This is a genomic window from Vibrio sp. M60_M70, assembly GCF_037162085.1.
Classification (GTDB): Bacteria; Pseudomonadota; Gammaproteobacteria; order Enterobacterales; family Vibrionaceae; genus Vibrio; species Vibrio diabolicus.
In genome coordinates, this window is record NZ_JARLUL010000001.1 from 3,055,840 (window position 1) to 3,171,182 (window position 115,343).

99 protein-coding genes, 12 tRNA genes and 6 pseudogenes (1 of these 117 running past the window's edge) are annotated in these 115,343 nt (G+C 46.4%); 52 read left to right on the forward strand and 65 right to left on the reverse strand.

The features are described 5' to 3' along the window. The 6 genes from rpsL to fkpA form a co-directional block, all read right to left on the reverse strand. Window positions 1-20, reverse strand: the 5' portion of a protein-coding gene (gene rpsL / locus P4S59_RS14225; protein WP_004399892.1) for a 30S ribosomal protein S12. It extends 355 nt beyond the left edge of the window; only the first 20 of its 375 coding nucleotides appear in the window; the start codon lies at window positions 18-20; the stop codon falls past the left edge of the window. A 177-nt stretch (window positions 21-197) separates the two neighbouring features. Further along, window positions 198-473 (reverse strand): sulfurtransferase complex subunit TusB, encoded by a 276-nt coding sequence (gene tusB, locus P4S59_RS14230; protein WP_047010412.1) that lies wholly within the window; start codon window positions 471-473, stop codon window positions 198-200. 7 nt (window positions 474-480) lie between these two features. Beyond that, window positions 481-837 carry a sulfurtransferase complex subunit TusC gene (gene tusC, locus P4S59_RS14235; protein WP_005397648.1) on the reverse strand — a complete coding sequence of 119 codons (357 nt, stop codon included), beginning with the start codon at window positions 835-837 and terminating at the stop codon, window positions 481-483. Then, complete coding sequence (tusD, locus tag P4S59_RS14240) at window positions 834-1,229, reverse strand: sulfurtransferase complex subunit TusD (RefSeq protein WP_046874531.1); 396 nt, start codon at window positions 1,227-1,229, stop codon at window positions 834-836. Before tusD ends, tusC begins: the two co-directional genes overlap by 4 nt. After that, window positions 1,226-1,948 carry a helix-turn-helix transcriptional regulator gene (locus P4S59_RS14245; RefSeq protein ID WP_031780643.1) on the reverse strand — a complete coding sequence of 241 codons (723 nt, stop codon included), beginning with the start codon at window positions 1,946-1,948 and terminating at the stop codon, window positions 1,226-1,228. Before P4S59_RS14245 ends, tusD begins: the two co-directional genes overlap by 4 nt. A gap of 143 nt (window positions 1,949-2,091) precedes the next feature. Next, the gene (fkpA, locus tag P4S59_RS14250) at window positions 2,092-2,874 is read right to left on the reverse strand and encodes an FKBP-type peptidyl-prolyl cis-trans isomerase (RefSeq protein ID WP_337168563.1); all 783 of its coding nucleotides are present in this window, start codon (window positions 2,872-2,874) and stop codon (window positions 2,092-2,094) included. Window positions 2,875-3,002: 128 nt separating this feature from the next. Here fkpA and P4S59_RS14255 point away from each other — a divergent pair. Next, a pseudogene (locus tag P4S59_RS14255) lies at window positions 3,003-3,988 on the forward strand (WD40 repeat domain-containing protein). Continuing rightward, window positions 3,985-4,212: a SlyX family protein gene (locus P4S59_RS14260; protein ID WP_005381455.1), complete on the forward strand. Its 228-nt coding sequence runs from the start codon at window positions 3,985-3,987 to the stop codon at window positions 4,210-4,212. Before P4S59_RS14255 ends, P4S59_RS14260 begins: the two are co-directional and overlap by 4 nt. Before the next feature lie 92 nt (window positions 4,213-4,304). Here P4S59_RS14260 and P4S59_RS14265 read toward each other — a convergent pair whose 3' ends face one another. The 5 genes and pseudogenes from P4S59_RS14265 to kefG form a co-directional block, all read right to left on the reverse strand. Next, entirely contained in the window at window positions 4,305-5,246 is a 942-nt protein-coding gene (locus P4S59_RS14265) for an isoaspartyl peptidase/L-asparaginase family protein (protein WP_301567530.1), read from the reverse strand. A 130-nt stretch (window positions 5,247-5,376) separates the two neighbouring features. Beyond that, entirely contained in the window at window positions 5,377-5,913 is a 537-nt protein-coding gene (slyD, locus tag P4S59_RS14270; protein WP_005397664.1) for a peptidylprolyl isomerase, read from the reverse strand. A gap of 92 nt (window positions 5,914-6,005) precedes the next feature. Further along, entirely contained in the window at window positions 6,006-6,206 is a 201-nt protein-coding gene (locus tag P4S59_RS14275) for a YheV family putative zinc ribbon protein (protein ID WP_005381449.1), read from the reverse strand. A gap of 33 nt (window positions 6,207-6,239) precedes the next feature. Then, window positions 6,240-8,035: pseudogene (gene kefB, locus P4S59_RS14280) on the reverse strand (glutathione-regulated potassium-efflux system protein KefB). Further along, a pseudogene (kefG, locus tag P4S59_RS14285) lies at window positions 8,019-8,611 on the reverse strand (glutathione-regulated potassium-efflux system ancillary protein KefG). The pseudogenes kefB and kefG overlap by 17 nt, the downstream one beginning before the upstream one ends. Window positions 8,612-8,820: 209 nt before the next feature. Between kefG and P4S59_RS14290 the strand changes: the two are divergent. The 6 genes from P4S59_RS14290 to crp all read left to right on the forward strand — a co-directional run bounded on the left by P4S59_RS14290 (window position 8,821) and on the right by crp (window position 14,433). Next, complete coding sequence (locus tag P4S59_RS14290; RefSeq protein WP_164667104.1) at window positions 8,821-10,740, forward strand: ABC transporter ATP-binding protein; 1,920 nt, start codon at window positions 8,821-8,823, stop codon at window positions 10,738-10,740. Then, on the forward strand, window positions 10,737-11,225 hold the full coding sequence (locus tag P4S59_RS14295) for a TIGR02444 family protein (protein ID WP_005397673.1): 489 nt from the start codon (window positions 10,737-10,739) through the stop codon (window positions 11,223-11,225). Before P4S59_RS14290 ends, P4S59_RS14295 begins: the two co-directional genes overlap by 4 nt. Before the next feature lie 87 nt (window positions 11,226-11,312). After that, the gene (locus P4S59_RS14300; RefSeq protein ID WP_046874535.1) at window positions 11,313-12,320 is read left to right on the forward strand and encodes a hydrolase; all 1,008 of its coding nucleotides are present in this window, start codon (window positions 11,313-11,315) and stop codon (window positions 12,318-12,320) included. Window positions 12,321-12,353: 33 nt separating this feature from the next. Continuing rightward, complete coding sequence (locus tag P4S59_RS14305; protein ID WP_005397677.1) at window positions 12,354-12,566, forward strand: YheU family protein; 213 nt, start codon at window positions 12,354-12,356, stop codon at window positions 12,564-12,566. 124 nt (window positions 12,567-12,690) lie between these two features. Further along, window positions 12,691-13,560, forward strand: a complete 870-nt coding sequence (locus P4S59_RS14310; RefSeq protein ID WP_005397679.1) for a phosphoribulokinase — start codon at window positions 12,691-12,693, stop codon at window positions 13,558-13,560. A gap of 240 nt (window positions 13,561-13,800) precedes the next feature. Then, entirely contained in the window at window positions 13,801-14,433 is a 633-nt protein-coding gene (gene crp / locus P4S59_RS14315; protein ID WP_005381432.1) for a cAMP-activated global transcriptional regulator CRP, read from the forward strand. 145 nt (window positions 14,434-14,578) lie between these two features. Here crp and P4S59_RS14320 read toward each other — a convergent pair whose 3' ends face one another. The 6 genes from P4S59_RS14320 to P4S59_RS14345 all read right to left on the reverse strand — a co-directional run bounded on the left by P4S59_RS14320 (window position 14,579) and on the right by P4S59_RS14345 (window position 23,526). Further along, entirely contained in the window at window positions 14,579-15,370 is a 792-nt protein-coding gene (locus P4S59_RS14320; RefSeq protein WP_005397681.1) for a DUF1338 domain-containing protein, read from the reverse strand. Between the two features lie 249 nt (window positions 15,371-15,619). After that, window positions 15,620-17,077 carry a succinylglutamate-semialdehyde dehydrogenase gene (gene astD / locus P4S59_RS14325; protein ID WP_005397684.1) on the reverse strand — a complete coding sequence of 486 codons (1,458 nt, stop codon included), beginning with the start codon at window positions 17,075-17,077 and terminating at the stop codon, window positions 15,620-15,622. 28 nt (window positions 17,078-17,105) lie between these two features. Continuing rightward, a complete protein-coding gene (gene astA, locus P4S59_RS14330; protein WP_337168564.1) occupies window positions 17,106-18,125 on the reverse strand; it encodes an arginine N-succinyltransferase in 1,020 nt (339 codons plus the stop codon). Between the two features lie 109 nt (window positions 18,126-18,234). Then, on the reverse strand, window positions 18,235-19,446 hold the full coding sequence (locus tag P4S59_RS14335; protein WP_005397689.1) for an aspartate aminotransferase family protein: 1,212 nt from the start codon (window positions 19,444-19,446) through the stop codon (window positions 18,235-18,237). Window positions 19,447-19,807: 361 nt separating this feature from the next. Continuing rightward, on the reverse strand, window positions 19,808-20,395 hold the full coding sequence (locus P4S59_RS14340; protein WP_258658239.1) for an aminodeoxychorismate/anthranilate synthase component II: 588 nt from the start codon (window positions 20,393-20,395) through the stop codon (window positions 19,808-19,810). A gap of 176 nt (window positions 20,396-20,571) precedes the next feature. Continuing rightward, on the reverse strand, window positions 20,572-23,526 hold the full coding sequence (locus P4S59_RS14345; RefSeq protein WP_337168565.1) for an ExeM/NucH family extracellular endonuclease: 2,955 nt from the start codon (window positions 23,524-23,526) through the stop codon (window positions 20,572-20,574). A gap of 546 nt (window positions 23,527-24,072) precedes the next feature. On the opposite strand from P4S59_RS14345, the gene P4S59_RS14350 reads away from it, so the two are divergent. Beyond that, on the forward strand, window positions 24,073-24,447 hold the full coding sequence (locus P4S59_RS14350; RefSeq protein WP_012841336.1) for a hypothetical protein: 375 nt from the start codon (window positions 24,073-24,075) through the stop codon (window positions 24,445-24,447). A 55-nt stretch (window positions 24,448-24,502) separates the two neighbouring features. On the opposite strand, the gene trpS is transcribed toward P4S59_RS14350, so the two are convergent. The 5 genes and pseudogenes from trpS to nsrR all read right to left on the reverse strand — a co-directional run bounded on the left by trpS (window position 24,503) and on the right by nsrR (window position 30,282). After that, window positions 24,503-25,519 (reverse strand): tryptophan--tRNA ligase, encoded by a 1,017-nt coding sequence (trpS, locus tag P4S59_RS14355; protein ID WP_053807770.1) that lies wholly within the window; start codon window positions 25,517-25,519, stop codon window positions 24,503-24,505. Window positions 25,520-25,634: 115 nt separating this feature from the next. Then, window positions 25,635-26,321, reverse strand: a complete 687-nt coding sequence (locus P4S59_RS14360; protein ID WP_337168566.1) for a phosphoglycolate phosphatase — start codon at window positions 26,319-26,321, stop codon at window positions 25,635-25,637. A gap of 99 nt (window positions 26,322-26,420) precedes the next feature. Continuing rightward, window positions 26,421-27,167, reverse strand: a complete 747-nt coding sequence (gene rlmB, locus P4S59_RS14365; RefSeq protein ID WP_337168567.1) for a 23S rRNA (guanosine(2251)-2'-O)-methyltransferase RlmB — start codon at window positions 27,165-27,167, stop codon at window positions 26,421-26,423. Window positions 27,168-27,237: 70 nt separating this feature from the next. Beyond that, a pseudogene (gene rnr, locus P4S59_RS14370) lies at window positions 27,238-29,741 on the reverse strand (ribonuclease R). A 115-nt stretch (window positions 29,742-29,856) separates the two neighbouring features. Next, window positions 29,857-30,282 (reverse strand): nitric oxide-sensing transcriptional repressor NsrR, encoded by a 426-nt coding sequence (gene nsrR / locus P4S59_RS14375; protein ID WP_005387939.1) that lies wholly within the window; start codon window positions 30,280-30,282, stop codon window positions 29,857-29,859. 157 nt (window positions 30,283-30,439) lie between these two features. On the opposite strand from nsrR, the gene hmpA reads away from it, so the two are divergent. Then, window positions 30,440-31,624, forward strand: a complete 1,185-nt coding sequence (gene hmpA, locus P4S59_RS14380) for an NO-inducible flavohemoprotein (protein WP_337168568.1) — start codon at window positions 30,440-30,442, stop codon at window positions 31,622-31,624. Between the two features lie 83 nt (window positions 31,625-31,707). Here the strand turns inward: hmpA and motX are convergent, their stop codons facing one another. Next, a complete protein-coding gene (gene motX, locus P4S59_RS14385) occupies window positions 31,708-32,343 on the reverse strand; it encodes a flagellar protein MotX (RefSeq protein ID WP_005387944.1) in 636 nt (211 codons plus the stop codon). A gap of 219 nt (window positions 32,344-32,562) precedes the next feature. Beyond that, window positions 32,563-33,879, reverse strand: coding sequence for an adenylosuccinate synthase (locus tag P4S59_RS14390; protein ID WP_005395372.1), 1,317 nt, complete (start codon window positions 33,877-33,879; stop codon window positions 32,563-32,565). 172 nt (window positions 33,880-34,051) lie between these two features. Here P4S59_RS14390 and P4S59_RS14395 point away from each other — a divergent pair, with 172 nt between their 5' ends. Then, complete coding sequence (locus tag P4S59_RS14395; protein ID WP_005381383.1) at window positions 34,052-34,237, forward strand: DUF2065 domain-containing protein; 186 nt, start codon at window positions 34,052-34,054, stop codon at window positions 34,235-34,237. A 62-nt stretch (window positions 34,238-34,299) separates the two neighbouring features. On the opposite strand, the gene hflC is transcribed toward P4S59_RS14395, so the two are convergent. The 8 genes from hflC to tsaE all read right to left on the reverse strand — a co-directional run bounded on the left by hflC (window position 34,300) and on the right by tsaE (window position 43,452). After that, on the reverse strand, window positions 34,300-35,280 hold the full coding sequence (gene hflC / locus P4S59_RS14400; protein WP_005395373.1) for a protease modulator HflC: 981 nt from the start codon (window positions 35,278-35,280) through the stop codon (window positions 34,300-34,302). A gap of 2 nt (window positions 35,281-35,282) precedes the next feature. Next, a complete protein-coding gene (hflK, locus tag P4S59_RS14405; RefSeq protein WP_005395374.1) occupies window positions 35,283-36,488 on the reverse strand; it encodes an FtsH protease activity modulator HflK in 1,206 nt (401 codons plus the stop codon). 45 nt (window positions 36,489-36,533) lie between these two features. Next, a complete protein-coding gene (hflX, locus tag P4S59_RS14410) occupies window positions 36,534-37,823 on the reverse strand; it encodes a ribosome rescue GTPase HflX (protein WP_005381380.1) in 1,290 nt (429 codons plus the stop codon). A gap of 38 nt (window positions 37,824-37,861) precedes the next feature. Further along, a complete protein-coding gene (gene hfq / locus P4S59_RS14415) occupies window positions 37,862-38,125 on the reverse strand; it encodes an RNA chaperone Hfq (protein WP_005381379.1) in 264 nt (87 codons plus the stop codon). Window positions 38,126-38,318: 193 nt separating this feature from the next. Beyond that, window positions 38,319-39,251: a tRNA (adenosine(37)-N6)-dimethylallyltransferase MiaA gene (gene miaA, locus P4S59_RS14420; protein WP_337168569.1), complete on the reverse strand. Its 933-nt coding sequence runs from the start codon at window positions 39,249-39,251 to the stop codon at window positions 38,319-38,321. Then, entirely contained in the window at window positions 39,248-41,260 is a 2,013-nt protein-coding gene (gene mutL / locus P4S59_RS14425) for a DNA mismatch repair endonuclease MutL (RefSeq protein ID WP_337168570.1), read from the reverse strand. The genes miaA and mutL overlap by 4 nt, the downstream gene beginning before the upstream one ends. 18 nt (window positions 41,261-41,278) lie before the next feature. Then, entirely contained in the window at window positions 41,279-42,994 is a 1,716-nt protein-coding gene (locus tag P4S59_RS14430) for a LysM peptidoglycan-binding domain-containing protein (RefSeq protein ID WP_005395379.1), read from the reverse strand. After that, window positions 42,988-43,452: a tRNA (adenosine(37)-N6)-threonylcarbamoyltransferase complex ATPase subunit type 1 TsaE gene (gene tsaE / locus P4S59_RS14435; RefSeq protein WP_005395381.1), complete on the reverse strand. Its 465-nt coding sequence runs from the start codon at window positions 43,450-43,452 to the stop codon at window positions 42,988-42,990. Before tsaE ends, P4S59_RS14430 begins: the two co-directional genes overlap by 7 nt. A gap of 276 nt (window positions 43,453-43,728) precedes the next feature. Here tsaE and queG point away from each other — a divergent pair, with 276 nt between their 5' ends. Further along, entirely contained in the window at window positions 43,729-44,856 is a 1,128-nt protein-coding gene (gene queG, locus P4S59_RS14440) for a tRNA epoxyqueuosine(34) reductase QueG (RefSeq protein ID WP_005395385.1), read from the forward strand. 618 nt (window positions 44,857-45,474) lie between these two features. Here the strand turns inward: queG and P4S59_RS14445 are convergent. The 13 genes from P4S59_RS14445 to orn form a co-directional block, all read right to left on the reverse strand. Continuing rightward, window positions 45,475-45,551 (reverse strand) — tRNA-Met (locus P4S59_RS14445). Between the two features lie 59 nt (window positions 45,552-45,610). Continuing rightward, window positions 45,611-45,686 (reverse strand) — tRNA-Gly (locus P4S59_RS14450). 35 nt (window positions 45,687-45,721) lie between these two features. After that, window positions 45,722-45,797, reverse strand: a tRNA-Gly gene (locus tag P4S59_RS14455). A 36-nt stretch (window positions 45,798-45,833) separates the two neighbouring features. Then, window positions 45,834-45,909: transfer RNA gene (locus P4S59_RS14460), tRNA-Gly, on the reverse strand. A 30-nt stretch (window positions 45,910-45,939) separates the two neighbouring features. Beyond that, window positions 45,940-46,016: transfer RNA gene (locus P4S59_RS14465), tRNA-Met, on the reverse strand. Window positions 46,017-46,058: 42 nt separating this feature from the next. Further along, window positions 46,059-46,134 (reverse strand) — tRNA-Gly (locus P4S59_RS14470). A gap of 30 nt (window positions 46,135-46,164) precedes the next feature. Next, a tRNA-Met gene (locus P4S59_RS14475) sits at window positions 46,165-46,241 on the reverse strand. A gap of 42 nt (window positions 46,242-46,283) precedes the next feature. Continuing rightward, a tRNA-Gly gene (locus P4S59_RS14480) sits at window positions 46,284-46,359 on the reverse strand. Window positions 46,360-46,389: 30 nt separating this feature from the next. Beyond that, a tRNA-Met gene (locus P4S59_RS14485) sits at window positions 46,390-46,466 on the reverse strand. Between the two features lie 42 nt (window positions 46,467-46,508). Further along, window positions 46,509-46,584, reverse strand: a tRNA-Gly gene (locus tag P4S59_RS14490). Window positions 46,585-46,614: 30 nt separating this feature from the next. After that, window positions 46,615-46,691: transfer RNA gene (locus P4S59_RS14495), tRNA-Met, on the reverse strand. A 42-nt stretch (window positions 46,692-46,733) separates the two neighbouring features. Beyond that, a tRNA-Gly gene (locus tag P4S59_RS14500) sits at window positions 46,734-46,809 on the reverse strand. Between the two features lie 156 nt (window positions 46,810-46,965). Beyond that, window positions 46,966-47,511, reverse strand: a complete 546-nt coding sequence (gene orn, locus P4S59_RS14505) for an oligoribonuclease (RefSeq protein ID WP_005395387.1) — start codon at window positions 47,509-47,511, stop codon at window positions 46,966-46,968. Window positions 47,512-47,638: 127 nt separating this feature from the next. Here orn and rsgA point away from each other — a divergent pair, with 127 nt between their 5' ends. The 4 genes from rsgA to P4S59_RS14525 all read left to right on the forward strand — a co-directional run bounded on the left by rsgA (window position 47,639) and on the right by P4S59_RS14525 (window position 52,280). After that, window positions 47,639-48,703 carry a small ribosomal subunit biogenesis GTPase RsgA gene (gene rsgA / locus P4S59_RS14510; protein ID WP_005395388.1) on the forward strand — a complete coding sequence of 355 codons (1,065 nt, stop codon included), beginning with the start codon at window positions 47,639-47,641 and terminating at the stop codon, window positions 48,701-48,703. Between the two features lie 116 nt (window positions 48,704-48,819). After that, window positions 48,820-49,677, forward strand: coding sequence for an archaetidylserine decarboxylase (asd, locus tag P4S59_RS14515; RefSeq protein ID WP_005381465.1), 858 nt, complete (start codon window positions 48,820-48,822; stop codon window positions 49,675-49,677). Window positions 49,678-49,844: 167 nt separating this feature from the next. Further along, window positions 49,845-51,260: an SLC13 family permease gene (locus P4S59_RS14520; protein ID WP_012841332.1), complete on the forward strand. Its 1,416-nt coding sequence runs from the start codon at window positions 49,845-49,847 to the stop codon at window positions 51,258-51,260. Between the two features lie 132 nt (window positions 51,261-51,392). After that, entirely contained in the window at window positions 51,393-52,280 is an 888-nt protein-coding gene (locus P4S59_RS14525; protein ID WP_005395397.1) for a DMT family transporter, read from the forward strand. Window positions 52,281-52,363: 83 nt separating this feature from the next. Here the strand turns inward: P4S59_RS14525 and gpmM are convergent, their stop codons facing one another. Further along, complete coding sequence (gene gpmM / locus P4S59_RS14530; RefSeq protein ID WP_005395398.1) at window positions 52,364-53,896, reverse strand: 2,3-bisphosphoglycerate-independent phosphoglycerate mutase; 1,533 nt, start codon at window positions 53,894-53,896, stop codon at window positions 52,364-52,366. A 547-nt stretch (window positions 53,897-54,443) separates the two neighbouring features. Between gpmM and P4S59_RS14535 the strand changes: the two genes are divergently transcribed. From P4S59_RS14535 to P4S59_RS14555, 5 genes are all read left to right on the forward strand, one after another. Beyond that, window positions 54,444-54,878 carry a rhodanese-like domain-containing protein gene (locus P4S59_RS14535; RefSeq protein WP_005395399.1) on the forward strand — a complete coding sequence of 145 codons (435 nt, stop codon included), beginning with the start codon at window positions 54,444-54,446 and terminating at the stop codon, window positions 54,876-54,878. Between the two features lie 247 nt (window positions 54,879-55,125). Continuing rightward, window positions 55,126-55,590, forward strand: a complete 465-nt coding sequence (gene secB, locus P4S59_RS14540; protein ID WP_005395400.1) for a protein-export chaperone SecB — start codon at window positions 55,126-55,128, stop codon at window positions 55,588-55,590. Window positions 55,591-55,785: 195 nt separating this feature from the next. Next, window positions 55,786-56,823 carry an NAD(P)H-dependent glycerol-3-phosphate dehydrogenase gene (gene gpsA, locus P4S59_RS14545; RefSeq protein WP_006743122.1) on the forward strand — a complete coding sequence of 346 codons (1,038 nt, stop codon included), beginning with the start codon at window positions 55,786-55,788 and terminating at the stop codon, window positions 56,821-56,823. A gap of 78 nt (window positions 56,824-56,901) precedes the next feature. Continuing rightward, the gene (gene cysE, locus P4S59_RS14550) at window positions 56,902-57,723 is read left to right on the forward strand and encodes a serine O-acetyltransferase (RefSeq protein ID WP_005395410.1); all 822 of its coding nucleotides are present in this window, start codon (window positions 56,902-56,904) and stop codon (window positions 57,721-57,723) included. 25 nt (window positions 57,724-57,748) lie between these two features. After that, window positions 57,749-58,894, forward strand: coding sequence for a murein hydrolase activator EnvC family protein (locus tag P4S59_RS14555; protein ID WP_048626686.1), 1,146 nt, complete (start codon window positions 57,749-57,751; stop codon window positions 58,892-58,894). Window positions 58,895-58,969: 75 nt separating this feature from the next. Here the strand turns inward: P4S59_RS14555 and P4S59_RS14560 are convergent, their stop codons facing one another. The 4 genes from P4S59_RS14560 to epmA form a co-directional block, all read right to left on the reverse strand. Continuing rightward, entirely contained in the window at window positions 58,970-59,926 is a 957-nt protein-coding gene (locus P4S59_RS14560; RefSeq protein ID WP_337168571.1) for a DHH family phosphoesterase, read from the reverse strand. 144 nt (window positions 59,927-60,070) lie between these two features. Further along, window positions 60,071-60,706, reverse strand: coding sequence for a TetR/AcrR family transcriptional regulator (locus tag P4S59_RS14565; protein WP_005395413.1), 636 nt, complete (start codon window positions 60,704-60,706; stop codon window positions 60,071-60,073). A gap of 21 nt (window positions 60,707-60,727) precedes the next feature. Then, a complete protein-coding gene (locus tag P4S59_RS14570; RefSeq protein ID WP_005395414.1) occupies window positions 60,728-61,102 on the reverse strand; it encodes a VanZ family protein in 375 nt (124 codons plus the stop codon). A gap of 9 nt (window positions 61,103-61,111) precedes the next feature. Next, a complete protein-coding gene (gene epmA, locus P4S59_RS14575) occupies window positions 61,112-62,083 on the reverse strand; it encodes an elongation factor P--(R)-beta-lysine ligase (protein WP_046874653.1) in 972 nt (323 codons plus the stop codon). Between the two features lie 435 nt (window positions 62,084-62,518). On the opposite strand from epmA, the gene frdA reads away from it, so the two are divergent. The 4 genes from frdA to frdD are packed head-to-tail and all read left to right on the forward strand — an operon-like array spanning window position 62,519 to window position 65,850. Beyond that, window positions 62,519-64,318 carry a fumarate reductase (quinol) flavoprotein subunit gene (gene frdA, locus P4S59_RS14580; RefSeq protein WP_047010259.1) on the forward strand — a complete coding sequence of 600 codons (1,800 nt, stop codon included), beginning with the start codon at window positions 62,519-62,521 and terminating at the stop codon, window positions 64,316-64,318. Continuing rightward, the gene (locus P4S59_RS14585; protein ID WP_005381489.1) at window positions 64,318-65,076 is read left to right on the forward strand and encodes a succinate dehydrogenase/fumarate reductase iron-sulfur subunit; all 759 of its coding nucleotides are present in this window, start codon (window positions 64,318-64,320) and stop codon (window positions 65,074-65,076) included. Before frdA ends, P4S59_RS14585 begins: the two co-directional genes overlap by 1 nt. A 2-nt stretch (window positions 65,077-65,078) precedes the next feature. After that, window positions 65,079-65,462, forward strand: a complete 384-nt coding sequence (gene frdC, locus P4S59_RS14590; RefSeq protein WP_337168572.1) for a fumarate reductase subunit FrdC — start codon at window positions 65,079-65,081, stop codon at window positions 65,460-65,462. A gap of 10 nt (window positions 65,463-65,472) precedes the next feature. Further along, window positions 65,473-65,850 (forward strand): fumarate reductase subunit FrdD, encoded by a 378-nt coding sequence (gene frdD, locus P4S59_RS14595; RefSeq protein ID WP_005395421.1) that lies wholly within the window; start codon window positions 65,473-65,475, stop codon window positions 65,848-65,850. A gap of 101 nt (window positions 65,851-65,951) precedes the next feature. On the opposite strand, the gene P4S59_RS14600 is transcribed toward frdD, so the two are convergent. Together P4S59_RS14600 and efp are read right to left on the reverse strand one after the other, a co-directional pair. After that, window positions 65,952-67,355: an SPFH domain-containing protein gene (locus P4S59_RS14600; protein ID WP_005395423.1), complete on the reverse strand. Its 1,404-nt coding sequence runs from the start codon at window positions 67,353-67,355 to the stop codon at window positions 65,952-65,954. A 265-nt stretch (window positions 67,356-67,620) separates the two neighbouring features. Beyond that, on the reverse strand, window positions 67,621-68,187 hold the full coding sequence (efp, locus tag P4S59_RS14605; RefSeq protein ID WP_005395425.1) for an elongation factor P: 567 nt from the start codon (window positions 68,185-68,187) through the stop codon (window positions 67,621-67,623). Between the two features lie 32 nt (window positions 68,188-68,219). Here efp and epmB point away from each other — a divergent pair, with 32 nt between their 5' ends. Both epmB and P4S59_RS14615 read left to right on the forward strand, forming a co-directional pair. Then, window positions 68,220-69,242 carry an EF-P beta-lysylation protein EpmB gene (epmB, locus tag P4S59_RS14610; RefSeq protein ID WP_005381502.1) on the forward strand — a complete coding sequence of 341 codons (1,023 nt, stop codon included), beginning with the start codon at window positions 68,220-68,222 and terminating at the stop codon, window positions 69,240-69,242. Between the two features lie 95 nt (window positions 69,243-69,337). Beyond that, complete coding sequence (locus P4S59_RS14615) at window positions 69,338-69,835, forward strand: MgtC/SapB family protein (RefSeq protein WP_005395427.1); 498 nt, start codon at window positions 69,338-69,340, stop codon at window positions 69,833-69,835. Between the two features lie 100 nt (window positions 69,836-69,935). Here the strand turns inward: P4S59_RS14615 and P4S59_RS14620 are convergent, their stop codons facing one another. The 3 genes from P4S59_RS14620 to P4S59_RS14630 all read right to left on the reverse strand — a co-directional run bounded on the left by P4S59_RS14620 (window position 69,936) and on the right by P4S59_RS14630 (window position 72,830). After that, on the reverse strand, window positions 69,936-70,499 hold the full coding sequence (locus P4S59_RS14620; RefSeq protein WP_005395435.1) for a VC2662 family protein: 564 nt from the start codon (window positions 70,497-70,499) through the stop codon (window positions 69,936-69,938). Between the two features lie 316 nt (window positions 70,500-70,815). Then, window positions 70,816-72,462, reverse strand: coding sequence for a chaperonin GroEL (gene groL, locus P4S59_RS14625; RefSeq protein ID WP_005381509.1), 1,647 nt, complete (start codon window positions 72,460-72,462; stop codon window positions 70,816-70,818). Between the two features lie 77 nt (window positions 72,463-72,539). Beyond that, window positions 72,540-72,830: a co-chaperone GroES gene (locus P4S59_RS14630; protein WP_005381516.1), complete on the reverse strand. Its 291-nt coding sequence runs from the start codon at window positions 72,828-72,830 to the stop codon at window positions 72,540-72,542. A gap of 240 nt (window positions 72,831-73,070) precedes the next feature. Here P4S59_RS14630 and P4S59_RS14635 point away from each other — a divergent pair, with 240 nt between their 5' ends. Continuing rightward, window positions 73,071-74,453, forward strand: coding sequence for an MATE family efflux transporter (locus P4S59_RS14635; protein WP_074190085.1), 1,383 nt, complete (start codon window positions 73,071-73,073; stop codon window positions 74,451-74,453). 103 nt (window positions 74,454-74,556) lie between these two features. On the opposite strand, the gene pfkA is transcribed toward P4S59_RS14635, so the two are convergent. The 3 genes from pfkA to P4S59_RS14650 form a co-directional block, all read right to left on the reverse strand. After that, window positions 74,557-75,519 (reverse strand): 6-phosphofructokinase, encoded by a 963-nt coding sequence (gene pfkA, locus P4S59_RS14640; RefSeq protein ID WP_005397529.1) that lies wholly within the window; start codon window positions 75,517-75,519, stop codon window positions 74,557-74,559. 284 nt (window positions 75,520-75,803) lie between these two features. Further along, window positions 75,804-76,712 carry a CDF family cation-efflux transporter FieF gene (gene fieF, locus P4S59_RS14645; RefSeq protein ID WP_005397530.1) on the reverse strand — a complete coding sequence of 303 codons (909 nt, stop codon included), beginning with the start codon at window positions 76,710-76,712 and terminating at the stop codon, window positions 75,804-75,806. Window positions 76,713-76,823: 111 nt separating this feature from the next. Continuing rightward, window positions 76,824-77,336, reverse strand: coding sequence for a CpxP family protein (locus tag P4S59_RS14650; protein ID WP_337168573.1), 513 nt, complete (start codon window positions 77,334-77,336; stop codon window positions 76,824-76,826). Window positions 77,337-77,526: 190 nt separating this feature from the next. Here P4S59_RS14650 and P4S59_RS14655 point away from each other — a divergent pair, with 190 nt between their 5' ends. The 4 genes and pseudogenes from P4S59_RS14655 (at window position 77,527) to trmL (ending at window position 81,010) form a co-directional block, all read left to right on the forward strand. Continuing rightward, window positions 77,527-78,216 carry a response regulator gene (locus P4S59_RS14655; RefSeq protein WP_005397534.1) on the forward strand — a complete coding sequence of 230 codons (690 nt, stop codon included), beginning with the start codon at window positions 77,527-77,529 and terminating at the stop codon, window positions 78,214-78,216. Further along, a pseudogene (gene cpxA / locus P4S59_RS14660) lies at window positions 78,216-79,609 on the forward strand (envelope stress sensor histidine kinase CpxA). The gene P4S59_RS14655 and the pseudogene cpxA overlap by 1 nt, the downstream one beginning before the upstream one ends. 176 nt (window positions 79,610-79,785) lie before the next feature. Next, the gene (locus P4S59_RS14665; RefSeq protein WP_258680377.1) at window positions 79,786-80,394 is read left to right on the forward strand and encodes a superoxide dismutase; all 609 of its coding nucleotides are present in this window, start codon (window positions 79,786-79,788) and stop codon (window positions 80,392-80,394) included. 136 nt (window positions 80,395-80,530) lie between these two features. Then, on the forward strand, window positions 80,531-81,010 hold the full coding sequence (gene trmL, locus P4S59_RS14670) for a tRNA (uridine(34)/cytosine(34)/5-carboxymethylaminomethyluridine(34)-2'-O)-methyltransferase TrmL (protein ID WP_005382381.1): 480 nt from the start codon (window positions 80,531-80,533) through the stop codon (window positions 81,008-81,010). A 70-nt stretch (window positions 81,011-81,080) separates the two neighbouring features. Here the strand turns inward: trmL and P4S59_RS14675 are convergent, their stop codons facing one another. Continuing rightward, window positions 81,081-81,599: an FxsA family protein gene (locus tag P4S59_RS14675; RefSeq protein ID WP_337168574.1), complete on the reverse strand. Its 519-nt coding sequence runs from the start codon at window positions 81,597-81,599 to the stop codon at window positions 81,081-81,083. A 430-nt stretch (window positions 81,600-82,029) separates the two neighbouring features. Here P4S59_RS14675 and aspA point away from each other — a divergent pair, with 430 nt between their 5' ends. The 4 genes from aspA to P4S59_RS14695 all read left to right on the forward strand — a co-directional run bounded on the left by aspA (window position 82,030) and on the right by P4S59_RS14695 (window position 87,764). Beyond that, window positions 82,030-83,481 (forward strand): aspartate ammonia-lyase, encoded by a 1,452-nt coding sequence (aspA, locus tag P4S59_RS14680; protein WP_005397540.1) that lies wholly within the window; start codon window positions 82,030-82,032, stop codon window positions 83,479-83,481. A 175-nt stretch (window positions 83,482-83,656) separates the two neighbouring features. After that, entirely contained in the window at window positions 83,657-84,964 is a 1,308-nt protein-coding gene (locus tag P4S59_RS14685) for an anaerobic C4-dicarboxylate transporter (protein ID WP_005382378.1), read from the forward strand. A 161-nt stretch (window positions 84,965-85,125) separates the two neighbouring features. Next, complete coding sequence (locus P4S59_RS14690; protein WP_337168575.1) at window positions 85,126-86,940, forward strand: protein-disulfide reductase DsbD; 1,815 nt, start codon at window positions 85,126-85,128, stop codon at window positions 86,938-86,940. A gap of 194 nt (window positions 86,941-87,134) precedes the next feature. Beyond that, a complete protein-coding gene (locus P4S59_RS14695; protein WP_005397542.1) occupies window positions 87,135-87,764 on the forward strand; it encodes a response regulator in 630 nt (209 codons plus the stop codon). Window positions 87,765-87,766: 2 nt separating this feature from the next. Here the strand turns inward: P4S59_RS14695 and P4S59_RS14700 are convergent, their stop codons facing one another. Continuing rightward, window positions 87,767-89,512, reverse strand: coding sequence for a potassium/proton antiporter (locus P4S59_RS14700; RefSeq protein ID WP_005397543.1), 1,746 nt, complete (start codon window positions 89,510-89,512; stop codon window positions 87,767-87,769). Window positions 89,513-90,032: 520 nt separating this feature from the next. Between P4S59_RS14700 and P4S59_RS14705 the strand changes: the two genes are divergently transcribed. The 5 genes from P4S59_RS14705 to P4S59_RS14725 all read left to right on the forward strand — a co-directional run bounded on the left by P4S59_RS14705 (window position 90,033) and on the right by P4S59_RS14725 (window position 94,757). Beyond that, window positions 90,033-90,296: a DUF4212 domain-containing protein gene (locus tag P4S59_RS14705; RefSeq protein WP_005397548.1), complete on the forward strand. Its 264-nt coding sequence runs from the start codon at window positions 90,033-90,035 to the stop codon at window positions 90,294-90,296. 12 nt (window positions 90,297-90,308) lie between these two features. Continuing rightward, window positions 90,309-92,036: a sodium:solute symporter family protein gene (locus P4S59_RS14710; RefSeq protein ID WP_005397550.1), complete on the forward strand. Its 1,728-nt coding sequence runs from the start codon at window positions 90,309-90,311 to the stop codon at window positions 92,034-92,036. 256 nt (window positions 92,037-92,292) lie between these two features. After that, a complete protein-coding gene (locus tag P4S59_RS14715) occupies window positions 92,293-92,775 on the forward strand; it encodes a hypothetical protein (RefSeq protein ID WP_012841321.1) in 483 nt (160 codons plus the stop codon). Window positions 92,776-92,976: 201 nt separating this feature from the next. Next, the gene (locus tag P4S59_RS14720) at window positions 92,977-93,354 is read left to right on the forward strand and encodes a hypothetical protein (RefSeq protein ID WP_012841320.1); all 378 of its coding nucleotides are present in this window, start codon (window positions 92,977-92,979) and stop codon (window positions 93,352-93,354) included. 17 nt (window positions 93,355-93,371) lie between these two features. Then, entirely contained in the window at window positions 93,372-94,757 is a 1,386-nt protein-coding gene (locus P4S59_RS14725) for a class II fumarate hydratase (protein ID WP_258661883.1), read from the forward strand. Between the two features lie 94 nt (window positions 94,758-94,851). On the opposite strand, the pseudogene P4S59_RS14730 reads toward P4S59_RS14725, so the two are convergent. Together P4S59_RS14730 and P4S59_RS14735 are read right to left on the reverse strand one after the other, a co-directional pair. Next, a pseudogene (locus P4S59_RS14730) lies at window positions 94,852-98,282 on the reverse strand (hybrid sensor histidine kinase/response regulator). Window positions 98,283-98,425: 143 nt separating this feature from the next. After that, on the reverse strand, window positions 98,426-99,613 hold the full coding sequence (locus P4S59_RS14735) for a 3-phenylpropionate MFS transporter (RefSeq protein WP_005397849.1): 1,188 nt from the start codon (window positions 99,611-99,613) through the stop codon (window positions 98,426-98,428). Between the two features lie 230 nt (window positions 99,614-99,843). Between P4S59_RS14735 and P4S59_RS14740 the strand changes: the two genes are divergently transcribed. The 9 genes from P4S59_RS14740 (at window position 99,844) to fis (ending at window position 109,643) form a co-directional block, all read left to right on the forward strand. Further along, window positions 99,844-101,670: a DUF294 nucleotidyltransferase-like domain-containing protein gene (locus P4S59_RS14740; protein ID WP_337168576.1), complete on the forward strand. Its 1,827-nt coding sequence runs from the start codon at window positions 99,844-99,846 to the stop codon at window positions 101,668-101,670. A gap of 35 nt (window positions 101,671-101,705) precedes the next feature. Beyond that, window positions 101,706-102,335: a 3'-5' exonuclease gene (locus P4S59_RS14745; protein WP_005382363.1), complete on the forward strand. Its 630-nt coding sequence runs from the start codon at window positions 101,706-101,708 to the stop codon at window positions 102,333-102,335. A 237-nt stretch (window positions 102,336-102,572) separates the two neighbouring features. Continuing rightward, complete coding sequence (gene acs, locus P4S59_RS14750) at window positions 102,573-104,525, forward strand: acetate--CoA ligase (RefSeq protein ID WP_006742998.1); 1,953 nt, start codon at window positions 102,573-102,575, stop codon at window positions 104,523-104,525. A 303-nt stretch (window positions 104,526-104,828) separates the two neighbouring features. Continuing rightward, window positions 104,829-105,278 carry a type II 3-dehydroquinate dehydratase gene (gene aroQ, locus P4S59_RS14755; RefSeq protein WP_005397842.1) on the forward strand — a complete coding sequence of 150 codons (450 nt, stop codon included), beginning with the start codon at window positions 104,829-104,831 and terminating at the stop codon, window positions 105,276-105,278. 61 nt (window positions 105,279-105,339) lie between these two features. Beyond that, a complete protein-coding gene (accB, locus tag P4S59_RS14760; protein WP_005397840.1) occupies window positions 105,340-105,804 on the forward strand; it encodes an acetyl-CoA carboxylase biotin carboxyl carrier protein in 465 nt (154 codons plus the stop codon). A 14-nt stretch (window positions 105,805-105,818) separates the two neighbouring features. Further along, entirely contained in the window at window positions 105,819-107,162 is a 1,344-nt protein-coding gene (gene accC, locus P4S59_RS14765) for an acetyl-CoA carboxylase biotin carboxylase subunit (protein WP_005397839.1), read from the forward strand. A gap of 165 nt (window positions 107,163-107,327) precedes the next feature. Continuing rightward, a complete protein-coding gene (gene prmA, locus P4S59_RS14770; RefSeq protein WP_104971036.1) occupies window positions 107,328-108,215 on the forward strand; it encodes a 50S ribosomal protein L11 methyltransferase in 888 nt (295 codons plus the stop codon). A gap of 139 nt (window positions 108,216-108,354) precedes the next feature. After that, entirely contained in the window at window positions 108,355-109,323 is a 969-nt protein-coding gene (gene dusB / locus P4S59_RS14775; protein ID WP_005382505.1) for a tRNA dihydrouridine synthase DusB, read from the forward strand. Window positions 109,324-109,346: 23 nt separating this feature from the next. Beyond that, window positions 109,347-109,643 (forward strand): DNA-binding transcriptional regulator Fis, encoded by a 297-nt coding sequence (gene fis / locus P4S59_RS14780; protein WP_000462885.1) that lies wholly within the window; start codon window positions 109,347-109,349, stop codon window positions 109,641-109,643. Between the two features lie 74 nt (window positions 109,644-109,717). On the opposite strand, the gene P4S59_RS14785 is transcribed toward fis, so the two are convergent. Together P4S59_RS14785 and P4S59_RS14790 are read right to left on the reverse strand one after the other, a co-directional pair. Continuing rightward, complete coding sequence (locus P4S59_RS14785) at window positions 109,718-110,875, reverse strand: MFS transporter (RefSeq protein ID WP_337168577.1); 1,158 nt, start codon at window positions 110,873-110,875, stop codon at window positions 109,718-109,720. Continuing rightward, a complete protein-coding gene (locus tag P4S59_RS14790; protein WP_337168578.1) occupies window positions 110,872-112,098 on the reverse strand; it encodes an ABC-F family ATP-binding cassette domain-containing protein in 1,227 nt (408 codons plus the stop codon). Before P4S59_RS14790 ends, P4S59_RS14785 begins: the two co-directional genes overlap by 4 nt. A 213-nt stretch (window positions 112,099-112,311) precedes the next feature. Between P4S59_RS14790 and istA the strand changes: the two genes are divergently transcribed. Continuing rightward, a complete protein-coding gene (gene istA / locus P4S59_RS14795; RefSeq protein ID WP_337167981.1) occupies window positions 112,312-113,844 on the forward strand; it encodes an IS21 family transposase in 1,533 nt (510 codons plus the stop codon). A gap of 10 nt (window positions 113,845-113,854) precedes the next feature. Then, window positions 113,855-114,595, forward strand: coding sequence for an IS21-like element ISVch3 family helper ATPase IstB (gene istB / locus P4S59_RS14800; protein ID WP_238131037.1), 741 nt, complete (start codon window positions 113,855-113,857; stop codon window positions 114,593-114,595). A 26-nt stretch (window positions 114,596-114,621) separates the two neighbouring features. Here istB and P4S59_RS14805 read toward each other — a convergent pair whose 3' ends face one another. Next, window positions 114,622-115,041 (reverse strand): ATP-binding cassette domain-containing protein, encoded by a 420-nt coding sequence (locus P4S59_RS14805; RefSeq protein ID WP_337168579.1) that lies wholly within the window; start codon window positions 115,039-115,041, stop codon window positions 114,622-114,624. Between the last annotated feature and the right edge of the window lie 302 nt (window positions 115,042-115,343).

Genomic DNA, 115,343 nt, shown 5'->3' on the forward strand with positions numbered 1-115,343 from the left:
AACTGGTTAATAGTTGCCATTAACTAGCTCCTGATTTACTTGAAAGTAAGCTTTGTGAAAAATCTATCCCCAACTACCATTGCAGTTAGGGACGCAAAATTCTATGCAGCAGTGAGAGGTGTGTCAAGAAATATACGGATCTTTTTTGTTCAATTAGGACAATTCATCCGTAAAGCTTTAGCGACAGTAAATCACGTTCAATCCCAAGTAAGCGATTTATCCTGTTTAACTGTGAGCTCAACGAAGCCTGAGTAATTCACGATCGTCAGTGATGGACTGATACGATTCGCAATACCGCGAGCGTGAATATCGCTCTCTAGCACAAATACACTGCGGTTTTTTAGGTGGGAAAACGCTTTATGCTGCGAGTTAGCAGCGTACACGGCATCTTCTATAAGTAAGATGTCATCCTGTACATTACATAAGGGCATGGCGTCTTCTAGAGCGGAGACCGTTTTTATAATATGTAGCATAACTTCCTCAGAATGACAGTAGCTTGCCAGCGTGTTGCAACTTATCTTTGAGCTGCTCTGAGCTTAACGCTTGAGCTTCAATGACTAAATCCGCTTGAGCCAAACCTCGCTGAGCTAATGACTCTGAGCACACAAAGACTTGTTCGATATCGTATAAATCGAAAAGCTTCAGCATCGGCGCATAATCTTTGCTCAAGATCTTACTCGGTTCTTGTCCTAGTAGAAGCTGGTAAACCCCATCTCCCATGAAAATGACGCTGATATCTTCACAGTAAGCCGACGCGGCTAACAGTGCATCCACACCTTCACGACCAGCCGCACTGCCATGCGGTGCGCTACGAAATAGATAAGTTAGCTGACTCAAAACTGTACCACTCTGTCTTGGGTTAACATCGCTTCGGCTAAGCTACCTAAGCCGGCTTGCTCAAAACCTTCCGCTAGATTGCTCTGGACCAAACCATGTTGATTCGCTTCTTCTTCACTTACGATCCCACGACGCAAAGCCGCAGCAACACAAGTTTCTAGACGAACACCATGCTCTTTTGCCAAAGATTGCCATGCCTTATTGAGATCAAATTCGTCGTTGGCAGGCACACTCAAAGCAGTACCATTGGTCACGCCCTCTTGATAAAAGAAAACGCTCACTAACTGATGGCCTTGCTCAATCACCGCCTTGGCGAACTGATAAGCACTGCGCGCTGACTGGCTACCGTAAACAGGACCATTCACCACCAACGTGTAAGTCAGTTTACTCACTTTTCATCGTCCTCGGTTTTACGTTGACGAATGTATAAGTAGACGGTGTGTTTTGAAATGTTAAGACGATCTGCAACGCGGTTGATGGCATCTTTAATATCGAAGATGCCTTTGTCGTACAATTCCATCACGATTTGGCGATTCTTGGTGTTGTTCGATACGGATTTATCCGCATTGATCTCTTCGATGGTGCGTTCAACAGTTTGGTCCACCAGCTCTTCTACGTCACTAGCAAAGTTAACCGAGGAAGCCGCTTCTTTTGCTTCTTGCGTTGGCATGAAAGATTGAAGGACTTGCGAGAAGGGCGCGTCCAAGTTGACGTTGATACACAACAAACCAATCACGCGATTTTCACCATTACGAATGGCAACAGTGATCGACTTCATCAACACGCCACCTTTTGCACGGGTAAAGTACGAACGTGAGAAGTTGCGCTCCGAGCCTTCGATGTCTTTTAGCATTTTAAGCGCTAAATCAGTGATCGGTGAGCCGACTTGGCGACCCGTGTTTTCACCATTAGCGATTTTAATTGCAGAGGTATTTAAGTCTTCTAGCGAGTGAAGAACGATTTCACAAAAGGGACCTATCAGGCTGGCGATACCATCAACGACCGCCTCATAAGATCTTAAAATGATTTTGTCGTGCTCGGTAAACGGCATCACGTTAACGGATTCCATTTCGAGCAACATCTCCGCGTTTATTGTTTCTGTAGTTGTCATAAGCCTTCGAGCGAAAAATCAACAAATTGGTGTAAGTTTATCAGAAAATTTGAAAATCAACCTAGCAAACTCACCAACTAGTGACCTAGAACAAAAAAGGCCCGTTAAACGGACCTTTTTCAATAACTTATCGCGGCTTATTGTTATTGCTCTGCGTTGTCGTTCTCGACTTTTAGCAGCTCAACTTCAAATACTAGCGTTGAGTTAGCAGGAATGCTTGGTGTGTCTTGATCACCGTATGCTAGCTCTGGCGGGATAACGAATTTGAATTTAGAACCCACAGGCATTAGCTGAACACCTTCTGTCCAACCTGGGATTACACGGTTAAGTGGGAATGTTGCAGGTTCACCACGATCGTAAGAGCTATCAAATTGCGTACCATCGATTAGCGTACCTTTGTAGTGTACTTGAACCGTATCAGTGTCTTTTGGCTTCTCACCTTCAGCAGGAGTAATAACTTGGTATAGAAGACCTGTATCTGTCTTCACTACGCCTTCTTGCTTCTCGAACTCAGCACGGAAATCATCGCCAGCTTTTTTTGCTTCAGCTGCTTTCTCAGCCGCTTGTGCTTGCATCTTTTCAGCAACACGCTTATCTAGAGATTCTAGTGCTGCACGTGTTTCTTCTTCATTCAATTCAGCATTGCCTTTGAAGACGTCTTCGATACCTTTTAGTACCAAGTCTTTGTTAAGATTAATGCCGATTTCGCTTGGCTTGTCGATGCTTGTGCTTAGGTAGTTAGCAAATGAAACACCGATTGCGTATGCCGCTTTATCGTCGTCGGTTTTAAAGTGAACCGCTTTACCGGTTTCTTCTTGAACTTGTTCTGCTTGAGGTGCGGCTTCTGTTTTAGTTTCTTCTTTCTGACAACCTACCGCTAGCATAACTGTTGCAGCAAGTAGCGACACTTTTAAAACTGATTTCATTAAATTCTCCCAATAATGGCTTTGCCATTGGTTGTTGTGCACAAATCTTCTATGAGACTAGTGAAGACAATCGTTATACCAATATACTAGCTATATGTCTTAAGACACAAACCGGATTATTAGATGTGATGCAAAGAATTTCTCATTTATTCCTATATTTAATTGTCATCACCACGTTAAATGGTTGCTTTTTCGCCGAGCGTGAAGTGCACCGTTGGCCGATAGAGCCTCAGGGTGCGACGAGCTTCGCACTTAGCAGAGATGGACGATTTGCTCTGCTCTATTCTCAGCAACACCATTTGATGCTGTGGGACCTAGAGCAAAATGAACAACTAGCCAACCTGGGCGAGCTCGATGCCGATGCCAACGTGGTATCCCATATTCGTATCTCTGACAATGGTCGCTATGCAGTCACAGCAAGCCAAATGAACTTCGCAGTTTGGGACTTAGGTTGGACGCAATCCGAAGGCCTTTGGTCTATTTCTGATGCGCTCATTCGCGACGTTGATATCACCAGTAACGGTGAGCAAGTTCTGCTCGGGTTATCCAACGGTAAAGCAATTTACGTCAACTTAGTCACCGGACGTCGCTTGGAGTTCCTTGCGCATCGTGAAAAAGTCAATTCCGTCGCCATTTCTCCTAATGGCCGCTTCGCACTGACTGGTGGTAATGACTACAAAGCGTATTTGTGGGACACCGAAACCGGACAAGTGCTGCGGACCTTCGAACATGAACAACGGGTTGTTCGTGTTGCCCTGCAACGAGATGGCAAGTTAGCAATGACATCCGATGGCGGAAACCAAGCGGTAATTTGGGATTTAAAAACTGGACAAGAAGTCACACAGTTGAGCAGTTGGTCGCGCCAATTGATCTTTTCTACTGCGCGATTTTCTGACGACGGAACTCAGTTAGTGACAGGAACGCCTTCTGGCCGCGTTTCAATATGGGATACTCAAACCGGAAAACGGATTGGCGGATTTGAAGTGGAGCCCAAAAAGACACTCGCCCTCCCCGTGCGGTCGTGTATGATGCAGCCTTTGATTCAAAACAACGCGTAATTACTGCTACTTCAGCAGGTATTGCCCAAGCTTGGCAGTTAGAGAACGGATCATGACAGAAAAAATCATTCAGCAATTGGAAGCACGCATTAATGACTTAGAATGTCAGCTTGCGTTCCAAGAACAGACTATTGAAGATCTGAACGGTGCCTTATCGCAGCAGCAACTGCAAATTACCAAGATGCTCGATCAGATGAAATATGTGGTAGGTAAAGTAAAAAATATGGACTCGTCGAATTTAGCCGATCCGTCAGAAGAAACCCCACCACCGCATTATTAAAATGCAGGCTCAAACAGCATAAAGCCCAGAACATGTTCTGGGCTTTATCGTATTAATCGTATTAATTACTTAAGAAGGTTCTCAAGAGGAAGCTATTCGTCGGCGTAGATTTTAACGTTCAGCTCGCCTTGCGTATTAATGCCAGCTCGGTACATGCCAGAGCTGTTCATCGCAAAGTGCAGCTCACCTTGCGCGTCAATTGCGATTAAACCGCCTTCGCCGCCCATCTCTTTCAGTTCCCCCTGAATAATATGCTCACAAGCAGTATGAATATCTTCTTGTAAGTAACGCATCCGCGCGGCGACGTCTTCTGCGACACGTTTACGGATAAAAAACTCACCGACACCCGTAGTCGAAACCGCGACGACGCCATTTTCGGCCACCGTGCCGCAGCCTATCAAAGCCGAATCCCCAACTCGGTTGTATTTCTTATTCGTTACGCCACCCGTGCTGGTTGCAGCGGCTAAGTTACCTTGTTGGTCCAACGCTACTGCTCCGACGGTGCCATGTTTACGATCATCTGGGTAACGAGATTCCGACAAAGCAAACAGCCCTTTCTCACGCATAGACAGCAACTGCTCATAACGGCGATCAGTAAAGAAGTAATCTTGCTCGGTATACTCATGGCCTTGTTCAAAAGCAAACTTCTCTGCGCCCTCACCCACCAACAACACGTGATTGCTGTTTCGCATCACGTCACGAGCGAGCTCAATTGGATTCTTGATATGACGAACACCAGCGACCGCGCCTGCGGCTTGGTTTCGACCATCCATGACAGAGGCGTCCATTTCTACCATTTCGTTGTTGGTCAGCACCGAGCCTTTACCAGCATTAAAGTTAGGCGAGTCTTCCAACACTTTTACTGCAGAAACAACTGCATCCAAAGCGTCGCCGCCTTCCTCAAGAATTTGATGGCCGGCTTTTACCGACGCTTTCAAATCAGCCAAGATGGATTGCTGAAGTTCATTGCTCATCTGTTCACGTAAAATGGTGCCTGCGCCACCATGAATCGCAATCGAGAAAGGTTTTGTCATCGCTTTTTCCATGAGTTGTTCTTTTCTTCTATGCACTACACCTTAGATAAACAAAAAGCGCAAGTTGAAACCTCAACTTGCGCTTTTCAAAGCTTTACTAGATAAGATTATCTAGTGAAGGAGCTTGTGATTAGTGAGAACCACAGCTGCCGCCGCCACAGCAGCCTTCATCATCGTGATCATGGTCATGACCACAACCACCAGCTTGATGGATATGACCGTGTTCGATCTCTTCTGCTGTTGCTTCACGTGTAGACATAACTTCTACTTCGAAAGTTAGTGTTTGACCAGCTAGCATATGGTTACCGTCAACAACCACTTCGTTGCCATCAACTTCTGTTACTTCTACAGGGATTGGACCTTGGTCAGTGTCAGCCAGGAAGCGCATGCCCACTTCGATTTGGTCAACGCCTTGGAATACGTCCGCAGGAACGCGTTGTACTAGCGCATCGTTGTGCTCGCCGTAAGCTTCTTCAGGAGCTACCGTTACTGAGAACTTGTCGCCAGCCACTTTACCTTCAAGCTCTTTTTCAAGACCAGTGATTAGGTTGTTGTGACCGTGAAGGTAATCTAGAGGCGCTTCTGCTGTTGATTGATCAACAACGACACCGTCTTCCATCATTACTTTGTATGCAAGGCTTGCAACAACGTTCTTTTCAATTTTCATACTAACTCCAGGGAGATTAATTGACTTAACCTGAATGGGGTTAAGTACTGAGATATCTGGGTGTATTATGGGGATCAATTATCGAAGTTCAATTATTCCGGCTTAAAAATTCCGATCATTTCCTGATCTGAGTGTTTATTTTTCTCTACAGATTGCGGTTTACGCTGCTCAGTAAACTCACACTCGACACACTCAACTAACTCGATATTATTTTCAATCCACCAGCGCAGGGTATCTTGCTGGCTGCAATTTGGGCAGCTAGCGCCGGCAATAAAACGTTTCTTGATTTTCACGCTATTTCCTTAGCTTGAGTCTTAGCTCAAGTACTACTTCCAATGATTAGGTGACTGATGGTCGCTCTCCATCTCACGACCAAAAATTTCTTCTAGCTCTTTGCGTGCCTCTTTCGCTCTCTGAGCCAATTTCTTATCTTCATTGTGCTGAGGCAATAAGTCCTTAAGCATAGCATTATCTAACTTACGAAAATGTGCTTCTGCCCGCTTTGCTTGATAAGGGTGCATACCAAGTTCTACGAGCGCTTGGCGACCGAGATCCAATGCCCCTAAAAATGTTTCACGAGAGTAATTCTCGACACCGTGGCTCATTAACTGATACGCCTCGACACGGCTTCTTGCTCGGGCTAGCAACTTAAGTTTCGGGAAGTGCACGCGGCAGATATCAACGATGGCCATCACCTCATCAGGTGAATCGGTACAAATGACCAATGCTTCTGCTTTATCTGCGCCAGCAGCCCGCAAAAGATCAATTTGGGTAGCATCGCCATAAAACACTTTGTAACCATACTTGCGCAGTAGGTGGATTTGGCTGGCATCACTTTCTAATACCGTCACTTTGATTTTATTGGCATACATTAAACGTCCGACGATCTGACCGAAACGTCCAAAGCCTGCAATGATCACACGTGGCCGGCGATCCACTACTTTCGTGGTCATGCCCTCTTCTTCTTGATTCAGGGTATGAGCAAACCATTTTTTTGTCCCATCAGCAAAAGTGGTGTCGTCACCATGGATAAACTGACCACCACCAATAAAAACGCTACTTGCTCTTTGGATAAAATGCCCTCTTGGCTCGCTGCGGTAAATATGACAAAGGCAAACTCACCACCTTGGCTTAAAATCGCGGCCATACGGCTTCTCGCTTTGGCTCCGACACGGGCAGCTCTCGCCAATGCATACAAAACCAAGCCCTTAACCACCACCAAAGCCACCACCGCGCCCAGAATCTCTAAAGGGTGTAATGCCAATAACCCCAAATTTACCGCCATGCCAACCGCGATGAAGAACAACCCCAGTAACAAACCTTTAAATGGTTCGATAGCGATTTCCAATTCATGCCGATATTCACTCTCAGCCAGCAAAACGCCGGCTAAGAAAGTCCCTAGAGCCATAGAAAGCCCGAGCTTTTGCATCACGACAGAAATCCCAAGCACGACCAACAATGCGGCGACGGTAAAGAGCTCACGAACGCCGCTCATCACAACAAAGCGAAATAGTGGACGCAATAAGAAATGGCCACCAATCAACAGTGCCACCACACTGCCTAATACCGTGAAGACATCCAACCAACTACCGCCACTCTGCCCGCCAGCAAGCAAGGGCAACATTGCCAACATTGGGATCACGGCAATATCTTGAAAGAGCAATACCGCAAAACCAGATTGACCCGTTTCGGTGCCATTGAGCCCTTGCTCTTCAATCACTTTTAGAGCAATTGCCGTCGAGGACAGTGCCAATCCCATCCCAATCACCAAACTCACTTGCATGCTTACGCCGAACATACTGACGACACTGCCCAGCACGGCGGTCGTAACCACCACCTGCGCGCCGCCTAAGCCTAGAATCGGTCCTCGCATTTGCCACAGTTTTTTAGGATTTAGTTCAAGGCCGATCAAGAACAGTAACAACACGACCCCAAGTTCAGCAAAGTGCAAAATAGCATCAACATCACTGATTAAGCCAAGACCCCAAGGGCCAATCAACACACCGGCAAGTAAATAACCTAAAACCGAGCCAAGTCCGAGACGCTGAGCAATCGGCACCGCGATAACCGCAGCCGAGAGAAAGACCACGCTACTTTGAAGAAACTCACTGGTTATCGCCATACTGACCTCCTTGGTCTGTTGCTTCCCAGTTTTCAAGTGGGTTGTTCAACCACCGACGATACAGTTCGGCGTGCTCATACCGCTCAATATCCGAGACATTACGCGACCAATACAACACCAAAGGTTCAATCCAGTGCATTTGACACAAGGCGGCCGTCAGTTCAAACGGTTGTAAGATTTGCTCTAATGGATATTTGTTGTACCCCTTCGCGCTAAAGGCCTCTTCTTTCCCCCCGTTGTAATCACACTGCGCCAGTATTTTCCCTCTAGTGCCGAACCTCCGCCAAAAGCAAAACCTTTGCCCAGCACTCGGTCCAACCACTCTTTTAACAGGGCTGGGCATGAATACATATAAAGCGGGTGATGAAACACGATCACATCATGCATGAGCAACAACTCATGTTCGTAATTCACATCAATAAAGAAGTCAGGGTAAACACCGTAAAGATCGTGCACAGTGACGTGATCAAGCGACTGAGCTTTTTTAATCATCACTTGATTAGCAATCGAGTTATGTGGCTCTGGATGAGCATAAATGACCAGAACTCTTGGGAGAATAGACGGTGCAACAGCCAAATGGTCGTCCTTGTGGTTATTTTTATCCGTTATCAAATTGTTATACTTTTTTGTACAGCATAATGCAATTAAAGCGAATCAATCGACTTTTCCGGCCAATACCCCTACTATTCACCGCTAGATATATACCCAAGTGGCTTTAAAAACGATTGAAACCACTTCGCTATGTAACCAAGCAACGCGCACTGCGCAAAGTGAATGAAAACTTTATGATTACCTTCTCTGATATTCAGTTACTGCGTGGCGGTAAACCTCTTTTAGATCAAGCTTCAGCGACTATCCATCCTGGCGATAAAGTCGGCCTTGTGGGCAAAAACGGCTGCGGTAAATCAACGCTATTTGCATTGCTGAAAGATGAACTGTCGATTGATGCAGGCTCATTTAGCCAACCTCAACATTGGGAGTTGGCCTGGGTCGCACAGGAAACGCCTGCGCTAGAGCGCACTGCACTGGAATACGTCATTGATGGTGATCGCGAGTACCGAGCGCTCGAAAAGCAGTTGGCTGAAGCGGAAGCACAAGACAACGGCACCTTGGTTGCCGAGATCCACGGTAAAATTGAAACCATCGGCGGTTATAGCATTCGCGCTCGCGCGGCAGAATTGCTCGACGGTTTAGGTTTCAGCCAAGAGCAAATGAGTTGGAGTTTGACTCAATTCTCAGGTGGTTGGCGTATGCGCCTTAACTTAGCCCAGGCGCTATTGTGCCGTTCTGACTTATTGCTACTCGATGAGCCAACCAACCACTTGGACTTAGACGCAGTGATGTGGCTTGAACGTTGGCTACAAAACTACCCAGGTACACTGATCCTGATCTCGCACGACCGTGATTTCCTTGACCCAATTGTTGGCCGTATTATTCACATCGAAAACCAACAATTGAACGAATACACGGGTAACTATTCGTCGTTCGAAAACCAACGAGCGCAAAAAATGATGCTGCAGCAAGCGATGTTCGAGAAGCAACAGAAACAGATGTCGCACATGCAAAGCTACATCGACCGTTTCCGTTATAAAGCCTCGAAAGCACGCCAGGCTCAAAGCCGTATTAAAGCTTTGGAGCGCATGGAAAAAGTGTTACCCGCTCAATTCGATAACCCATTTAGCTTCCAATTCCGTGAGCCCGCGGCGCTGCCAAACCCAATCATGATGATGGATGAAGTATCGGCAGGCTACGGTGACAACCTGATCTTAGAGAAGATCCGCTTGAACTTGGTTCCTGGCAGTCGCATTGGTCTACTCGGCCGTAATGGCGCGGGTAAATCGACCTTGATCAAATTGCTCTCTGGTGAGCTTAACGCGCAAGGTGGCGATCTGACTTACTCACAAGGTGTAAAAATAGGTTACTTTGCCCAGCATCAATTAGAAACGCTGCACCCAGAAGAAACGCCTCTGCAACACATGATGCAGATCGCGCCGGATCAAACCGAACAACAGCTACGTGATTACCTAGGCAGCTTTGGCTTCCAAGGCGACAAAGCACTGGAGAAAGTCGCACCGTTTTCGGGTGGTGAAAAAGCCCGTTTAGTGCTGGCCTTAATTGTGTGGCAAAAGCCAAACCTGTTGCTACTTGATGAACCAACCAACCACTTGGATTTGGACATGCGTCAGGCATTGACGATGGCACTGCAAACGTTCGAAGGTGCAATGGTGATTGTTTCGCACGACCGTTACCTATTGCGTGCTACAACCGATGACTTGTACTTGGTGCACGATCGTCAAGTTGCGCCGTTCGATGGTGACTTAAACGACTACTACAAGTGGTTAACCGAGCAACAAAGAGCGGAACGCAAAGAAGCACAAGCTGCACAGCCAGCCAAAGATAGCGCCAACAGCGCGGCAGCGAAAAAAGAGCAGAAACGTCGCGATGCAGAATTTCGTAAGCAGACGGCGCCAATTCGCAAAACGCTGACACAATTAGAAAATAAAATGGATAAGTTAGGTGCAGCACTGGCCGAAGCTGAAGAACAATTGGCAGATAACTCACTGTATGAAGCCGAAAATAAAGCTAAACTTAACCAAGTGCTGGCTCTTCAAGCTTCTAGTAAGGCAGAGCTCGAAGAAATTGAAATGGAATGGATGTCTGCTCAGGAAGAACTGGAGCAGATGGAGCTAGAGTTTAATCAATGAGTAATCAACACGCTGAATACACACTCACCCTAGAACACCTTTGGCAGTTCAGTCTGCAGTTTTATGGTGTGCGAGAAGTGAAAGAAGCGTGTTTATCATTGCAGAACAATTATCACGGCAACGTGAACCTACTCCTGCTGCTCAGATGGCTCGATGAGCAGCAACTCATTTTCCAAGAAAAAGACTGGCCTCTGGTACAAAGCTGTCTGGGCCGAAGCGAAACCTTACTGCACTCTTTTCGCGACTTACGTCGCCATCTTAAGTCTCAAGTCAATGACGCTTTATATCGTGAAACCTTGCAGTTTGAGCTGCAACTAGAAAAGCAACAACAAGCGGATTTGGTGAACTGCATTAACTCGCTCACGCTGGTCAAAAATGATGGCGCCCCACTCACGCTGAGATACTGTCGTCAACTTGGTGGTGAGCATTTGCAACAGGCCTTTGCTATTCCGGTGCCAAACATTCACCCACCAAAACGCCCATAAATCTGTAGAATACCTATAATCTTTATAAAGGATTATATTAATAAGTTCTTCAACTGACACCGAAGAACCGCATAAGAGCAGTTAGGTATGACACAATTTTTCGCAGCCGCCGGGATCAAAAACCCGCATCTTCAAACGCTTTTACCGCGTTTTATTCGCAAAAAAGCGTTGTTTACGCCGATTTGGCAAACCCTCGATACATCCGATGGCGACTTTCTCGATCTCGCATGGAGCGAGGACCCAACCCAAGAACCTGCGCAAAAAAAGCCGATTTTTGTTTTATTTCATGGACTAGAAGGCTGCTTCTATAGCCCTTACGCCAATGGCCTAATGAATGCATTTGCTCAATCCGGATGGCTGTCGGTGATGATGCATTTCCGCGGTTGTAGCGGTAAGCCAAACAAGAAAGCTCGCGCCTATCATTCTGGTGAAGTGACTGACGCCCGCCACTTCTTAGAGCACCTTGAGCAACGCTTTCCTGATAACCCCAAAGTTGCGGTTGGCATTTCTCTTGGCGGTAACATGTTGGCGAATTATTTAGCCCAATACAAAGACCACCCCATTTTGAATGCGGCGACCATTATCTCAGCACCTTTAGACTTAGCAGCGTGTGCGAACCGTATTGAACAAGGCTTTTCGAAAGTGTATCGCCGTTACCTACTCTCTTCGCTCAAACGCAACGCATTGCAAAAACATCACTTGTTGCATGGCGAGCTCGCTTTGTCCTACAACTCAATAAAACGTGTCACACGATTGTATGAATTCGATGATTTGATCACGGCACCACTGCACGGTTTTAAAGACGCACAAGATTATTACGATCAATGTTCTGGCTTAAGTAAATTACAACAGATCACGCTACCGACACTGATCATTCACGCCAAAGACGATCCATTCATGACCGACGATGTGATCCCGAAATTTGTTCTGCCAGATAATATTGATTACCGTCTCTTTGAGCACGGTGGGCATGTTGGTTTCCTTACAGGTTCAGCGCTCAAGCCGAAATTTTGGTTGGAAGAAGCGCTGCCAGCGTATTACGAAAGTATTGCCGCAGATTACCTTTCTGCTGTATCCAAGCAGCGAAAGCAGTAAACTAGCCGCTCATCATAAAAGTTCGAGGTATTTATGATCATTCCATGGCAAGACATTGCGCCAGAAACATTGGAAAACTTAATTCGTGAATTCGTCTTACGTGAAGGCACGGATTACGGAACCGTCGAGGTTTCTTTGCAAGACAAAGTGGATCAAGTAAAAACTCAATTAGAAAAAGGCGAAGCGGTTATCGTGTTCTCTGAACTGCACGAAACCGTCGATATTCAGGTAAAAACAAAATTTTAGACCCTTCACATTTTACCGTACCCCACTCAATGACAAGGCATTGTTACGTGCTATAGTGGGTTATCGACCGTGCAGTAGCAGCCTACTGCACATTACAGGTAAGTAATTTTCGACAAGGTTTGTCATGTCAGCTAAACACCCAATTATTGCGGTTACTGGTTCATCCGGTGCCGGCACGACCACTACATCTGAAGCCTTCCGTAAGATGTTCAATATGATGAACGTTAAACCCGCATGGGTTGAAGGCGACAGCTTCCATCGCTTTACTCGCCCTGAAATGGATATAGAAATCCGTAAAGCGCGCGAGCAAGGTCGACACATTAGCTACTTTGGCCCTCAAGCTAATGACTTTCCAGGATTGGAAGAGTTTTTCCGTAAATATGGTCACGATGGCGCAGGCAGCGTACGTCGCTACCTACACACCTTTGACGAGGCCGTACCTTATAATCAAATGCCTGGTACCTTCACACCGTGGCAAGACTTACCGGAGAACAGTGACGTTCTCTTCTATGAAGGCTTGCACGGCGGTGTTGTGGATGGCGATGTTAATGTCGCGCAGCATGTGGATTTCTTGATTGGTATGGTACCAATCGTAAACTTAGAGTGGATCCAAAAGTTTGTGCGTGATACTCGTGACCGCGGTCATTCACGAGAAGCAGTAATGGACTCTATCGTGCGCTCGATGGACGATTATCTTAACTACATCACGCCACAATTTTCTCGCACTCATATTAACTTTCAGCGCGTCCCAACGGTCGATACCTCCAACCCACTTAACGCGAAAGGTATCCCAAGCCTGGATGAGAGCTTTGTCGTGATTCGCTTGCGTGGGATAAAGAAAGTCGACTTCCCATATCTCCTGGCTATGATTGATGGCTCATTCATGTCACGCCACAACACGATTGTCGTGCCAGGCGGTAAGATGAGCTTTGCAATGGAGCTCATAGTTCGGCCTATCCTACAACAGCTCATCGAAACAGGGAAAATTGGCTAAAAACCTGCCTGCGAAGATGTTTACTTTTCATACCGTGATCATGTGCACAGTTTTGCTTACAAAATCTCAATCATGGCACGATTAAAATCAAGAAATCGTTTTCGAAAAAGGATACTATTTCTTACCGAAACACAAGAGAGCTTGCAGCATATAAAAAGTGCTCTTATTCTAGTAGGCCTAATTCAGGCTTAGCTAAAATATGGATAGCGCAAGCGTACCCTGCAGAGGAAGTGAGATATTATGGTTCTAGGTAAACCTCAAACCGACCCAACATTAGAGTGGTTTCTTTCACACTGTCATATTCATAAGTACCCTTCAAAGAGCACGCTAATTCACGCGGGCGAAAAGGCAGAAACTTTGTACTACATCGTTAAAGGTTCTGTTGCGGTTCTTATTAAAGACGAAGAAGGTAAGGAGATGATCCTTTCTTACCTAAACCAAGGAGACTTTATTGGTGAACTTGGTCTATTCGAGGAAGACCAAGAGCGCACAGCTTGGGTTCGTGCTAAATCTCCTTGTGAAGTTGCTGAAATTTCTTTCAAGAAATTCCGTCAGCTTATCCAAGTAAACCCAGACATCCTAATGCGCCTTTCTGCGCAGATGGCTCGTCGTCTTCAAGTAACTAGCCAAAAAGTGGGTGACCTGGCGTTCCTAGACGTAACTGGTCGTATCGCTCAGACGCTTCTGAACCTTGCAAAACAACCAGACGCAATGACTCACCCAGACGGCATGCAAATCAAGATCACTCGTCAAGAAATCGGTCAAATCGTTGGCTGTTCTCGTGAGACAGTAGGTCGTATCTTGAAAATGTTAGAAGAGCAGAACTTAATCTCTGCGCACGGTAAAACTATCGTGGTTTACGGTACTCGTTAATCTCAAACCAGAGTGACGCGAACAAAATTATAAAAGCCACCAATGGCGACATTGGTGGCTTTTTATTTGTCTTGTAACCACATTAAGCTCAGAGCAACAAAAGACTAATGAGCAAGTTGGTTAGCCGAAAGGTTAACCCTAAAAGTTAGCCATTCGTACTTTCAAAGATTTTGTCCGCTGAAGCCGCCACAAAACCTGGGTACAGCTCACCGTTTTCCATCGGGTAGCGCTTAGCAAACTCATAAAAGCCACCAGGGATAATTTCAGTGCCTTCGCTAAAGCGAACCGCCACTTTATCCGCCATGGTCGATGATTGTTCTAGCAGCACCTCAGGAGTGCCCTTCACTTCCCCGCCGTTTTCATTAATGGTAAATCCGGCCGTACGTAAGTGATCGTTTACTTGCTTCACTTCTTCGTATTCATTGAGCTGGTTAACGCTCACCGTGAAGTGGTTTGCGCCGTAACCATGCGCAGCCAACCAAGATGCATACTCACTTTCTTTAGCCAACGTTTGGTAGTCAGCAAAGCTTAAATCCCACAAGCGTCCACCATGTAAGAATGCGCTATCGTTCAGCTTGCCTGCATCGACTTGTGCCACCAGCTTTTTCACAATCTCTTGCAGCTCAGGTGAACACTCCTCAACTTTTAGCTCACTAATAAAGACTTTCGGTTGCTTCGGATCAGGGTGCTCATAGTGTTTAGCAACCAGCTTTTTACTTTCGAAAACGTAGTCACCACATGCCTGATAGCCAATGGCTACAAATGGTTTAGCTAAGGTTTCGATACCAAGAGGCGCAATATTGAAGGTACGTAAAGCTATATGATCATTAATCAGAGGCTCATCTTCTTGAAGCAGCTGATGTACTTTCGCAGCAGAAGGGCAAAGACGTTGAATGTAATCTTGCCATAGCGATTCAAATAACACATCGGGCGTCATAACGACTCCTTGTTACGAGATGTAGAGTTAAAAGGTAAGCGGAAGTTGACTGCTCGTTCACAACGAAAAGTTGTCCAGAATAATGAACGAGCAGCCATCAACCTGTGACGGTAAATGCCAGTCAGTCAACACGCTTTTCCGAGTCTTTGCTCACTTTCCGTGTTCTGCCAACGATCACTACAACCCATACCTAAATGATTCGCCGGCAAGGTGAGCCGCAATACATGGTTGCGACTCTGTTATTAAAACTTATAGCGCCACACCTGGGCTTAATGTTGCAGGCAAGATAGTCTCTTGACCTTCCATTGATGCCATCGGGTACGCACAGTAGTCTGCTGCGTAATAAGCGCTTGGACGTAGGTTACCTGACGCACCAGGACCACCAAATGGCGCATCACCACTTGCACCAGTGAGCTGGCGGTTACGGTTCACGATCCCTGCACGAATATGGTCAACGAAGTATTCCCATTCTTGGTCGTCAGTTGAAACTAAACCAGCAGAGAGACCAAAGCGCGTGTCGTTCGCCAGTTCTACGGCTTTTTCTAGCCCTTCGTAACGCACCACTTGCAGAAGTGGACCGAAGTACTCTTCATCTGGTAGCTCAGCAATGTTCGTTACATCAATAATGCCCGGAGAAACAAACGCCGCCTCTCCTGCTTTAGCTTCAATCAAGCTTTCACCACCAAGTGATTGAAGGTTCGCTTGTGCATCGAGAATGAACTTGGCTGCGGCAACGGAGATTTGCGGCCCCATAAATGGCGCAGGCTCTGCAAATGGTTGGTCTACGCGAATATTCTTCGTCGCTTCAACCAGTTTCGTGATGAGCGCATCACCTTTCTCACCCAATGGCACGTACAAACGACGAGCACACGTACAACGTTGACCAGCACTGATAAACGCTGACTGGATGATGGTGTACACCGTGGCATCCAAATCACCGTATTTATCAGAGATCACCATCGGGTTATTACCACCCATTTCTAGTGCTAACATCTTGCCTGGTTGACCCGCAAATTGACGGTGCAATACATGCCCCGTGTTCGCGCTGCCCGTGAACAGTACGCCATCAATGCCTTTCGCATCAGCAAGCGCAATACCGGTTTCTTTCGCACCTTGGACAAGGTTGATCACGCCTTTCGGCAGACCTGCTTCTTCCCAAAGTTTCATAGCTAGCTCGCCAGTCCAAGGCGTTTGCTCGGATGGCTTGAACACAACGGTGTTACCCGCTAGTAACGCAGGCACAATGTGACCATTTGGTAGGTGACCAGGGAAGTTATATGGCCCAAATACCGCCATCACGCCCAGTGGGCGATGACGCAACACAATTTGGTTGCCCGCCGCTTCACGGCTCGCTTCACCGGTGCGGTCATGGTAAGCACGAATAGAGATTGCAATTTTACCTGCCATTGCTGCTGCTTCAGTGCGCGTTTCCCAAATTGGCTTACCAGTTTCTTTGGCAATGACTTCGGCGATTTTTTCGCTGTTCTCTTTTACTTTCTCAGCAAAAGCCAACACGATCGCCTCACGCTCTGCAAATGGGCGTTTTTTCCAGTCAATAAACGCTTCACGCGCTGCAGATACCGCTTGATTCACCTGCTCTGCCGTTGCACCGTTGCCTTGCCAGATCACTTCTTGGTTGTAAGGCGACAGAGACGTAAATGCTTCACCCTGACCTTGTACCCATTCACCTGCAATCCAATGTGTCATTGTTTCTATCCTTAAATTCTGTCGTCTGTTACTGCGGAAGAAGGCGAACAAAGTCCCCTTCCTCAACCAAAAGTGCATCCGCAACGCCTGGTGCGATCATGACGCTTTGTGTTTCAGCGTCATACGCCGCTTTGGTGACTGCTGCGCGGAAGTTTTCGAACGATGAGTTGCACATCAAGAAGTCTTGCGTACTGCTATGTTGTGCAATTTTCACTTGCGCACGGAACGAGTGACGTACCGATTCAATATTGCGTAAGTCACATTCAACGGTTGGACCCGCATCGAAAATATCCACGTAGCCACGGTTAGTGAAGCCTTCACGCTCAAGCAGCTTTAATGCTGGGCGAGTATTGTCATGCACTTGACCAATCACGGCTTGCGCTTCTGGACTCAACAGGTTGATGTAAATAGGCAGCTTCGGCATTAAGTCAGCAATAAAGCCTTTCTTGCCGATACCTGTGAGGTAATCCGCAAGCGTGAAATCGATGGAGAAGAAATGCTCTTGTAACCATTGCCAGAACGGCGAGTTGCCTTCGTCGTCTGAAACACCACGCATCTCCGCAAAGATCGTTTCAGAGAAACGCTCTGGGTGCTCAGCCATCATGAGGAAACGACACTTCGACATTAGACGACCATTCAGACCTTGGCGGAATTTCTCACGCAAGAACAAGGTACAAATTTCGCTGTTACCCGTGTAGTTATTACCAAAAGTAAGCAGTTTGACGACATTATTGACGCCAAGCTTTGGTGACGAGTGCACCACTTTACTAATGTGATACGAGTAAAATGGGACATCCCAGCCGATAGATGCTTCGATTCCGGTGGTACCCGCAACCTCACCCGTTTCAGAGTCAAAGCCGACCATCAGGTAGCCTTCATCACCTGGTTCTGCCACATCTGGCTTACCAAAGCTGTACTCTGAGTGTTTGATTCGATTGGTTAACAGTTCTTCGTTAACCGGTAGAGATGTAAATCCGTGACCAGACTCCACCGCACAAGTGTGCAGCGCGTCATAATCCGACATCGCGATAGGGCGAACTACTAGCATCAATACTCCCTCCAGATGCAAGAAGATCCTAACTATATTGTAGGAACAATTCCCCCATCAGAGATCCTTGACGGGGGTGTCTGCGTTGACGTTGAAACTGATATCGCGCTTAAACTAAAGTCGCGATCGCTTTATCCAGTTTCGCCAAGCCTTCTTCAATTTCTTGTTGTGTGATAACGAGTGATGGTGTGAAACGTACGACATTGGCACCCGCAACCAATACCATTAGACCTTGTTTGCCTGCAGCGACGAGAACATCACGTGCGCGGCCTTGCCATTCTTCATTCAGTGCAGCGCCAAGCAATAGGCCTTGACCACGAACTTCTGAGAAGATGTTGTACTTCGCGTTGATCTTCTCTAGACCTTCGCGGAACATCGCTTCGCGTTCTAGCACACCAGCCAACACTTCAGGCTTAGTAACTTCGTTCACAACTGCTTCTGCTACAGCACACGCGAGTGGGTTACCGCCGTATGTTGAACCGTGCGTACCGACTTTCATGTGCTCTGCTAATTTTGCAGTAGTAAGCATTGCACCGATTGGGAAACCGCCACCAAGTGATTTCGCGGTGCTTAGAATATCAGGTGTAATACCTAAACCTTGGTAAGCGTAGAAGTTACCTGTACGACCATTACCGGTTTGCACTTCATCGAAGATCAGTAGCGCGTTGTGTTTGTCACACAGCTCACGTACTGCTTGAGCAAACTCAGGCGTTGGTGGCACGATACCGCCTTCACCTTGTAGCGGCTCCATCATCACCGCACATGTGCGATCAGACATGTGTGCCTGTAGTGCTTCGATATCATTGTAAGGTAAGTGGGTAACGTCACCAGGCTTAGGACCAAAACCGTCAGAGTAAGCCGCTTGACCACCAACCGTTACGGTAAAGAACGTACGACCGTGGAAACCTTGTTTGAATGCGATGATTTCTGATTTCTCAGCACCATGTACGTCAGCAGCGTAACGACGTGCCAGCTTAAGTGCCGCTTCGTTCGCTTCTGCGCCAGAGTTAGCAAAGAATACGCGCTCAGCAAAGCTCACTTCTGTTAGCTTTTTCGCCAGACGAAGTGCTGGTTCGTTCGTCATCACGTTACTTAAGTGCCAAAGCTTGTTAGCTTGCTCTGTTAATGCGTTTACCATTACTGGATGACAATGGCCAAGACAGCTCACTGCAATACCACCAGCAAAGTCGATATATTCATTACCTTCCTGATCCCAAACACGTGAACCTTCACCTTTAACAGGGATCATTTCCATCGGGTTATAGCAAGGTACCATTACCTCATCGAATAAACCGCGCTCTACTTTAATTTCCGTTGTCATTGCACATTCCTTCTTGATACCGCATGCGTAGCAGATAAGCGAATTTAACCGGCGCTCTTTGCCAGCAAATAATGTTTTGCATTTAAGCTATTGCGGCATTGTATTTACATTTAATTAACCATTTCAATAGTGATTTATTCTTTTCGTTCTCGAAAGCAACTTCCATTAATCACTGCTTATGACTATTTATGCATCAAGAAAGTAAAATAGAGAAGCGATTTTTTATAAATGTTATGTAATACAGGGGATAGAAGGTTTAAAAAGACATGAATAGACAAAGAGGCCAGAATGAACCGCATAGTTTTGCAATCCACTCACCTCGGCAAAAAGATGAATGATTTGTTAAGAAAAGTGATCGCGATCAGATCGCTTTACGTGCTAAAAAGTTCGCGAGCAACTCGTGACCTTGCTCTGTTTTGATCGATTCTGGGTGAAACTGCACTGCGTCAATTGGCAGAGTTTTATGTTGGTAACCCATGATTTCGTCCATACTTCCATCCGGCAGCTCAGTCCATGCGGTCAGTTCAAACACATCGGGTAACGTACCGTTTTTCACCACGAGAGAGTGATAACGGGTTACGGTGAGTGGGTTATTCAGGTTTTTAAACACACTGCGACCATTGTGACGAATAGGTGACGTTTTCCCATGCATCACTTGTCGGGCGCGCACGACTTCCCCACCAAACACTTGCGCTATCGCTTGATGACCAAGGCAAACACCCAATATTGGAAGCTTACCAGCGAAGTATTCTATAGCTTGTAGAGAGATACCTGCCTCGTTTGGCGTACACGGTCCAGGTGAGATCACCAAGTGAGTTGGGTTCAACGCTTCAATCCCTTGAATGTCGATTTCATCGTTACGCACGACTTTTACGTCTGCACCAAGCTCGCAAAAGTATTGGTAGAGGTTGTAAGTGAAAGAATCGTAGTTATCGATGATCAACAACATAGAGTGTCAGCTGCTCCAATCCGTTTAGGCAAGACTTAAGAGATGATTGTCTGGTTTGCGACAATTAAGGGCGGTATTTTGCAACACCAAACTAGAAAGGCAAGTCTTTGTGCAATAAAAAGGCCAGCATCGGCTGGCCTTTGGTCTTTACAGCTGTATTTTAGGAGACAGCTGGCTTAGTTACGGCGACGTAGTAAGCCAAGCCCAAGCATCGCGAGTAGCGCGCCAAAACCAAACGAACCACCATCTGAATCCTTCGAACCTTCTGCACCCGTTTCGGTTTGCGTCATTGAGACATCACGAACAGAGCTAAACTTAACGACGTTGCCTGTCGAGTCTGTCACTTTCTCTTCTAACTGGTAATTACCTTGTTCTGGCGCTTGTTCAAACTCAATATTCACGCTGCGTGCGTCAATGTCAGTTTGAGTCAAGGTTTGGCTAGCCGAGTAAACTTTTGCATCACTGCTTGTCGCGGCCGCTTGTGTGGATGCTGTTAAGTTTACTGTCACAATATCGCCCGCAACCGCAGTTGGTGGTAGACGTACATCAATAGCTAAGTTTTCACCCGCTTTCGGTAAATCGATATCATCATCTGGCAAATCAATAGCAATAATCACTGGATCATGATCAGACGCTGAGAACGCATCTTTGTACTTCGGCATGTCACCCGTGTATTTGCTGCTGTATTCAAACAAGTTACTTTCTAGGGAGTTGATGTGCCAATCTTCAATCGCCACCACTTTTTGCGCTAAACTGCTGCTTGCCAATGCATGGTCCAAGTTCCCCAACTCACCTGAATAGGTGTACGAGAACGTATCAGCGCCATGCAGCAAGGTGTTTAAATTGTGCAGACCGTAGCCTTTTTCAATCTTGGTTTTCTCTACTTGAAGCTCACCGCCACCAATAGTTGTGTAAGCGGCAGTGTAGATATCACGGCCGTATTTCTCTTGTGAGTAATCAGTGAGGGTCAGTAACGGATCTTCTTTGCCGTAAGCGTTCAAATCGCCCATGACGAGCACATCGCCATCAATATCTTTCAGCGCTTCACCAACGACTTTCGCAGCAGAAACACGGAAGTTGTTGCAGTTACCTTGCAGATCCGCGGGTTCTGAGTCTTCTACACCAGCAATCCACTCTTCAATACATTCAGAACCTTTCGATTTAAAGTGGTTCACGACCACTGAAAGATCGTCGCCAGTCTCTTTCACTGTAAAGGTCTGTAATAAGCTATGGCGTTGATATTTGTCGTAAGCAGGGTTACTTTCTGTGCCCTCTTTACGAGTAATTGTGTTTTCTGCAATGTGCTGCTCTGGCGTGATGATCACTTTTGCAGCGTCTTTTGGCGTTACTGCGTTAGCACGATATAAGATCGCCACCATGATCGCATCACTGCCAAAGTATTCCTCTTGGTATTTGTCTTGCTCTTCGATTTCGACATACGTGTAATGATCTTCCACGTCATCAATCTCAGCGTTTAAAGCATCAACCAAGTTTTGGATAGCGCTACCATCACCAAAGCCGTTGTTTTCTACTTCCATCAAGCCAATGATGTCCGCATCCATCTTATTCATCGCTGAAACGATTTTCGCTTGCTGGATCAAGAACTCATCAAGGTTTGTCGCGCCACGATTTTGCCCGGTTGGGTTGTCGTGCCCGCTGTCAGCAACTGAAGTGAAGTAGTTAAGAACGTTGAAGCTCGCTACTCGTAAATCAGAATCGGCTATGGCTGGCGCCGCTTTACGCGCAACGTCAAAGTCATCACCTGACGTGACAAAGTTGCTGCTATCAACTTCATTGGTCGCAATTAGGCGGTACTCGTTGTAGCTGTAAGCCACAACACCTTGCAGGCCTTCGACACGAGAGCCTAGGCGAATATGCTGCTCTGAAGAGCCATTTTGGTCAAGATCTTGTGCAAACGTTGGGAAATATGGGATTTGACCATTTGGCGCTTTGCTATCCGATTCCAAGTAAATACGGTTGGCGGCATTCTCTTTGGCAAGGGCAACCGCAGCGTCACTCTCTGCTGCATGCAATTGAGTCGGCTTAAACAACGGTGCTTCATGAGACAACATCATGTTGTTGCGTCGAGAGTCATAATCGTAAGAAAAGTTACGAGTAACGAAAAGTTCGCTAGCCGAGCTGAGCTCAACTTGCATACCTTCATGACGCTCTAGTGCATCACGTAGTGTTTCCCCTTCCTTAATCGTTAACGGAGTAACCAAAGAGGCGTTTGATGTGCCTGTTTTTACATAACTGCTTGCATCAGAAGAAAGCTGAGTGTTGCTGTAGTACTCTTGTACTTTCCCTTTCACACAAACAACATCACCAGCTTTCAGCTCTGTATCGGCAACATCGGTGTGAATAAACAAACCTTCAGATGTCTTGTCGTTGCCATCATTCTCAAGTGCTTGCAGGTAGAAGCCTTTAGTTAAGCCTGTTGTTACAGCACTGACCACACCAGTTACGAAGTGATCTTCGGTCGTGATGTAAGGGTAGCCATCAATAAATGGAGAAGAAGCACCTTCACCTTGAATCTCTTGGATGGTGGTAAAGGCTGGTTCTTGTCCATCTACTTCACAAGCAAATGGCGCAGGTGGCTCAGTTGTATTTAATTCTCCTAAACCATCAATATTATCTTTAGGTAAGGCTGTCCACTGAGTGGATTGGTAGGTATTTGAAGGTGTAAGCGCATCACTGTTACGAACTAACGTGGTGTCTTTAGCGAAATCCACGTCCCCCATCACACCTAATATATCGTGCACTTCCCCATCTTTAAGAAGTGCCAACGGATCGTCGCCGTTAAAGTTCGCTACATTTTTATCAGTGTAATCCGCAACCGCCTTTATTGCTTCGCTCGCATCGCCATGAGCAAGCACATACACTTGCTTCGCTTGTAACGTTACGTCACTAAGATCAAGAGTGCTGCCCCACGAGCCGCCACCATTCGAAGATTTTGCTAATTCATAGCCTGTGAGTGTCACCGGAGTATCACCTGTATTGGCGATCTCGACCGCTTTATTATAAGCGCCGCCTTCCACATACTGGGAAATAATAATCTCTGCGTTCGCGTTTGCGCTAAGTGCACTGGCGATGGTTAGTGCGAGTATTGAGGGTTTGATTAACGTGTCCATTGTCATACCTGATATTTATGTAAATGCAAACTTAGCTCTGATCAGAGCCTACCATTTGCGTCTACTATCAGGTTTATTTATGAAATAAATAAGAATGAGCAATTAAAGCCGTGAAATGAATCACATGTGAATGTAAGAAAATATGCCAGAACATCCCATTCAAACATTTTTTGTAATAAATACAGAACGCTATTGATAAACAAATCAAAATTTAGATTAATTACTCAGTTTATTTTTTCACTTCATGTTAAGGAGTAGAAAATACATCGCTCGTGAAGTGGCTTATTAACCAAGCTCACTTTGTTATAAATGAAAATATAATTAATCACTAATTTAGAAAGCTTTGATTTTCATTTTTATAGCCATGTCTAAACTTAAGTCACCTATTATTCGCTCGGCTTTTTCTTACGCATGACCCTCATACTTCAAAATTTTCATCATTTGCTCAATAACTTCTCCTTATTCACTAGCCAAATTCATACACAAAAGATATAACACCTGCGCGAGACATTAAGATCTCATTAGCTGTAAACCCAGGAACGATAAATGAAAAAAATTCAACGTAGTGCGCTAGCTCTCTTCTTACTTGGCTTGATAACGGGATGTCAATTGACCGCCAGTGAGCCACTTCAACCTACCGCGAATCAAAACATCATCGAATCAGCCAAAAATGAGCTGGATGGAATTGAAGAGTTAGAGGTCAGTGACGAGGGTGTTATTACTTTTACCCAGCGTCTAAGAACACCAGGAACCTACTGGATCCCAGCGAGAATTAAAGAACTTAGCTACGATATATCATGCGTGCAGCTCAGTTACTTCATTGATAGAGGCATGGTGGTGAAGTCCGCCTTTTTAGGTGCTCGAGGACGTGTTGAATATTACGATATGGAACGTTGCATGAAAGACACGCCATTCCAGTAAAAAGCATAAAAAAAGCTCCACTAACGTGGAGCTTTTTGTAATCTATTCTTAGCAACTATGGGCGAGCGACAAAGCCTACCGCTTTGTATGCTTTCTTCAGCGTTTCAGCGGCGCGAGCCGATGCTTTTTCTGCACCTTGCTGCATTACCTCATCCATGTAAGCACGATCAGCGCGAATACGATGGTATTCTGCTTGAATTGGCTCAAGCATTGCTACAACCGCCTCGCCAACATCTTTCTTAAATGGACCATACATTTCTACGCCTTTGTACTTGGCTTCGATCTCTTCAAAGCTCATTCCTGTCGCCGCAGAGTAAAGTCCCATTAGGTTCGCGATACCCGCTTTGTTCTCGATATCATGGCGAATGCTTGGTGGGGTTTCGGTGTCTGTTTGCGCCTTGTTGATCTTCTTGATGATCGACTTTGGCTCTTCAAGCAGAGTAATCACGTTCTTACGGTTATCATCTGACTTCGACATTTTCTTCGTCGCGTCTTGAAGACTCATCACACGTGCATTGACTGTTGGAATGTACGGCTCAGGAACGGTAAAAATCGGACTTTCTGGTGAGTAGATGTTGTTGAAACGCGTTGCGATATCACGTGCTAACTCAAGGTGCTGTTTCTGATCGCTACCAACTGGTACTTGGTGTGCGCCGTAAAGCAAAATATCTGCTGCCATCAACACAGGGTAATCAAACAGACCCACGTTTACGTCATTCGCGTAACGTGCCGATTTGTCTTTAAACTGAGTCATACGGCTCAGCTCACCCATTTGCGTGTAACAGTTAAGAAGCCAACCAAGTTGAGCATGCTCTGGTACGTGTGACTGAACAAATAGCGTGCTCTTCTTCGGATCAACACCAACTGCCAGACAAATTGCCAGTGCGTCTAATGTCGCTTCATGTAGGGCTTTAGGATCCTGACGAACCGTAATCGCATGAAGGTCTACTACACAGTATTGGCAATCATAATCGTCTTGCATCTGCTGCCATTGACGTAGAGCACCCAAGTAGTTACCGATACTTAGTTCACCTGACGGTTGAACACCACTCAATACAATGGGTTTGCTCATTAGAATGATTCCTTTGACTTCTTAATCTAATTAAAATGAAAAACCGTGCGGCTTTTAGCGCACGGTTTACTCAGTGTACTCATTAACAAGTATTTTGGAAGATCTTTTGTTGCCGTTATGCAGAAACAGCGACGACTTCCAGTAATTCCGCGAGGCGGTTCGCCACTACGTCAGGGTTCGAAGCTGAAATGGGCTCGCCATGGTTATAACCGTAAGTTAAACCAAATGAAGCACAACCCGCATTTTTCGCCGCCAAGATATCGTTTTTCGAATCCCCAACCATCAACATCTCTGCTGGTTTTACCTGGTGCTTTTCCATTAGCCAGTTCAGCGCCACCGGGTTTGGTTTTTTCTCTGGAAACGCGTCACCACCTAATACGTCTACGAAGTACTTGGCGATGTCATGCTGCTCTAGAATTTCTGGTACGAATTTCGAGGGCTTGTTCGTCACAATCGCCATCGTAAAACCAGCTTGGTGTAGCTCTTCAAGCGTCTCTTTTACTGTTGGATAAAGGTGACTTAGCTTATGGCCGCTTTGCTTGTAGTATTCATCAAACAGCTCACGCGCTTTAGCACGCAGCTCATCACTCAAATCACTGCTGATGGTTATGCTTTGGCTTAATGCACGTCCAATCAATATATCAGCACCATTACCAACGTAATCACGCACCTGCTCTTCTGATACAGAAGGATAGCCTAACGCCTGAACTGTTTGATCGGCCGCTACGGCAAGATCTGGCACGCTATCAAGCAGTGTTCCATCCAGATCAAAAGCAATCAATTTAATATCTTGTTGGGTCATAAATTCCCTAGCTAAAATAACACAGGATGGTTCCCCATCCTGTGTGCTTAATCTTGATGTCACTCAGTGTCACACTCAGCGACGCTTAGTGTGCTCGCCTTATTTTTGGGCAGCCAAACGCTGACGAACCGCTTCAAACAAACAGATACCAGAAGCCACTGATACGTTCAAGCTTGATACACTGCCTGCCATAGGGATCTTAATTAAATCATCGCAGGTTTCGCGAGTAAGACGACGCATACCATCACCTTCAGCACCCATCACGATAGCAAGAGGACCAGTAAGCTTAGCTTGATAAATGTCGTGCGTAGCTTCACCAGCCGTACCCACAAACCAAATCCCTTTTTCCTGTAGCGTACGCATTGTACGTGCAAGGTTGGTTACACGAATCAAAGGTACAACCTCTGCAGCGCCACATGCTACTTTACTTACCGTTGCATTCATTGGTGCAGAACGATCTTTCGGTACGATGATCGCCGCAGCGCCTGCCGCATCTGCGTTACGCAAACACGCACCAAGGTTGTGCGGGTCCGTCACACCATCCAGCACTAACAGTAGCGGTGATTCATGCTGCGCTAAGGTGTCATCAATGTCGTTCTCGTTCAGTTGTTTTGCTGGTTTTACGCGAGCAATGATGCCTTGGTGATTTGCACCACGCGCTTTATCATCCAGAGTTTTACGCGTCATTTGTTGAATAGAGACACCACAAACCTGAAGATCATTTAGGATTGGCATCAGGCGATCATCTTGACGACCTTTTAAAACGTATGCCTCGATAAAACGCTCTGGTTCGCGCTCCAATACCGCTTTCACTGCGTGAATGCCGTAGATAAATTCGTTACTCATTGTTTAACCTGTTGTTCGGGTCGTATTGCCTGCGCCAGCCGAGTTTGAACTGAGCTGGCGCTTCAGCCTACTACGCTTCTTTTTTAGGGCGCTTGGTTTTCTTCGGCTTACTGTGTGGCTTTTTTTACGTGCTTTTTTCACTTTAGGCTTCTTTTTGCCTTCGGCGTCATCACGTTTGGGGCCATTGCGCTTACTCACTGCGCCCGTTTCTTCTGGACGCTTAGTTGGCTCTATCGCAGGAACTGCGCGAGGCGCGCCACCTTCTTTCGATGAAGAGCGAGTCGCAGCGCGTTTTTTATCTTTCGCTTTGCGTTTTGCTTCCGCTGCGCGTTTCTTCGCAGTCTTACCTTCACCGCGTAGCTTACGACTTGTTTCGACCAATTCAAAGTCAATTTGCTTATCATCGAGGTTAACAGCCAGTACTTTTACTTTTACTGCATCACCTAAGCGATAGATGTTACCGAAACTTTCACCAATAAGTCGTTGACCAATAGGGTCAAATTGATAGTAGTCGTTCGCAAGGGTAGAAATATGCACCAAACCATCGATGTGCAAATCCGTTAAACGTACAAAGAAGCCAAAGCTAGTGACATTAGCAATCACGCCGTCTAGTTCGTCACCGACGTGATCTTGCATGTATTCACACTTCAACCAATCCGCAACATCACGTGTTGCATCGTCCGCACGGCGCTCTGTCATCGAACATTGTTCACCGTAAAAGTCCATATCATCGAACGAGTAATGGTAGCCACCCGTTGGTGTCCAGCGATCTTGATTACGACCTTCTTCTTTAGCAATCAGATACTTGATTGCACGGTGAAGTAACAGGTCAGGGTAACGACGAATTGGCGACGTAAAGTGCGCATAGCGTTTCAGTGCCAATCCAAAGTGCCCCGCGTTATCTGCGTTGTATACCGCTTGCTTCATTGAGCGCAGCAGCATAGTTTGAATCAACTCTTGATCTTGACGCCCAGAGATTTGACGTGCGAGATCAGCATAGTCCGTTGGTGAAGGCTCTAGACCACCTTTTAGCTCAAGACCAAGTTCACTTAAGAAGTCACGGAAACCTTGCAGGCGTAATTCACCTGGAGATTCGTGGATACGATAGAGCGCAGGCTCTTTCGCTTTTTCTACCAGAGATGCCGAAGCAATGTTGGCTAAAATCATACATTCTTCGATGATCTTGTGCGCGTCATTACGAATCACTGGCTCAATGCTTTCGATTTTACGTTCCGCATTGAAGATAAACTTGGTTTCAACGGTTTCAAATTCGATTGCACCGCGTTGATCTCGTGCATCTTTCAGCACTTTGTACATCTTGTGCAGCTCTTCTAGATGAGAAACAAGCGGCTGGTAGCGCTCACGTAGTTCTTCATCCCCTTCTAGAATCGCGCTCACTTTGCTATATGTGAGACGAGCGTGCGAGTTCATCACGGCTTCGTAGTGCTTGTAGCCCGATAGTTTACCCGTCTCTGAGATGGTCATTTCGCACACCATACACAAGCGATCAACTTGTGGGTTAAGTGAACACAAACCATTTGATAGCACTTCCGGTAGCATTGGCACTACTTGCGATGGGAAGTACACCGAGTTACCACGGTTGATGGCTTCTTTATCCAGCGCAGAGTCAGGGCGAACGTAGTAACTGACGTCAGCAATCGCTACCCATAAACGCCAACCACCTTCTTTGTTCTTCTCACAGTAAACAGCATCATCAAAGTCTCGTGCGTCTTCGCCGTCAATGGTCACAAGTGGTAACTCTCGTAGATCCACACGACCAACTTTGGCTTCTTCTGGTACTTCTTCGCCTAAGTCTTCGATTTGTTTATCGACGGCCTCTGGCCACTCGTGAGGGATTTGGTGTGTACGAATCGCAATTTGCGTTTCCATACCTGGTGCCATGTTTTCACCAAGTACTTCAACCACTTTACCCATCATGCCACGTGAGCGTGAGCCACGATCAGTAATTTCAATCACGACCACGTTACCCATGCGTGCACCCGCTTTGTGCTCATTTGGGATCAGAATATCTTGGCTGATACGCGAGTCATCAGGGACAACATAGGAATAACCATATTCGAGGAAGAAACGACCGACGATTTGATCATTACGCTCCTCTAACACTCGAACCAAGCGCCCTTCACGGCGACCGCGCTTGCTGTTGTCTGTAGGTTGCACTAAAACAAAGTCACCGTGGATGATGTTCTTCATTTGATGGTGCGGTAACAGAATATCATCATCCTTGCCGACGCTGCCTTCTGGACGCACCCAACCGTGGCCATCACGATGACCAATCACGTAACCTTTCACCATTTCAAGTTTTTCAGGCAATGCGTAGCACTGACGGCGGGTAAACACCAGTTGACCATCTCGCTCCATCGCACGTAGCCGACGACGCAACCCTTCGTATTGCTCTTCGCCCTCAAGCTTTAGTGCCTCAAACAAGTCATTGCGATTCATTGGAACGCCCGCTTGCTCTAGAAACTCGATGATAAACTCTCGGCTTGGAATTGGATTTTCGTAATTTTTGGATTCACGATCTGCAAAAGGATCGTTTGGAATATTGTCTGACATAGGCACGCCTATCTAGCAAGGAAGGTATATGGCTAGTATATCTGAGTCTCTCGATAAGCTACAGAATTGCTTTGAAAAAAGAATGATCGAGATCGACTCTAGACGTGCAAATGAGTTAAGGACGAGCCAGTAAGATCAACAACTCAGAATTGTCGCTCAGCAAGGATTCGATCGTGCAATCATCCAGCTCCGCCAAAAAGGCACTTTTTGCTTTTGCCAATTTATCTTTGAGGCGACAGGCAGGGGTAATATGGCAAAAATCTACGCCGCAATTGACCAAATCTAACGGCTCTAAATCTCGCACGACACCACCTACTGTGATTTCAGAAGCAGGTTTCATCAGCCGAATACCACCGTTTTTTCCACGCACGGTGTGGACATAGCCTAGTTGCCCTAAACGGTTGATAACTTTGACCATATGGTTACGTGACACACCAAATAAATCCGTCACTTCAGTGATATTAGTTAACTCATCTTCCGGCAACGAAGCCAAGAAAATTAAGGTTCTCAACGCATAATCAGTAAAGCTCGTTAACTGCATATTCTCTCCCAAAGTGCGACTCAATAACTCGCTGGTGACACTAAAACGCCAAACTTGAGCTATCGATAAAAGTGTAAATCTTTTCTTGATCGAAAGATACATTTGAGATACAACTTTAAACATGCATTATAAATACAACTTAAAGTAGGAAGCCCATATGCTCAGCAATCAAACCATCGAGATCGTCAAAGCGACCGCACCACTTATCGCCGAAACGGGACCAAAACTGACCGCGCACTTTTACGAACGTATGTTTACTCATAACCCAGAGTTGAAAGATATTTTTAATATGAGTAACCAGCGTAACGGCGATCAGCGTGAAGCGCTATTCAACGCCATCTGCGCCTATGCTGCCAATATTGAAAATTTGCCAGCTCTACTTGGCGCAGTAGAAAAAATTGCGCATAAACACACGAGCTTTTTGATCACAGAAGATCAGTACCAAATCGTTGGTAAACATCTACTTGCGACGATTGATGAGTTATTTAATCCAGGTCAAGAAGTGTTGGATGCTTGGGCTGAGGCTTACGGCGTACTTGCGAATGTATTTATTCAGCGCGAAGAACAAATTTACCAACAAAATGAAGCTTTGGAAGGCGGCTGGCGCGGTCTACGCGAATTTGAATTAGTCGATAAACAAATCGAGAGCGAACACATTTGCAGCTTTGTGTTTAAACCAACCGATGGCCAAAAAGTGGCACCGTATAAACCGGGACAATATCTTGGCATCTATATCAACAGTGACCAGTTAGAAAACCAAGAAATTCGCCAATATAGCCTATCTTCTGCGGTCCAAGAGAACACCTACCGTATCTCAGTAAAACGTGAAGAAGGCGGAAAAGTATCGAACTTCCTGCACGATAGCCTGAACATTGGCGAAAAAGTGCAGCTTGCCGCCCCTGCCGGTGATTTCTTTATGGATGCCGAACCACAAACACCCGTTGTTCTAATTTCTGCAGGTGTAGGACTTACGCCAACGCTGTCCATGCTAGAAAGTCTCTCAGCACATCAAGCACCTGTAACTTGGGTTCATGCAACAGAAAATGGTCAACAGCATGCTTTCAAGCAACACGTGAACCAACTAGTCGCGGCGAAAGAAAACATGAACGCGCTCATTTGGTATAACCACCCAACGGCAGAAGACAAGCTAGGTGAAGACTTCCACTTCAAGGGTTTTGTCAATCTGTATGAAATTGAAGCCGCATTAAAGCAAGATAACGTGCAGGTGTACTTCTGTGGCCCTGTCGGGTTCATGCAGCACGTAGCGAAACAACTATTAGAACTTGGCGTACCACAAGAGCAATTCCATTACGAATGCTTCGGTCCACACAAAGTCGTTTAATCGCTCAAGATTACTCTTCGGGAAACAACAAAGCCCACATTATGTGGGCTTTGTTGTATGAAGTTGTTTGCCTTGATAGGACGTTACCAAAAGGTGTCTCGCCTTTTAGCTCGAGCAATAACGTTTTGTGGCATGCGCTGTTCAAGGCCGTTTCTCAATACAGTGATGCGCTTATGCTGCCGCTTATCTGCTGTGACAGAGTTATATAACCAACGATACGCATCTTCGTAATCAAGTGGGCTGCCGTAATCACGCAGGAGCAATTCGGCTAAATGAATACGCGCATTTAGGTTTCCCATTGAGGCGGCTTCTCGCAAGTAAGGAATTGCTCGCTCTTTATCTTGCTGCACTAAAGTGCCACGCGAATAGTATCGGCCAATCTGCTCTAGCGCGGCAGGTAATCCCTGATGTGCTGCATTTTCGATGTAGTAAAGGCCCAGTTCGACATCTTGCTCGACACACACACCCCACGCCAACATGTCGCCGTACAGAAATTCATAAGCGGGCAAGTTAATTCGAGTCGCACGAGCAACGATATCCTCCACCAGCTGGCAGTTATCAGCGCGCACACGTTGTAAGTGCTTATTTTGCTCAATAAGCTTTATCAGCTCTGCTTCGGTGTAGATAGGAACTGGCGCCCCCACATCAGCAACATTGGCTTTCGCTGTGGTAGCTACCAAGGTCAATAATAGTGAAGCAGCCACTGTTCGTAACTTCATAAACGTACTCTTTAAGGTATCTAAGAAACCAAAGATCGATGAAGGATCTCCTCTGCTTGATAACCTTATCGGCAAAAGCCAGTTAAGCTTTAGACAATTTTTGCCTCTGACTTAGACTCAGCGGCAAAAATTTGCCATATGAGAATCACTGCCGTTTTTTGTTCAGATACAAAAAAGCCGACCAGAAGGTCGGCTTTTGCAATCTTTAACGACTATCAATTAAGCTTCGAATGGATGAACCTTGATGATAGTTTCGTTACGGTCAGGACCTGTTGAAATGATATCTACAGGCACACCTGTTAGCTCTTCAATACGCTTGATGTAGTTAAGAGCCGCTTGTGGTAGATCTTCTAGCGCTTTAGCACCGAATGTGTTCTCAGACCAACCAGGCATAGTTTCGTAGATTGGCGTCGCTTTTTCGAATGCTTCAGCAGCCATCGGAGAAACTTCTAGCACAGAGCCATCTTCCATCTTGTAACCAGTACAGATTTTTAGCTCTTCTAGACCATCTAGTACGTCTAGTTTAGTTAGACAAAAACCAGATACAGAGTTGATTTGGATTGCACGACGCATAGCAACAGCATCGAACCAACCAGTACGACGTAGACGACCAGTTGTCGCACCGAACTCGTGGCCAACTTCACCTAAATGCTTACCAATTGGATCTTGCTTATCTAGACCGTCGTATAGTTCAGTCGGGAATGGACCTGCACCAACGCGAGTACAGTACGCTTTCGCGATACCCAAGATGTAACCGATGTGACGAGGACCAAAACCTGAACCTGCAGCAACACCACCAGCAGTCGTGTTAGAAGACGTTACGTATGGGTAAGTACCGTGGTCGATATCAAGTAGCGTACCTTGTGCACCTTCGAACATGATCTTATCGCCGCGCTTACGTGCTGCGTCTAGTTCGTCAGTTACGTCGATAACCATTGAAGTAAGTAGCTCTGCGTAGCCTTTTGCTTCTTCAAGCACAGCTTCGTAGCTTACTGGTTCAGCTTTGTAGAAGTTAACGAGTTGGAAGTTATGGAACTCCATGACTTCTTTTAGCTTCTCAGCGAACGATTCCATATCGAATAGGTCGCCAACGCGTAGACCGCGACGAGCAACTTTATCTTCGTATGCTGGACCGATACCACGACCTGTTGTACCGATAGCTTTTTTACCGCGAGCGATTTCGCGAGCTTGGTCCATTGCAACGTGGTAAGGAAGAATTAGCGGACATGCTTCAGAAATGAAAAGACGCTCGCGTACTGGAATACCGCGCTCTTCAAGAGGTTTCATTTCTTTAAGTAGAGCTTCAGGTGATAGTACAACACCGTTACCGATAACACATTTTACGTTATCGCGAAGGATACCTGATGGAATTAAGTGAAGAACGGTTTTTTCACCGTCAATTACGAGAGTATGACCTGCGTTGTGACCGCCTTGGTAGCGTACCACGTATTTTGCATCTTCAGTTAAAAGGTCTACGATTTTACCTTTACCTTCGTCACCCCATTGGGTGCCTAGAACGACTACGTTATTTCCCATCTTTCCAAGTCTGATTGCTAGTTAAAAATGGATTCTAGCACCGAATCACGCTTCTTGCAGTCATTTTTTGTTCACAGAGTTGCTACCAGAATGTCATCTTGCTGCTTTGCTCATTTTGAAATCAGCATATCACTGATAGTATTTAGTTTTCTTTATTCGACTGGAAAGCGGTATGTCTGAATCCATATGGTTGGCGATTGGGCTCGTCTTGATCGTGGAAGGCATTGGACCACTCATTGCTCCAAACGGTTGGCGGAATATGGTGGCTCAATTAAGTGAACAGCCCAACAATCAGCTACGACGCATCGGTGGCTGCCTAGTAGTTGCTGGAGCCGTAATCGCCATAATGATGAGCTAGCACTTAGCATCAGATACAAAAAAGGCTCCCTAAGGAGCCTTTTGTTTCATTTGACGCTGAGATTATTTCTCCATACCGCCCTTCGACTGGTTCATGTATTGGAAGAACTCACTCTTCGGATCAAGTACCAGGATATCGCTCTTAGAACTGAAGGACTTCTCATACGCACGTAGCGAACGTAGGAAGCTAAAGAATTCAGGGTCTTTGTTGTATGCTTCAGCATAAATCTTCGCAGCTTCAGCATCCGCTTCACCTCGTGTTACACGAGCAGTCTTATCAGCTTCAGCTAGAATGGTTGCCACTTCTAGCTCAGCTTGAGCACGAATAACTTCCGCTTTCTCACGACCTTGAGAACGGTGCTTACGAGCCACAGACTCACGCTCTGCACGCATACGACGGTAGATAGACTCACTGATTTCATCAGGCAGGTTGATTTTCTTCATGCGGAAATCAACAACACGAACACCCAAGTCTTTCATCGCGCTTTCACGCGTGTCTTTCAATACTTCAGACATAATTAGGTCACGTTCACCATCAATCTCAAGCGCTTCACGTGCCGCTTCAGTTGCGACAACATCTGCACTTGCATCTTCTGGTAGTACATCATCGTTACGTGGACCAGATACAATCTGTTTGATTTCACGAGCACCGATTTCAGAACGAAGCACATCCGTTACTTTACGCTCAAGTAGTGCCTCCGCCGTTAGCGAATTACCACCGCCTGTCGCTAGGTAGTAACGACCAAAGTCTTCAATACGCCACTTCACGTAGGTATCAATAATAACGTCTTTTTTCTCAGACGTTACGAAACGGTCTGCACGGCCATCCATCGTTTGGATACGTGCATCAAGTTGTTTCACACGGTCAAACAGAGGCATCTTGAAATGCAAACCAGGCTCGTAAATTCGAGTGATGTCGTTGTTGTCTTTAAGAACACGACCAAATCGAACCACGATACCGCGCTCACCTTCAGGAATCACAAACAAAGACATCAACATTAATGCCAGTGCGATTACCAATACAGGGATCATTAACTTACGCATTCTTAGTATCTCCCTTGACGTGAACCTGTTGAACGAGACTGCGTGTTCGAAGTGTCTTCTTGTGTACGCTCAGACTCCAGTTGAATTTGATCGTAGGTTGAAGATGACTTCGATTTACGTTTTGTGTCTGCCTGACCTTCTTGGCCCGCCAACTTATCTATTGGAAGGTACAGAAGATTGCCGCTTGATTCAGAATCAATCAACACTTTCGAAGTGCTTGAGTACACTTCTTCCATTGCGTCAATGTACAGACGGTCACGCGTTACACCTGGTGCCGCTTGGTATTCTGGTAGTAGTTTTTCGAACTGTGCTACCTGGCCAAGAGCCTCGTTAGTGACACGTTCATTGTAACCTTGCGCTTCTTTCTTCAAACGTTCAGCACGACCCGTTGCCTTCGGCAAGATTTCGTTCTTGTATGCTTCAGCTTCACGGATGAAACGCTCTTCATCCTCACGAGCTGCGATTGCATCATCAAACGCATCTTTCACTTGCTCTGGTGGACGCGCAGACTGGAAGTTTACGTCAACAAGTACCAGACCCATATCATAGCTATCAATGATTTGGTTCAGTGTTTCTTGCGTAGTTTGACGAATTTGCTGACGACCACTGGTTAGAATGCTATCCATCAATGAGTCACCAATTACTGCACGTAGTGCAGAATCCGTTGCTTGACGCAAGCTATCGTCTGCATTGGTTACACGGTACAAGTATTTGTACGGGTCAGTCACTCGGTACTGAACATCCATCGCGACTGTTACGACGTTTTCATCTTTAGTCAGCATTAGACCAGATGCACGTAGTGAACGAATCGCTTGTACGTTTACCGCTTCGTATTCATCAATAAAACGAGGGCGCCAGTTAAGGCCTGGGTCTACGATACGATCGTATTTACCTAAACGCAGCACAACACCACGCTCTGCTTCACCGATGGTGTAAAAACCAGCGAAGAACCAAACTGCAACAGCAATAAGAGCAATCACGCCAAAGCCAATTGCACTACCACCACCGCCGCCGATTGGAGAACCACCGCCGCCTTTTTTACCAAACTTGCCACCCAGTTTTTGACTCAGTTTATTGAACACTTCATCTAAATCTGGCGGACCTTGATCTCGGCCACCAGGACGCTGGCCACCACGATTATTATTACCCCAAGGGTCATTATCGCGGCCATTGTTGCCGTTGTTATTTCCAGGCTCATTCCACGCCATTAGAAAGCTCCATCATTTGATATGACGTTATACTGTAGCAGTCCTTTAAGTGACTATAAAGCCAGTCAAAACTGCCCCTTCTCTTTTTTCAAGTCTAGACCAATCTACTTGCTGCATTCGAATATCGATCAACAAGTTACCATCCTGGTCATATTCCTCACGTTGAATACACTTCATTTGGAAGAAGGTACTACGGAATCGTCCTTGATACTGTGGAGGAATTCGCAACTGATGCTCGACCATTTGTGACGCCAGACGTTCCGTCAGAGCCTCAAACAGGACATCAATGCCCAACCCATCCATTGCTGAAACCCAAACTGCGCGAGGTACGCCTTCCTCGTCTCGTTCTATACGTGGTTTCTGCGAATCTAGATTGTCGATTTTGTTCATGACAACCAGAGTCGGCACTTCATGTGCATCGATCTCTTCTAGTACTTCATGAACAGCTTGAATATTCTCACGAAAACGCTCATCACTAGCATCAACAACATGTAACAAAATGTCAGCTTCTTGCGTTTCCTGCAAGGTTGCCTTGAAGGCCGCAACCAAGTCGTGAGGCAAATGTCGAATAAAACCAACCGTGTCAGCCAAAATGGCAGGCCCAACATCTGCTAACTCTATCTTACGTAAAGTCGGGTCCAAAGTAGCAAATAGTTGATCAGCGGCATACACGCCAGCTTCTGTAATACGGTTGAAGAGTGTCGACTTACCCGCGTTGGTGTAACCCACGAGTGAAACCGTTGGGATTTCAGCTCGATTTCGGGCGCGGCGCCCTTGTTCACGCTGCTTCGCTACTTTGTCTAAGCGTCGCAGGATGGCTTTGATTCTGTCACGCAATAAGCGACGGTCGGTTTCCAGCTGGGTTTCACCCGGGCCACGTAAACCGATACCCCCTTTCTGCCTTTCAAGGTGCGTCCAACCACGAATCAAACGAGTAGAGATATGACGAAGTTGAGCCAGCTCTACCTGTAGCTTACCTTCGTGTGTTCGAGCTCGTTGAGCAAAGATATCGAGAATAAGACCAGTGCGGTCGAGAACTCGACATTGGCACAGTGCTTCGAGGTTACGTTCTTGGGCAGGAGAGAGGGCGTGATTAAAAATCACAATTTCGGCACCTGTCGACTGTACCGCAGTAGCAATCTCTTGGGCCTTACCCTCTCCGACATAGTATTTCGGGTGTGGGGATTGACGACTACCAGTTACCACTTGTAGCGCCTCTACCCCAGCAGAAGAAACCAGCATTTCGAACTCAGCCAGATCTTCCCATTCACCTTCTTGCGTGAAGTTGATATGAACAAGTACGGCTCGCTCACCGGATTCATAACGGTCAAACAAGCAATCAACTCCTTATTTTAAAAATACTCGATGAAGAATTAATCTTCTGATTTCTCTTGTGGACGCTCACCTTGTGGACGTTCACCGCTGTGATGGCTCACTGGACGAGCCGGCACAACTGTTGAGATCGCGTGCTTGTACACCATTTGGTTAACAGTATTCTTCAGCAGGATCACAAATTGATCGAACGATTCGATCTGACCTTGTAGTTTAATACCATTCACAAGGTAGATAGATACCGGGATACGCTCACGACGTAGCGCGTTTAGAAATGGGTCTTGTAGAGATTGCCCCTTAGCCATTTTATTTTCCTTATTTAATTTGTAGTTGTAATTATTTAGCTAGTGGTGCAATGCAAAAGATACTGCTTTTGCATCTGAGCTAAACGAATCAAAAATGCACTCTAAGTAATTAGCAGCATAGTATAAAAACCGCCAACAACAGATCCTTTGAGAGTGCGTTCACGCAAAAACGATCACATTATACACAGCTATGTCAATCAGATGCTATTGCTTCCGACATCGTTTCTAATGCCTGTTCAATGTTCTCGCTATCCAACCAAGTTAAGTCATCCCAGCTGCGTAACCAGGTGATTTGACGCTTGGCCAATTGACGAGTCGCGCATACGCCACGAAATACTGCTTCGTCACGTGTACACTCCCCATCTAAATACTCCCACATCTGTCGGTAACCGACGCATCGTATGGAAGGAAGATCGGGGTGAAGATCTTTTCGCGAATGTAGCGCTTTCATTTCTTCTTCAAAGCCCGCTTCCATCATCTTTTCGAAACGAAGTTCAATTCGACGGTGAAGTTCTGCCCTATCCTTGGGAGCTATTGCAAACTGCTTGACTCGGTATGGCAGGCTTTCACCTTTCGTTTGAGTCAATTCAGTCAAAGTTTTACCTGAAATACGAAAAACTTCCAATGCCCGAGATAAACGTTGGGGATCATTGGGATGGATTCTCGCTGCTGACACAGAATCAACCTCTTTGAGTTCATCGTGCAACACTGACCAACCTTTAGTCAATGCTTCTTGTTCAATTTGCTGACGAATTTCAGGATTTGCAGCAGGAAGTGGGGATAAACCTTCAAGTAGCGCCTTATAATACAGCATTGTCCCACCCACTAAGAGTGGAATTTTTCCTTCTGCAACAATATCATCCATCGCTTTCAATGCATCACGACGAAAGTCGGCTACAGAGTAAGATTCGCTCGGATCCAAAATATCAATCAAGCGATGAGGCGCTAAACTTAACTCTTTTCCATCCGGTTTCGCCGTACCGATATCCATCCCTTTATAGATCAAAGCAGAATCAACACTGATGATCTCAACCGGGAACTTTTGACGAAGACGAATCGCCAACTCAGTTTTGCCTGATGCTGTTGGCCCCATTAAAAATAGCGCCAAAGGTAGTTTATCTGTCATGGTTTTAATTTGGCTATCGTGGCAGAGAAATCAACAGCGGATACAAATTTTGTATCTTCTAATGGCAATTGACCATCTCTTAGCTGTTCAAGTTCCGCAATAATTTGAATTGCTTCAGAAAAAGTATAATGACTCTTCACTGTCGTGACCTGCAATGCGAGCCAATCTATCAACTCAGACAGCATCTGAGCCGTTGCTATACCTTCCTTCACACAAGATTGCGCGTAAGATAACAGATCTGGTACTAGATTTTGTAAGTTTTGTTGACGTAGCGGCGCGGGAACGCCCATCACCATTAAGGCTTGCTCATTTCTCGCTTTCAATTGAATGCCAAGTAACGCCAAATCTTGTTGATAATCTTGAGCCAGCTTCACTAACTCGGCCTCTAACTTAATAGATAGAGGAACGAGTAGAGGCTGTGCTTTAAGCGCGCCATCGCTTGGAGTGAGCTGTCCTTTTACACGATAAAATTCCGCTCTAGGTAACGAGACTAACGCCGCCCCACTGTCACTGCTCATCAGAACAAATTGCTCATCGACCATCACTAGCGCTTTGCCTAGTGCATTAATCGATGGAAGTGATGCATGCGCAGTTGCCTTTTGGGGGTCTATCGGCGTTACGGGTTGAGACTCAAACTCTGGCGTTTTCAACAACTCGTGATAAGCGCGCACTTCTTGCTTGCTTGGCGCTGGCTCAACATGGCGCTCTTTGTTGTGATTCGGCTTTGATGCTGGTTTGGATTCCACCCAATCAGTACGCTTGAACGAGTCCGCAACGCGAGCTTCTCGCACGGAAGTATCCCTAGGACTGCGATCGCGAGGTTTAACTTCATAATCACTGCGTCCAGGATAAGCCGGTGTGCTCTCTATCGCTTGATAAACACGCTCTGGAACTGGTGAAGGTGTCGGCCTTTGCACTTTTTCAAGCTCAGGCGAATGCTCAACCTCTTCGGACTCAGTCGGTTCCACACGATGAAATGCGGATTCATTAACCTGTGGTTTATCAATCACGGCGCTTTGCGCAAGTGCATCCGCCAAAGCTTGATAGATGAAATCATGCACTAAGCGAGCTTGGTGAAAGCGCACTTCATGCTTAGCGGGGTGGACATTCACATCTACCTGGTGCGGGTCTAACTCAATAAAGAGCACATAGGCAGCGAACTGATCTGGCTTTAAGCTCATTTCATAGCTTTGACGAATCGCGTGATTGATTAATTTGTCACGCATCATTCGGCCATTCACATAGCAATACTGTAAATCGCTTTGCTGCCTTGCTCCTTCTGGTGTGGTAATCCAACCATGTAGCTTTAACCCTTGATGCTCAAGCTCGATTCTGAGCATATGCCGCACAAACGCATTACCGCAGACAGCTGCAATACGTTTTTCGGTTTGAAGCTGATTTTTCGCCGCACGATATTGACGAATGATCTTGCCGTTATGGCGCACATTGATGGTGACATCAAAGCGGCTTAACGCAATGCGTTTCAATAACTCATCAATATGAGCAAATTCGGTTTTCTCCGTACGCAGAAATTTGCGACGCGCTGGAGTATTAAAAAATAAGTCCAACACCTCAACAGTCGTACCAATCGGGTGCGCTGCTGGCTTAAGCTTCACCTGCATATCACGCCCTTCGGAGTAGGCACTCCAGGCTTCTTCTTGTGCCGCAGGACGCGATGTGAGCGTCAAACGCGAGACTGAGCTAATACTGGCTAACGCTTCACCACGAAAACCTAGACTCATGATGGCTTCGAGATCATCCAAAGTATGTATCTTAGATGTAGCATGACGACTGAGCGCTAAGCCGAGTTCATCTTTCGCGATACCTTTGCCGTTATCACGAACACGAATCAGCTTTGCGCCTCCTTTCTCGATATCGATATCGATTCGAGTTGCGCCAGAATCAAGACTATTTTCAACCAGTTCTTTAATTACAGAGGCGGGTCTTTCGACCACTTCCCCTGCTGCAATTTGGTTTGCAAGTCTAGCTGGCAAAATTTTAATCGTCATAATGAGTTAAAAGCTCACCTATTTGTTTGGAATGATAAGGACTTGCCCAACCGCCAGCTGATCGGAGCGTAAGTTGTTCGCTTTACGAATGCTCGAAACGCTGACTCCGTATTTGGACGCTATTTTACCAAGGTATTCACCTCGAGAAACTTTGTGCTTACGGATCGGCTTATCTTTGACAGCAACGGTTATCTTCAACTTTTGTCCTACCCACAAGGTATCTGACTTCAAGTTGTTCTCACGGCGGATATCTGAAACCTTCACTTTATAGTGACTCGCAATCTTACCTAAGAACTCACCTGACTTAACCTTATGAATGATGGTTTCTGTCTCAACAGTAATCGGTTTACTTGGTACTTTAATCGTGCCAGCAGAAGGGATTTTGAGCTTCTGACCAATTGCTAATCCAGTCGACTTCAAGTTGTTTGCCGACATCAGCGCTTTAGAGCTAAGCCCATATTTATTCGCAATCACCGATAACGACTCGCCACGTTTTACGGTATGCACTATTGGCTTCGCTGAAGGCGAGAATACCGTACCCTCTGGTGGATTATCTTTTAAGTACTTAACGACCGCCTTAGTGATCGCCTGAGCTAACTTATCTTGGTGCGCTCGTTGAAACAGCAACCGCTCTTCTGTTGGGTTAGAAATAAAGCCCGTTTCCACTAATACAGACGGAATCTGCGGAGAGCGTAAAACAGCAAGGCTAGTATTAATCGGTTTGGTGTTATGCAGGTGCGCAACACGTCCCATCTCACCAAGGATTTCTGTTGCCAGCTTATACCCTTCTTTTTGTGAATGACTAAACTGCAAGTCCAACAAAGTTTGGTTCACGTTACGATCTTTGGTCTTAGTGAAGAACGCATTACCCGAACCACCTAATATTTCAGATTGTTTCTCATGGTTCTCAACCCAGCGAGCAATTTCAGTATTTGCACGACGGGTATTCAGCACGAAAACCGAACCTCCGCGAGGCTTCGGTGAGGTAAACGCATCAGCGTGAATGGAAATCAGTAAGTGCGCATCATTTTCACGGGCAATGGCTACACGACGGTTTAGATTCACAAAGTAATCTCCGGTACGTGTCATACGCGTTTTAATCCCAGGCGTAGCATCGAGCTGAGCAGCAATTTTTCTTGAGATACTCAATACCGCGTCTTTCTCGTACTTACGGCGTGAAGGGCCAATAGAGCCAGGATCTTCACCACCGTGACCAGGGTCGATAACGATCAAGACTTCTTGAGCTCGTTGAACTGAACTCATGTCTTTGCTGGTCGCCGCTGGCTTGCTCGGTTTAGAAGCTGAAGTCGATGCTTTCTTACCGTGCGGCAGGTCAATCACCAAACGGTGACCATATTGCCCGCCAGGCGTTGGGCTTAATTTAAACAATTCCGCTTGAACGCTCTTTTTCAGTTCAAACACCAAACGGTAGGTGCCCTTCTCTGGCGGAGAGCTTTTTCGAACTAGCTTTAAAACCGGGCTATCCGTAACAGTAACAGGCAGTTTGGCCTGCATGGTCGTGCTTTTTAAATCCACGACAAGACGATCCGGTCCGGATAAAGAGAAATAGGAATAGTCAGCTTCCGAGCCTAAATCGATGACAACACGCGTTTCATCAGGAGAAGGCCAAACTCGAAAACTCTTTACGACGTTAGCAAATGCTAAATTGGGGATGAGAAGGAGAAAAGTGGCGACAAACGTCGCCACTACTCTAAAATTTGAAAAACTCAACATAGCTCCAATCGACTGAGTAACTGCACACCATAATCATTATTAGCTGTTAGTTCGGCTACACGCTGCTCACCTTGGTAGCGAATGTTCACATCAAGATCCGGTTGTGGCAACAAACCATGCCCTTTTTCAGGCCATTCAACCAAGCAAATTGCATCATCTGTGAAGTAATCTCGAATCCCCATGAACTCAAGCTCTTCAGGATCCGCAAGACGATAAAGATCGAAATGGTACACTTGCCACTGATCCAACTGATACGGTTCGACTAGAGTATAAGTTGGGCTTTTCACGTTACCTTGATGGCCAAGAGCACGGACAAAACCACGACTAAAGGTTGTTTTACCTGCACCCAAATCACCATGCAGATAAATTGTGGTTTGTTGCGAACAAAGGTGAGCCAGAGCGGTACCTAGTGCAACCGTTTCGTGCTCATCTTTTAAATTGAATTGTTTCGTGCTCATTGATGCTTCTCTAACTAATGATCGTTGACTATATAAAAATCAAAAGAACAGGAATAGTAAACCGTGTTGGTTTTGAGAGACAAGCTTTCAAATGTCATATGTGCGAAAAAAGTATCCAAGGAACGGTATCTTAATCACCTTAGTATCGACCTAGATTTAGAATATATGCAAATGACTTCAATAAGCAGTATTCACAGCATCAAAAACGTCCCTAACTGGGTAGCACCAAAGCCAGAGATCCGTTAAGATCCGCCCCCTTTTATTCCGGTGGTTAGCATGAACTACGAACAACTCGCACAACAAATCAAAATTTGGGGAAAAGAGCTCGGCTTCCAAAAAGTTGGGATCTGCGACGTTGATCTGAGTGAGCATGAAGCCGCACTGCAAAAATGGCTCGATGCAGGCTATCATGGCTCAATGGACTGGATGGCTCGTCACGGTATGATGCGAGCTAGACCCAATGAGCTACTCCCGGGAACCGTTCGTGTGATCAGCGTTCGGATGGACTACCTACCACCAGAAGCACAATTCGCTTCAAACCTAGCGAATAAAAATCATGCCTATATTAGTCGCTATGCATTAGGGCGTGATTATCACAAGCTCGTCAGAAAACAACTGAATAAACTTGGCAAACTTATTGAACAAGAAGTTGGTCAGTATGGTTACCGACCTTTCGTCGACTCCGCACCAATATTGGAGCGACCACTTGCCCAAAAAGCAGGCTTAGGCTGGACAGGGAAACATTCCCTGATTTTAGATCAAGACTGTGGCTCGTGGTTCTTTTTAGGCGAGTTGCTTATCGACTTGCCACTTCCCGTTGACGAGCCAAGCGTTGATCAGTGCGGTAAATGCAAAGCATGCATTACCTCATGCCCAACACAAGCCATCGTTGAAGACAAAGTTGTTGATGCTAGACGCTGCATCTCTTACCTCACCATCGAGTTCGATGGCGTGATCCCTGAAGAGTTTCGCAAGCCAATGGGTAACCGCATTTATGGCTGTGATGACTGCCAATTGGTTTGCCCATGGAATCGCTACGCCGACATAACGGAGCAGAGTGATTTCCATCGTCGCGATAGTTTCAAAAACCCGGATCTCGTAGACATGTTTAACTGGGATGAAGCGACTTTTCTAAAAAATATGGAAGGCTCCGCTATTCGTCGCATTGGTCATATACAGTGGCTGCGTAATATTGCTGTCGCACTTGGTAATGCAGAATACAGTCAACGAGTCATTGATGCGTTAGAAAGTCGACAAGGTGAAAATAAATTACTTGATGAACACATCAAATGGGCTTTGGCCGAGCAACTGAATCAACTCCCCATTGAGAATAAAGCATCTACAGAGACGAAAAAGCAGCGCTTAATAAGAATAGTCGAGAAGGGGCTACCAAGAGACGCATAGTGCGTAGTCTATATGCAAGAGATTGAAAGCACTTTTACAGTTCAATTCATGACCTTGTTCTCAATTTTGTAATGTGGAAAAAAATTTGAGATTCAAGAAAAACAAGCTAGCAGAAAAAAGTTAAACACAGCTTGGAGAAATGACTAGGATCAAAAAAATACCAGTTAATGATCGTATTTTAACGTATCCGATCCGACAAAAAACTTATTTTTCTCTTATTTAACAAAGACTTAATCAATATTTCGTTATTATTTCGACTTTCCTTCAGCGAAAAGATCTTTCTTCTCCATCGCAAAAAGTCAAGCTAAAAACACTTTATCAACTAACTTATCCACAGAACGACGTATGTGGATAACTCTGTTAATTAAAGTAGATAAAACATGCAGAACCTCATCATGCTTGTACGCCAGCCGATTCATATCGTGTTTTAAACACAAACGAAATCGTCCGACATCATATGATGCGGATAAAATTTAGTTTTTGGGGATTCATGCTTCGCAGCATTATGAAAAGAGCGATGTGATTGGTTGCGAGAAGCAGGAATTGAATCAAGCGGCGCATCCGTCGACGACTTAGGATTGTGCTAATAAATAAGCATTCAATCTATCGTCTTGTATTTGGTTGCGGGGGCCGGATTTGAACCGACGACCTTCGGGTTATGAGCCCGACGAGCTACCAAGCTGCTCCACCCCGCGTCCGAGTGCTTCATCTTTGTTGATGATGAAGGCTTTGCTTTCATTTATAAAAAAGAAACTGGAGCGACACACGAGGTTCGAACTCGTGACCTCAACCTTGGCAAGGTTGCGCTCTACCAACTGAGCTAGTGTCGCTTTTGTCACCGTTAAGCACGATGAAGGCTATATATTGGAGCGACACACGAGGTTCGAACTCGTGACCTCAACCTTGGCAAGGTTGCGCTCTACCAACTGAGCTAGTGTCGCATTTCGTCACCGTTAAGCACGATGAGGGCTATATATTGGAGCGACACACGAGGTTCGAACTCGTGACCTCAACCTTGGCAAGGTTGCGCTCTACCAACTGAGCTAGTGTCGCATATTAACAGCAGTCGCTATTAATGGAATTTGGTTGCGGGGGCCGGATTTGAACCGACGACCTTCGGGTTATGAGCCCGACGAGCTACCAAGCTGCTCCACCCCGCGTCCGTATTGTGTCACTGTTAAATACCGTGAGAACTATGAAACTGGAGCGACACACGAGGTTCGAACTCGTGACCTCAACCTTGGCAAGGTTGCGCTCTACCAACTGAGCTAGTGTCGCATATCAACAGCAGTCGCTATTGATAGAATTTGGTTGCGGGGGCCGGATTTGAACCGACGACCTTCGGGTTATGAGCCCGACGAGCTACCAAGCTGCTCCACCCCGCGTCCGTATTGTGTCACCGTTAAGTACCGTGAGAACTATGAAACTGGAGCGACACACGAGGTTCGAACTCGTGACCTCAACCTTGGCAAGGTTGCGCTCTACCAACTGAGCTAGTGTCGCATATCAACAGCAGTCGCTATTGATAGAATTTGGTTGCGGGGGCCGGATTTGAACCGACGACCTTCGGGTTATGAGCCCGACGAGCTACCAAGCTGCTCCACCCCGCGTCCGTATTGTGTCACCGTTAAGTACCGTGAGAACTATAAAACTGGAGCGACACACGAGGTTCGAACTCGTGACCTCAACCTTGGCAAGGTTGCGCTCTACCAACTGAGCTAGTGTCGCATATCAACAGCAGTCGCTATTAATAGAATTTGGTTGCGGGGGCCGGATTTGAACCGACGACCTTCGGGTTATGAGCCCGACGAGCTACCAAGCTGCTCCACCCCGCGTCCGTATTGTGTCACCGTTAAGTACCGTGAGAACTATAAAACTGGAGCGACACACGAGGTTCGAACTCGTGACCTCAACCTTGGCAAGGTTGCGCTCTACCAACTGAGCTAGTGTCGCATCAACAACGTTTCCGCTGTTTAGGGCTGCGAATTATAAGAGCATTTTTTTGTGATGCAAGTCCTTCCTTCAAAAAAACTTTATTTTTTTACTGAACGATGAAAAAGCAATCAAAAGCGATATAAATTACAACAATTTGGATCGCAACCTTAACAGTTAAATCTTGAAAATAGTACCACGATAGTACTTAAGTTCTGCAATCGACTCGCGAATGTCGTCCAAGGCCAAATGTGTTCCCTGTTTTGTGAACCCATTTAATACTTCAGGTTGCCAACGACGCGCCAATTCTTTAAGAGTGCTGACGTCAACATATCGGTAATGAAAGAACTCTTCTAATTCCGGCATGTGTTTGTACAAGAAGCGACGATCCTGCCCAATGCTGTTACCACATATTGGCGACGCCCCTTTCGGCACCCATTTTTCTAAGAATTCAATGGTTTGTGCGACCGCATCTTGTTCTGAGATTTTACTGTTGCGAACGCGTTCTACCAAGCCGCTTGCCGTATGCGTATTGGTGCACCAATCGTCCATTTTCGCTAGCTCTTCTTCCGGCTGATGAATCGCTAATACTGGACCTTCAGCTAAAATATTTAGCTCGCTATCCGTGACAATAGAAGCAATTTCAATGATTTTGTGCGTTTCAGGATCAAGCCCTGTCATCTCTAAATCAACCCAAATTAGGTTTTGATCGCTAAAGGACATGGTTACGCCGCCTATTTGTTTATCGATAAAAGAGGTACTATACCTCAAAATACGGGAAACACGATACTCACTCAGAGCCAAGATCACGGCTCAACCATTTGAGTAAATTCACATAAAGTACAGAATTGTGGCAAAGAAGAAAAAGTTAACCAAAGGTCAAGTGCGACGCGTACGCAGCAACCAACAAAAGCGTTTAAAAAAGCAAGAAGAGTCCATCCAGTGGGATGAAAACATGCTAGGCGCAAGCAAACAAGGTCTAGTGATCACTCGTTTTGGCCAGCACGCGGATATTGAAGACCTTGAAACAGGCGAGATTCAACGCTGTAACCTTCGCCGTGGTATCGAATCTTTAGTATCTGGCGATCGAGTTTTATGGCGCGAAGGCTTGGAGTCTATGGCTGGCATTTCTGGCGTTGTTGAAGCGGTAGAACCTCGTTCTTCAGTGCTCACTCGTCCAGATTACTACGATGGCCTAAAGCCCGTAGCTGCCAATATTGATCAAATGGTCATTGTCTCCTCGGTACTGCCCGAGCTATCACTGAATATTATTGACCGTTACCTCGTAGCATCAGAAACACTGAATATCGCACCATTGCTGGTCTTAAACAAAGTCGATCTTCTAGAAGCCGATGATCGTGCAATGTATGAAGAATGGCTCAAAGAATATGAACGCATTGGCTATAAAGTGCTTCTGGTCAGCAAGAAGTCGGGAGAAGGCATTGCTGAACTAGAAACCCTGCTGCGTGACCGCATTAATATCTTTGTTGGTCAATCAGGCGTAGGAAAATCCAGCTTAGTCAACGCGTTAATGCCGGAACTAGAGAGCGAAGTGGAAGAAGGCGAAGTTTCCGAGAACTCAGGTTTAGGCCAACACACCACGACAGCAGCGCGCTTGTATCATATTCCGACGGGTGGCGACTTGATCGACTCTCCTGGAGTGCGTGAATTTGGGCTTTGGCATTTGGAAGCAGAAGAAGTAACGAAAGCATTCGTTGAATTCCGACCATACTTAGGCGGTTGTAAGTTCCGAGATTGTAAGCACAATGACGACCCTGGCTGCCTTCTACGTGAAGCTGTTGAGAAAGGGGAAATCAACGAAACTCGCTTTGAAAACTACCATCGCATTTTGGAAAGCATGGTTGAAAACAAAGCAAACCGTCAGTATTCACGCAATAAGAAAGCCGATCTGTAATTAAGTTAAGACTGTAACTGTGTAAAAAGTCTTCACCTAATACTGACAAGCAAATTAAATTTCAGTAACATCACGCGCCCTAAAGCGCGAATCTAACAGAAGTATCGGAAATAAAGATGGACAAGTTTAAAGTTGGACTGCAGTACTGGATCCCACAACACGGCCTCACTCGCCTAATGGGTAAACTGGCTTCAGCAAAAGCTGGCGGTCTAACAACAGCAGTTATTCGTTGGTTTATCAAACAATACAATGTGAACATGGATGAGGCGAAGCACTCAGATCCTAAGCATTTTAAAACGTTCAACGAGTTTTTCGTTCGTGAGCTAAAAGAGGGCGCACGCCCAATTTCTGAAGGCGAAAACGTCATCACTCACCCAGCCGACGCTTGTGTTAGCCAGTTTGGCCCTATTGAAGATGGTCAACTTATCCAAGCAAAAGGTCATCACTTCTCAGCACAAGAATTGCTGGGCGGTGACGCGAATTTAGCGGACGAATTTAAAGATGGTTCTTTTGCAACATTGTACCTATCTCCGCGCGATTACCACCGTGTACACATGCCATGTGACGGCACTCTGCGCCAAATGATTTACGTACCTGGTGACCTGTTCTCAGTAAACCCTCTGACAGCAGAAAACGTTCCAAATCTATTCGCACGTAACGAGCGTGTGGTGTGTATCTTTGACACTGAGTTTGGTCCAATGGCACAAGTGCTTGTTGGTGCGACAATTGTTGGCAGCATTGAGCAAGTGTGGGCAGGCACGATCACTCCGCCTCGTGGCAATACTGTCTACAAATGGGATTACCCAGCTGAGGGTGACAAGGCCGTGATCTTGAAAAAAGGCGAAGAGATGGGCCGCTTCAAACTGGGTTCTACTGTTATTAACCTGTTTGCCAAAGACGCGATTGAGTTTGACGCAAGCATGGAAAACGGTAAGCCAACCGTAATGGGCACACCTTACGCCTTGAAAAAATAAGCAAAATCCCGTTAAAAGAGCCCTTTCTCAAGGGCTCTTTTTATTGATAAAAAGCAAAATTCCGTTCAAAATTTAGCCTCTATTTCTCAAACTCATACCTGCCTCTAAGACCTTCATTCCACAATCAATTATCCTGCACTTAGGATGAATATTTAGAGGGGCAGCCAATGCCAAAGATGAGTGTAAACACGCTGGCGAAATTGCTGGTGTGCTTTTTAATTCCGCTCGGTGTTTTGATGATGCCGATTGATGCTATTCCTATTGATGATCTCACTTTAATTCAGCATCGCCTGTTGGCTATTTTTCTTCTTGCTGCCCTACTTTGGGTTCTTGAGCCGGTACCCGTTTTTGCTACGTCCATTCTTATTATCGCTCTTGAACTGATCATGATATCGGATAAAGGTTTGCATCTATTTCGCAATCCACCAGCGGGGCATGATTTGGGAGAGTTAATTGCTTACACAGATATTTTCTCTGCCTTCTCTTCACCGATCATTATTCTTTTTATGGGTGGGTTTGCCCTCGCCATCGCGGCTTCCAAATACGAACTCGACAACAATCTCGCCCGAGTGCTACTAAAACCATTCGGCACACAACCTAAGTTCATCATGCTGGGTTTGATGCTCATTACCGCCGTTTTTTCAATGTTCATGTCCAACACTGCCACGACGGTCATGATGTTGGCGCTGCTCGGTCCAATAGTCGCTTCTGCACCTAAAGGGGATCTAGGGATTAAAGCGCTGGTGCTGTGCATTCCAATTGCCGCGAATACTGGCGGCATTGCAACTCCGATAGGTACGCCACCTAACGCAATAGCGCTCCAATACCTCACCGGAGAAAACGCCATAGACTTCTTATCCTGGATGACAATGGGCCTACCATTTGTGCTGATACAACTCACTGTTGCTTGGTTTTTGTTGCAGAAGCTGTTTCCGTCCAGCGAACCAGAAATGAAACTAAAGCTGGATGGTACGTTCAAAAAGAGCTGGCGCGCGATCGTCGTCTACATCACTTTTGCACTAACCATTGTGCTTTGGATGACGACAAAAGTGCACGGCATGAACACGTATGTTGTTGCGATTATCCCGCTTGCGGTGTTCACCTTAACGGGCATTATGGGCAAAGAAGAACTCAAGCTGATTAACTGGGACGTGCTATGGCTGGTTGCCGGTGGTATCGCAATTGGTATTGCCTTAGACAAAACGGGTTTAGCCGAAGCATTGGCACACGCCATTGATTACAGCTTACTATCACCATTTGCCGTTGTCTTTGCCCTATCGGTAGTATGTTGGTTAATGGCGAACTTTATGTCTAATACCGCAACGGCAAACTTATTAATGCCTATTGCTGCCGCTATTGGTACATCCATGCCAAGCCTTATTGCGGTTGGTGGCCTACAAGGTTTACTGGTTGTCGTCGCATTCTCCGCATCACTTGGCATGATCTTACCGGTTTCCACGCCACCAAACTCTTTGGCTTATTCAACAGGCCTAATCGAGAGCAAAGACATGGCGAAAGTGGGGCTGATTCTTGGTTTGATTGGTCTATTTATCGTGTATGGCGCAGTTCTGGTGCTGTTTTAATCGATAAGCTCCGTGACAGAGCTTGTTGTCATGGAGCTGCTCTCCATCTACTGCCCTCACAGAGCGGCTTTTACATCCCATAAATTTCGTGCATATTAAGACTCCTCAAATCTACAAGGACGTCGACACATCATGGGTTACGAATGGCTCGCTTTATGCGCCGCTTTTCTGTGGGCAGTTTCTAGCCTAATTTCGGTCATACCTGCACAACACCTAGGCGCTTTTTCTTACAGCCGCTGGCGCATGGGCTGTACGGCCGTGATCTTATCAACAATGGCCTGGATAACTGGCGGCTGGTTAACGGTTTCTTGGGAACATGTAACGCCAATGATGGCGTCGGGTCTGATTGGAATTTTCATCGGTGATACCGCTCTGTTTGCGTGCTTGAATCGTATGGGACCAAGACAAGCCGGACTACTGTTTTCCTGCCATGCGGTATTCTCGGCCATTTTGGGCTACTTCTTATTTAGTGAAGTCATGACCACAATAGAACTACTGGGCGCATCATTGGTATTTAGCGGCGTGGTGATGGCGATATTCTTTGGTCGAAGAGGCCAAGTGAATAACGTCTTGGAAGAAATTAAAGGTAACATCTGGGTAGGCATTGGACTTGGCTTAACCGCTGCAATGTGCCAAGCATTGGGCGGCATCATCGCCAAGCCAGTAATGCAAACCAGCATTGACCCTGTTGCGGCTTCTGCTATTCGAATGATCAGTGCATTTTTCGCCCACAGCATGTTGTTAGTTCTAGGGGTCAAAGTCGCTCGCTCGACACAACACATTACTTGGCGAGTATTTGGTATTACTGCGCTTAACGGTTTCTTGGCGATGGCCGTCGGCATGACGCTGATCTTATACGCACTGCAAGAAGGAAATGTAGGTATGGTTGCACTGCTATCTTCAACCACGCCAATTATGTTGCTACCGCTGCTCTGGATTTACACTAAACGCCGACCAAACCGATTTGCATGGTTGGGCGCAGCCCTAGCTGTGATTGGTGCTGGCATTTTGGTTCAATAACCTTACAGACCAGCCCTTGTTGCCAGATACAAAAAAAGCCCGAGTTTAAACTCGGGCTTTTGTCATTCTGAGTTGTCAGTTAATTATTTAACTAGCACTTCACCCGTCATTTCTGCTGGGATTTCTAGACCCGCTAGAGAAAGCATGGTTGGTGCAAGGTCAGACAGTTTGCCGCCTTCTTTGAACTCAACCGCTTTGTCACCTACGTAAATAAGAGGAACCGGTAGGTTAGTGTGCGCTGTGTGAGTACCACCCGTCTCTGGGTCAACCATCATTTCTGCGTTACCGTGGTCCGCAGTGATCAGTAGCTGACCGCCAACTTCTTTGATTGCTTCAACTACTTTGCCAACACTTTCATCTAGCGCTTCGATTGCTTTCTCAGCTGCTTCGTAAACGCCAGTGTGACCAACCATATCTGCGTTCGGGTAGTTACAGATGATAGTGTCGAACTTACCAGACTTGATCGCCGCAACCAGTTTCTCTGTAAGCTCAGGGGAGCTCATTTCTGGCTGAAGGTCGTAAGTGGCTACTTTTGGAGAAGCAACAAGCTGGCGCTCTTCGCCTTCAAATTCGTTTTCAACACCGCCGTTGAAGAAGAAAGTCACGTGTGCGTATTTCTCTGTTTCAGAGATACGTAGCTGAGTTTGACCTTGCTTAGACAGCCACTCACCGTACGTGTTTTCTAGAGACGCTGGTGGGAATGCGATTGCTAGAGGGATATCTGCCGCGTATTGAGTCAACATAACGAAGTTAACTGCCGGGAATACCGCACGCTCAAAACCATCAAAGTCAGGCACGAATGCGCGAGTGATTTGACGAGCACGGTCAGCACGGTAGTTCATGAAGATAACCGCATCACCGTCTTGCATGATTGCGTCTTCTTCGCCTTCCGCTTTAATTGCTGTCGCTTTCACGAACTCATCGTTCTCTTCACGAGCGTAAGCGGCTTCTAGACCAGCAACGGCGGTTTCTGCTGTAAACTCAGCTTTCGCTTGAGTCAGAAGATCGTAAGCCACTTGAACGCGATCCCAGTTGTTGTCACGGTCCATAGCGTAGTAGCGACCTACTAGAGAAGCAACACGACCTTTACCTAGTTTCGCGAATAGATCTTGGAAACGTTGTAGCGAGTTTTCAGCACTACGTGGTGGCGTGTCACGACCGTCTAGGAAACAGTGTAGGTAGATTTTCTCAGCGCCACGAGCCGCTGCCATTTCAACCGCTGCGTAGATATGGTCTTCATGAGAGTGAACTCCACCTGGAGACATCAGACCCATGATGTGTACCGCTTTCTCTGCTTTAACAGCAGCATCAACTGCTTCAACAAGCGCTGGTGTTTCAGCGAACTCACCGTCAGCGATCGATTTGGTGATACGGGTTAGATCTTGGTATACAACGCGACCTGCGCCAATGTTAGTGTGACCAACTTCTGAGTTACCCATTTGACCATCAGGAAGGCCAACATCCATGCCAGAAGCAGAGATTAGAGTGTGTGGGTTATTCGCAATCAGAGCATCCATTACTGGTGTTTTCGCATTCGCAATTGCGTTACTTGCTGTGTCTTCACGGTAACCGTAACCGTCAAGGATAACTAGAGCCAGTGGCTTCTTAGCTGACATAGTGATGACCTCATCAAATTTAAGTAACTTTTGGCGTAGGGCCTCGCTGCCCTATCTAACCTTGAAACAAAACTAGCGTAATTTTACTACACTTTTTAACCAAAACTGTAGGTTAAGATCAAATAATGTTTGCGATTTATTGTTGCTATCTTACAAGTTAAGCGAACAACGAGTCAGTGCCGACAAACGTGTTCCACAAGCATAGTCATTCCTAATACGCTTTGTACACCCCAGTCTAGGTTCGGTTTTCTTACGCTTCTGATTCTTGTTTTTGCACCCGAAACAGCGCTTATTTAACGCATGATCGAACAAGATTGGTTAGTACCTATTGTTCGCTTTTTTCGGTAAAACAAAAGTCACTTAAGTCGATAAATCCAATAGGCAAAAACAATCAAGCTACCATAGTCCAATGCACGGATGGCAATAACATAAAGGGTTTATAGAGATCTCAATTATTCGTTAGAAAATTTTAACCCTCTCGCCTAAGAGGCTTAACCCCGCTATACTCCTGCTTTATTTTTCCGCCAACAGCGTAAGAGCTCAAGACATGCAAGAGTACATTGAATTTTTCCAACAGAACATGATTCTATCTTTGGTTTGGGTAGGTCTTCTTGTCGCCTTTATCATGAACATCGTGAAGTCAGCGACGGCCGCATACAAAGAAATCAACGTAAACCAACTGACTCATCTTATGAACCGTGAAAACGGCGTTGTAGTGGATATCCGCACAAAGGACGAGTTCAAAAAAGGTCATATCACCGACTCACTTCACATTTTACCGTCAGATATCAAAGCGGGTAACTTTGGTAGCCTTGAAAACCACAAATCAGACCCAATCATTGTGGTATGCAAGACAGGGCAAAACGCTCAAGAAAGCGCGAACCTATTAGTAAAAGCAGGCTTTGAAAAAGTAAGCCTACTGAAGAACGGCTTGATTGCATGGAACGAAGCGAACCTGCCTTTAGTTCGTGGTAAAAAGTAATACCCGGCAGCTTCGATAACGGGGCTGAGGCAAAAGATAAGGTACGCATTCCAGCGTGTTTTTGCCAAGCTTCGTGGATAATAAACTGAGCAAATTGAAAGCAGTTGAAGCATTAAGTTGTGACGCTTTGCACGTAATACACGCTTCATCTAGTCAAGGTAGATTGGCTCAGTTAGTCTCGGGACATACCAGTTTTCTGAGTTTAGACGTTTCTAGGCTCTACAAATATTTATTTAAGGATTAAAAAATGGCTGAAGCAGCACCTCAAGAAGCACAACAAAACTTCGCAATTCAACGCATCTTCCTAAAAGACGTTTCTTTCGAAGCGCCAAACTCTCCAGTAATCTTCCAAAAAGAATGGAACCCAGACGTTAAACTAGACCTAGACACTCAAAGCCGTGAGCTTGGTGAAGGCGTTTACGAAGTGGTTCTACGTCTAACTGTAACTGTGAAGAACGAAGAAGAAACAGCGTTCCTATGTGAAGTTCAACAAGGTGGTATCTTCACTGCTGAGCAAATGGAAGCAGGCCAACTTGCACATTGCCTAGGCGCATTCTGCCCGAACATCCTATTCCCATACGCTCGTGAAACTATCTCAAGCCTAGTGGTTAAAGGTACGTTCCCTCAACTGAACCTAGCGCCAGTTAACTTCGACGCGCTATTCATGAACTACCTACAACAGCAAGCTCAACAAGGCGAAGCTGAAGCGTAATTCACGTTTTGTAAGTGACGAATAGCCTGAGTGCTGACGTCACCGACTCTAATAAAATGCACAGAGCGTCTACCATCCGATGCAATGTGCATTTTTTATTTCTGACAAAAGTTCCTAGTTCCTAATCGCCAGAAGGCGTAAAATTTGACGATTAGGAACTAGATTCTACTAGTAGAAAGACAATTAGGCGGTAGCATGACACAAGCAAATACAAACAATGCTTACGGTAAAGACATCGCAATGACGGTGATTGGCGCAGGTTCATACGGTACCTCTCTGGCGATCTCACTCGCTCGTAACGGCGCGAACGTAGTCCTTTGGGGACACGAGCCTGAGCACATGGCACGTTTAGAAGCGGATCGCGCGAACCACGCTTTCTTACCTGGTGTTGATTTCCCTGAAAGCTTGATCATTGAATCGGATTTAGAAAAAGCCGTACAAGCAAGCCGAGATTTATTGGTTGTGGTTCCAAGCCATGTTTTTGGCATCGTACTGAACAGCTGTAAGCCTTTCTTACGTGAAGACTCTCGCATCTGCTGGGCAACCAAAGGTCTTGAGCCAGAAACGGGTCGTCTGCTGAAAGACGTCGCTTATGACATTATCGGTGAAAACTACTCACTGGCTGTATTGTCTGGCCCAACGTTCGCCAAAGAACTTGCGATGGGCATGCCTACTGCAATTTCAGTTGCTTCTCCAGATGCTGAATTTGTCGCTGACCTACAAGAAAAAATCCACTGCAGCAAAACCTTCCGCGTGTACGCCAATAGTGACTTTATCGGCATGCAATTGGGCGGCGCGGTGAAAAACGTTATCGCAATTGGTGCGGGTATGTCTGACGGCATCGGTTTTGGAGCCAACGCGCGTACTGCATTGATTACTCGTGGTTTGGCCGAAATGAGTCGTCTTGGTGCTGCGCTTGGTGCAAAACCAGAAACCTTCATGGGTATGGCTGGTTTGGGCGACCTTGTCCTAACGTGTACCGACAACCAATCACGTAACCGCCGCTTTGGTTTAGCGCTAGGTCAAGGTAAAGACGTCGACACGGCACAAGAAGAAATTGGCCAAGTCGTAGAAGGCTACCGCAACACGAAAGAAGTATGGATGCTCTCTCAACGCATGGGTGTTGAGATGCCAATTGTTGATCAAATTTATCAAGTATTGTATCAAGGGAAGGATGCACGCCTGGCAGCGCAAGATTTACTTGCTCGTGACAAAAAAGCCGAAGGAAAGTAGCACTCTACGCCCCTTCGCACCTCATCTGAGAAGAATAGAAGTTGTCGGGTCACGGAAGAACCACTCAGGATATTGAGAATGAAACACTGCGAAAAACAAAAAGTCTGGAACAGAATTGTCTCAGAAGCCCGCGAAATGTCAGAGCAAGAGCCAATGCTGGCCAGCTTTTACCATGCCACCATCATCAAGCATGAAAGTTTCTGTGCCGCGCTCAGCTACATTTTGGCAAACAAGTTAAACACGGCATCGATGCCAGCAATGGCAGTACGTGAAGTGGTAGAAGAAGCGTTCTCTGCCGACCCAACCATTACCGATTGTGCCGCTTGTGACATTTGTGCCACGGTTAATCGCGACCCTGCAGTTTCGATGTACTCTATGCCGCTGCTGTACTTAAAGGGCTACCACGCTCTGCAAGGCTACCGCGTGGCAAACTGGCTATGGAAGCAAGGGCGCCATGCACTGGCCACCTACCTGCAAAACCAAATTTCGGTTGCGTGTCAGGTAGACATTCACCCGGCAGCACGCATTGGTAGCGGCATAATGCTCGACCACGCGACAGGTATTGTCATCGGTGAAACTGCAGTTATCGATAATGACGTCTCAATTCTACAAGACGTTACCTTAGGCGGTACGGGTAAAGAGTGCGGCGATCGTCACCCGAAAATCCGTGAAGGTGTGATGATTGGTGCAGGTGCAAAAATTCTTGGCAATATCGAAGTGGGCGAAGGCGCGAAAATCGGCTCTTGCTCTGTGGTATTGCAAGCAGTGCCACCACACACAACTGTGGCGGGGGTTCCTGCGAAAATCGTCGGTCGTCCAAAAACGGACAAACCTTCTCTCGATATGGATCAAGGCTTTAATGGTAAATCACAAAGCTTTATCCATGGAGATGGTATTTAATCGTCAACAAACCTTTGACAACAACGTGGTAGGTAAATCTCAAGTGCGAAAACAAAATCACCCTGTTCTACGCTCGGCTATTTTATTAACTTGTGCTTTATCTGCCACATATCCCCTCGCCTCTTCTGCCGCTAGTCAACAAGAGCTCAAAGGCGTATCAAGTGAGATAAGCCGTCAACGCAAATCTCTCTCTTCCCAAGAAAAGCAACTCAATGAGCTACAAAAATCGCTCAAGGAGCAAGAACTTGGCATTTCTAAACTTGAGCGCGAAATAAGACAAACCAAATCTGAGCTGGCACAAGCAGACAAAAACATAGACAAGCTAGAAGAGAAAATTGCCTTGCAAGAAGCGCAGCGCCAAGAGCAAGAGGAAGAGCTCAAACAGTTGCTGCAAACGTATTACGTGACCGAACGAGCGAAAGCCAATGGTCACTTGTTGAATCAAGGTGTGGAAGAAGACCGCATGAGTCAATACTTCCAGCACTTAGCCAAAGCGCGTGCTGAAGTGATTGATGCAATCACCAAAACCACTCAAGAATTGGCACACAACAAAAACCAGCTTGAGCTAGAAAAAGAGCAAATCGAGACGTTACTCAAACAGCAATCTGAGAAACGTACGGCGCTGGCAAGTACACAATCCAAACGTAAGCAAACCTTGAATAAAATTCAGAGCAGTATCAAGAACGATAAACGCTACCTTGCTGAACTGCAGCGCAACGAAACACGCCTAAAAGCCGAGATCGCCAAAGCGGCTAAGCGTAATGCCGTGCCAATGGACGGACTGGGCAAACAGCGCGGTAAACTGCCATGGCCACTCAAAGGTCGTGTATTACACAACTTCGGTACTCGCCAAACCGGGCAAGTAAACTGGAAGGGCATGGTGCTTGCGGCCAATTATGGTCAACAAGTGAAAGCCGTTTACCCGGGCACTGTCGTATTTGCGGAGTATTTACGCGGTTATGGCTTAGTGGTATTGCTTGACCACGGCAAAGGTGACATGACGCTCTACGGCTACAACCAAGCGTTGACGAAAAAAGAAGGCGATCGCGTGACCGCTGGCGAAGTGATCGCTCTTGCGGGTGATACTGGCGGGCAAGATCGCGCATCACTCTACTTCGAAATTCGCCGCAACAGTGAAGCGCAAAACCCGAAATCTTGGTTGAAGCGCTGATTATTAGACTGATTACTCGCGGTAAAAACAAAGGAGCCGATTGGCTCCTTTGTTGTATTCAGATTTAGGAAAGTATTATGCGTAGTACGTTTCTACCGCATTAATAAAAGCACTTACATCATCTTTGCTTAAGGCATTGATGCCTGCCGCCGCTTCTCGGCCGCCACCAGTTGGAAACTGCCCACACACGGCAACGGCGCCTTGTTTGTTGTTCAACGGGGCGCGTAGAGAGACCGTGTAAGTGCCATCTGCATTTTCGGTGAGTACTGCATGAGCAGAATCTGGATTTTGATTTGCCAGCCAATTGCCATAAACACCACTGATTCGACGTGATGCGGCCGTGTTTGGTAGTTCGAACAGCTTCAGCTTACCGCTCTCATGCGTGGCAGGCACTGCCAGAGCGGCATCCATATCTTGTTGGTAAGCAGACTGCAGTTGGTAGTAAGGTGAGGTTTTATCTTCAATAGCGTCAAATGGCGACGCGTACTTCAGCAAAGCTTGGTACAAATCCGCTGGATGGAAATGTAAGTCATCCACTTTCGAACCGTAACCGTTGTAATTAATCAAAGTGCCCAGCTCTTTAAGCTGCGCTTTCTGATCGTGTGACAAGCCTGCCTTGTCAGCCAATTCATCTGCTTTCGCGATCATGTTATCGCCATAAGCCGCCGTAATCGCCCATGTGTGAAAACGTCCATTTAGCAATTGATCGACAATTAAAGCCGTACACATGTTGGCATCGAGATCGATGTGCGCATCCAAGTTGCCATGCTGAGGAATATCACCCGCCTTATGGTGATCGGCGTAAAACACGTGCGCGCCTTGAGCCAATGCTTGCTCTAGGCCTACCATGTTCTTTTCCATCGAAATGTCTAACACCGTTAGCTCATCACCCGCTTGCACGTCTACTTTTTCCACCAGCTTGATATCGCGCTTTACACCAGTAATTAACTGAGCCTCGATAGGATCAGCCAAGCGTAATTGTAGAAGCGCAATGATGCCATCAGCATCGCCATTAAAAATGTCGTAATTCATGGAGCGATAGTTCCTTTATCGAGAGTCATATCCCAGAGAGGGCTGAACGGTATGAGGACTATTGTGCGTGGCATATTTGACAAGTCAACTCGAGCCACGACTCGAAAATGAGAGTGACTCTCGAAATATTAAGCAGTTTGACGTTTAACTGTGTAGATTGCTGACTGCATCTTCCAGTAACAGTAGCTGCTCTAACCCCTGCTCAGTTGCTAATGGCTTAACGACATTAAGCATCTGCAACATCCCTTGCTTCACCATTTGCTCAGTGATGCTGGTTTTCGAAGCCATTGCAGATTGATACGCCAACCAGCTACACGCAATCAAATGCAATGTACACACCAGTGACTTCAACTGCTGTTGATCAACATTAAGCAGCTTCAGCGATACAAACTCTTGCATGATCGCAATGAGGTTCGCTTGCAGCTTTTCTTGCACATCGATGTACTGCTCATGTAACTGCTCATCTCGTGACAAGATCTCAGGTAGATTCGCGTAGAAAAAGCGGTATTTCCACATTAGCGTAAAGATGGAATCTAGGTAGCTCTTCAGCATAGTCAGGCTTTCTTGTGAGCCTTGAATAGGGGTAAATCTTTCTAAAAGTTCTGCTGAATAAAGCGCAAAGATCTCACGAACGATTTCTTGCTTATTACGGAAGTGGTAATACAGATTACCTGGGCTAATTTCGATGTGATCGGCAATGTGATTGGTGGTGATGTTGCGTTCACCATGTTGGTTGAACAACTCCAGTGCCGCGTAGACGATTTTGTCGCGCGTTTTCATTGTTATCGTGTTCCCTCTTCATTAACGAATCGAGTATAGCGACTTCACCAACCTAGGTCGATAGAGGCTCCAAATACGGTAACATAACAGACCAGTTAGAATACCCGTTGAGTTGGCGACAAGGTCTAACCAAGAGGTTTGTCTGCCGACATACCCTTGTAGCCATTCGATGGCAGCACTAAATAATAAGATACCAATCGCCACCGCCCAACGTTGACGCCAACGCCACACGCAAAAGCAACCTAAAAACGCAAATCCGCTGTACGCCATGGCGTGCTGCATTTTATCAAGATACGCAATGTTGCCCCAGTCTTGCAACTCGCCCGAGCTCAACGATAAGTAAGCGATCAGTATTGCGTAGCTGAGAATGACCAAACGTGCAGCAGCCAAGTTCATTGAATATCCTTATGCGATTGGGAATGGAAAAGCCGTCACTTGATCAATGTGGTCACAGCCGAGCGCTAGCATGATCAAACGATCGATGCCTAACGCAACACCCGCACAATCTGGCAACCCTGCCTCCAATGCGGAGATCAAATGATAGTCGATTGGCTGCGGTTTTAAACCCATGTCGAGACGCTTCGCGTTATCTTGCTCAAAACGCGCCAGTTGCTCTTTCGGGTTATCGAGCTCATGGAACCCATTTGCCAGCTCAATTCCCTTAAAATACACCTCAAAGCGATCCGCAACACGATGGTCTTGAGGATTGATTTTCGCAAGCGCCGCCTGTGATGCCGGGAAGTCGTACACAAAAGCAGGCACATCCTGACCAATTTTGTGTTCGACTCCCACGCTAAATAGCAATTGCAGTAACGTATCGCGATCTTCTTCAGGCTCTGCAATGTCACTCAAACCCAGCTTGCTTGCCGCCGCTTTCAGCTCCGTCATCGAGCCTTCTAGTGGGCACACACCCAACACATCAATGAAGGCTTGTTGATACGTCATGCGCTGCGCTGCGCCACACTTCAATACCAGTTGCAACAGATCATCCATTTCATCCATCAATTTATGATGGTCAAAGCCAACGCGATACCACTCCAACATCGTGAATTCGGGATTGTGGTAACGACCATTTTCTTCGTTACGAAATGCTTTGTTGATTTGATAAATACAACCGCTGCCAGCCGCCAGCAAGCGCTTCATGTGGAATTCAGGGCTGGTCATAAAGAACAGCTTGCTACCATCGGCGTAACCCGGTCCAACAAACTCGGTTTGGAAAGTATGCAAATGAATGTCGGTCACGGTTGCGTGACTCATGGCTGGCGTGTCGACTTCCATCACCTGTCGATCAGCGAAGAATTGGCGAATCGACGCGATTAACGTCGCACGTTGACGAAGTTGGTCAATGGAAGCAGTAGGTTGCCAGTTGGTTTGCATAACAAGTCTCTCAAACTTTAATTCAGCGAGGAAAGTCTCATTCTACATGCTTTTTACTCTTCAAGAAGAGAGGAATATCCCTTCTTCTTTTTACTAACGTGCTCGCCTATTTGAGGCAAGTATTACTCGTGCCGCAGCACAAAAAACACTCAGTTAAAATCCTATTATCCATGCGGTTAATGTCACGCAACACAGGTTTAACATCCCTAATGTTAATGCTTGAGGGCCAAAACCTCGATGCCGTGATAGCAGTCACATAACCTATAAATTCTATGCCCTTAAGTGCATTACCGAAGCAAAAACCCAATTACATCAATTTTTCTGCCATGTGGCTCATCTACACTAACCCTACTACTTTTGGGGAGTTCTTTTTAAAGAGCGCCTCGTAATGACAATAACAAGCGGATTTCCGCAATCACACACTGGAGGATAACTGTGCAAATTATCACCACAGATATCGCAGTCATCGGCGCAGGCGGCGCTGGTCTTCGTACTGCTATTGCAGCGGCTGAAGCAAACCCAGACTTAGAAGTCGCTCTGATTTCTAAAGTTTATCCAATGCGCTCCCACACGGTCGCTGCAGAGGGTGGCTCAGCAGCAGTTATCAAGGATGAAGATAGCTTAGACAACCACTTCAACGACACTGTTGGCGGTGGTGACTGGCTATGTGAACAGGACGTTGTTGAATACTTTGTAGAGAACGCGACTCGCGAAATGATCCAAATGGAGCAATGGGGTTGCCCATGGAGTCGTAAAGAGAACGGTGAAGTCAACGTACGCCGCTTTGGTGGTATGAAGGTTGAACGTACTTGGTTCGCTGCAGATAAAACTGGCTTCCACATGCTTCATACGCTATTCCAGACATCCATGAAGTACAGCAACATCAAACGCTTTGATGAGTACTTTGTGGTGGATCTGCTTGTTGATGAAGGCGAAGTTCAAGGTCTGATTGCTATTCACATGTCTGAAGGCGAGCTTGTTACTATCAAAGCAAAATCTGTTGTTCTAGCAACAGGTGGCGCGGGCCGTGTTTACCACTGTAACACCAACGGCGGTATCGTAACGGGCGATGGCATGGCAATGGCTTACCGTCACGGCGTTCCTCTACGTGATATGGAGTTCGTTCAATACCATCCAACCGGTCTTCCTGGCACAGGTATCCTGATGACAGAAGGTTGTCGTGGTGAAGGAGGTATCATCGTTAACAAGAACGGCTACCGTTACCTACAAGATTACGGCATGGGCCCTGAAACTCCAGTTGGCCAACCGAAGAACAAATACATGGAACTGGGTCCTCGTGACAAAGTTTCTCAAGCTTTCTGGCACGAACAACAGAAAGGCAACACCATCAAACACCCTCTTGGTGATGTGGTGCACCTAGACCTTCGCCACCTTGGTGAAGAGTACCTACAAGAGCGTCTACCGTTCATCTGTGAGCTAGCAAAAGCTTACGTGAACGTAGACCCTGCAAAAGAGCCAATTCCAATTCGTCCAACGGTACACTACACCATGGGTGGTATCGAGACAAACGGCGGCTGTGAAACTCGCATTAAAGGTCTATTCGCGGTTGGTGAATGTGCGTCTGTTGGTCTTCACGGTGCAAACCGTCTAGGTTCTAACTCATTGGCTGAGTTTGTGGTATTTGGTCGCGTAGCGGGTGAAAACGCAGTGAAACGCGCTGAAGAATTCAAAGGTTGGAACGAGTCTGCAATCGATGCTCAAGTGAAAGCAGTTGAAGAGCGCATCGCCAAACTGATGAACCAAGAAGGTGATGAGAACTGGGCAAACATCCGTACTGAAATGGGTCATACCATGGAAGCGGGTTGTGGTATCTACCGTCAAGAAGATTTGATGCAAGAAACCATTAACAAGATCACCGAACTAAAAGAACGCTACAAACGCATCAGCATTAAAGACAAAGGCAAAGTGTTTAACACTGATCTTCTGTACGCAATTGAAGTGGGTTACGGCCTAGAAGTCGCAGAAGCGATGGTTCACTCTGCGATTCTACGTAAAGAATCTCGCGGCGCGCACCAACGTCTGGACGACGGTTGTACAGAGCGTGATGACGTGAACTTCCTAAAACACTCACTTGCTTTCTACAAACCAGATTCAGCGCCAAGTATCGATTACAGCAATGTGACTATCACTAAGTCACAACCAAAAGCTCGTCTATACGGTGAAGCAGCAGAAAAAGCCGCAGCTGAAGAGAAGAACGCAGAGGAGCAAGCATAATGTCAGCAAATCGCATTCAAAAAGTAGACATTCTGCGTTATGACCCAGAAAAAGATGCAGAACCATACAAGCAAACATTCGAAGTGCCATTCGATGAAACCATGTCTGTGCTTGACGCACTGGGCTACATTAAAGATCACCTAGACAAAGATCTGTCTTACCGTTGGTCTTGCCGTATGGCGATCTGTGGTTCTTGCGGCATCATGGTGAACAACGTACCGAAGCTTGCTTGTAAGAGCTTCCTACGTGATTACCCAGACGGTGTGACTATCGAGCCTCTAGCGAACTTCCCAATCGAGAAAGACTTGATTGTTGATATGACGCCGTTCATCGAACGCCTTGAAGCAATCAAACCGTACATCATTGGTAACGACCGTAAACCAGAAGACGGTACGAACTTGCAAACGCCAGAGCAAATGGCGAAATACAAGCAGTTCGCTGGTTGTATCAACTGCGGTCTATGCTACGCGGCGTGTCCTCAGTTTGGTCTAAACCCTGAGTTCATCGGTCCTGCGGCACTAACGCTAGCGCACCGCTACAACCTAGACAGCCGTGACAACGGTAAAGATGAGCGCATGAAGCTTATCAACGGTGAAAACGGTGCTTGGGGTTGTACGTTTGTTGGTTACTGTTCTGAAGTTTGTCCGAAGAACGTTGACCCAGCAGCGGCAGTAAACCAAGGCAAAGTGGAGTCTTCTATGGACTTCGTGATTGCTATGTTGAAACCTGATGGTTCACCAAAGAAAGTGGAGGCATAAGGATGAGCAATCGTAAACCTTACGTTCGTGAAGTAAAACGCACTTGGTGGAAGAACCATCCTTTCTACCGCTTCTACATGCTACGTGAAGCGACTGTGCTGCCTTTGGTCCTATTCACTCTGTTCCTAACTTTCGGTTTAGGTTACTTGGTGAAAGGCCCTGAAGCATGGCAAGGTTGGTTGGATTTTATGGCAAACCCAATCGTAGTCGCAATCAACATCGTTGCACTACTAGGTAGCCTATTCCACGCTCAAACTTTCTTCAGCATGATGCCGCAAGTAATGCCAATTCGTTTGAAAGGCAAACTGGTGGACAAGAAAATCATCGTATTGACTCAGTGGGCCGCGGTTGCGTTCATCTCACTGATCGTTCTCATCGTGGTGTAAGGAGCTGAGCATGAAACCGAATTATAGTGTAAACACATCACCAAAACGTTCTGATGAGCCAATCTGGTGGGGTCTATTTGGTGCTGGTGGTACTTGGTTCGCGATGATCACGCCAATCACGGTATTGGTGCTAGGTATCTTGGTCCCACTAGGCGTGATTGATGCAGAAGCGATGAGCTACGAGCGTGTCTCCGAATTCGCAACCAGTATCATCGGTGCGCTATTCATCATTGGCACCCTAGCTCTACCAATGTGGCATGCGATGCACCGTGTACACCACGGCATGCACGACCTTAAATTCCACACTGGTGTGATAGGTAAAATTGCATGCTATGCATTTGCAGGCCTCATTACTGCACTAGCCGTTATCTTTATCTTCATGATTTAAGATACTGACTAAAAAGAAAAAGCTGGCTCTATGCCAGCTTTTTTATTGCTTTGGGTTACCCATGATCTTTTTGCTTTTTAAGTTTTTGACCACCCATGATCTTATTGCTGTATGACCTTCTTCGTTTGGTCCATAAGACCCAGGGCGCCAAAGCCAGTAATCACATCTAGGTTTGTTTTCAAGCCCGTTTCTTCGCTACCACCAATGTAGTTTTGTGGCATCTGAACTTGGAAGTTTTGCAAGTTGTTGTACAACGAGTTCGCTACGTCTCGATTCAACTCTGCCAAATAAACTTCACGGTTTGCCCCTAACGCCGAGTACTTCGCTTTTAGGACCTCAGATTCTGCACGACCTTTCGCTAATATCGCTTTCGCTTCAAACTCAGCAGAAAGTGCGTTCGCCTTTTGAATGGCTAAGTTAGCCTCTGCGATAGCTAGCTCTTTCTCCTTCTCGACTTCAGCAAGTCGTTTGGTTTTTTCCACTTCAACGATTTCACGCTCTGCAATCTGACGTGCAACTTCCACTTCTTTTTGCTGAGCAATAATAGCGAGTTCTTTACCACGCTGAGCGTCTTGCACTTCACGTGTTCGTTGAATCTCTTTACGTAACTGCTCGGTCTCAGCCTGTGCTTTCGACGTTTCTTGTTCCTGAATCGCGCGAATACGATCCGCCACTAAACGCTTTTTATCCGCCAATAGCTGATCCAATTGCTTTTCTGGCTGTGGGTCACCAATGGTCACCTGCGTCACTTGAATGCCGTATTGTTGTAACGGGTTGTCTTGACGAATTGGTTGCCCGGTTTTATCTACAACTGGCACCGTTTTCCAAACCAGTTGATTGGTGCGCTGTAGTTGGTTCGCATTGGCCTGATTCGCCCCAACAGGCGCAAGATCCAACTCTTCCACTTCAACCTGACGTCGCTCTGTTAGATAAATCCCCTCTCGCAACTGATCGCCAAGTTTCGATTTGAACTGGTTCAAACCACCTTGGAAAAACTCTTCACCCGTGTATTGGGTAGCAGTAATCACCGTCACGTTACGTGCGTTCTTTACAAGCAGCGCATCAATCAAGTTACTGTTGTTACGGAACTCTTTGTGCATCTTCTTCACCGCTTCAGGGTCATTACTGAGCTTAAAGCGGAATGTTACGGGGATCTGACCAATGTAGGTGTCGGCAAATCGAACCTGAATCGCATCAAGACGTTGATAAAAATCTTCGCCCTTGCTGTTACCGAATGACACAGTGATCACTTGGTCATACTTGGTGATTTTGGACAGAAATGGCATACGAAAATGAATGCCAGGTTCAGTAAATACATCCAACTCACCAGTGATATTGTTCTGATGCACGTAGCTGTAACCTGCATCGGTCATCAGCACAGAGCTATTAATCGTTAAGCCTATTGCCAACAGCGGTACGCCAAACACCGCAGCTTTCAATCCTTTGTGTAGTAACTGACGTCTTTCTTCCACCTTTAAACCCCTTCCTAAACCTCTGCTTTCCATTTTGTTCTCCTTTTTGGATTGTTACTGAGTTAAATCGATAAAAATCAGATTGCTATGCAACTCAACAACAAGAACCAATGTATCAAAATGTTACATTAAGGAATAATCGACAGATTCATGAAATAAATAAGATTTTTACGAATAATACAAAATCATCGAAAATTTGCGGAGGATATCGATTTTCTATGCAGGAACATTCAAGAGAGAATTACAGGCAATAAAAAAGGCCGCCAAAGCGACCTTTCTAACAATCAATCTAAAGTGCTTACTTGACACGGCCTACGTATTCAGCCGTACGAGTATCAACGCGAATCACTTCACCAATTGAGATGAACAGAGGAACACGAACAACAGCGCCAGTTGATAGCGTAGCTGGTTTACCACCAGTACCTTGAGTATCACCTTTCAGGCCTGGATCTGTGTCTACCACTTCTAGCTCAACGAAGTTTGGTGGAGTAACAGTAATTGGGTTACCGTTCCAAAGAGTGATCATACAAGTGTTGTTTTCTACCAACCACTTAGCGTTGTCACCTACCGCTTTTGCGTCTGCTGCGATCTGTTCAAACGTTTCACTGTTCATAAAGTGGTAGAATTCGCCGTCTGAATATAGATAATCTAGGTCGATATCCATTACGTCTGCCACTTCACAAGTGTCACCAGACTTGAATGTTTTCTCTAGCACTTTACCAGAAAGAAGTTTACGAATTTTAACGCGGTTGAACGCTTGGCCTTTACCTGGTTTAACGTATTCGTTTTCCAGAATTACACAAGGCTCGTTATCAAGCATTAACTTAAGACCGCCTTTAAATTCATTGGTGCTAACTGTAGCCATTTTTTCCTCTTACATTCTTAGAGCTAAATTCAATGCCGCACATAATAACCCGAAAAGTCGAATCTGTTGAGCAAAACTGGCTCAAACAGTTGGCGAATGGGATCTCTGATCCTGCAAAATTGCTCGAAATACTGGAAATAGATCCTTCACCGTGGCAAGACGGGTTTGCCGCGCGCAAGCTGTTTGCACAGCGTGTACCGCAAAGTTTTGTCGATAGGATGGAGAAAGGCAACCCTAAAGACCCTCTTTTACGTCAGGTTTTACCATTAAGTGATGAATTTGAAGTACATCCGGGCTATTCCAACGATCCGTTAGAAGAGCAGGATAATGAAGTCCCTGGTCTGCTACACAAGTATCGCAACCGCGCCTTAATGATCGTCAAAGGTGGCTGCGCGGTAAATTGCCGTTACTGTTTTCGTCGTCACTTCCCATATCAAGAAAATAAAAGCGGCAAGCAGGCATGGACAAAGTGCTTAGAGTACATGGCGCAGCAACCAGAGTTGAACGAAGTCATCTTCTCAGGTGGTGATCCATTAATGGCAAAAGACGATGAAATTCATTGGCTTTTAGAGCACATTGCTCACATACCTCACATCAAACGTCTGCGTATTCATAGCCGTTTACCTGTGGTGATTCCCGCTCGAGTCACTGATGAACTATGCCAACTGCTGCAAGCATCAAGGTTGCAAATCATCCTCGTGACTCACATCAACCATGCCAACGAAATCAATGACGAATTTGCTGAACAGATGTTCAAGCTCAAAAGAGCAGGCGTTACGCTTCTAAACCAAGGCGTTCTGCTGAAAGGCGTGAATGATTCGGTAGAAGCTCAAGTGGCGTTAAGTGAAGCCTTATTTGACGCGGGTATCTTGCCTTATTACCTCCACGTTCTTGATAAGGTGCAAGGCGCGGCGCACTACTTTATTTCGGACGAAGAAGCAAAAGCCATTATGCGCGGACTCATCACGCGTGTATCGGGTTACCTGGTACCAAAACTGACACGAGAAATTGGTGGCAGGCCAAGTAAAACGCCATTGGATTTGCATTTAGAATAGGTCCTGACTCTCAATTAAATTTGTCGTCACGACCGTTCCTTTTTGTTCGCTTTGCACGGTAAGTCTATGCATACTCCGCTCTTTTGGAGGTCAAGATGCATACAGCACTCGAACAAATTTTCGATCTTGGCCCATTCAGCTGGCCTGCCCTACTATGCTGTGCCATTAATGGGCTAATGATCGGTATCGAACGCCAAACTCGTGGTAAACCTGTTGGCATTCGCACGGCAATTCTTATTATTTCAGGCACTTACCTGTTTATGTCGATGGCAGTATCGTTATCGCCAAATACGCTCGATCAAGCACGCGTGCTTGGTCAGATTATTACTGGCGTAGGCTTCTTGGGCGCAGGCGTGATGATGACACTCGATGGAAAAATCCATGGCGTAACATCCGCAGCGGTTATTTGGGTACTGGCAGGATTAGGGTTGATGATCGGTTTGGGTTATTTAACGCAGTCGGTGGTCATTACCCTACTGGCTTTAACGGTGTTGCTGGGCGTGGATAAAGCAGAAAACCACATCAAAGCATTGCGCCGAGGGGTTCACCAAAGAATTCAACAACGCAAAACCTCATCCCGCTTAATTAAATAGTTAACGCGCCGATAAACTCGCTTCACCCCATCAGTAATTAAAAAGCCCTCGACGAATATCGAGGGCTTTCGGTATCTAAAGATTCCGACTTGCTCAGGGATTATTTAGCGAAGTTGATGAGTGGGAAACATTTGAAGAAACCGTTATCCGCACAGTTCAAAAGACCAATTTGTACGCCATCAATTTGATCGGTCATGTTGAAAAAACCAAACTGGAAGTTAGACTTTTTAGAGATACTCGCCAAGCCCACATCCGCCATGGTGTAGCCTTCAGAATAGTTCACCGCGCTCCAGTTCAAGCCTTTTACATTGTTCGTAATGTTGACAGCACCCAAGTTAACACCCGTCGTCTGACCTTGGTTCCAGTTAACTAAGCCTAAAGACGCACCTTTCATTTCTTGGTTTACCTTTGCTGCACCAAAAAACAGACCGAAGTTCACACCTGTCGTACGATCCGTTTCTGACATACCAAGCAGTGAAAAGTCGACACCTTTAACCTCATTCACCTGTCCATGCAACACGGCTAAACGAACACCACCAACTGACGAGTTAGAAGGTGCGTTTGTGTTGTCGATAGTAGAGAACATCACAGGTGTACTGTCAGCAAGAGCAACTGGTGATGCGATAGCGGCTGCAACCGCCAATGACGTCATAAGCTTTTTCATTTTCATCTCCATGATGGGAAGCAACAATTTACAACATAGTGTAATGTTCAGATTTTGCGCTATCCACGTTCAAAAAGTGTTAGCGGTAGGTCAGATTTAACCATCTGACTCAAAAGAAAAAATTTTATCGCTTCTATTTTCATGTTTTTCCACTGACATTTCTTGAACTCGCCTCTCACAATCGAAGCCACACCAGAATGCTATATTTCTCGGATAACGCGCATAAAAAAGTCGAGGCAAATGCCTCGACTTTTAAAGGTTTGGTCGGTTATCTTTCCGCTATAAGGATTCCCTTAGAGCAAAGAGATAAGCTGGCTTACATCATGCCACCCATACCGCCCATGCCACCCATGCCGCCCATGTCAGGCATCGCTGGTGCGTCTTTTTGCGGTAGGTCAGTAACCATTGCTTCAGTCGTGATCATCAGACCCGCAACCGATGCTGCGAACTGTAGCGCAGAACGAGTTACTTTCGTTGGGTCTAGGATACCCATTTCTAGCATGTCGCCGTATTCGCCTGTTGCCGCGTTGTAACCGTAAGAGCCTTCACCCGCTTTCACGTTGTTCGCAACCACTGAGTCTTCCTCACCTGCGTTCTTCGTGATTTGACGGATTGGCGCTTCCATTGCACGTAGTGCAACGCGGATACCAACGTTTTGCTCTTCGTTGTCACCCGTTAGGTGAGCAATCTTAGATGCCGCGCGGATAAGTGCAACACCACCACCAGCAACAACACCTTCTTCAACCGCTGCACGAGTTGCGGCTAGCGCATCTTCTACACGGTCTTTCTTCTCTTTCATTTCAACTTCAGTTGCTGCACCAACTTTGATTACTGCAACACCGCCAGCCAGTTTCGCTACGCGCTCTTGTAGTTTCTCTTTGTCGTAGTCTGAAGTTGCGTCTTCGATTTGTTGACGAATTTGAGCTACGCGGCCAGAGATCATCTCTTCTTCACCGATACCATCGATGATAGTCGTGTTTTCTTTCGTGATAGAAACACGCTTCGCTTGACCTAGATCTTCTAGTGCTACTTTTTCAAGCTCTAGACCGATTTCTTCAGAAATCACAGTACCGCCAGTTAGGATAGCGATGTCTTGTAGCATTGCTTTACGACGGTCACCGAAGCCAGGTGCTTTCACTGCTGCAACTTTCACGATGCCACGCATGTTGTTGACAACTAATGTTGCTAGCGCTTCGCCTTCTACATCTTCTGCGATGATAAGCAGTGGACGAGACGCTTTCGCTACGGCTTCTAACGTTGGAAGAAGTTCACGAATGTTTGAGATCTTCTTATCAACTAGCAGGATGAATGGGTTTTCTAGATCAACACTGCCTGACTCCTGGTTGTTGATGAAGTAAGGAGATAGGTAACCGCGGTCGAACTGCATACCTTCTACTACGTCTAGCTCATCTTGTAGCGCCTGACCTTCTTCAACAGTGATAACGCCATCACGGCCCACACGCTCCATTGCTTCAGCAATGATGTTACCTACGCTTGCGTCTGAGTTTGCAGAGATAGTACCAACCTGTGCGATCGCTTTCGTGTCGTTACATTCAACAGAAAGCTCTTTTAGTTGCTCTACTGCTGCTGCTACTGCTTTGTCGATACCACGCTTAAGGTCCATTGGGTTCATACCCGCTGCGACTGCTTTTAGACCTTCGTTTACGATAGATTGTGCTAGTACTGTTGCTGTTGTTGTACCGTCACCTGCCGCGTCGTTTGCTTTAGACGCAACTTCTTTAACCATTTGTGCGCCCATGTTCTGGAATTTATCTTCCAGTTCAATTTCACGCGCTACTGATACACCATCTTTCGTGATAGTCGGTGCACCAAAAGATTTGTCTAGAACGACATTACGTCCTTTAGGACCCAGTGTTACTTTTACTGCGTCAGCCAGAACGTTTACACCTTCTAGCATTTTAACTCGTGCGTCATTACCAAATTTAACGTCTTTAGCAGCCATCTTTGATTTCCTTTCTAAAATTCTTTGTGTGTAATTTCGTAATTGAATCTGAGCAAAAAATTACTCAATGATTGCTATTATTCAACGATCGCCATGATGTCGTTTTCAGACATGACAAGCACTTCTTTACCGTCGATTTTTTCAGTTTTTGTACCGTAACCTTCAGCGAAGATAACAGTATCACCAACTTTAACGTCCAGCGGCAGTACTGTGCCGTTTTCTAGGATGCGGCCTTTACCCACAGCTAGAACAACACCGCGAGTTGATTTTTCTGCAGCAGAACCAGTCAGAACGATGCCACCAGCAGACTTAGATTCAACTTCTTTACGTTCAACGATAACTCGGTCATGTAATGGACGAATGTTCATCGGTCGTCTCTCCTGAAAATTTCCATGTTTATTTGATAATTGTCCTTAGGGACTTTAGCCCCAGACACGTGATCCCTATATAAGGGGTCGAAGCAGCGATCCCAAGGGGGTGGCACAAAATTTTTGTGACTTAGTTAAAATAACGAACAACTAAGCAACGGTTTGCGTTCGAAATGCTCACTCGCCCAGCATCTCGCTTTCTTGTATCCTTGCAGTTTGCTCACCACATAGTTGTCATACATGCAGGAAAATAACAAGCTGGAACCCCAAGCGACCGATAAGCATGGTTTGTTGACCGCACCCATTCCTGAAACGCTGCGGAAAATGACCGTCCCCATGACCATGGGCATGATCGCGATTTTGATGTTTAACTTGGTGGACACGTTTTTTATCTCGTTGCTTGGTACTCAAGCGCTAGCGGCGATCAGCTATACCTTCCCTGTAACCTTTGCGGTTAACTGCATCACGATGGGGATAGGGATGGGTCTATCGACCAATATTGGTCGCTTACTTGGACAAGGTCACGCCCCACAAGCCGCTCGGTTTACCACTCACGGTTTGTTATTAGCGGTGTTACTCGTGGCTATCGCCTCTTCGATTGGCTTTGCCACCATTGCACCACTGTTCCGCTTTCTTGGCGCAGCCGACGACCTAATTCCACTCATCGAAGAGTACATGCAGGTGTGGTATCTCACCATTCCATTGTTGGTGATCCCGATGGCAGGCAACAGTGCGATACGAGCATCTGGGGATACAAAAACACCCGCCAAAATCATGATGTTGGCAGGCTTGATTAACGGCATGCTCGATCCACTACTGATCTTCGGACTTGGCCCATTCCCCGAGCTTGGTATCCAAGGTGCGGCAATAGCCAGTGCTTTTAGCTGGTTAGGTGCACTATGTGGCTCATTCTATGTGCTAGTTAAACGCGAAAAGTTGCTCGCTCAACCCCAATGGTCCTTACTGAAACAAGATTGGCAGCAAACGTTAAAAATCGGCACTCCTGCCGCACTGTCGAACGCGATGAATCCATTGTCGGGCGCAATTTTGATGATGCTTTTATCCAACCACGGTACGGCAGCAGTTGCGGCTTACGGTGCGGCGCAGCGTATTGAGTCTATTTTGATCCTAGTCTTGATGTCTCTGACCTCAGCACTCACACCATTCATGGCACAAAACTTAGGGGCGAAAAACCCTCAACGCGCCTTTTCCGGCTTATTTATCAGCATGCGTTTTGCGGTCGTGTTCCAAGGGTTTATCTTCTTGATGATGGTGCCATTGAGTATTCCTCTAGCGGCATTGTTCTCGCAGGAAGAAGCGGTTAAAAACCTGCTGTGGCATTACCTGCTTGTGGTGCCGTTCAGTTATGGTTTTCAAGGCATTGTGATGATGTTAATCAGTGGGTTGAATGCGATGCACAAACCATTACGAGCATTCCAATGGAGCTTTATGCGTTTGTTTGTGTTTACCCTGCCATCAGCATGGATCGGAAGCCAAATTTACAGTATTGAAGGCTTGTTTATAGGTATCGCAGTAGGGAATACGTTAGGTGGCCTACTTGGCTATATGTTTGCACTGCGCGAACGTAAATTGACGCTCATTGAACAGAGCAGCGCTTCGTAAGATTCTGTCGATTCTGTCCGATGCGTCAGTTTCCTTTTGCTGATACTCAAATACAAAAAAACCGCGGAAAGCCGCGGTTTTTCTTTATCTATTTCAAACTTGCTTAGAACAGTTCTTCAGCAACTTTGTATAGATCGTTGCGTACTGGACGCTTCATGTTTTCGATCGCGTCGATGATGTCGTGGTGAACAAGTTGCTCTTTCACGATACCTACACAGCGACCACCATGACCTTCGATCAATAGGTGAACAGCGTAGTTACCCATGCGAGATGCTAGAACGCGGTCAAATGCCGTTGGACGACCACCACGTTGGATGTGACCAAGTACTGTTGCACGAGTTTCACGACCTGTCGCCGCTTCGATGTCACGAGCCAGTTCATTGGCATCCATCATTAGCTCAGTCAACGCGATGATTGCGTGTTTCTTACCTTTTGCAATGCCGTCTTGGATGTTGCTGATCAGCTTGTCTTTGTCTAGGCCAGTTTCTGGAGTGATGATGTACTCACAACCACCCGCGATTGCAGACATCAGAGTTAGGTCACCACAGTGACGACCCATGATTTCTACAATTGAAATACGTTGGTGAGATGAAGAAGTATCACGTAGACGGTCGATCGCATCGATAACTGTGTTTAGTGCACTTAGGTAGCCCACTGTGTAGTCAGTACCAGCGATATCGTTGTCGATTGTGCCTGGTAGACCGATACATGGGTAACCCATTTCAGTCAGTTTCTTCGCACCCATGTACGAACCGTCACCACCGATCACGACTAGCGCATCGATACCATGTTTTTTCAGGTTCTCAATCGCTTTTTCACGCACTTCCACTTCTTTAAATTCAGGGAAACGTGCAGAACCTAGGAACGTACCACCTTTGTTGATCACATCTGAAACGCTAGAACGATCTAGCTTCTCGATGCGGCCTTCGTATAGGCCTAGGTAGCCGTCGTACACACCGAATACTTCCAATCCCTCGGATAGTGCTGTACGTACTACGCCGCGTATCGCCGCGTTCATACCAGGTGCGTCACCGCCACTTGTTAAAACACCGATCTTCTTAATCATGCTCACCCTCGATCTTTGGCAATCAATTATTTAATTTTCTTTTAGGCCCCTTGTTACCAAGCAACCTGCATAATCCAGAACTGTGCGTTATGTTACATTTCCTCTACAGGATTACCAATGAAAACGCACTTTTTTATGTAACTTTTCTACTTATGTAAGAGTATTACAGTTTCTCTATGAAACTTTGTTGATTCACATCAGGATCACGAATCTTAATAAGTATTGATGGAAAGATAGTCAATAAGTGCCTGTTTGTCGTCAGGCACTTATTGATTTTTCGAGCCCTACCAATCTTGCGCTTTTTGCTCTTTCTCTGGCCCAAAAACGACAGACAATGGATCTTGATGGATCAAAACATCCGCATCAGGAAACAAAGCTAAAAGGTTTTCCTCAACTTTATCGGCAATATAGTGCGCTTCGATTAAACGTAAGTTATCGTCTAGCTCCAAGTGCAACTGAATAAAGCGTGTCGGCCCTGACATACGGGTGCGCAGTTGATGAACCCCAAGAACCCCTTTCACATTCAAACATTCATTACGGATTTGCTCCAATTCGGAATCCGGTAGCTTTCGGTCTAATAACGTCTGAATCGCTTCGCTGACCATTTTGAAGGCGCTGTAAAGAATGAAGACACCAATGCCAATCGCAAACACCGCATCCGCTTGCGTCACGCCAAAGTAGCTGAGTCCCAGAGCCACCATGATCGCAGCGTTCATATACAAATCAGTCTGATAATGCAGAGAATCCGCCGCGATTGCTTGGCTCCCTGTCACGCGTACCACATGTTTTTGGAACATCACCAAGCCAAGTGTGACCACAATCGCAAACAGCGATACATAAACACCGAGCTCCGGCGCATGCAGTGCGTGTGGACGGAAAAATCGGTCAATCCCGTTCAGGATCAAAAATACCGCCGACCCCGAAATAAACATCGCCTGAGCCAAGGCCGCTAGAGACTCAGCTTTACCATGCCCAAACGTATGTTCGCGGTCTGCTGGTTGTAAGGCATAACGGACAACAACGAGATTTACCACCGACGCGGCGATATCCAACATTGAGTCGATCAGTGATGCCAATAGGCTAACTGAGCCGGTTACCCACCACGTGATGACTTTTACAATCAAGAGAAGAGTCGCCACAATAGTTGCAGTCCAAGCTGCGGTCGTCACTAAACGTGCATATTGCTGTTTCATAATCAAAGAGTTAACTCAAACCATACGTTGAGTATATTGAATGCCCATGAAATAACCAGATCAAAAAGAGGCAACCAATGGCTGCCTCTTTGTATAACATCAATTCATGACTTAATTATTGCGGTATTTTCCCATGCGCTTATGCATTCTGTCGCCACACTCTTGCATGCGTTCATTTTGCAACTTCACAAACTCTGCTTTTTGTTCTGGCGTTAATACGCTCAGCATTTGGTGCTTTCTTTCTAGCATTTGCACACGGTGCTCAGTTTGGCGCTCAACCATTTCTTTTGCTAATGCGGTCGCTTGCGCTTCATCAAAACTATCCGCTAGTAAGAGTGACTGCATTTTTGCGTGGTGTGCTTGTCGTTCAGCCATACGGGCTTCGCGATTTTCAGAATATTTGCCTTTCATCTGTGCGCGGTTTGCTTCACGGAAAGACTTAAGCTGATCTTTTTGAGCATCCGTCAAATTCAAATCACGCATAATGCCGCGGTCCATTCCCATGCCACATTCATCACGCGGGCCTTGATGATGGTTTTTACCACCGTAAGCGAGCGCGCTTGCTGCGCCAAGAGTAAGAGGCAGAACAACAGCAGCTAACACAAGTTTTTTTGCAGATTTCATAATTTGATTCCTTACACAGGTGAGTGATTCTTCTGAGCTGTTCTCACAGCGCTTGAGTATAGAATACGACCCACTAGGTAAAGCGACGTATAGGGAGCGTAAAGAATCGTAAAGAGTGATTTTTACCCTCTTCGCAGCACATCATTCCAATGTAATATTAAGCTATCGGTAACTTACTATAGGTGCCCCCATGGCAAACATTCTTTTAATTGATGACGATATCGAGCTAACCAGCTTATTAAAAGAAGTACTCAGTTTCGAAGGATTTGACGTCAGCGAAGCAAATGATGGCGAAGCAGGCTTAGCTGCGGTCAATGATAAGATTGATTTGATTTTGTTGGATGTCATGATGCCGAAGCTAAATGGCATGGAAACCCTTAAACGCTTGCGTGAAAACTGGGAAACCCCTGTCTTGATGCTGACCGCTAAAGGGGAAGAAATTGACCGCGTGATCGGTTTAGAGCTAGGCGCGGATGATTATTTACCGAAACCTTTTAGTGACCGTGAACTGTTAGCTCGTATCCGTGCGATCTTACGCCGTACCAGCAGCACACAGAAAAACACCAAAAACAGCGATTGCATTGAGTATCAAGAGCTCCGTCTTTACCCAGGTAAACAAGAAGCATACTGCGATCAACAGTTGCTCGATCTCACAGCAACCGAGTTTGCTCTGTTGACCCACTTTGTGCAAAACCCAGGACAAGTGCTAACTAAAGAAACATTGAGCCTAGATGTGCTTGGTAAACGACTCGCCGCTTTTGATCGCGCGATCGATATGCATGTTTCGAACTTACGTAAAAAATTACCAGATCAGAGCAATGGCAAGCCGCGAATCAAAACCCTGCGTGGTCGTGGCTATATGCTGCTTGAGGAGGATTAATGCGCCTATCACGCATCAAACTGCCAAACATCAATAGCTTGTATGGACGCATCTTTGCCATTTTTTGGTTCACTATGTTATTGGTGTTGATAGCCGTGCTATCACTGCCACATTTGGACCCTCGCAAAGCTCGCGACATTCCAGAAGAGCACTATAAACGTATGGTAGAAACGCGTGACGCAATCCAACAAAAATACCGTCAGCAAACTGATTTAGGTCGAATACTATTTCGTATCGAGGGTAACCGCCACGGTAAGCATGACCCTCGTCCACGCGTATTTTTTCTGACTACAGCGGTAATGTTCTTACGACAGAAAAACGCAGTAACTTCCAATTGCGTGCCATGCAAAACTTTGTCACCAGTATCGAAGATTACAACCAGCCAAAGCAGAAACTGTATGGTCGATACATGATTGCAGGTCCAATCCCAATAACTTTGGCTGGCTCCGATATTTTGATGTATGTGGGCTTCAAGTGGAATGAGCCACCACCACTACTCTTGCGTCTGTTTGATCACCCATTCCAGCTATTGCTCGCGGTCATGCTGGTTAGTACACCACTGTTGTTATGGCTTGCATGGGCACTAAGTCAGCCAGCGCGCCGTCTTGAAGCCGCCGCTCAACGTGTCGCGAAAGGCGAATTTGTCACAGACCCAAATTTAGAAAAAGGCACGGCAGAGTTTCGTCAGGCTGGCAGCAGCTTCAACCAGATGGTCGAGGCGGTCAATCAGATGATTTCAGGACAACAACGCCTGCTATCCGATATCTCTCACGAGTTGCGCTCACCTTTAACTCGCCTACGCATGGCGAGCGCATTAGCGACGCGTAAGCAGGGTGAAAGCCCAGAACTGACTCGTATCGATACCGAAGCGCAGCGCTTGGAACAGATGATCAGCGAATTGCTTGAACTGTCTCGCATGCAGGCGAACAGCCATATGACTCGCGAAACGCAGCCACTGGAAAGTTTGTGGGAAGAGATCATTAAAGATGCGCAGTTTGAAGCTGAGCAAATGGGCAAGCACCTACACTATTCTGAACTGCCAAAACGAAGTATCTCCGGCAATCCTAAACTGCTGATGAGTGCGGTGGAAAACATCGTTCGTAACGCCATTTATTACGGGAAAGATGAGGTAAAAATCGACATCAAGGCCGATGATGATACGCTGCATATCACGGTTGATGACAATGGCGAGGGCGTTCCAGAAGAAGAATTAGCTGCGATTTTTCGCCCGTTTTATCGCGTTTCGACTGCCCGCGATCGCCACTCCGGCGGCACGGGTCTCGGCCTAACCATTACCGAAAGTGCCATCCGCCAGCACAGTGGAACGATCGTCGCCAGTCGAAGTCCGTTAGGCGGATTGCGCATGAGTATCACCTTACCTATCAATCGTTAACTTCAAGCCGATGAGCTAACAGTAAGCCACACCCTATTTCTAGCGTAAGAGATTCACGGCTTCATCTTCACTTTAGAAATTGGGTGGGAACACCTTCGAATACCCTTACAAAGATCAAAGTTGATAATAATTATCGTTAGCATTAAAGTAAATTTTCCAATTAAGGAGGATTTACTATGTCACATACATTTCCCGCTCTGCCTTACCCGTACGATTCACTAGAGCCGTACATCGACGCGAAAACCATGGAAGTGCATTACAGCAAACATCACAAGACTTATTTCGATAAGTTCGTAAGTGCCGTTGAAGGGAGCGAGCTCGAAACTCAGTCGCTAGACGAGATTTTTGGCAATATATCCAAGCTCAGCCCTGCAGTGCGTAATAATGGCGGCGGCTACTACAACCACATTATCTATTGGAATTGCATGTCACCAAACGGTGGCGGTGAACCTCAAGGCGTGCTTGCTCAGGCAATTAACGATAAATTTGGTAGCTTTGCGCAATTTAAAGAAGCGTTTGCCCAAGCCGCGATTAATACCTTTGGGTCTGGCTTTGCATGGCTGATCGTAAAAGATGGTGAGATTCACATTACGTCCACCAGCAATCAAGATAACCCTCTGATGGACGTAGTGGATGTACGCGGCGAGCCAATTCTCGCTCTTGACGTGTGGGAGCACGCGTATTACATCAGCTACCAAAACCGTCGTCCAGAATACATTGACGCATGGTGGAACGTCGTCAACTGGCGAGCGGTTGAAGAAAATTACGCTCACGCTCTATTATAAAGAGCATCGATACTTACGGTATTAACGTCCGCGCTAATGCCTGCTTTCATACCCAGGTCAATCTTGCTGAATCTCGCATATCTTGCTGACTTGGGTATATACTGCCCCTCTATTTGACCAACTCTATTTCAATACCATGTTTGATATCGCTTTATACGAACCAGAAATCGCGCCGAACACCGGCAACATCATTCGACTTTGTGCCAACTGCGGTGCAAACCTTCACTTAATTGAACCTCTAGGTTTCGATCTTGAAGAGAAGAAAGTCCGCCGCGCTGGTTTGGATTACCATGATTTAGCTCGCGTAACGCGTCATAAGAACTATCAAGCATTCTTAGAATATTTAGAGAAAGAGAAACAAGGTAACTACCGATTGTTTGCCTGCACCACCAAAACCACAGGTCACCACGTTGATGCACAATACCAAGCAGGTGACGTATTGATGTTTGGTCCAGAAACTCGTGGCTTGCCTGCTGAAATCATCGATAGCTTGCCAATGGAGCAGCGTATCCGCATTCCAATGATGCCAGATGCGCGCAGCCTAAACCTTTCGAACGCCGTTGCGATCATTGCTTTTGAAGCATGGCGTCAAATGGGGTTTGAAGGCGCGTTGTAAGCACCACGAATTCCAAACACAAAAAAGGGCGCTTAGTGCGCCCTTTTGTTTTCTTTACTCTCTGACTCAATCAGTTGAGCTTGTTGCGATCATCATCGTCTTTACGCTCGTATTCCCCTTCAAAGGTATTGCCATCGTCTGACTGGGAATTAAATGGGTCACGGCGGAACGGGTCTTGCTCAAATGGCCCTTGGTTAGAGAAACCACCTTGGAAGCCACCACCATGCATGGTTTTCACCACCATTTTACTCATCAAGTATTTGGCAATCTCGGCGCGTGGCGCAGGAAGCAACACCAGCATACCAAGAGCATCGGTCATAAAGCCCGGTGTTAACAGCAGCACGCCAGCCACCGCTAGCATTACGCCTTCAAAAATTTGCTGGGCTGGAATTTCACCTTGTTCCAGACGCCCCTGCACCGACATCAAAGTTTGGATGCCTTGGCTGCGCACCAACGATGCACCGACAAATGCCGTGATTAATACTAATGCGATAGTCGGCCACAAACCTAAAAAGCCGCCCACCTGAATAAATAAGCCGATTTCAATGATCGGGACAAAAATAAACGCCAATAATAAGATAGGAAACACACGCCCTCCTTTGTTTAATTCAGTGTAATGGTAAAAGCGGACTAAGCTCAAACGAATCGTTGTAAAAAAGCGTGTTCATACTGGTCTCTTCCTACTCAGAAAAAGCGGTAGTGGAGTGTTTCATTCAATTGCATACCGATTTTTTCGTGCTTTTAAAGTGCTAATTTCGAACTCTAAAAACCCATGTTTGTCGAGGAAAATCGAGTACCCATAAAGGGTTATTAATAACCCGTTCATACTTTGCAAATTATTGACTCATGAAAAACGAAAAAGGTGATCTAGTTACTATTTTTATGCGCTAGGTGCAGTATCATGTGCCACATAAGTCAGGACGGATTTTCCAGCCAAAAATTCTGATGAATGGATTCTAGATTGCAGAAATGGCTAATAAATAACTTTATTATCAGAATTATCATCTAAGGATCCTGCTATGGCTACCCTATCTGATGCTCCAAAAACAGCAAACCCAGCCACTCGTATTGAAGAAGATCTATTAGGTCAACGTCATGTCCCTGCAGATGCGTACTACGGTATTCATACGCTACGTGCGATCGAGAACTTCAACATCTCTAATATGACCATCTCTGACGTACCAGAATTTGTACGCGGTATGGTAATGACCAAAAAAGCAGCGGCGTTGGCAAACAAAGAACTTGGTGCGATTCCAAAAGACGTTGCAAACTACATCATCGAAGCGTGTGATTTGATCCTAGAAACTGGCAAGTGCATGGATCAGTTCCCATCAGACGTATTCCAAGGTGGTGCGGGCACTTCCGTGAACATGAACACAAACGAAGTGATCGCAAACGTTGCGCTTGAGCTAATGGGTAAAGAGAAAGGTCAATACGAATTTGTTAACCCAAATGACCACGTAAACAAGAGCCAATCAACCAACTGTGCGTACCCAACAGGTTTCCGTATCGCGGTTTACAACAGCGTACACAAACTAATGGAAGCAATTGAGTACCTAAAAGGCGCATTCGAACTTAAAGCAATTGAGTTTAAAGATGTACTGAAAATGGGTCGTACTCAGCTACAAGACGCGGTACCGATGACTGTAGGTCAAGAGTTCCACGCTTGGGCAGTAACACTAAACGAAGAGATTCGTGCTCTAGATTACACCTCTAAACTACTCCTAGAAATCAACCTAGGCGCAACCGCAATCGGTACAGGTCTAAATACACCGACTGGCTACCAAGCGCTTGCAGTAAAACATCTAGCGGAAGTAACAGGTCTTGACGTTGTTGCGGCAGAAGACCTTATCGAAGCGACTTCTGACTGTGGTGCATACGTAATGACGCACAGTGCACTAAAACGTCTAGCGGTGAAACTATCGAAGATCTGTAACGACCTTCGTCTACTTTCTTCTGGCCCTCGCGCAGGTCTAAATGAATTGAACCTACCTGAAATGCAAGCAGGTTCTTCAATCATGCCAGCAAAAGTAAACCCAGTTATCCCAGAAGTAGTAAACCAAGTTTGCTTTAAAGTTCTAGGTAACGACAACACGGTTTCTTTCGCAGCAGAAGGCGGTCAACTACAGCTAAACGTAATGGAACCAGTTATCGCACAAAGCATGTTTGAGTCTATCTCTCTACTACACAATGCATGTGTGAACCTACGTGATAAATGTATCGACGGCATCACAGTCAATAAAGAGACTTGTGAAAACTACGTTTACAACTCAATCGGTATCGTCACTTATCTAAACCCATACATCGGCCACCACGAAGGTGACATCGTAGGTAAGATTTGTGCGGAAACCGGTAAGAGTGTTCGCGAAGTTGTGCTAGAGCGCGGCCTGCTAACCGCAGAAGAGCTTGATGAAATCTTGTCAGTAGAAAACTTCATGCATCCAACTTACAAAGCGAAACGCTACGAGTAATAACTAATTCGAAGGGGGCCACTCAGGCCCCTTTTTTAGGCTCTCATACGGTTAACCACATTTTTTATATGCTTTTATTGCCATTAGGCCACTGGGTTCTAATTCTCTGAGCATTTACTCCTGTTCCTGAGTGTTCAAAAAATCAGAATCAATAAAAAACTAAAGAGGTATCAATATGGTCATGGTCGAACTCTTCGTGGTTCTGCTCTTCATTTATTTGGGGGCTAGAATCGGCGGTATCGGCATTGGTTTTGCTGGTGGTGCTGGGGTCATTGCGTTGTCTTTGATCTTAGGTGTGCCAACAAGCCAAGCTTACATCCCAGTTGACGTAATTTTGATCATCATGTCGGTCATCACGGCTATCGCAGCAATGCAAGTGGCAGGTGGTTTAGACTGGATGGTGCAAGTTGCTGAAAACTTTTTGCGCAAGCACCCTGAGCGCATCACCTTTTATGCGCCTATCGTAACTTACCTAATGACGCTGATGGCTGGTACCGGCCACACGGCATTCTCTACTTTGCCAGTAATTGCAGAAGTCGCGAAAGGCCAAGGCGTGCGTCCTTCTCGTCCACTGTCTATCGCAGTAGTGGCATCGCAAATCGCTATCACCGCATCACCAATCTCAGCGGCAGTAGTGGCGTTCGCTGCGATGCTGCATCCATTCGGCGTTGACTACCTAACACTATTGGCAATCTGTATCCCAACGACGTTCATCGCGTGTATGATCGGTGCGTTCGTTGCGAACTTCATGGGCTGTGAGCTAAAAGACGATGCTGAATACCAAGAGCGTCTAGAAAAAGGCTTAATCAAGCTAAATACAGAAGCAAAACGCGAAATCCTACCAACAGCGAAGAAAGCGACGTTCATCTTCCTAGGCGCAATCGCATTCGTAGTGTGTTACGCAGCAGCAATTTCTGGCTCTGTTGGCCTTATCGAGAACCCTGCTCTAGGTCGTAACGAAGCTATCATGACGGTAATGCTAGCAGCCGCGGCAGCTATCGTAATGAGCTGTAAAATCGACGCTGGCAAAATTCCAGCCGCAGCAACATTCCGCTCTGGTATGACAGCATGTGTGTGTGTTCTTGGTGTGGCATGGCTAGGTTCTACCTTCGTTAACGCGCACGTTGACGGCATCAAAGAAGTGGCTGGTGCGCTACTAGCAGACTACCCATGGATGCTAGCACTTGTTCTATTCTTCGCTTCAATGCTGCTTTACTCGCAAGGTGCAACCACGGTTGCGCTGATGCCAGCAGCACTAGCAATCGGTGTGGCACCACTTACCGCAGTTGCATCTTTCGCAGCAGTAAGTGCGCTATTCGTACTGCCAACTTACCCAACGCTACTTGCGGCGGTTGAGATGGACGACACGGGTTCAACTCGTATCGGTAAGTACGTATTCAACCACCCATTCTTTGTACCAGGTGTGGTAACCATCGCTTCTGCGGTAGCACTTGGCTTCGCATTCGGTGGTCTACTGATCTAGTGGAAACAGAGTCTTACTCGGGGAGCTTCGGCTCCCTTTTTTATTGCCTGTCGTCTTGAATTATGCTCAATAAATCTTCATTTTCATGAAACTTATTGACTCGCCTCCGGGTCTGATTGAGTTACACTAACGGCAATTATCTAAGATGAATTGACTCTTTTATGCGCGCATTACTTTCCGTTTTACTCTTAGGGCTTATTACCTTTTCCACTCCGTCTTTGGCCTTATTTGGCAAAGACCAGTTTACCAATAGCCAGAACAACAGTTTTGGTAGCAGCAGCGACAGCTTTGTTCCGGTCGATCAGGCATTTCCGTTTAATTTCTACCAGCAAGACGACAAATTGATGCTCGATTGGCAGGTACGCGATGGTTATTACCTGTATCAAGAGCGTTTATCTGTGTCTGGTGAGAACATCTCACTGGGCGAACTGCAAATGGAAAACGGCACGCCACATAAAGATGAATTCTTTGGTGATGTGCATATCTATACCACACCATTATTTGTCAATATCCCACTGAGTAATTGGCAAGAGGGCGCACGTGTCATTGTACAATATCAAGGCTGTGCGAAAGCGGGCTTCTGCTACCCACCAGAAACACGTGAGATTCCAATCAGCGCGTTTACTTCGTCGAACTCAGATTCAACAGCGGCGACAACTGCACCAAAAGCAACGCCACCAGCGGCGCAATCATCTACGTCTGGTGACACATCATCAGCGCCAGTAACACAGCAAGATACCCTTGCAGCCAACCTTGCTGATAACTGGTGGACGCCACTTCTGTTCTTGGCGCTTGGTGTGGGTCTAGCATTTACCCCTTGTGTGCTGCCGATGTACCCAATTTTGACCAGCATCGTGCTTGGTAGCGGCAAACTGAGCCAACGTCGTGCGCTTGGTTTGTCATTTGTTTACGTACAAGGCATGGCGCTGACTTACACGCTGCTCGGCCTTGTAGTGGCGTCTGCGGGTATGCAGTTCCAAGCGGCAATGCAACATCCGTATGTGCTGATTGGTTTGAGTGTACTGTTCATCGCATTAGCTATGTCGATGTTTGGTCTGTACTCATTGCAGTTACCAAGCAGCGTGCAAACGTGGCTGAATAACTTAAGTAACAAGCAGCAAGGTGGTAGCAGTGCTGGCGTGTTTGCTATGGGGGCAATATCTGGCTTGGTTTGCTCTCCGTGTACTACCGCCCCACTCTCTGGTGCGCTGCTTTACGTCGCACAAAGTGGCGACTTACTCACTGGTGGGGTCGCCCTTTACGCGCTGGCGATGGGCATGGGGATTCCGTTGATCCTTGTGGCGGTATTTGGCAACAAGTTGCTACCAAAAGCCGGCGGTTGGATGGACCGCGTGAAAACGCTGTTCGGCTTTATTCTGCTTGCTGCGCCTATCTTCTTGTTGGAACGCATCATGCCAGAAATGTGGTCAACAATTCTGTGGTCAACACTGGGCATCGCTGCCTTTGGTTGGCTGTATCATGTGAAAAACAGCTTGGAGTTTGGTGGCTGGAAACAAAGCGCCGTTGGCATCATCGCCGTATTGGGTTTGCTCGCGTCAGCACAGCCAGTATTAAATTACTGGTTTGGTAATAACGCAACGCAAGCTCAACAAACTTCCGTAAGCTTTACACGCATTGCCAATGTTGCAGAGTTGGAAGAACAACTAGCGCTAGCCAAAGCAGCTGGCAAACCTGTGATGCTCGACTTCTACGCCGATTGGTGTGTGGCGTGTAAAGAGTTTGAGAAGTACACCTTCCATGATCCAAGCGTCGAAGCCAAGCTAAAAGACTTTGTTCTTCTGCAAGCTGATGTAACCAAGAACCAAGTGCAAGATATTGAGTTACTCAAACACATGAACGTGCTTGGCTTGCCAACCATCGAGTTCTGGGATGCGAACGGCAAACACGTTTCAAACGCGCGTTTAACTGGTTTTATGCAAGCCGAGCCTTTCTTAGAGCACATCCAACAATTCTGATCACCAGATATTCAAACGCCAGTGATGACCACTGGCGTTTTTTATTACCCAGATTTGAATGAGAAAATTGCGCTTATATGCAATTTTCCTAATAAAAGTCGATTTGGTTCAGACTTTTAGCGAATAAATATTGTCCACTTTCTCAAAGCTGGACAATAATAAATTTAACGAAATAGTCAAAAGTGTTTAACGTCATGGATTCGACCTACACCATCATCATTGCAGATGATCACCCACTCTTCCGTAATGCCTTGTTTCAATCTATCCACATGGCAATCAGTGGGGCAAATTTGCTGGAAGCGGACTCACTCGACGCACTACTGGCTTTGTTAGAGCGAGAAGAAGAGCCAGATTTGGTTCTATTGGATCTCAAAATGCCAGGAGCAAATGGTATGTCTGGCTTGATTCACTTGCGAGCAGAACACCCAGACTTACCAATTGTCGTCGTCTCGGCTAGTGAAGAGCCAGCGATCGTGACACAAGTGAAAAGCCATGGTGCGTTTGGTTTTATTCCGAAATCGAGCGATATGCGCGAATTGGTGAATGCGCTCAATCAAGTGCTCAATGGCGACCCGTATTTTCCTGAAGGGCTGATCACCAATAACGCGGCATGTAATGACTTAGCGGAGAAGATTGCCGCGCTAACGCCACAGCAATATAAGGTGTTGGGGATGTTGTCAGATGGCTTACTGAACAAACAAATCGCCTACGAATTGAATGTTTCAGAAGCCACCATCAAAGCGCATATGACGGCGATTTTCCGCAAGCTCGGTGTAAAAAACCGCACACAAGCCGTCATCATGCTAACGGAGATGAACGACTAGGTTCACTCCTCGTCAGCGAGCAGGCTTTGCTCGCTTGGCAAACGGATACCTACTTTGGTGACTTGTTGGTCAACGACATCGGCAATGATCCATTGCAAGCCTTGCCACTCGAATTGGTCCCCTAACACTGGTGTAGTCCCCAGTTGTTCTTCTACAAGGTTTCTTAAGCTTTTATCGAGTGATTCATCGCCCAAGTTCAGGCCATACATCATCGCAATATCGGCAAGGTTCACTTCAATATCTAGGAAGAAATCACCAAAGAATCGTGCCAATGACGCTTTCTCAGGCGCTTCACTAAATAGCAAGCTCAGGGCATCCAAATCCTTTTCTTGCGCCAACACACACAAGGTATCGTCTTCTTCGAGGCGCGTACTACCTGACGGATGCAATAACGCTTTATTGCGAAATACTGCGGCGATGCGCGTTCCATCCGGCATCGAAAGACTACGCAATGGTTCACCAATACACCATTTATCCGCTTTAAGCTTATAGATAAACAGTTCCCACTCACTAGTTGGGTAAATCTCCACACCTGTGCGTGAAATTGGCTCAGGTTTAGAAGGTAGCTCTACCTTCGCCAGAGACATCGCTTTAGTCAATGTGCCACCTTGTACAATCAAAGAGACCATTACCACGAAAAACGCCAAATTGAAGTACAACTGCGCATCTGGCAATCCTGCCATCATTGGAAATACCGCGAGAATGATTGGGACAGCACCGCGCAAGCCCACCCAAGAAACAAACCACTTTTCACGTGGTGTGAAACTCTTGAATGGCAGTAAACCGATCCAAACCGAGATTGGACGGGCAAATAAAATCATCCCAAAGGCCAACGCCAAACCAGGCAACGCAATCGAGAGTAAGTTGGAAGGCGTAACCAATAAACCAAGCACGAGGAACATACCGATTTGAGCTAGCCACGTCATGCCATCTAGAACATGAAGAATGGAATGGCGGCTACGTGTTGGACGATTACCTAACAGTAAACCAACCAGATAAATTGACAGAATACCGCTGCCACCTAATGCATTAGATAAAGCGAAAATCAGCAAGCCACCACTGACGGTTAAAATCGAATATAAGCCATCCGGCAGTTGATTACGATTGATGACCTTCCACAAAATCCAGCCACCAGCAAAACCGAGTAAAGCGCCAATACCAAACTGCTTAAGAAAACTGAGCGCCAAAAAGCCCACACTCAAATCTGCATCTGGGTTCGCTAAAATAGCAATCAGAGTAACAGTCAGAAACACCGCCATAGGATCATTGGTGCCGGATTCAATTTCCAGCGTTGAGCCAACACGTTCGTTAAGACTACGACCTTTGAGTAGAGAAAAAACCGCGGCAGCATCTGTGGAGCCGACAATCGCACCAACTAATATACCTTGCAGCAAGTCTAAGTCGAATAACCACGTTGCCATCAGCCCGGTCAAAATAGTGGTGATCGCAACCCCAAACGTTGCTAAAGACACCGAAGGCCATAACGCCACCCTAAAGCTGGCAACCCGTGTTCTCATACCACCATCGAGCAAAATGATGGCTAATGCGAGGTTACTGACCAAGTAAGCGATCGAAAAATTATCAAATAAAATACCGCCTAAACCGTCTTCCCCCGCCAGCATTCCAACGGCTAAAAATACCAAAAGAATTGGGATTCCCAACTTAGAGGAAACTGGGCTTAAAAGAACGCTAAGTGCGATTAACAACGCACCTATAAGAAAAAAACTATTAATGGTGTCTGCGTCCATTCTCACCCTCCCTTAATAAAAAACGATATGCTTGTGATGAGCTAAGGCGACTTCGTTAATAAGTTAATACCTTAATCTGCCTCCTCCTTAAACCGTCCCAAAGCGCGAGGTTGTACGAGAATGACTCAGTTATATTACTTTATTGTGCGCTAAAACGGTGATTTGGTACGAAAACTTTATGTAAATAAATTACTTGTGAATTTTTCACGCCAATTTTTTCGCTGATTGATAAAAAGAAGAACGCAGAATGTTTCTGTTAAGGATCGCTAAAATCAATGAAGAAAAAATTAATCACGTCTCTTATTCGTGCTTTTTATCATTTCTCTCCTTAGACCTTTGGCTAATTTAACAGCTTTTTAACATTAATAAATAACCCTAACTTTTCTCTAAGCGACCATATCACGGGAGTTTTTTATTTTTTATACCCCGACTAAAGTTGAAAAGAGTTCTTGCCAACACCTTGCTAATGTACATGTTGAAACATTTTTTTAACAACAATACCAATCGTAAGGAGACGGCAATGGCATTTGAAAGCGAAGAAAGAGCCAAAGCCTATTGGGACAAAAACGTGAAGCTCATGATTGGCCTTATGGTCATCTGGTTCGTAGTGTCTTTCGGCTGCGGCATTTTATTTGTCGACGTACTTAATCAATTTCAATTAGGTGGATACAAACTTGGTTTCTGGTTTGCTCAGCAAGGCTCCATCTACACCTTCCTAGGTATTATTTTCTATTACGCATGGAAGATGCGCCAAATCGACCGTGAATTCGGCGTAGATGAGTAAGGAGTAACTCAGATGGATTTGAAAACTATTACCTACTTGGTTGTTGGTGCAACCTTCGTCCTCTACATCGGTATTGCGATCTGGGCGCGTGCGGGGTCAACCAAAGAGTTCTATGTCGCTGGTGGCGGGGTCAACCCAATCGCTAACGGTATGGCAACCGCAGCTGACTGGATGTCGGCGGCATCGTTCATCTCAATGGCGGGTCTGATTGCCTTTATGGGTTACGGCGGCTCCGTATTCCTAATGGGTTGGACGGGCGGTTACGTACTGCTTGCACTGTTACTCGCCCCTTATCTACGTAAGTTTGGTAAGTTTACGGTGCCAGAGTTTGTTGGTGAACGCTTTTACTCGAACACAGCACGTATCGTGGCGGTTATCTGTCTTATCATCGCATCGGTCACTTATGTTATCGGCCAGATGAAAGGCGTTGGCGTTGCCTTCGGTCGCTTCCTAGAAGTTGATTACTCAACAGGCCTACTGATTGGTATGTGTATCGTATTCATGTACGCAGTACTTGGCGGCATGAAAGGCATCACATACACGCAGATTGCTCAATATTGCGTACTCATTCTTGCTTACACTATCCCTGCAATCTTTATCTCTCTGCAACTTACAGGTAACCCGCTACCTCAGATTGGCCTCGGGAGTACCATTCAAGGCACCGATGTTTATCTGCTCGATAGGCTCGACCAAGTGGTGACCGAACTCGGCTTTAGTGAGTACACTACGCAGGTTCGCGGTAGCACACTAAACATGTTCGTTTACACCATGTCATTGATGATCGGTACTGCGGGTCTACCACACGTTATCATCCGTTTCTTTACAGTACCTAAGGTGCGTGATGCGCGTACTTCTGCAGGCTGGGCACTTGTGTTCATCGCGATTCTATACACAACGGCGCCAGCAGTATCAGCAATGGCTCGTCTAAACCTAATGGATACCGTCAACCCAGCTCCGGGCCAACACCTTGCGTATGATGAGCGCCCTGATTGGTTCAAAAACTGGGAAACAACAGGTCTATTAGGCTTTGATGATAAGAATGGCGATGGCCTGATCGAGTACACCTCAAATCCTGATACCAATGAATTGCGAGTTGACCGTGACATCATGGTACTAGCAAACCCAGAAATCGCTAAGCTACCAAACTGGGTCATTGCACTCGTTGCCGCTGGTGGTCTCGCTGCAGCACTATCCACAGCAGCGGGTCTGTTGCTTGCTATTTCGTCGGCGATTTCCCATGACTTAATCAAAGGGGTTATAAATCCGAACATATCCGAGAAGAAGGAGCTGCTTGCCAGCCGAATCTCGATGGCGGTGGCAATCGCAGCCGCAGGCTATCTCGGATTGAATCCTCCAGGCTTTGCAGCTGGTACGGTGGCGCTCGCCTTTGGTCTTGCTGCGTCATCCATCTTCCCTGCGTTGATGATGGGTATCTTCAGCAAAGGCATCAATAAAGAAGGCGCAATCGCCGGTATGATTGCCGGTATCAGTATCACACTGTTCTACGTATTCCAGCACAAAGGCATCCTATTCGTTGCTGACTGGAAATATCTAGAAAGCTGGGGAACCAACTGGTTCCTAGGTATTGAGCCAAACGCGTTTGGTGCTATCGGCGCACTATTTAACTTCATCGTGGCATTCGCGGTATCGAAAGTTACAGCGGAAACACCTCAAGAAGTTAAAGATCTTGTTGAACACGTTCGTGTCCCTGTTGGTGCAGGCGATGCCGTGGATCACTAAAATATAACGCAAGCCACAAAAGCCCCGCTCGGGGCTTTTTTATTCATCTAACTTATTCTAATAATTAGATTCCCTGAGCCGTAGCAAGGAAGCACACGAATGGCATTGATTATATGTTCGGGGAACGCAGAAACAATCGTTTAGAACAGGGCAAAGATTGCAGCAAGCTAGTTGCTCTACCTTCAAAATCATTAACGAAGTTATTAGTGATTTTAGCCAGTTAAAATGAACAGATAATTGATGGAATTAGTATTTTATGTTCAAAAACAAGCACTTTATTCTCGCTCTGCTTATTGCGCCGATTCTTTCTTTGATCGCCTACTTCGGCACCGATATGGCACTCAGCGAGAAACCCCACGCGGCACAAGAAGGGGAAACTTACAAACTCGCGAGTAAGTCTAACTGTCGTTACACCAGTGGACTGTGTGACATGGAAAATGGCGACTTTAAAGTGAAGTTTCGCTCAGAACAGCTCACGAAAAATGGCTTAGAATTGTCACTCAATGCCGCCTATCCACTCGAAGGGGTCAAAGTTTCGATCGTTAATGACGAAGAGAAAAATGCTCAGCCGATTGATATGAAGCCCGCCGATCAGGCTGGAAAAAGTTGGTACATTACCTTACCAAGACCAGCATCCGCAGAAAGTTGGTTAAGAGTCGTCATTCAATCTGGAGGCACACTTTATTACGGCGAAACACAAACCGCGTTTGTGAAGTACGAAACCTTATTTACAGAGTAATGGCCACAGATAAAGACACCGATATCCAAAACGTCGATACCTCATTGTCACCTCAGGACTAAATAATTCCCTCTCTGCCGACGCTTTTACGTCGGCTTTTGTTTCCGTAAGTCTTTCTTCAACAACCTCTTACTCTAAAAAGGGTTGCCAACCCACCACTCAATTGATAATAATTATCATTACATTAAATGAGAGGTGGTTATGGACAACAAACGGGACATCTTTAACGCATTTTTTAAAGCACAAGATAGATTCCTTCTCGCCGCACCACACGGCTTTGAGCCAGACGTAATTCATGACTATATTCATTGGGGAATGGTGTTGTCTTCCTGCTATGAACACGGTGCCGATGAAGAAAATCTATTGTTGTGTGAGCTGTTTTTGCGTCAGGTTTATTTCCATCTACTAGACGCAATTCAAGACTCCACTCGCAGTCGCATCTTCCGTCGTGTCTGTCTCGATTCTATCCATACGCCATTATTCTGTCTCAAACGCTATTACTATCAGTTTGAACAAGGCGACGTGAAATTTCTCGCATTACAACAACAATTACGCCTGATTCAAATCTCACTCGATTAACCAAAAGGATCCCTACCATGAGCACCGAATTCCGCATAGAAACTGACAGTATGGGCGAAGTGAAAGTCCCAGCAGATGCACTCTACCAAGCCCAAACTCAGCGCGCCGTCGATAACTTCTCATTCAGTCAACATAAGATGCCATCTGGCTTCATCCAAGCGTTGGCACACATCAAGCAGACTGCGGCACTCACCAACGCACAATTGGGGCTGCTTGAAGGTGATATCGCTAATGCGATTGCTGACGCAGCTCAGGCGATTATCGAGGGCAATCATATTGAGCAATTTCCAATTGACGTATTTCAAACCGGATCAGGCACCAGCTCAAATATGAATACGAATGAAGTGATTGCAACACTGGCCTCCCAGCATCTAGGCGGTACCGTCAGTCCTAATGATCACGTCAACATGGGACAAAGCAGTAACGATGTGGTGCCAACGGCCATTCAAGTTAGCGCAGCATTAGCCATTGAAACACAGCTCTTCCCGGCCCTGTCACACCTCATCCAAACACTAGAGTCTAAGCAACAAGCATTGAAAGATGTTGTAAAAACCGGTCGCACCCACTTAATGGACGCGATGCCAATTACCTTTGCTCAAGAGCTTGGCGGTTGGCAGTTCCAAATCGAGCACGTAAAACAAGCGATTGAACAAGCACTTCCTGCGGTAAAAGCCTTAGCCCAAGGTGGTACAGCGGTTGGCACGGGGATCAATGCCGATCCACGCTTTGCAGACTTATTCGCTAGCAACCTAACCCAGTCAACTCGTATTCAGTTCACGGCCAGTGATAACTTCTTTTTCAATTTAAGCAGTCAAGATGCGATCGTCGCTCTGTCGGGACAGCTCAAAACAGCAGCAGTTGCGATCATGAAGATCGCAAACGATCTTCGTTGGATGAATTCAGGCCCATTGGCTGGTTTAGGTGAGATTGAATTACAAGGCTTGCAACCGGGTTCTTCCATCATGCCTGGCAAAGTAAACCCTGTGATCCCAGAAGCCGCAGCTATGGCCTCAGCGCAAGTCATTGGTAATGACACCACTATTACCGTCGCGGGCCAAGCTGGTAACTTCCAACTAAACGTCATGCTACCTGTCATTGCTCATAATATATTGGAGAGCATCGAGTTGCTCGCTAACAGCGCAACCGCTTTATCCGATAAGGCCATTGCAACATTCGAAGTTCGTCAAGATAACTTGGATGTAGCGCTCGCCAAAAACCCAATTTTGGTCACGGCCCTCAACCCGGTCATTGGCTACCTGAAAGCGGCAGAAATCGCGAAGAAAGCCTATAAGCAGGGTCGTGCGATTATTGATGTCGCAGAAGAAGAAACCGATTTAGATAGAGCCACGCTAGAACGATTGCTTAATCCCGCAAAACTCACCCAAGGTGGTGTTGCGGAATAAGCGGCAAACTCAGCCTACAAACCAAAATAAGATTACAAACACAGAGACCTCCATTCGGAGGTCTCTTTTATAGCAACGCTAAAACACTCTAAATCTATGCGACGCGGTTGAGCACCGAACGCAATTTAAGCGGCTTAACTGGCTTCGCAATAAAGCTGAACCCATTTGCCTTGATGCCATCAAGCATATCATCGGTGCGATCCGCGCTGATGATGACACCTTCAAAGCAGCTGCCTAGCCTCAAGCGACATTGCTGTAGCACTTCCAAGCCAGTACGACCATCATCAAGTCGGTAATCGGAAAAATCACGTCCGGAGTCCAACCATCCTCGAGAGCTTGTAGACTTTCGACCAAATCGGTCGCCACTCGCGTATCGCAGCCCCATCGAGACAGTAAGTTTTCCATACCGACTAAAATATCGGGCTCATTATCCACACATAGAATTCTTAGATGACCAAGTTCAGACTGGTTACTTGTCGTGACTTGAACTGGGTGCGGCTGCACATGATCGGCTTTATCAAGCGTGATAGAAAAGACACTGCCTTTACCAACCCAAGAACGCATCGAAATTTCATGCCCGAGCACTTGAGCAATTCCCTTGGAAATCGCCAAACCAAGCCCGAGACCTTGGTCGGAACGAACTTGAGTTCCGCGATTAAACTCTTCAAAGATCTCTTGCTGCTTCTCTTCTTCAATACCTACACCGTTGTCCCACACATCAATACGCACTCGCCCTTTTACCCGGCGAACACCGAGCGCCACTTTGCCATTCGGGTTATAACGAAAGGCATTGGTCAGGAAGTTTTGCACCACACGGCGCAGCAGTTTGGGATCCGATTTCACCATGAGTGAGGATGGAATCATGGTGAATGCTATACCTTGTTGCTTGGCTAATGCGCTGAACTCCGCATTCAAATTAGACAACACATCGTTTAACGCAAAACCGTGCACATTGACTTCCAGCTTGCCCGACTCCAAGCGCGAAATATCCAGCAAATCTCCTATCAGGTCTTCGGCCGCCTCTAAAGCACTCTCAATGTGAGCCGACAGCTTTTTAGCTTCGCTGTCTTTGGCGACTTCCGACAATGAAGAAGCGAACAGGCGCGCAGCGTTGAGTGGCTGCATCAAGTCATGGCTTACTGCCGCCAAGAATCGTGATTTGGACTTCGATTCCAAATCCGAGCGCTGCGTCGCTGCCACCAGCTGCTTGTTAAGTTGTTCTAATTCTCGAGTCCGCAGACGTACCCTTTCTTCCAATGTCTCGTTGGCGTCTTTCAGTGCTTGCTCTGCATCACGGAATACGGTGATGTCGGTAAAGCTCATCACAAAGCCACCTCCTGGCATTGGGTTACCTTGCACCTCAATCACGCGACCATCGGGACGGACCCGAGAAGAGGTGTGCCGAGTCCCTTGCTCAAGGTGATACACACGGCGACGAACGTGGTCATCAGGATCGCCTGGGCCACATAAACCTTGCTCTGCATTGTGCCGAATCACATCCGCAATCGGTCGCCCAACTTGGATCAAGCCTAGCGGAAACTCAAAGAGTTCTAAGTAGCGTTGGTTCCAAGCCACCAAGCGTAATTGCTTATCGACCACCGCAATACCTTGCCCGATATGTTCAATCGCCCCTTGAAGTAGGCCTCGGCTAAAATCGTACAGTTCAGAGGCTTCATCGACGATAGTCGCCACCTCTTCAAGCTGCATGTTTCTTCCCTGCAGGGCAGAAGTAAGTACTAACTTAGCAGAAGAAGCACCGAATACCCCGGCTAATACACGTTCGGTATGTCGAATCAGAGAAGATGGCGCTTGCTGATTCGGCATTAGCTCTTCTCGTTGCTGGCTCCAATACGCTTGAAAAGCCGCTTTTACTCGCGTTCGCCCAACAAACCTAGACGCTAGCATTTCTAGTTCCGCAACCGTAACACGACTCTGGTATAGGCTCATGTTTTCGCTTTCAGGCAGTGGCGTACCAACGAATGATGCCGATTGTAAGCGCTCACTTAGGCTTGGTCGTGTAGTCATAGAAACCACGACAAAACACACTGCATTGGCGACCACGCTGAGGATCATCCCCCAATCTGAAATCGCAATGTCAAAGCCAGCCAATACCTCTGGTGGGGTGATCAACCAAATCAAAAAGTTGTTACTGGCATTCCCGGCAAGCATGTCCGTTTGGCTCATTAACGTAATCAGCCAAATGGTAAAGCCTACCGCCAAGCCAACATACACACCCTTCTTATTCCCTTGACGCCAGTACATACCGCCCACCAGCGCAGGCGCGAATTGCGTGATCGCCGCAAATGAGAGAAAGCCGATCGCTGAGAGTGAGTGAATGGTATCTAACGCTTGATAAAAACCCCAAGCGCCAATTAGTAGGACTAAAATCAGACCACGGCGGATCCGCAGTAATAATTCAGAGAAGTGATGATGGTTACGCTGCGTCAATCGCATGCGACGCAATAGTAGTGGCATAACCAAGTCGTTCGATACCATGATCGCTAAGGCAATCGTCGACACGATAACCATGCCACTGGCCGCCGAAGTGCCACCTAAAAATGCAAGCAAAGCGATTTCACTCGCCCCTACCGACATCGGCACACTGATTACATAAGTATCAGGCGAAGCACCACTCAACAAACCTTGCCCTACCCACGCAATAGGTAAAACAAAAATCCCCATCAAGATCAGATAAATGGGAAACAACCAACGAGCAACATGCAAATCTTGCGCGCGTTCATTTTCCACTACCATCGTATGGAATTGTCGTGGAAGACAAACAATCGCCAGCACCGTGAGTACGGTATGAATCAATATGGTCGGGATGTTTGGTGACTGATACGTCTGTGCGGCAACATCAACTAAGCTCAAATTCTCGGTGCTCATCGCCAACCAAACAATGAATACACCGACTACTAAAAACGCCAACAGTTTGATAATCGATTCGAAGGCAATCGCCATCATCATCCCACGATGGTGTTCCGTGTTATCAATGTGCCGGGTACCAAATAGCATGGTAAAAATTGCCAGTGCGACCACGACAAACCACGACACGCTATCGTTTTGATAACCAAAATCGGTAGCCAGTTCTGGGGCAATGATTTCTAGCCCCATGGTGATACCACGCAACTGCAAAGCGATGTACGGCAAAATTCCCGCAACTGCAATGAGTGTAACAACTACGGCCAAACCTTGAGATTTGCCGTAACGAGCTCCGATAAAATCAGCAATCGACGTGATGTGTTCCCGTTTAGCAATCAAAATAAGCCGAGCTAAAACGCGCCATCCGATGGTAAACACTAAAATGGGGGCAATATAGATGGGCAAGAAAGACCAAGGGTTACTGCTGGCCTGCCCGACCGTGCCGTAGAAGGTCCACGATGTACAGTACACCGCAATGGAAAGGCTATAAATCCACGGCCGCCAGCGTGCTAACCACCTTTTCTGAATGTCGCCGTACCACGCGATGATAAATAAGGCTCCCAAATACGCCAAAGAAACGGGAACCACCAGCCATCCTTGCATCCGATATCCTTTCTTGCCTTTCTTGCCTTTCTTGCCGTTTTAAAGCAAGAGAATAAAAAAACCTCTCCATTAGGGAGAGGTTTCATTTAACACTGCTTTCACAACGGAGACAAAGCTTAGTTTTTAACCTTTGTCACAGAAGTCTAATTCTGTGTTTCCAGTGACTTGTCTGATACATCGACCACATGATGTGGCTCTTGTGGTTCGAGCTTGATGAACAATGCCAATAAACCCATCGCGGCCATGCCCCAGAACACAAGTGGTCCCCAGTGCTCATAACCCCAACCGCTCAACACGGTCATCAGTGCGATGAATGCGCCTAGCGGAATCGCGTTATACAATGCTTGCAGCGCCACTATCTTATTCTCTTCCGAGTTTTGGATATATTGAATCGCAGCAATGTGTGCCGTTGCGAATGTCACGCCATGCAATAATTGAACAATCACCAAAGCAACAATCGACGTTGTCGATGCCGTAATGCCCCAACGCATCATCACACCAACGGCAGCAACAACAAATAACGCGCGCATTGACCAACCGACGAATAAACGCTTGCTCAGCGCAAACACTGCCACTTCGGCTGCAACACCCAAGCTCCACAGATAGCCAATCACATCTTCCGAATGACCTGCGGCTTTCCAGTGAATAGCGCTAAAACCGTAGTAAGCCGCATGACTGCCCTGAATTAATGACACCAACACTAAGAATTTAAGTATCGGCTTGTCTGTCAAAAGAGCACTCAGTTTTGGACGCTCCGCGCTTTGCCCACCAAGCGTAACGGGCATCGGGTTAGTCATACGCATTGAAAATAGCAACGAAACTAATACCCCGGCCATCGCCGTGTACAAGATCATATCAGAGCCAAATTCAGCCACCAGATAACCCACGGCCGTCGAACCCGCGATAAAGGCGATCGAGCCCCATAAGCGCGTACGGCCGTAGTCGAGCATTTTCAGACGAGCGTAGTAGTTTGCCATCGCATCCGATAATGGAACAATCGGTCCACAACAGAGGTTAAATAGCACCGTCGCTAACGCCATTAACCAAAAACTGCCACCTGTAAAAAAGTGAAATCCAACAAAAAGGAGGGCAGCGAAACTCAACCAACGTAAAGCAGGCATAAGGTGTTCAACTTTGTGCACTCGTGGGGTGATCACGATATTGGCGACACAACGTGTCGCAAGACCCAACCCAACTAGCAAACCGATGTCGGTCGAAGAGACACCTTGCTCCTTAAACCAAAGTGACCAAAATGGCAGATATACGCCATACGCAAAGAAGAATCCGAGAAAGTACTGGGAAATCCAGCCATACGGAGAAGGTTTCAACATTACTAATATCCTAAAACGGGAACATCAACGTTCGAACCGGGAATTATGGATCGCTATGCGTATTATAAAAAGGGAAGAATAGGCAACTTATCGTTTCCTCGATGGAATACTAACTTTGCGACATTGGCCATCTTAAAGCGAAATCATCGTGATTTAGACCAAAGTCGTCTGGCTTCCGGTAGGAAATTTGTCAGACTTAGAGAGTGTTCCTTCCATCATTGGGTGTTCTCATGCCTGACAAATTTAACATGCAATCTCCACCGTTCGACCGCTTAACCGAAGCACAACAGACACGACTGCGCTCGTCTCTGGACGTTGCCTACTATCGAGCTCGAGATGTAATTTTATCCTGCGGACAGAAGAACCCTCACTTGCATATTCTGATCAAAGGCGCGGTAGAAGAGCGCTCCCAAGATCAGCAGGAAGTGTTCGCGCATTATGCCAACGACGATATGTTTGATGTGCGCTCGTTACTTGAAGACAACGTACGTCATCAATACATCGCACTTGAAGACACGCTCTCCTATCTGCTACCGAAAGACGTCTTTCTGGCGCTTTACAACGAGAATGGTCAGTTTGCGGCCTATTTCGATAACAATTTATCAAAGCGACAAGAACTCATCGAAGCCGCTCACCAACAACAAAACTTGGCAGAGTTTATCCTCACCAAAGTGGACCGCAGCATTTATCACCCACCGATGATCCTTGAGCCAAATACGCCGATTAACGAGGTGACGCACACCCTAAAAGCAAATGGGATCGATGCAGCACTTGTCAAACTCAATGATGACGATCCGCGATTAGAAAAATGGCCTTCGGCTCATCCATACGCCATCGTGACGCGCACCAACATGCTGCACTCCGTGATGTTAGATGGCTGCGCACTCAATACCCCTGTTGGTGATATCGCCACCTTTCCTGTCTATCACGTTGATGATGGTGATTTTTTATTCAACGCCATGATCACCATGACCCGAAATCGAATGAAACGTCTCATGGTATGTGATGGCAACCAAGCCGTCGGCATGCTGGATATGACCCAAATTCTCAGCGCGTTCTCCACCCACTCTCACGTGTTAACGCTCAGTATTGCCAGAGCAAGCAGTGTGGAAGAGCTCGCATTAGCCTCAAACCGCCAACGTCAATTGGTCGAGAGCTTATTGAGAAACGGCATCCGCACTCGCTTTATCATGGAGTTAATTTCCGCCGTGAACGAGCAAATTATCGAAAAAGCGTTCGAGTTAGTGGTTCCACCAGCCTTGCACGATCATTGCTGCTTAATCGTACTCGGCTCAGAAGGTCGAGGAGAACAAATTCTCAAGACAGACCAAGACAATGCTCTAATTATTCAAGATGGTTTGGAATGGCCTCATTGCGAACAAGTGATGCAATCCTTCACGCACACTCTACAACAGCTCGGTTATCCACTTTGCCCGGGTAAAGTCATGGTCAACAACCCGAAATGGGTCAAAACGCAGCAAGAGTGGATAAACACCTTAGACCGCTGGATAGCCAAAGCCGAACCACAACAAATCATGGACTTAGCCATTTTCAGTGACGCCCATGCTGTTGCGGGAAATCGCGAACTGCTGGCTCCAATCGCGACCCACCTTCGCGACACAATGAGAGATCGCATGTTGATACTGTCTGATTTTACTCGCCCTGCCTTGCAGTTTTCTGTGCCCCTAACTCTGTTTGGCAACGTAAAAAGTGCTAAGGACGGGTTAGATATTAAACGCGGCGGCATTTTCCCAATTGTGCACGGCATTCGCACCTTGTCTTTGGAATATGCCATTGAGGAGAAGAACACGTTTGAGCGCATTGAAGCACTTCGGAAAAAACGCATCTTAGAGCCTGAAACGGCAGATAACCTCAACGAAGCGCTGAAATTGTTCTTTAAGGTTCGCCTTAATCAACAACTCAAAAAGCAAGAAGCATTGAATAACATTGATATTAAACAACTGGATAGAACCGAGCGTGATTTACTTCGCCACAGCTTACATGTAGTGAAAAAATTTAAGCAATTTTTAGGCTTCCACTATCAAATTCGTGATTAACCATGATTTTCATAAATCATACAGAGGCGTAGGCAATGAACTGGTTACAACGCAAATACTGGCACTACAAACTGAAAGGCTCTCCTTATCAGTCGCTTTTTTGCACGCCCGATAAAACGGAATACGTTTCGCTCGACTGCGAAACCACCAGCCTTGATCCAAATCGCGCCGAGTTGGTGACCATTGCGGCCACGAAGATCATCGACAACCGCATCATCACTAGCCAGCCATTTGAAGTCCGCTTACGCGCGCCGCAATCGCTCGATTCTGGCTCAGTCAAAATTCATCGAATTCGCCACCAAGACTTAGTCGACGGGATTAGCGAAAAAGAGGCGCTGCTCGAGCTGCTCGACTTCATCGGCAACCGACCACTTGTCGGTTATCACATTCGTTACGATAAAAAGATCTTAGATCTTGCTTGTCTGAGGCAACTTGGCTTTCCACTTCCTAACCCGCTCATCGAGGTCAGTCAGATTTATCACGACAAGCTGGAAAGACATTTGCCGAATGCCTATTTCGACTTAAGTCTGGATGCGATTTGTAAACACCTCGAACTTCCTATCCAAGATAAACACGACGCTTTACAAGATGCGATTTCTGCCGCTTTGGTCTTTGTTCGCTTAACGAAAGGCGATTTGCCCAACCTAACCGCGCCGTATACATAAAAATCAGTTGACCTAGCTCCCAGAAATACTTTTGTTTCAGCGATTTCACGGCGCTTCCTTCACTCTCATCCTAAAGTCTAATTGTGGAAATACGCGCAGTGACTGACAGTTATAAGCACAACGTCGTCATTACCACGACCAAGTTATTTAGAACCAAAAAACAGCCCTACAAAAACATATTCAAAATCTTATCTAGATTGGTGTAAGGCCGAGAAATAAGGCACAAGGAGAGAAGCCATGAGCGAAGCCCACGTTTATCCGGTAAAAGAAAATATTAAAACTCATACACACGCGGATAATGATACTTACTTAGCCATGTATCAGCAGTCGGTAACCGATCCAGAGGGCTTCTGGAACGAACACGGCAAAATCGTTGATTGGATCAAACCTTTCACCAAAGTAAAAAGCACCTCTTTCGATACTGGTCATGTCGACATTCGTTGGTTTGAAGACGGCACACTGAACGTCTCGGCGAACTGTATTGACCGTCATCTCGCAGAACACGGGGATGACGTCGCAATCATCTGGGAAGGCGATGATCCAGCCGACGACAAAACACTCACTTTCAACGAACTGCACAAAGAAGTATGTAAGTTCTCCAACGCATTGAAAGAGCAAGGCGTACGTAAAGGCGACGTGGTGTGTTTATACATGCCAATGGTGCCAGAAGCCGCAGTGGCTATGCTCGCTTGTACCCGCATCGGTGCGGTTCATACCGTTGTATTTGGCGGTTTCTCACCAGAAGCTCTCTCTGGCCGTATCATCGACTCTGACGCTAAAGTCGTGATCACCGCTGATGAAGGCGTGCGTGGCGGGCGTGCCGTTCCACTGAAAAAGAACGTGGACGAAGCACTAACTAACCCAGACGTAAAAACCATCAATAAAGTGTTGGTGCTTAAACGTACAGGTGGTGATGTCGAATGGCATGAACACCGTGATGTTTGGTGGCACGAAGCAACAGCTAACGTTTCTGACGTTTGCCCACCAGAAGAGATGAAAGCCGAAGATCCGCTCTTCATCCTTTACACTTCAGGTTCAACAGGCAAACCTAAAGGCGTACTACACACAACAGGCGGTTACCTCGTTTACGCGGCTATGACCTTCAAATATGTGTTCGATTACCAACCAGGCGAAACCTTCTGGTGTACCGCGGACGTGGGTTGGATTACCGGTCACACTTACCTAATCTACGGTCCACTTGCAAATGGGGCGAAGACCATCTTATTCGAAGGTGTACCAAACTACCCAAGCACAAGCCGAATGAGTGAAGTGGTTGATAAACACCAAGTCAACATTCTATACACCGCCCCAACCGCGATTCGTGCGCTAATGGCAAAAGGTGATGAAGCGGTTGCAGGCACATCTCGTTCAAGCCTGCGCATCATGGGCTCAGTGGGCGAACCAATCAACCCAGAGGCGTGGGAGTGGTACTACAAAACGATTGGTAACGAGAACTCACCTATCGTCGATACTTGGTGGCAAACGGAAACTGGCGGCATCTTGATTGCGCCACTACCAGGGGCAACCGATCTAAAACCAGGCTCTGCGACTCGCCCATTCTTCGGCGTCCAGCCTGCTCTTGTCGATAATATGGGCAACATTCTTGAAGATACCGTTGCTGAAGGTAACTTGGTTATCCTTGATTCTTGGCCAGGCCAGATGCGCACGGTTTACGGCGACCATGAGCGCTTTGAACAGACCTACTTCTCAACCTTTAAGGGGATGTACTTCACCAGTGATGGTGCGCGTCGTGACGAAGACGGCTACTACTGGATCACTGGCCGTGTTGATGACGTACTAAACGTGTCGGGTCACCGTATGGGTACCGCTGAAATTGAATCAGCGCTAGTGGCGCACCACAAGATTGCAGAAGCGGCGATTGTTGGTATTCCACATGACATCAAAGGCCAAGCTATCTACGCTTACATTACATTGAACGATGGTGAATTCCCGTCAGCTGAGCTGCACAAAGAAGTTAAAGATTGGGTGCGTAAAGAGATTGGTCCAATCGCGACACCAGATGTACTGCACTGGACGGATTCCTTACCGAAGACTCGCTCTGGTAAGATAATGCGTCGAATCCTGCGTAAGATTGCAACGGGCGATACAAGCAACCTCGGAGACACATCAACGCTTGCCGATCCGAGCGTGGTAGACAAACTTATCGCAGAGAAAGCAGAATTGGCATAAATTCAACCAACTGTTTTAAAAGCACTTTAAAAACCGCCATCACTCATGGCGGTTTTTTGCTTGTGCGCACAAATTAGCCACACAAAGAACATGGCAATTATGTTGTTTTTGTTAACTTGGTTACAGAAACGAAGGTGGCTATTAGGAGATTAGACCAGTAAATTGCTGCTAATTGCTATGAATTAGCTATAATCTTGGTCGATTTTTTAAAATTTGCTCGGTTTTAACAAAAAAATCGTGCTGAACTATCGTATATTTGGGAATATAAACGTTCCACTCACGATAAGGGAAGATAGCAACATAATGTCTGCAAAGTCACGGATTCTTGTTCTAAACGGACCAAATCTTAACCTATTGGGTCTGCGCGAACCGACACACTATGGTCACAGCACCTTAGCACAAGTTGTGGATGCTCTTACGAAGCAAGCTCATAACGCTGGGGTGGAACTGGAACACCTACAATCAAATCGTGAGTACGAACTGATTGAAGCCATTCATGCTGCTTATGGCAAGATTGACTTCATCATCATCAATCCAGCGGCTTTCACTCATACCAGTGTGGCACTGCGAGATGCATTACTTGGCGTCGCCATCCCATTTATTGAGGTGCACTTATCAAATGTGCACGCACGTGAACCATTTCGTCATCACTCTTATCTGTCAGATAAAGCAGAAGGCGTGATTTGCGGTTTAGGCGCACAAGGTTATGAATTCGCTCTGTCTGCCGCGATTAATAAGCTACAGGCAAAGTAACCCTAACACTCTGCAACCCCACGAGGGTTGTCTTAATCACAAGATAAAAGAGAAAGAAAAGATGGATATTCGTAAAATCAAGAAGCTAATTGAGTTAGTTGAAGAGTCTGGCATTGCTGAGCTAGAGATTTCTGAAGGTGAAGAGTCAGTACGCATCAGTCGTCACGGCACTGCAGCCCCTCAAGCACCAGTTCACTACGCAGCAGCTCCAGTAGCGGCACCTGCTCCAGCAGCAGCGGCACCAGTAGCAGAAGCGCCAGCAGCAGAAGCTCCAGCAGCTGCAACGCCTGCAGGTCACCAAGTTCTTTCTCCAATGGTTGGTACTTTCTACCGTTCTCCAAGCCCAGACTCCAAAGCATTCGTAGAAGTGGGTCAGAAAGTAAATGCTGGCGATACGCTATGTATTGTTGAAGCAATGAAAATGATGAACCAAATCGAAGCGGACAAATCTGGCGTTGTTACAGCGATCCTAGCTGAAGACGGCCAACCAGTTGAATTCGACCAACCTCTTGTTGTAATCGAATAAGCGGGGCTTGCCTTATGCTAGACAAAGTAGTCATCGCGAACCGAGGTGAAATTGCACTTCGTATTCTTCGCGCTTGTAAAGAGTTAGGTATTAAGACCGTCGCTGTTCACTCGACAGCTGACCGCGATCTTAAGCACGTACTACTCGCAGACGAAACCGTATGTATCGGCCCTGCTCGTGGTATCGACAGCTACCTAAATATCCCACGAATTATTTCTGCAGCAGAAGTAACAGGAGCAGTTGCCATTCACCCTGGTTACGGCTTCTTGTCAGAAAACGCAGACTTCGCTGAGCAAGTTGAGCGCAGTGGTTTCATCTTCGTTGGTCCAAAAGCAGACACTATCCGCCTGATGGGTGACAAAGTGTCGGCGATCAACGCAATGAAGAAAGCTGGCGTTCCTTGTGTGCCTGGTTCTGACGGTCCTCTGGACAACGACGAAGAGAAAAACAAGGCGTTTGCTAAACGCATTGGTTATCCAGTCATCATCAAAGCGTCTGGTGGCGGCGGTGGCCGTGGTATGCGTGTCGTTCGCGCAGAAAAAGACCTAATCCAAGCGATTGCAATGACGCGCGCTGAAGCAAAAGCAGCGTTCAACAACGATATGGTTTACATGGAGAAATTCCTAGAAAACCCTCGTCACGTTGAAGTACAAGTTATCGCTGACGGTCAAGGCGGCGCAATCCACCTTGGTGAACGTGATTGTTCAATGCAACGTCGTCACCAAAAAGTAGTGGAAGAAGCTCCAGCACCAGGTATCACTGAAGAGATGCGTAAGTACATCGGTGAACGTTGTACTCGTGCATGTATCGAAATTGGCTACCGCGGCGCAGGTACGTTCGAATTCCTATACGAGAACGGTGAATTCTACTTCATCGAAATGAACACTCGTATTCAGGTAGAACACCCAGTAACAGAAATGGTTACCGGCATCGACCTAATCAAAGAACAGCTTCGCGTTGCGGCGGGTCAACCTCTGTCATTCACTCAAGATGACATTAAGATCCGTGGCCATGCGATTGAGTGCCGTATCAACGCAGAAGACCCAGAACGCTTCCTACCATCTCCAGGTAAGATAGAGCGTTTCCACGCGCCTGGTGGCATGGGTGTGCGTTGGGAATCACACATCTACTCTGGTTACACAGTACCGCCTCATTACGATTCAATGATTGGTAAGCTAATCACGTACGGTGAAAACCGTGATGTGGCGATTGCACGCATGAAGAATGCGCTGGGTGAGATGATCATCGAAGGCATCAAAACCAACGTGCCACTGCAATTCTCCATTATGAATGACGAAAACTTCCAGCATGGTGGTGCAAACATCCACTACCTAGAGAAGAAGCTCGGCTTACAATAAGCCTTAGCTAACGTCTTACAAAATGCCCACACCCGTGGGCATTTTTGTTTTGTATGGACTCTAAGCATTCAACAAATACGTAGGCTTATTTGGGTATATACTCAAACAAATCGTAGAGTTCTGGTAAACTCTGCGCCACTTCATTCACTTTAAGAGCAAAAACCAATGCCTTGGATTCAAATCAAACTCAACGCGACCAATGAAAACGCTGAGCAAATCGGCGATATGCTAATGGAAGAGACTGGCGCGCTGTCTGTTACATTCTTAGACGCGCAGGATACACCTGTATTCGAACCTCTACCTGGCGAAACTCGCTTATGGGGCGATACTGACATTCTGGCACTGTACGATGCAGAAGCAGACACTAACTTCATCATCGACCAAATTAAAGCGAGCAATATGCTGGCTGACAATTTTGCTTACAAAGTAGAACAGCTTGAAGATAAAGACTGGGAACGCGAATGGATGGAAAACTTCCACCCCATGAAATTTGGTGAACGCCTATGGATTTGTCCAAGCTGGCGCGACATTCCAGATCCTGACGCTGTTAATGTTATGTTGGATCCTGGCCTTGCATTCGGTACGGGTACTCACCCCACAACTGCGCTTTGTCTTGAGTGGCTAGAAAGCATGGACTTAAGCGGTAAGACCGTTATCGACTTCGGTTGTGGCTCTGGCATTCTGGCGATCGCGGCGATCAAACTGGGCGCTAAAAAAGTGATAGGGATCGACATTGATCCTCAAGCCCTGCTTGCTTCGAAAGACAACGCAGAGCGTAATGGCGTTGTAGACAAACTAGAAGTTTACTTACCGCAAAATCAACCTGAAGGTCTCGTCGCTGACGTCGTTGTGGCCAACATCCTTGCGGGACCTTTACGTGAACTTGCACCTATCATCAAAGGACTAGTTAAGCCAAATGGCGACCTCGCTATGTCCGGCGTATTAGACACTCAAGCCGAAGATGTTGCGAACTATTACCGTGACGAGCTTCACATTGACCCGATTGTTGAGCAAAGTGAATGGTGTCGCATCTCTGGTCGTAAGCAAGGCTAGACAAGGTTTTCAGAGCTAATTGTTTGAAATTCATACAATTTACAAAAACAATTTGTAAATGCTCAAATATTAGTCTTTTCACGCAGTGAAAAAATGCGTAAAATGCGCGCCCTTGCTGGTACAGAACTGTGATGACGTTTTGAAAATCGGAAACTATCAACTTAAGAACAATCTAATCGTAGCCCCTATGGCTGGTGTAACGGATAGACCGTTTCGCGAGTTGTGTCTTCGTTATGGTGCGGGAATGGCCGTCAGTGAAATGATGTCTGCTAACCCAAAACTATGGGGAACGTCAAAGTCGAAACAGCGCATGGTACACGAGGGCGAATCGGGCATTCGCTCTGTACAGATTGCGGGTTCCGATCCACAGCTTATGGCGGACGCAGCTCAATTCAGTGTTGAGAACGGTGCACAAATCATCGACATCAACATGGGCTGCCCGGCAAAAAAAGTGAATAAGAAGCTAGCGGGCTCTGCTCTGCTTCAATACCCAAACATTATCGAAGAGATTTTGAAAGCGGTCGTGAATGCAGTGGACGTTCCTGTAACGTTAAAGACTCGAACTGGCTGGGATACAGACAACAAGAACTGTGTCCAGATCGCTAAATTAGCCGAAAACTGCGGCATACAAGCTCTTGCTCTGCATGGCAGAACGAAAGCATGTATGTACAAAGGTGAGGCCGAATACGACAGCATTAAAGCGGTAAAAGAGGCGATTTCAATTCCGGTTATCGCGAACGGTGATATCGATAGCCCGGAGAAAGCCAAATTTGTACTGGAGTACACCGGTGCGGACGCTTTAATGATTGGGCGCCCTGCCCAGGGTCGTCCTTGGATTTTCCAGGAAATCCATCACTATTTGGAAAACGGCACCACAATGGAGGAGCTTCCAACTGAGGAAGTGAAAACCATTATGCTTGGTCATGTAAATGCTCTGCATGAATTTTATGGGGAGTTCTTAGGTCCACGTATCGCGCGCAAGCACGTTGGGTGGTACCTGAAAGAGCATGAACAGGCAAGTGAGTTTCGCCGTACCTTCAACGCTATCGACGCAGCTCCGCTGCAAATTGAGGCGTTAGAAGGTTATTTTGATAACGTTGCATCATAATTAAGAGAAGAGCTAGACCGAATATGTTCGAACAAAATCTGACTTCAGAAGCATTAACAGTAACTACAGTAACGTCACAAGACCAGATTACTCAGAAGCCTTTACGTGACTCTGTTAAAGCGTCTCTTAAAAACTACCTTGCTCAACTAAACGGCCAGGAAGTAACAGAACTATACGAATTAGTTCTAGCTGAAGTTGAACAGCCACTATTAGATACTATCATGCAGTACACTCGCGGTAACCAAACTCGCGCGGCAACTATGATGGGTATCAACCGCGGTACTCTTCGCAAAAAACTTAAGAAATACGGCATGAACTAAGACCGGCTTTCAAAAAGTATTTGGAACAAGCCGTTACCTTTTTAGGTAACGGCTTTTCTTTATCTACTAAAACACTACGAATAACGCTCACTTTGTTCAGCATTACCAACTGGCTTTAAGATAACCACTGCTGAGCCAAACAATAGCAAAGACACAAAAGCGACCCATTCACTACCTACAGAATAAGCGAAGCCCGCCAAGGCAGACCAAATCGCGACACCAAAGTGCATCATACTCATTCCAGAAGACATCAGCACACCTCGATGTTCATCAGATAAGTTTGCTATATGTGCTTGTAACGCCGGAGAGCCTACCCCTCCAGCAAGAGACCAGAGCACTAGAGCTGGAAGATAAGCGGTCACCGTACTCATCTCATTTGAGAACACCCATGCACTGCAAGGTATGCACACCATTAAAGCCACTCGCATAACGGCTCGAGAGCTACCAAGCCAACGGCAAGCTCTCCCCACGCACATATTTCCAACCACGCTCACGATCCCTAGAGCAGCATAAATAGCGCCCACCCAACCGAGCGCCAACTCGCTGGTATCTCGAATATGAAGGCCTATCAGGTTAAATACACCAATACCTCCCCCTAGGCCTAAACACATCGCTAAAATCGCCCTCAACGCGCCTGGAAGATGAATGACGTCAGTGATAGGCGGCAGAGTATCTAATGCCTTGGACTCATCATGCTTGTTGTTCATGAACACTACGCTCATGGCACCGACAAGAAGAGCCGCAACTCCCAAAATAATAAAAGCGGCACGCCATGATAAAAGCTGGGTCAACAATGCTCCGATCGCCGGGCTGGTTATCATACCCAGCGTTAATCCCGCCTGAACCATCACAATTTGACGCATCGCTCTATTACCCTTCGCGTCTCCCGCCAACGCGAATGCAATTGGCAACATGCCTGCACTTGCAATACCTGTGATCACTCGACTTGCAATCGCAAGTTCAAAATCATGAACTATGCCCGTCGTAATAGACGCAACCCCAAATACGAAGCAAGCAGGCAACATGATACGAATACGCCCAACGCGGTCTGATAAACGTCCCAGATAAGGAGCACAAATTGCTATAGCTAAACTATATGCCGTAATAAATAACGTAACCTGACTCGGTTGAACACTTAAATCATTTCCGATAGGTTCAAGAATAGATCCAAGCATCAACTCATCAGCACCAACAAGAAAAGCAACAAGAAATAGGATCATGGACTGCATCATAGCTCCACCTCCTGTTCTGTTTCCGATTCAGCACAAGTGAGCAACGAAATATTTAAAACTCTATCAGGCCAAGATTGTAAAAACGCCTTCTCATGAGATACCACAATCACACTACCAGAAAAGCGCTGGAGAGCCTCTTTAAGCGCATTTTTACTGCTGCTATCCAAATGTGTCGTTGGCTCGTCCAACAGCAAAACATTGCATTTCTGGGCTGATAAACAACAAAGTTTCACGCGAGTTTGCTCACCTCCACTCAATGTATCCAGATGGCGCTGCGTCTTATCTCCGGTGACCCCAAAGCGAGCTAATAGCTTGCGTGATTCTTTGCTTGATATCGTTGGATCACAAGAGCATAGCTCCTGCTCAGGCGTGTGCTGAGGGTGACGCCAAGACAAATCTTGAGAAAAATACCCAATCATTGCACCTTTTGCCAATACCACCTCACCAGAGACCGGCTCGATCTCCCCCATAAGGGTTTTAAGTAAAGTCGACTTACCTACGCCGTTAAAACCAGAAACGACCAACTTCTCCCCGCGCGCTAACGTGATATCAAGCGCAGGAAGCAGAGGCTGCTGATAACCTATCATCAACGCTTTTGCGTCAATCACATACTGTTGCCTAATGGGCTGGTGAGCAAAGTCAAACATCGATACTTTCTCTATATAATTCAGTTGAATACGTTCGATTTTATCCAGTTTTTTCTTGCGTCCCTTAGCAAGACTCGCGTTAACTCCAGCGCCATTTTTGGCAATAAATTGCTCTAACTTTCGAATTTCATTTTGCTGAGCCTTATATTGCTTTTCTAACAAAGCACCATCGTGATGCTTTTGCTGCATTGCTTTGACATAAGTGCCGCTGTATTTTCGGACCGTTTGATAATCAATATCACAAATACTGGTCGCTACTTGATTAAGGAAGTCAATATCATGAGAAACCAGTAAAACGGTGCCAGTGTAATCGTTGAGAAACGTGACCAACCATTCAATGTGCAGAGCGTCAAGATAGTTTGTCGGCTCATCGAGAATTAACACATCGGGGTTGCGGAGTAACAACCTCCCTAAAAGGACCTTGTGTCTTTGACCACCACTTAGCGAGACAAGCGGTGTATCTAAGCCAAATTGATAAATGCCAAGACCTACAGCAACTTGTTCAATTTTGGTATCAATTGCATAGAAGTCTTCATCTTCTAAATATGCCTGTAGTCGGTGCGTATTTCGGAGCATTCCGAACAGCCATTTCGGTATGACCCGAACACCTATTTCGGTTTAATCCGAACGTACATTCCGCGATTATCCGAACACTTTTAAGCGAACTCCGAAATCAGCGTTCGGAATAGCGAAAACCGCGTTCGGAATGCCCGAAATCCTTCCTTTTTCTCTTTTAAATCAATAGCTCGCTATTCTTTACTTCTTAAACAAGAACGTAAGGAAGCGACAATGGCTAAAAAGAGAACTCCAATGAACAAAATCAAAGAGATATTACGCCTTAAGTACGAGTGTGGGTTGTCCTACCGTAGTATTGCTAGTTGTCTCAATGTCAGCCTTGCAACAGTCTCAGAGCTTGTCGCTCGCTTTAAGCAAAGTCAGATAGGCTGGCCTCTCCCAGAAGGTTGCAGTGATACGGACCTTACCAAAGCCCTATATCATTCGAAGCAAGCCAGTCGAGACAAGGTTATGCCAGACTTCGCTCAGTACGCTGTCGAACTCAAACGTAAAGGCATGACAAAGATGTTATTGTGGCAGGAGTACCATGAGCAATATCAAGAGCAAGCTTACGCTTACACTCAGTTCTGCGAGCACTTCACTCGTTGGTTCAAAACCCAAAAGCGCAGTATGCGTCAGCTCCATGTTGCAGGTGATAAGCTGTTTATCGATTACTGTGGGCCTCGGCTTCAAGTGGTCAACCCTGATACAGGTGAAGTGCGCGAAGCAGAAGTGTTCGTAGCAAGCTTAGGCGCGTCCAACTACACCTATGTGGAAGCCTTCCCCAGCCAAGGGAAGTCTTACTGGTTAGAGGCGCATGCCAATGCCTTCGAGCACTTCGGTGGCGTCCCCCATCTCTTGGTTCCCGATAATCTACGCAGCGCGGTCAGCAAACCTAACCGTTATGAACCGAGGCTTAATGAAAGCTATCAAAAACTGGCAAATCATTATCAAACTGCCGTGATGCCAGCTCGCCCCTACAAACCGAAAGACAAAGCCAAAGCAGAAAATGCCGTCCTCCTAGTGGAACGTTGGATCATGATGCGACTTCGCCATCAAACCTTCCATACCTTTAAAGAGCTGAACCTCGCCATCCGTGAGCTTATGAATGACTTAAACGAACGTGAGATGAAGCAGTATGGTGCGAGCCGCAAAGCACTGTTCGACAAACTCGATAAACCCGCGTTAAAGCCCCTTCCTAAACAGCGATATCTCTATACCGAAACCAAGCGAGCCAAAGTTGGGCCTGATTATCACATCGAATATCGCCGTCACTACTACTCGGTTCCCCATCAACTGGTTGGCCACCATGTCGAGCTGGAAGCCTCCAACCGTCTGGTGCAGATCTACCACCAAGGTAACTTGATCGCTCAACATCCACGCAGCCAAAGGGAACGTGGAAACAGCACTCAACCAGAGCACATGCCGAGTAACCATCAACATCAAAAGTGGTCGCCTGGACGCTTGCTCAACTGGGGAGCCAATATCGGCCCAGCCACCCGAGAAGTCGTCAATAAGATGCTGAACGCCAAACCTCATCCAGAGCAGGCCTATCGTTCCTGTCTTGGGCTGCTCAATCTGAGTAAAACCTATGGCGAGTCGCGCCTAGAACAAGCCTGTAAAGATGCATTGATGCTGACAAAACCCAATTACACCTTCGTCAACAATCTACTCAAGAACAATCGTGAGGGGCACCTGAGTAAAGATAAAGCGAATACGCCGAACCTTGTTCACAGCAATGTTCGTGGCCCGAACTGTTATCACTAGGAGAAAGGATATGAACGCACTGAATGACCAACTCAAAACCCTGCGCTTAAGTCATGCGGCGAAAGCGTTAGAGCAGCAACAAGAGCAACTGACCACCTACGCAGAGCTGGACTTCGAGGAGAGGTTAAGCCTACTTCTGGAAAGTGAAATCTTGAATCGCAATCAAACCAAAATCCAACGCCTGAAACGACAAGCCAAGCTGAGAGTGGATGCTCAGCCGAGCCAACTTATTTACAAGGAGGGACGAAACCTCAACCGCAAGCAGATGAGCGAACTGCTAACGGGTGGCTATCTGCACAAGCACCAGAACATCTTGATCACAGGCCCAACAGGCGCAGGTAAAACGTATCTTGGTTGCGCACTGGCAACCAGCGCCTGCGACCAACAGCAAACGGTCAGATACTACCGATTAACTCGCTTGCTCGATGACCTGACCGCAGGTCGTCTGGATGGTAGTTATCAAAAACAACTTCAGTCGCTGGCTAAGAAAGGCTTACTACTCCTCGACGACTGGGGGATGGAAAAACTGACTCAAGAGCATGCTGGTCACTTGTTAGAAGTACTTGAAGATCGTTACCAAAACAGCAGCACAATCGTCATCAGCCAGTTACCAGTAAAAGAATGGTACAACATGATCGGCAACGCCACTGTCGCTGACGCTCTAATGGATCGTCTAGTTCACAATAGTCATCGAATAGAACTGGGAGGAGAATCAATGAGAAAACTGGCGCAATCCGAACACTTAGAGTAAAAATAGGGAAAGAGAAAAAGTGCTGGTTAAGGTGTTCGGAATAAACCGAAACAAGCGTTCGCAATCACCGAAATACGCAGTCGGGCGACTTGGCTTAAAAGAGATGTAGAGTGAGACTCGGTCATCGCCTGATACAAAGTCCAAAGCTTCTGCTCGGCAGCGTATAAGTTCTCAAAAGCACTCTTTAAGCATTCATAAACCGTCAGCGCATTATCCATCTTAAAATGTTGCTCTAAATACCCCACCTCAAGGTTTGGTAACCAGTCAATGCAGCCCTTATCTGCAGATAATTCACCGATAAGCAGTTTTAATAAGGTGCTTTTTCCAACGCCATTCGCTCCAGTGATACCTATTTTCTCTCCCACGTTAATTCGAAATGTCGCGTTGTTATATAAACTCTTATCAGCGATCTGATAAGACAAATTTTTAACTTGTAAAATACTCATGTTTTTAACCAAATAAAAAGGGCCGGTGATCAATACCGGCCCTTATTTCAATACTGGATAATGCTTTGTAGCTGCTTAACAGATACAAAAAGGCCGATGATGAAATATCACCGGCCATCTCTTCTCTTTTATCAGGTGTACAGACCCCTGCGTATAACTTCAGCGAAGTTACTCACGCATAAAACACCTGATGAAGATTAATTTAAGACTCCGAGCAACACTTCATCGCGTTTTTTGCACGGAGTTCAGCCTTCTTACAAAGCTTTTAAACAAGAGATATAACATGGTTTACTGTCGAAAAA

Excerpts from the sequence above, each read along its gene's own strand:
- tusB (WP_047010412.1), bottom strand. The coding sequence starts at position 473 with ATGCTACATATTATAAAAACGGTCTCCGCTCTAGAAGACGCCATGCCC.
- P4S59_RS14245 (WP_031780643.1), bottom strand. The coding sequence starts at position 1,948 with ATGACAACTACAGAAACAATAAACGCGGAGATGTTGCTCGAAATGGAA.
- fkpA (WP_337168563.1), bottom strand. The coding sequence starts at position 2,874 with ATGAAATCAGTTTTAAAAGTGTCGCTACTTGCTGCAACAGTTATGCTA.
- P4S59_RS14260 (WP_005381455.1), top strand. The coding sequence starts at position 3,985 with ATGACAGAAAAAATCATTCAGCAATTGGAAGCACGCATTAATGACTTA.
- P4S59_RS14265 (WP_301567530.1), bottom strand. The coding sequence starts at position 5,246 with ATGACAAAACCTTTCTCGATTGCGATTCATGGTGGCGCAGGCACCATT.
- slyD (WP_005397664.1), bottom strand. The coding sequence starts at position 5,913 with ATGAAAATTGAAAAGAACGTTGTTGCAAGCCTTGCATACAAAGTAATG.
- P4S59_RS14290 (WP_164667104.1), top strand. The coding sequence starts at position 8,821 with ATGATTACCTTCTCTGATATTCAGTTACTGCGTGGCGGTAAACCTCTT.
- P4S59_RS14295 (WP_005397673.1), top strand. The coding sequence starts at position 10,737 with ATGAGTAATCAACACGCTGAATACACACTCACCCTAGAACACCTTTGG.
- P4S59_RS14300 (WP_046874535.1), top strand. The coding sequence starts at position 11,313 with ATGACACAATTTTTCGCAGCCGCCGGGATCAAAAACCCGCATCTTCAA.
- P4S59_RS14305 (WP_005397677.1), top strand. The coding sequence starts at position 12,354 with ATGATCATTCCATGGCAAGACATTGCGCCAGAAACATTGGAAAACTTA.
- P4S59_RS14310 (WP_005397679.1), top strand. The coding sequence starts at position 12,691 with ATGTCAGCTAAACACCCAATTATTGCGGTTACTGGTTCATCCGGTGCC.
- crp (WP_005381432.1), top strand. The coding sequence starts at position 13,801 with ATGGTTCTAGGTAAACCTCAAACCGACCCAACATTAGAGTGGTTTCTT.
- P4S59_RS14320 (WP_005397681.1), bottom strand. The coding sequence starts at position 15,370 with ATGACGCCCGATGTGTTATTTGAATCGCTATGGCAAGATTACATTCAA.
- astD (WP_005397684.1), bottom strand. The coding sequence starts at position 17,077 with ATGACACATTGGATTGCAGGTGAATGGGTACAAGGTCAGGGTGAAGCA.
- astA (WP_337168564.1), bottom strand. The coding sequence starts at position 18,125 with ATGCTAGTAGTTCGCCCTATCGCGATGTCGGATTATGACGCGCTGCAC.
- P4S59_RS14335 (WP_005397689.1), bottom strand. The coding sequence starts at position 19,446 with ATGACAACGGAAATTAAAGTAGAGCGCGGTTTATTCGATGAGGTAATG.
- P4S59_RS14340 (WP_258658239.1), bottom strand. The coding sequence starts at position 20,395 with ATGTTGTTGATCATCGATAACTACGATTCTTTCACTTACAACCTCTAC.
- P4S59_RS14345 (WP_337168565.1), bottom strand. The coding sequence starts at position 23,526 with ATGGACACGTTAATCAAACCCTCAATACTCGCACTAACCATCGCCAGT.
- P4S59_RS14350 (WP_012841336.1), top strand. The coding sequence starts at position 24,073 with ATGAAAAAAATTCAACGTAGTGCGCTAGCTCTCTTCTTACTTGGCTTG.
- trpS (WP_053807770.1), bottom strand. The coding sequence starts at position 25,519 with ATGAGCAAACCCATTGTATTGAGTGGTGTTCAACCGTCAGGTGAACTA.
- P4S59_RS14360 (WP_337168566.1), bottom strand. The coding sequence starts at position 26,321 with ATGACCCAACAAGATATTAAATTGATTGCTTTTGATCTGGATGGAACA.
- rlmB (WP_337168567.1), bottom strand. The coding sequence starts at position 27,167 with ATGAGTAACGAATTTATCTACGGCATTCACGCAGTGAAAGCGGTATTG.
- nsrR (WP_005387939.1), bottom strand. The coding sequence starts at position 30,282 with ATGCAGTTAACGAGCTTTACTGATTATGCGTTGAGAACCTTAATTTTC.
- hmpA (WP_337168568.1), top strand. The coding sequence starts at position 30,440 with ATGCTCAGCAATCAAACCATCGAGATCGTCAAAGCGACCGCACCACTT.
- motX (WP_005387944.1), bottom strand. The coding sequence starts at position 32,343 with ATGAAGTTACGAACAGTGGCTGCTTCACTATTATTGACCTTGGTAGCT.
- P4S59_RS14390 (WP_005395372.1), bottom strand. The coding sequence starts at position 33,879 with ATGGGAAATAACGTAGTCGTTCTAGGCACCCAATGGGGTGACGAAGGT.
- P4S59_RS14395 (WP_005381383.1), top strand. The coding sequence starts at position 34,052 with ATGTCTGAATCCATATGGTTGGCGATTGGGCTCGTCTTGATCGTGGAA.
- hflC (WP_005395373.1), bottom strand. The coding sequence starts at position 35,280 with ATGCGTAAGTTAATGATCCCTGTATTGGTAATCGCACTGGCATTAATG.
- hflK (WP_005395374.1), bottom strand. The coding sequence starts at position 36,488 with ATGGCGTGGAATGAGCCTGGAAATAACAACGGCAACAATGGCCGCGAT.
- hfq (WP_005381379.1), bottom strand. The coding sequence starts at position 38,125 with ATGGCTAAGGGGCAATCTCTACAAGACCCATTTCTAAACGCGCTACGT.
- miaA (WP_337168569.1), bottom strand. The coding sequence starts at position 39,251 with ATGACAGATAAACTACCTTTGGCGCTATTTTTAATGGGGCCAACAGCA.
- mutL (WP_337168570.1), bottom strand. The coding sequence starts at position 41,260 with ATGACGATTAAAATTTTGCCAGCTAGACTTGCAAACCAAATTGCAGCA.
- P4S59_RS14430 (WP_005395379.1), bottom strand. The coding sequence starts at position 42,994 with ATGTTGAGTTTTTCAAATTTTAGAGTAGTGGCGACGTTTGTCGCCACT.
- tsaE (WP_005395381.1), bottom strand. The coding sequence starts at position 43,452 with ATGAGCACGAAACAATTCAATTTAAAAGATGAGCACGAAACGGTTGCA.
- queG (WP_005395385.1), top strand. The coding sequence starts at position 43,729 with ATGAACTACGAACAACTCGCACAACAAATCAAAATTTGGGGAAAAGAG.
- orn (WP_005395387.1), bottom strand. The coding sequence starts at position 47,511 with ATGTCCTTTAGCGATCAAAACCTAATTTGGGTTGATTTAGAGATGACA.
- asd (WP_005381465.1), top strand. The coding sequence starts at position 48,820 with ATGGACAAGTTTAAAGTTGGACTGCAGTACTGGATCCCACAACACGGC.
- P4S59_RS14520 (WP_012841332.1), top strand. The coding sequence starts at position 49,845 with ATGCCAAAGATGAGTGTAAACACGCTGGCGAAATTGCTGGTGTGCTTT.
- P4S59_RS14525 (WP_005395397.1), top strand. The coding sequence starts at position 51,393 with ATGGGTTACGAATGGCTCGCTTTATGCGCCGCTTTTCTGTGGGCAGTT.
- gpmM (WP_005395398.1), bottom strand. The coding sequence starts at position 53,896 with ATGTCAGCTAAGAAGCCACTGGCTCTAGTTATCCTTGACGGTTACGGT.
- P4S59_RS14535 (WP_005395399.1), top strand. The coding sequence starts at position 54,444 with ATGCAAGAGTACATTGAATTTTTCCAACAGAACATGATTCTATCTTTG.
- secB (WP_005395400.1), top strand. The coding sequence starts at position 55,126 with ATGGCTGAAGCAGCACCTCAAGAAGCACAACAAAACTTCGCAATTCAA.
- gpsA (WP_006743122.1), top strand. The coding sequence starts at position 55,786 with ATGACACAAGCAAATACAAACAATGCTTACGGTAAAGACATCGCAATG.
- cysE (WP_005395410.1), top strand. The coding sequence starts at position 56,902 with ATGAAACACTGCGAAAAACAAAAAGTCTGGAACAGAATTGTCTCAGAA.
- P4S59_RS14560 (WP_337168571.1), bottom strand. The coding sequence starts at position 59,926 with ATGAATTACGACATTTTTAATGGCGATGCTGATGGCATCATTGCGCTT.
- P4S59_RS14565 (WP_005395413.1), bottom strand. The coding sequence starts at position 60,706 with ATGAAAACGCGCGACAAAATCGTCTACGCGGCACTGGAGTTGTTCAAC.
- P4S59_RS14570 (WP_005395414.1), bottom strand. The coding sequence starts at position 61,102 with ATGAACTTGGCTGCTGCACGTTTGGTCATTCTCAGCTACGCAATACTG.
- epmA (WP_046874653.1), bottom strand. The coding sequence starts at position 62,083 with ATGCAAACCAACTGGCAACCTACTGCTTCCATTGACCAACTTCGTCAA.
- P4S59_RS14585 (WP_005381489.1), top strand. The coding sequence starts at position 64,318 with ATGTCAGCAAATCGCATTCAAAAAGTAGACATTCTGCGTTATGACCCA.
- frdC (WP_337168572.1), top strand. The coding sequence starts at position 65,079 with ATGAGCAATCGTAAACCTTACGTTCGTGAAGTAAAACGCACTTGGTGG.
- frdD (WP_005395421.1), top strand. The coding sequence starts at position 65,473 with ATGAAACCGAATTATAGTGTAAACACATCACCAAAACGTTCTGATGAG.
- P4S59_RS14600 (WP_005395423.1), bottom strand. The coding sequence starts at position 67,355 with ATGGAAAGCAGAGGTTTAGGAAGGGGTTTAAAGGTGGAAGAAAGACGT.
- efp (WP_005395425.1), bottom strand. The coding sequence starts at position 68,187 with ATGGCTACAGTTAGCACCAATGAATTTAAAGGCGGTCTTAAGTTAATG.
- epmB (WP_005381502.1), top strand. The coding sequence starts at position 68,220 with ATGCCGCACATAATAACCCGAAAAGTCGAATCTGTTGAGCAAAACTGG.
- P4S59_RS14615 (WP_005395427.1), top strand. The coding sequence starts at position 69,338 with ATGCATACAGCACTCGAACAAATTTTCGATCTTGGCCCATTCAGCTGG.
- P4S59_RS14620 (WP_005395435.1), bottom strand. The coding sequence starts at position 70,499 with ATGAAAAAGCTTATGACGTCATTGGCGGTTGCAGCCGCTATCGCATCA.
- groL (WP_005381509.1), bottom strand. The coding sequence starts at position 72,462 with ATGGCTGCTAAAGACGTTAAATTTGGTAATGACGCACGAGTTAAAATG.
- P4S59_RS14630 (WP_005381516.1), bottom strand. The coding sequence starts at position 72,830 with ATGAACATTCGTCCATTACATGACCGAGTTATCGTTGAACGTAAAGAA.
- P4S59_RS14635 (WP_074190085.1), top strand. The coding sequence starts at position 73,071 with ATGCAGGAAAATAACAAGCTGGAACCCCAAGCGACCGATAAGCATGGT.
- pfkA (WP_005397529.1), bottom strand. The coding sequence starts at position 75,519 with ATGATTAAGAAGATCGGTGTTTTAACAAGTGGCGGTGACGCACCTGGT.
- fieF (WP_005397530.1), bottom strand. The coding sequence starts at position 76,712 with ATGAAACAGCAATATGCACGTTTAGTGACGACCGCAGCTTGGACTGCA.
- P4S59_RS14650 (WP_337168573.1), bottom strand. The coding sequence starts at position 77,336 with ATGAAATCTGCAAAAAAACTTGTGTTAGCTGCTGTTGTTCTGCCTCTT.
- P4S59_RS14655 (WP_005397534.1), top strand. The coding sequence starts at position 77,527 with ATGGCAAACATTCTTTTAATTGATGACGATATCGAGCTAACCAGCTTA.
- P4S59_RS14665 (WP_258680377.1), top strand. The coding sequence starts at position 79,786 with ATGTCACATACATTTCCCGCTCTGCCTTACCCGTACGATTCACTAGAG.
- trmL (WP_005382381.1), top strand. The coding sequence starts at position 80,531 with ATGTTTGATATCGCTTTATACGAACCAGAAATCGCGCCGAACACCGGC.
- aspA (WP_005397540.1), top strand. The coding sequence starts at position 82,030 with ATGGCTACCCTATCTGATGCTCCAAAAACAGCAAACCCAGCCACTCGT.
- P4S59_RS14685 (WP_005382378.1), top strand. The coding sequence starts at position 83,657 with ATGGTCATGGTCGAACTCTTCGTGGTTCTGCTCTTCATTTATTTGGGG.
- P4S59_RS14690 (WP_337168575.1), top strand. The coding sequence starts at position 85,126 with ATGCGCGCATTACTTTCCGTTTTACTCTTAGGGCTTATTACCTTTTCC.
- P4S59_RS14695 (WP_005397542.1), top strand. The coding sequence starts at position 87,135 with ATGGATTCGACCTACACCATCATCATTGCAGATGATCACCCACTCTTC.
- P4S59_RS14700 (WP_005397543.1), bottom strand. The coding sequence starts at position 89,512 with ATGGACGCAGACACCATTAATAGTTTTTTTCTTATAGGTGCGTTGTTA.
- P4S59_RS14705 (WP_005397548.1), top strand. The coding sequence starts at position 90,033 with ATGGCATTTGAAAGCGAAGAAAGAGCCAAAGCCTATTGGGACAAAAAC.
- P4S59_RS14710 (WP_005397550.1), top strand. The coding sequence starts at position 90,309 with ATGGATTTGAAAACTATTACCTACTTGGTTGTTGGTGCAACCTTCGTC.
- P4S59_RS14715 (WP_012841321.1), top strand. The coding sequence starts at position 92,293 with ATGTTCAAAAACAAGCACTTTATTCTCGCTCTGCTTATTGCGCCGATT.
- P4S59_RS14720 (WP_012841320.1), top strand. The coding sequence starts at position 92,977 with ATGGACAACAAACGGGACATCTTTAACGCATTTTTTAAAGCACAAGAT.
- P4S59_RS14725 (WP_258661883.1), top strand. The coding sequence starts at position 93,372 with ATGAGCACCGAATTCCGCATAGAAACTGACAGTATGGGCGAAGTGAAA.
- P4S59_RS14735 (WP_005397849.1), bottom strand. The coding sequence starts at position 99,613 with ATGTTGAAACCTTCTCCGTATGGCTGGATTTCCCAGTACTTTCTCGGA.
- P4S59_RS14740 (WP_337168576.1), top strand. The coding sequence starts at position 99,844 with ATGCCTGACAAATTTAACATGCAATCTCCACCGTTCGACCGCTTAACC.
- P4S59_RS14745 (WP_005382363.1), top strand. The coding sequence starts at position 101,706 with ATGAACTGGTTACAACGCAAATACTGGCACTACAAACTGAAAGGCTCT.
- acs (WP_006742998.1), top strand. The coding sequence starts at position 102,573 with ATGAGCGAAGCCCACGTTTATCCGGTAAAAGAAAATATTAAAACTCAT.
- aroQ (WP_005397842.1), top strand. The coding sequence starts at position 104,829 with ATGTCTGCAAAGTCACGGATTCTTGTTCTAAACGGACCAAATCTTAAC.
- accB (WP_005397840.1), top strand. The coding sequence starts at position 105,340 with ATGGATATTCGTAAAATCAAGAAGCTAATTGAGTTAGTTGAAGAGTCT.
- accC (WP_005397839.1), top strand. The coding sequence starts at position 105,819 with ATGCTAGACAAAGTAGTCATCGCGAACCGAGGTGAAATTGCACTTCGT.
- prmA (WP_104971036.1), top strand. The coding sequence starts at position 107,328 with ATGCCTTGGATTCAAATCAAACTCAACGCGACCAATGAAAACGCTGAG.
- fis (WP_000462885.1), top strand. The coding sequence starts at position 109,347 with ATGTTCGAACAAAATCTGACTTCAGAAGCATTAACAGTAACTACAGTA.
- P4S59_RS14785 (WP_337168577.1), bottom strand. The coding sequence starts at position 110,875 with ATGATGCAGTCCATGATCCTATTTCTTGTTGCTTTTCTTGTTGGTGCT.
- P4S59_RS14790 (WP_337168578.1), bottom strand. The coding sequence starts at position 112,098 with ATGCTCCGAAATACGCACCGACTACAGGCATATTTAGAAGATGAAGAC.
- istA (WP_337167981.1), top strand. The coding sequence starts at position 112,312 with ATGGCTAAAAAGAGAACTCCAATGAACAAAATCAAAGAGATATTACGC.
- istB (WP_238131037.1), top strand. The coding sequence starts at position 113,855 with ATGAACGCACTGAATGACCAACTCAAAACCCTGCGCTTAAGTCATGCG.
- P4S59_RS14805 (WP_337168579.1), bottom strand. The coding sequence starts at position 115,041 with ATGAGTATTTTACAAGTTAAAAATTTGTCTTATCAGATCGCTGATAAG.